This is a genomic window from Escherichia sp. MOD1-EC6021 (genome assembly GCF_002965245.1).
GTDB lineage: Bacteria > Pseudomonadota > Gammaproteobacteria > Enterobacterales > Enterobacteriaceae > Escherichia > Escherichia coli_F.
Genome location: NZ_PTRU01000012.1, coordinates 57,331 through 155,230, shown reverse-complemented (window position 1 = coordinate 155,230; position 97,900 = coordinate 57,331). Strand labels below are relative to the sequence as shown.

85 protein-coding genes, 1 tRNA gene and 4 pseudogenes are annotated in these 97,900 nt (G+C 49.1%); 40 read left to right on the top strand and 50 right to left on the bottom strand.

The genetic code is table 11. The features are described from left to right. Positions 1-60: 60 nt before the first annotated feature. The 4 genes from BEB54_RS15625 to yicS all read right to left on the bottom strand — a co-directional run bounded on the left by BEB54_RS15625 (position 61) and on the right by yicS (position 3,143). Positions 61-1,803, bottom strand: coding sequence for a YopB/SseC family type III secretion system translocon subunit (locus BEB54_RS15625; RefSeq protein WP_105282229.1), 1,743 nt, complete (start codon positions 1,801-1,803; stop codon positions 61-63). A 55-nt stretch (positions 1,804-1,858) separates the two neighbouring features. Then, complete coding sequence (locus tag BEB54_RS15620; RefSeq protein WP_105277855.1) at positions 1,859-2,041, bottom strand: hypothetical protein; 183 nt, start codon at positions 2,039-2,041, stop codon at positions 1,859-1,861. A 9-nt stretch (positions 2,042-2,050) separates the two neighbouring features. After that, a complete protein-coding gene (locus tag BEB54_RS15615; RefSeq protein ID WP_047669894.1) occupies positions 2,051-2,548 on the bottom strand; it encodes a SycD/LcrH family type III secretion system chaperone in 498 nt (165 codons plus the stop codon). A 301-nt stretch (positions 2,549-2,849) separates the two neighbouring features. Further along, positions 2,850-3,143, bottom strand: coding sequence for a protein YicS (yicS, locus tag BEB54_RS15610; RefSeq protein WP_001306625.1), 294 nt, complete (start codon positions 3,141-3,143; stop codon positions 2,850-2,852). A gap of 208 nt (positions 3,144-3,351) precedes the next feature. Here yicS and nlpA point away from each other — a divergent pair, with 208 nt between their 5' ends. Then, complete coding sequence (gene nlpA, locus BEB54_RS15605) at positions 3,352-4,170, top strand: lipoprotein NlpA (protein ID WP_000779407.1); 819 nt, start codon at positions 3,352-3,354, stop codon at positions 4,168-4,170. A gap of 3 nt (positions 4,171-4,173) precedes the next feature. Here the strand turns inward: nlpA and BEB54_RS15600 are convergent, their stop codons facing one another. From BEB54_RS15600 to BEB54_RS15585, 4 genes and pseudogenes are all read right to left on the bottom strand, one after another. After that, positions 4,174-5,097 (bottom strand): carboxylate/amino acid/amine transporter, encoded by a 924-nt coding sequence (locus BEB54_RS15600; RefSeq protein WP_000535948.1) that lies wholly within the window; start codon positions 5,095-5,097, stop codon positions 4,174-4,176. Between the two features lie 110 nt (positions 5,098-5,207). Then, positions 5,208-6,392: a sugar efflux transporter gene (locus BEB54_RS15595; protein WP_001355051.1), complete on the bottom strand. Its 1,185-nt coding sequence runs from the start codon at positions 6,390-6,392 to the stop codon at positions 5,208-5,210. A gap of 432 nt (positions 6,393-6,824) precedes the next feature. Then, positions 6,825-6,953, bottom strand: a pseudogene (rhuM, locus tag BEB54_RS15590) (RhuM family protein); the annotation flags it as partial. A gap of 78 nt (positions 6,954-7,031) precedes the next feature. Further along, positions 7,032-7,126, bottom strand: a tRNA-Sec gene (locus tag BEB54_RS15585). A gap of 292 nt (positions 7,127-7,418) precedes the next feature. Between BEB54_RS15585 and BEB54_RS15580 the strand changes: the two genes are divergently transcribed. Together BEB54_RS15580 and yicI are read left to right on the top strand one after the other, a co-directional pair. After that, the gene (locus BEB54_RS15580; RefSeq protein WP_105277661.1) at positions 7,419-8,801 is read left to right on the top strand and encodes a glycoside-pentoside-hexuronide family transporter; all 1,383 of its coding nucleotides are present in this window, start codon (positions 7,419-7,421) and stop codon (positions 8,799-8,801) included. Positions 8,802-8,810: 9 nt separating this feature from the next. Beyond that, a complete protein-coding gene (gene yicI / locus BEB54_RS15575) occupies positions 8,811-11,129 on the top strand; it encodes an alpha-xylosidase (protein WP_105277662.1) in 2,319 nt (772 codons plus the stop codon). Between the two features lie 51 nt (positions 11,130-11,180). On the opposite strand, the gene BEB54_RS15570 is transcribed toward yicI, so the two are convergent. Both BEB54_RS15570 and xanP read right to left on the bottom strand, forming a co-directional pair. Continuing rightward, the gene (locus tag BEB54_RS15570) at positions 11,181-12,890 is read right to left on the bottom strand and encodes an AsmA family protein (RefSeq protein WP_105277663.1); all 1,710 of its coding nucleotides are present in this window, start codon (positions 12,888-12,890) and stop codon (positions 11,181-11,183) included. 120 nt (positions 12,891-13,010) lie between these two features. Continuing rightward, positions 13,011-14,402, bottom strand: coding sequence for a xanthine/proton symporter XanP (gene xanP / locus BEB54_RS15565; protein WP_001295238.1), 1,392 nt, complete (start codon positions 14,400-14,402; stop codon positions 13,011-13,013). A 279-nt stretch (positions 14,403-14,681) separates the two neighbouring features. On the opposite strand from xanP, the gene gltS reads away from it, so the two are divergent. Next, the gene (gltS, locus tag BEB54_RS15560; protein ID WP_105277664.1) at positions 14,682-15,887 is read left to right on the top strand and encodes a sodium/glutamate symporter; all 1,206 of its coding nucleotides are present in this window, start codon (positions 14,682-14,684) and stop codon (positions 15,885-15,887) included. 188 nt (positions 15,888-16,075) lie between these two features. On the opposite strand, the gene recG is transcribed toward gltS, so the two are convergent. Genes recG through gmk form a run of 5 tightly spaced genes read right to left on the bottom strand, consistent with a single transcriptional unit; the run spans position 16,076 to position 21,939 of the window. After that, a complete protein-coding gene (recG, locus tag BEB54_RS15555; protein WP_000678469.1) occupies positions 16,076-18,157 on the bottom strand; it encodes an ATP-dependent DNA helicase RecG in 2,082 nt (693 codons plus the stop codon). 5 nt (positions 18,158-18,162) lie between these two features. After that, positions 18,163-18,852, bottom strand: coding sequence for a tRNA (guanosine(18)-2'-O)-methyltransferase TrmH (trmH, locus tag BEB54_RS15550; RefSeq protein ID WP_001070177.1), 690 nt, complete (start codon positions 18,850-18,852; stop codon positions 18,163-18,165). 6 nt (positions 18,853-18,858) lie between these two features. After that, positions 18,859-20,967, bottom strand: coding sequence for a bifunctional GTP diphosphokinase/guanosine-3',5'-bis pyrophosphate 3'-pyrophosphohydrolase (spoT, locus tag BEB54_RS15545; protein WP_032185484.1), 2,109 nt, complete (start codon positions 20,965-20,967; stop codon positions 18,859-18,861). 18 nt (positions 20,968-20,985) lie between these two features. After that, on the bottom strand, positions 20,986-21,261 hold the full coding sequence (rpoZ, locus tag BEB54_RS15540) for a DNA-directed RNA polymerase subunit omega (protein WP_000135058.1): 276 nt from the start codon (positions 21,259-21,261) through the stop codon (positions 20,986-20,988). 54 nt (positions 21,262-21,315) lie between these two features. After that, positions 21,316-21,939 carry a guanylate kinase gene (gmk, locus tag BEB54_RS15535; RefSeq protein WP_001295237.1) on the bottom strand — a complete coding sequence of 208 codons (624 nt, stop codon included), beginning with the start codon at positions 21,937-21,939 and terminating at the stop codon, positions 21,316-21,318. 257 nt (positions 21,940-22,196) lie between these two features. On the opposite strand from gmk, the gene ligB reads away from it, so the two are divergent. Next, entirely contained in the window at positions 22,197-23,879 is a 1,683-nt protein-coding gene (gene ligB, locus BEB54_RS15530) for an NAD-dependent DNA ligase LigB (RefSeq protein WP_032185481.1), read from the top strand. Here ligB and BEB54_RS15525 read toward each other — a convergent pair. From BEB54_RS15525 to BEB54_RS15510, 3 genes are all read right to left on the bottom strand, one after another. Further along, positions 23,876-24,493, bottom strand: coding sequence for a trimeric intracellular cation channel family protein (locus BEB54_RS15525; RefSeq protein ID WP_000924289.1), 618 nt, complete (start codon positions 24,491-24,493; stop codon positions 23,876-23,878). The genes ligB and BEB54_RS15525 overlap by 4 nt on opposite strands. Positions 24,494-24,784: 291 nt before the next feature. Next, positions 24,785-25,609, bottom strand: a complete 825-nt coding sequence (gene dinD / locus BEB54_RS15520; RefSeq protein ID WP_001315077.1) for a DNA damage-inducible protein D — start codon at positions 25,607-25,609, stop codon at positions 24,785-24,787. Between the two features lie 220 nt (positions 25,610-25,829). Continuing rightward, entirely contained in the window at positions 25,830-26,693 is an 864-nt protein-coding gene (locus BEB54_RS15510) for a YicC/YloC family endoribonuclease (protein ID WP_105277665.1), read from the bottom strand. 126 nt (positions 26,694-26,819) lie between these two features. Here BEB54_RS15510 and rph point away from each other — a divergent pair, with 126 nt between their 5' ends. The 3 genes from rph to BEB54_RS15490 all read left to right on the top strand — a co-directional run bounded on the left by rph (position 26,820) and on the right by BEB54_RS15490 (position 29,499). Further along, complete coding sequence (gene rph / locus BEB54_RS15500; RefSeq protein WP_001247087.1) at positions 26,820-27,536, top strand: ribonuclease PH; 717 nt, start codon at positions 26,820-26,822, stop codon at positions 27,534-27,536. 65 nt (positions 27,537-27,601) lie between these two features. Then, positions 27,602-28,243, top strand: a complete 642-nt coding sequence (gene pyrE / locus BEB54_RS15495) for an orotate phosphoribosyltransferase (protein ID WP_000806154.1) — start codon at positions 27,602-27,604, stop codon at positions 28,241-28,243. A 296-nt stretch (positions 28,244-28,539) separates the two neighbouring features. Then, complete coding sequence (locus tag BEB54_RS15490; RefSeq protein WP_105277666.1) at positions 28,540-29,499, top strand: reverse transcriptase family protein; 960 nt, start codon at positions 28,540-28,542, stop codon at positions 29,497-29,499. A 43-nt stretch (positions 29,500-29,542) separates the two neighbouring features. On the opposite strand, the gene slmA is transcribed toward BEB54_RS15490, so the two are convergent. The 3 genes from slmA to coaBC form a co-directional block, all read right to left on the bottom strand. Next, the gene (gene slmA, locus BEB54_RS15485; protein WP_000818601.1) at positions 29,543-30,139 is read right to left on the bottom strand and encodes a nucleoid occlusion factor SlmA; all 597 of its coding nucleotides are present in this window, start codon (positions 30,137-30,139) and stop codon (positions 29,543-29,545) included. 106 nt (positions 30,140-30,245) lie between these two features. Beyond that, on the bottom strand, positions 30,246-30,704 hold the full coding sequence (gene dut / locus BEB54_RS15480; protein WP_000976070.1) for a dUTP diphosphatase: 459 nt from the start codon (positions 30,702-30,704) through the stop codon (positions 30,246-30,248). Further along, entirely contained in the window at positions 30,682-31,902 is a 1,221-nt protein-coding gene (coaBC, locus tag BEB54_RS15475; RefSeq protein WP_032304055.1) for a bifunctional phosphopantothenoylcysteine decarboxylase/phosphopantothenate--cysteine ligase CoaBC, read from the bottom strand. The genes dut and coaBC overlap by 23 nt, the downstream gene beginning before the upstream one ends. 171 nt (positions 31,903-32,073) lie before the next feature. Between coaBC and radC the strand changes: the two genes are divergently transcribed. The 4 genes from radC to mutM all read left to right on the top strand — a co-directional run bounded on the left by radC (position 32,074) and on the right by mutM (position 34,290). Then, positions 32,074-32,742 (top strand): RadC family protein, encoded by a 669-nt coding sequence (gene radC / locus BEB54_RS15470; RefSeq protein ID WP_032185477.1) that lies wholly within the window; start codon positions 32,074-32,076, stop codon positions 32,740-32,742. A gap of 216 nt (positions 32,743-32,958) precedes the next feature. After that, on the top strand, positions 32,959-33,195 hold the full coding sequence (rpmB, locus tag BEB54_RS15465; protein ID WP_000091955.1) for a 50S ribosomal protein L28: 237 nt from the start codon (positions 32,959-32,961) through the stop codon (positions 33,193-33,195). Between the two features lie 20 nt (positions 33,196-33,215). Continuing rightward, positions 33,216-33,383 (top strand): 50S ribosomal protein L33, encoded by a 168-nt coding sequence (gene rpmG / locus BEB54_RS15460; protein WP_001051798.1) that lies wholly within the window; start codon positions 33,216-33,218, stop codon positions 33,381-33,383. 97 nt (positions 33,384-33,480) lie between these two features. Continuing rightward, complete coding sequence (mutM, locus tag BEB54_RS15455; RefSeq protein ID WP_105277667.1) at positions 33,481-34,290, top strand: bifunctional DNA-formamidopyrimidine glycosylase/DNA-(apurinic or apyrimidinic site) lyase; 810 nt, start codon at positions 33,481-33,483, stop codon at positions 34,288-34,290. A gap of 38 nt (positions 34,291-34,328) precedes the next feature. Here the strand turns inward: mutM and coaD are convergent, their stop codons facing one another. Next, positions 34,329-34,808 (bottom strand): pantetheine-phosphate adenylyltransferase, encoded by a 480-nt coding sequence (gene coaD / locus BEB54_RS15450; RefSeq protein ID WP_001171862.1) that lies wholly within the window; start codon positions 34,806-34,808, stop codon positions 34,329-34,331. 7 nt (positions 34,809-34,815) lie between these two features. Then, positions 34,816-36,093 (bottom strand): lipid IV(A) 3-deoxy-D-manno-octulosonic acid transferase, encoded by a 1,278-nt coding sequence (gene waaA / locus BEB54_RS15445; RefSeq protein ID WP_000891553.1) that lies wholly within the window; start codon positions 36,091-36,093, stop codon positions 34,816-34,818. Between the two features lie 405 nt (positions 36,094-36,498). Between waaA and rfaQ the strand changes: the two genes are divergently transcribed. The 10 genes from rfaQ to BEB54_RS15395 all read left to right on the top strand — a co-directional run bounded on the left by rfaQ (position 36,499) and on the right by BEB54_RS15395 (position 46,395). Continuing rightward, a complete protein-coding gene (gene rfaQ, locus BEB54_RS15440; protein WP_105277668.1) occupies positions 36,499-37,569 on the top strand; it encodes a lipopolysaccharide core heptosyltransferase RfaQ in 1,071 nt (356 codons plus the stop codon). Next, positions 37,566-38,690: a lipopolysaccharide glucosyltransferase I gene (gene rfaG, locus BEB54_RS15435; RefSeq protein WP_000634283.1), complete on the top strand. Its 1,125-nt coding sequence runs from the start codon at positions 37,566-37,568 to the stop codon at positions 38,688-38,690. The genes rfaQ and rfaG overlap by 4 nt, the downstream gene beginning before the upstream one ends. After that, the gene (gene rfaP / locus BEB54_RS15430; RefSeq protein ID WP_105277669.1) at positions 38,683-39,480 is read left to right on the top strand and encodes a lipopolysaccharide core heptose(I) kinase RfaP; all 798 of its coding nucleotides are present in this window, start codon (positions 38,683-38,685) and stop codon (positions 39,478-39,480) included. The genes rfaG and rfaP overlap by 8 nt, the downstream gene beginning before the upstream one ends. A gap of 36 nt (positions 39,481-39,516) precedes the next feature. Continuing rightward, the gene (gene rfaS, locus BEB54_RS15425) at positions 39,517-40,452 is read left to right on the top strand and encodes an LPS core biosynthesis protein RfaS (RefSeq protein WP_105277670.1); all 936 of its coding nucleotides are present in this window, start codon (positions 39,517-39,519) and stop codon (positions 40,450-40,452) included. Between the two features lie 43 nt (positions 40,453-40,495). Beyond that, positions 40,496-41,575 (top strand): lipopolysaccharide 1,6-galactosyltransferase, encoded by a 1,080-nt coding sequence (gene waaB / locus BEB54_RS15420; protein ID WP_000683957.1) that lies wholly within the window; start codon positions 40,496-40,498, stop codon positions 41,573-41,575. Next, positions 41,575-42,594, top strand: a complete 1,020-nt coding sequence (waaO, locus tag BEB54_RS15415; protein WP_105277671.1) for a lipopolysaccharide 3-alpha-galactosyltransferase — start codon at positions 41,575-41,577, stop codon at positions 42,592-42,594. The genes waaB and waaO overlap by 1 nt, the downstream gene beginning before the upstream one ends. A 39-nt stretch (positions 42,595-42,633) precedes the next feature. Then, complete coding sequence (gene rfaJ, locus BEB54_RS15410; protein WP_105277672.1) at positions 42,634-43,650, top strand: lipopolysaccharide 1,2-glucosyltransferase RfaJ; 1,017 nt, start codon at positions 42,634-42,636, stop codon at positions 43,648-43,650. Between the two features lie 17 nt (positions 43,651-43,667). Further along, positions 43,668-44,366: a lipopolysaccharide core heptose(II) kinase RfaY gene (rfaY, locus tag BEB54_RS15405; protein ID WP_105277673.1), complete on the top strand. Its 699-nt coding sequence runs from the start codon at positions 43,668-43,670 to the stop codon at positions 44,364-44,366. 71 nt (positions 44,367-44,437) lie between these two features. Continuing rightward, the gene (gene waaZ / locus BEB54_RS15400) at positions 44,438-45,289 is read left to right on the top strand and encodes a 3-deoxy-D-manno-oct-2-ulosonate III transferase WaaZ (protein WP_105277674.1); all 852 of its coding nucleotides are present in this window, start codon (positions 44,438-44,440) and stop codon (positions 45,287-45,289) included. A 32-nt stretch (positions 45,290-45,321) separates the two neighbouring features. Beyond that, on the top strand, positions 45,322-46,395 hold the full coding sequence (locus BEB54_RS15395; RefSeq protein ID WP_105277675.1) for a glycosyltransferase family 9 protein: 1,074 nt from the start codon (positions 45,322-45,324) through the stop codon (positions 46,393-46,395). A gap of 25 nt (positions 46,396-46,420) precedes the next feature. Here BEB54_RS15395 and BEB54_RS15390 read toward each other — a convergent pair whose 3' ends face one another. The 4 genes from BEB54_RS15390 to rfaD are packed head-to-tail and all read right to left on the bottom strand — an operon-like array spanning position 46,421 to position 50,647. After that, positions 46,421-47,686 carry an O-antigen ligase family protein gene (locus BEB54_RS15390; protein WP_105277676.1) on the bottom strand — a complete coding sequence of 422 codons (1,266 nt, stop codon included), beginning with the start codon at positions 47,684-47,686 and terminating at the stop codon, positions 46,421-46,423. A gap of 9 nt (positions 47,687-47,695) precedes the next feature. Continuing rightward, a complete protein-coding gene (gene rfaC / locus BEB54_RS15385) occupies positions 47,696-48,655 on the bottom strand; it encodes a lipopolysaccharide heptosyltransferase RfaC (protein ID WP_105277677.1) in 960 nt (319 codons plus the stop codon). A 3-nt stretch (positions 48,656-48,658) separates the two neighbouring features. Next, a complete protein-coding gene (gene rfaF / locus BEB54_RS15380; protein ID WP_105277678.1) occupies positions 48,659-49,705 on the bottom strand; it encodes an ADP-heptose--LPS heptosyltransferase RfaF in 1,047 nt (348 codons plus the stop codon). Between the two features lie 9 nt (positions 49,706-49,714). Next, on the bottom strand, positions 49,715-50,647 hold the full coding sequence (rfaD, locus tag BEB54_RS15375) for an ADP-glyceromanno-heptose 6-epimerase (protein ID WP_000587764.1): 933 nt from the start codon (positions 50,645-50,647) through the stop codon (positions 49,715-49,717). A 213-nt stretch (positions 50,648-50,860) separates the two neighbouring features. Here rfaD and kbl point away from each other — a divergent pair, with 213 nt between their 5' ends. From kbl to waaH, 3 genes are all read left to right on the top strand, one after another. After that, complete coding sequence (gene kbl / locus BEB54_RS15370; RefSeq protein WP_105277679.1) at positions 50,861-52,057, top strand: glycine C-acetyltransferase; 1,197 nt, start codon at positions 50,861-50,863, stop codon at positions 52,055-52,057. A 13-nt stretch (positions 52,058-52,070) separates the two neighbouring features. Beyond that, positions 52,071-53,096: an L-threonine 3-dehydrogenase gene (gene tdh / locus BEB54_RS15365; RefSeq protein ID WP_105277680.1), complete on the top strand. Its 1,026-nt coding sequence runs from the start codon at positions 52,071-52,073 to the stop codon at positions 53,094-53,096. A 411-nt stretch (positions 53,097-53,507) separates the two neighbouring features. Beyond that, positions 53,508-54,542 (top strand): UDP-glucuronate:LPS(HepIII) glycosyltransferase, encoded by a 1,035-nt coding sequence (waaH, locus tag BEB54_RS15360; protein ID WP_024240353.1) that lies wholly within the window; start codon positions 53,508-53,510, stop codon positions 54,540-54,542. Here the strand turns inward: waaH and BEB54_RS15355 are convergent. From BEB54_RS15355 to gpmM, 3 genes are read right to left on the bottom strand one after another with little or no spacing between them, the layout of a single operon-like run. Beyond that, positions 54,529-55,488 (bottom strand): divergent polysaccharide deacetylase family protein, encoded by a 960-nt coding sequence (locus BEB54_RS15355; RefSeq protein ID WP_088542001.1) that lies wholly within the window; start codon positions 55,486-55,488, stop codon positions 54,529-54,531. The two genes, waaH and BEB54_RS15355, sit on opposite strands and share 14 nt — an antisense overlap. 3 nt (positions 55,489-55,491) lie before the next feature. Continuing rightward, positions 55,492-56,751, bottom strand: a complete 1,260-nt coding sequence (gene envC / locus BEB54_RS15350; RefSeq protein WP_230146813.1) for a murein hydrolase activator EnvC — start codon at positions 56,749-56,751, stop codon at positions 55,492-55,494. A 33-nt stretch (positions 56,752-56,784) separates the two neighbouring features. After that, complete coding sequence (gene gpmM, locus BEB54_RS15345; RefSeq protein WP_105277681.1) at positions 56,785-58,329, bottom strand: 2,3-bisphosphoglycerate-independent phosphoglycerate mutase; 1,545 nt, start codon at positions 58,327-58,329, stop codon at positions 56,785-56,787. Between the two features lie 245 nt (positions 58,330-58,574). On the opposite strand from gpmM, the gene BEB54_RS15340 reads away from it, so the two are divergent. The 5 genes from BEB54_RS15340 (at position 58,575) to cysE (ending at position 61,848) form a co-directional block, all read left to right on the top strand. Continuing rightward, entirely contained in the window at positions 58,575-59,006 is a 432-nt protein-coding gene (locus BEB54_RS15340; RefSeq protein WP_001156181.1) for a rhodanese-like domain-containing protein, read from the top strand. A 140-nt stretch (positions 59,007-59,146) separates the two neighbouring features. Then, the gene (grxC, locus tag BEB54_RS15335) at positions 59,147-59,398 is read left to right on the top strand and encodes a glutaredoxin 3 (RefSeq protein ID WP_000024392.1); all 252 of its coding nucleotides are present in this window, start codon (positions 59,147-59,149) and stop codon (positions 59,396-59,398) included. Between the two features lie 62 nt (positions 59,399-59,460). Further along, positions 59,461-59,928, top strand: a complete 468-nt coding sequence (gene secB / locus BEB54_RS15330) for a protein-export chaperone SecB (protein WP_000003377.1) — start codon at positions 59,461-59,463, stop codon at positions 59,926-59,928. Then, a complete protein-coding gene (gene gpsA / locus BEB54_RS15325; protein WP_001076194.1) occupies positions 59,928-60,947 on the top strand; it encodes an NAD(P)H-dependent glycerol-3-phosphate dehydrogenase in 1,020 nt (339 codons plus the stop codon). The genes secB and gpsA overlap by 1 nt, the downstream gene beginning before the upstream one ends. A 79-nt stretch (positions 60,948-61,026) precedes the next feature. Continuing rightward, positions 61,027-61,848, top strand: a complete 822-nt coding sequence (gene cysE, locus BEB54_RS15320; RefSeq protein WP_001277561.1) for a serine O-acetyltransferase — start codon at positions 61,027-61,029, stop codon at positions 61,846-61,848. Between the two features lie 52 nt (positions 61,849-61,900). Here cysE and trmL read toward each other — a convergent pair whose 3' ends face one another. From trmL to BEB54_RS15280, 7 genes are all read right to left on the bottom strand, one after another. Beyond that, entirely contained in the window at positions 61,901-62,374 is a 474-nt protein-coding gene (gene trmL, locus BEB54_RS15315; RefSeq protein WP_000932361.1) for a tRNA (uridine(34)/cytosine(34)/5-carboxymethylaminomethyluridine(34)-2'-O)-methyltransferase TrmL, read from the bottom strand. A 47-nt stretch (positions 62,375-62,421) separates the two neighbouring features. Then, positions 62,422-63,612: a quinone-dependent L-lactate dehydrogenase gene (gene lldD, locus BEB54_RS15310; protein ID WP_032304041.1), complete on the bottom strand. Its 1,191-nt coding sequence runs from the start codon at positions 63,610-63,612 to the stop codon at positions 62,422-62,424. Then, on the bottom strand, positions 63,609-64,385 hold the full coding sequence (gene lldR / locus BEB54_RS15305) for a transcriptional regulator LldR (RefSeq protein ID WP_001304974.1): 777 nt from the start codon (positions 64,383-64,385) through the stop codon (positions 63,609-63,611). The genes lldD and lldR overlap by 4 nt, the downstream gene beginning before the upstream one ends. Next, positions 64,385-66,040: an L-lactate permease gene (lldP, locus tag BEB54_RS15300; protein WP_001297977.1), complete on the bottom strand. Its 1,656-nt coding sequence runs from the start codon at positions 66,038-66,040 to the stop codon at positions 64,385-64,387. The genes lldR and lldP overlap by 1 nt, the downstream gene beginning before the upstream one ends. 416 nt (positions 66,041-66,456) lie before the next feature. After that, positions 66,457-71,181: a YadA-like family protein gene (locus BEB54_RS15290; protein WP_105277682.1), complete on the bottom strand. Its 4,725-nt coding sequence runs from the start codon at positions 71,179-71,181 to the stop codon at positions 66,457-66,459. Between the two features lie 43 nt (positions 71,182-71,224). Further along, positions 71,225-71,908 carry a DUF3251 domain-containing protein gene (locus BEB54_RS15285; protein ID WP_105277683.1) on the bottom strand — a complete coding sequence of 228 codons (684 nt, stop codon included), beginning with the start codon at positions 71,906-71,908 and terminating at the stop codon, positions 71,225-71,227. A 572-nt stretch (positions 71,909-72,480) separates the two neighbouring features. Beyond that, entirely contained in the window at positions 72,481-72,843 is a 363-nt protein-coding gene (locus BEB54_RS15280; protein ID WP_000665680.1) for a YibL family ribosome-associated protein, read from the bottom strand. Between the two features lie 283 nt (positions 72,844-73,126). Between BEB54_RS15280 and yibT the strand changes: the two genes are divergently transcribed. Further along, positions 73,127-73,336, top strand: coding sequence for a protein YibT (yibT, locus tag BEB54_RS15275; RefSeq protein WP_000517099.1), 210 nt, complete (start codon positions 73,127-73,129; stop codon positions 73,334-73,336). 10 nt (positions 73,337-73,346) lie between these two features. Here the strand turns inward: yibT and mtlR are convergent, their stop codons facing one another. From mtlR to mtlA, 3 genes are all read right to left on the bottom strand, one after another. Continuing rightward, positions 73,347-73,934, bottom strand: coding sequence for a mannitol operon repressor MtlR (gene mtlR / locus BEB54_RS15270; protein ID WP_000228261.1), 588 nt, complete (start codon positions 73,932-73,934; stop codon positions 73,347-73,349). After that, positions 73,934-75,082, bottom strand: a complete 1,149-nt coding sequence (gene mtlD / locus BEB54_RS15265; protein WP_000645420.1) for a mannitol-1-phosphate 5-dehydrogenase — start codon at positions 75,080-75,082, stop codon at positions 73,934-73,936. The genes mtlR and mtlD overlap by 1 nt, the downstream gene beginning before the upstream one ends. A gap of 363 nt (positions 75,083-75,445) precedes the next feature. Then, positions 75,446-77,359, bottom strand: coding sequence for a PTS mannitol transporter subunit IICBA (mtlA, locus tag BEB54_RS15260; RefSeq protein WP_000093252.1), 1,914 nt, complete (start codon positions 77,357-77,359; stop codon positions 75,446-75,448). Positions 77,360-77,895: 536 nt separating this feature from the next. Between mtlA and BEB54_RS15255 the strand changes: the two genes are divergently transcribed. Continuing rightward, a complete protein-coding gene (locus BEB54_RS15255; RefSeq protein ID WP_000479624.1) occupies positions 77,896-78,258 on the top strand; it encodes a DUF3302 domain-containing protein in 363 nt (120 codons plus the stop codon). A 2-nt stretch (positions 78,259-78,260) separates the two neighbouring features. Further along, positions 78,261-79,397 carry an HlyD family secretion protein gene (locus BEB54_RS15250; protein WP_105277684.1) on the top strand — a complete coding sequence of 379 codons (1,137 nt, stop codon included), beginning with the start codon at positions 78,261-78,263 and terminating at the stop codon, positions 79,395-79,397. 455 nt (positions 79,398-79,852) lie between these two features. Here the strand turns inward: BEB54_RS15250 and BEB54_RS15245 are convergent, their stop codons facing one another. From BEB54_RS15245 to rhsC, 9 genes and pseudogenes are all read right to left on the bottom strand, one after another. Then, complete coding sequence (locus BEB54_RS15245; RefSeq protein ID WP_022646265.1) at positions 79,853-80,374, bottom strand: Imm57 family immunity protein; 522 nt, start codon at positions 80,372-80,374, stop codon at positions 79,853-79,855. Positions 80,375-80,378: 4 nt separating this feature from the next. Next, positions 80,379-80,825, bottom strand: coding sequence for a tlde1 domain-containing protein (locus BEB54_RS15240; RefSeq protein WP_231347612.1), 447 nt, complete (start codon positions 80,823-80,825; stop codon positions 80,379-80,381). Then, positions 80,755-80,973, bottom strand: a pseudogene (locus BEB54_RS29955) (RHS repeat-associated core domain-containing protein); the annotation flags it as partial. The gene BEB54_RS15240 and the pseudogene BEB54_RS29955, both read right to left, overlap by 71 nt. A gap of 33 nt (positions 80,974-81,006) precedes the next feature. After that, the gene (locus BEB54_RS15235; protein WP_105282228.1) at positions 81,007-81,468 is read right to left on the bottom strand and encodes a sel1 repeat family protein; all 462 of its coding nucleotides are present in this window, start codon (positions 81,466-81,468) and stop codon (positions 81,007-81,009) included. An 11-nt stretch (positions 81,469-81,479) separates the two neighbouring features. Continuing rightward, positions 81,480-82,435, bottom strand: a pseudogene (locus BEB54_RS15230) (RHS repeat-associated core domain-containing protein); the annotation flags it as partial. 29 nt (positions 82,436-82,464) lie between these two features. Continuing rightward, the gene (locus BEB54_RS15225; protein WP_001544187.1) at positions 82,465-83,307 is read right to left on the bottom strand and encodes a HEAT repeat domain-containing protein; all 843 of its coding nucleotides are present in this window, start codon (positions 83,305-83,307) and stop codon (positions 82,465-82,467) included. Between the two features lie 20 nt (positions 83,308-83,327). Continuing rightward, positions 83,328-84,782: pseudogene (locus tag BEB54_RS15220) on the bottom strand (polymorphic toxin type 34 domain-containing protein); the annotation flags it as partial. A 26-nt stretch (positions 84,783-84,808) separates the two neighbouring features. Continuing rightward, the gene (gene ybfB / locus BEB54_RS15215; RefSeq protein WP_000873947.1) at positions 84,809-85,135 is read right to left on the bottom strand and encodes a protein YbfB; all 327 of its coding nucleotides are present in this window, start codon (positions 85,133-85,135) and stop codon (positions 84,809-84,811) included. After that, entirely contained in the window at positions 85,135-89,328 is a 4,194-nt protein-coding gene (rhsC, locus tag BEB54_RS15210; RefSeq protein WP_105282227.1) for a rhs element protein RhsC, read from the bottom strand. Before rhsC ends, ybfB begins: the two co-directional genes overlap by 1 nt. A 228-nt stretch (positions 89,329-89,556) precedes the next feature. Between rhsC and BEB54_RS15205 the strand changes: the two genes are divergently transcribed. From BEB54_RS15205 to BEB54_RS15170, 7 genes are all read left to right on the top strand, one after another. After that, positions 89,557-90,165, top strand: a complete 609-nt coding sequence (locus BEB54_RS15205) for a glutathione S-transferase (protein WP_000779790.1) — start codon at positions 89,557-89,559, stop codon at positions 90,163-90,165. A 97-nt stretch (positions 90,166-90,262) separates the two neighbouring features. Further along, complete coding sequence (gene selA, locus BEB54_RS15200) at positions 90,263-91,654, top strand: L-seryl-tRNA(Sec) selenium transferase (RefSeq protein WP_000206247.1); 1,392 nt, start codon at positions 90,263-90,265, stop codon at positions 91,652-91,654. Next, a complete protein-coding gene (selB, locus tag BEB54_RS15195; protein ID WP_032185435.1) occupies positions 91,651-93,495 on the top strand; it encodes a selenocysteine-specific translation elongation factor in 1,845 nt (614 codons plus the stop codon). The genes selA and selB overlap by 4 nt, the downstream gene beginning before the upstream one ends. A gap of 189 nt (positions 93,496-93,684) precedes the next feature. Beyond that, on the top strand, positions 93,685-94,836 hold the full coding sequence (gene yiaY / locus BEB54_RS15190; protein ID WP_000741504.1) for an L-threonine dehydrogenase: 1,152 nt from the start codon (positions 93,685-93,687) through the stop codon (positions 94,834-94,836). 200 nt (positions 94,837-95,036) lie between these two features. After that, entirely contained in the window at positions 95,037-96,575 is a 1,539-nt protein-coding gene (gene aldB / locus BEB54_RS15185) for an aldehyde dehydrogenase AldB (RefSeq protein ID WP_105277703.1), read from the top strand. A gap of 277 nt (positions 96,576-96,852) precedes the next feature. Next, positions 96,853-97,038 (top strand): type II toxin-antitoxin system HicA family toxin, encoded by a 186-nt coding sequence (locus BEB54_RS15175; protein WP_032185431.1) that lies wholly within the window; start codon positions 96,853-96,855, stop codon positions 97,036-97,038. A 16-nt stretch (positions 97,039-97,054) separates the two neighbouring features. Next, positions 97,055-97,465, top strand: a complete 411-nt coding sequence (locus BEB54_RS15170) for a type II toxin-antitoxin system HicB family antitoxin (protein ID WP_000499744.1) — start codon at positions 97,055-97,057, stop codon at positions 97,463-97,465. Here BEB54_RS15170 and BEB54_RS15165 read toward each other — a convergent pair. Continuing rightward, positions 97,462-97,776, bottom strand: coding sequence for a hypothetical protein (locus tag BEB54_RS15165; RefSeq protein WP_001064341.1), 315 nt, complete (start codon positions 97,774-97,776; stop codon positions 97,462-97,464). The genes BEB54_RS15170 and BEB54_RS15165 overlap by 4 nt on opposite strands. Between the last annotated feature and the right edge of the window lie 124 nt (positions 97,777-97,900).

Genomic DNA, 97,900 nt, shown 5'->3' with positions numbered 1-97,900 from the left:
TAGTCTAAAAACTAGTATTAAGACTATCACTTAAATAAGTGATATTGGTTGTCTGGAGATTCAGGGGGCCAGTCTACGCACCATCTGAGCTACCTCTTGTTCGACGGTTTTATCTATCCTTTGCATCACTGTAAGCATTTGTTCGCGCGTTTTTGATAAATTACTCATATCCTGCTGAAGAATTTCCATATTTGCGAAATCCTCAGAGGCATATACATTCATGGCTGATGTTGCTATTGAACATACTGATGCGCTGATTTGTTCAAGTCCTTTGGCTATTTTTGCGAATAATAATATCAACTCTGCTGATTCTGTTATTTTACTGCCTACAGCATCTAATGCGGACATGACTTTTTTTGAAACAGATTTAATGATGGTTTCTACTGTGGATTTTATACTCTTTGTTACTTCTTTTGTTATTTCTTCGGTGGCAGTCTTTGTTAGCGCCTTTACGAGTTCACTTATTGCGACAGAACAAATTATCGCTGCACCAATCATTAGTGTTACCATAACAATAGACGCGGCTGCAGTTGAGTATATATCTTGTACCAAATCAATAGTCGTTTGTTTGACACCCAAAACATCCAGAAGAGCGCAGATTGCTAGCAGCGTGGGATCATATTTTGAAATAATACCCGCAAGGCCTTCAGTAAGTTTTCCTAAAATCCATCCGGTAGCCGTGGTGCCCAGCGCGATTTGACAGGTGATATCAATACCTAATACCACTGCCCCCGCTATTCCTCCAATAAGTGCCACGGCTCCAGCTAAGCTTGCACCAGCACTTGGAATAGAAGCGACAATACCAACAACAATTAAGACTGCGCTTACGGCAAAGGTAACTACAGTTACACACTCATTAACTATTTTTAAAACTTTAGTCGTGGTAGTATATTTATGTGCTGTTTCATTGAGTTTATTTTCCCTGACATGGTTGATTTCTTTCATTACCTCAGATTGATTTTTAATAGATTCGCAATTGGTGTCCCCAATAACTTCCATTACTGAGGTAATCAAAAGGATAAATGTGGCTGTCGCGTTTCTGTTTTTCTGGTTTTCCTGTGTCAGGCAAATATTGGTGGTGAAGTTATTAATCTGTTCTTGCTGTTGAATTTCGTCAAAAACTTCCATACTTTGGCCGATCGCAGCATCAGCATCCATAATGGCTGTATTTAATGATTTCTCAGCTAACGATTTTTTTTGTAACGACAGCGTGAGTGTTTTTTCAGCCGCGTTTTTTTGCGTCAGTACTTTATTGTATTGTGGATCGTCTGGTTGCAGTTGCGACAACTCTTGATCCAATGTGTTGACTTTTTTTTCCAGCGATTGCACTCTTTTATCGACTGCATTGTAATTATTGTTGGCCTGATGCAGATTATCGTTGGCTTTTTGCGCTGAATCTAATGACGAGGTGTAGGCGTCGCTTAATTCACGAAACTTATTATGTGCCATTTCGTGTCGAAGCAGGGTGTTGTCCAGGTTATTATGCAAGCGTGTAGTAATATCCTGATCGGCAATGCCTGATAAATTACCCAAAATCATCGTCAGGCGGGCATCATTCGTCTTTGCTGCAGTGGCGTTATCAGAATCGGAAACCTGCATTGCAGGTAGAGCAAGCATAGGTTTGTTTTCAAGACGAGCGCGAATATCGTTATCAAGGGACTTCGGGTTTTTATTAAGCCGCATGGGATCAACTTGCGTTTTGCTGCTGTCCTGCAGTCTTTTTTCCTCATCGCTATATTGTGTACGCAATGTTTCGCTGATTTGTTCAAACGTGATCGTCTGTCCCGTAATCGGTGCCGACATAATTCACCTCCTTTTTAAGCTATCATCTGGCTTAATTAACTGTTTATTATTTAACTCATGGCAGATGTTTATTTCCATCTAAAATGGCATCAACGGGAAAATAAGCAATGTGTTTATTGTTATTCTTCTCATTTATTTTATTGGCATGGTTGTTTTTTAAATCAATTGTTGCTTCCTCTTTATATTTCTTGGTTGCTTCTTCAGGCGTAAAAGAAGATTTTTTTACGTTTATGTTCATTTTGCCGACTCACTCTGTTTGAACTTCCTCTTCGGTATTGGCTGTCAAGAGTTCAAGATAAGCATTAGCCATCTCTTTAACTTTTTCATTTTGACTGTAGGTTACGACTGTATTAAATAACTCCGTGGCCATTTTAATGTTTTTTAAGCCCATCTGGCATTGGCCCATATAATAAACCAAAGAGAAATCGTTATCGGGAGATAGCATCAAACAGATATGATACATGTCGAATGCCTTTTGATAATCTTTCTTCAACTGACAGACGGCGGCATATCCCTTTAAATAATTATAATTTTGGAAATCATAAATACAGAGAAATTTAAAAAAGAGTTCAGCTTCGTCAAGTCTTCCTTTTTCATAAAAGTTATAAGCGTAAGCATAAACGCCTTCAAGGGTATCCGGGGTTATGCCATGCAGTTCTGCAAGCGTTGCTCCCATACCTAGTGCACGTTCGAACTTACTGGCAATTTCTTTATTTTCTTCTAAATCCAGATTTGCGCTTTCCATCTCTACTCTCTCCTTTCGAACATTCTTTGTTCAGACTTCACCATTTTTTAGAGGGTGGTGATATCAAAATTCGCTCATTTTTATGCCCATCCGTTGGACTTCCTTTTCTGCATTAAAAACAAGTATTGTTTCAATGAGATAAGATTTTCTATGTGATGAAATGAAAATAATGTAGAGGGAATTTTATCCACAATCCTGATGAACGGGTTCAATTCTGATTGGAATTTGAAAAAGCAGGTGATTTACTGATGTGCGAGCGTACGTCAGTGGCTGCTGGCCTGAGCGCGGAGGTGTGCGAAATTCACATATCCGGGCATTCCACCTTACCCAGCGCTTCCCAGTAGTTATTCTGATTATTACGCTCCATCGCCACAATAGCTTCGCGGATATGTTGTTTGTTACTCTCATCAGACAACATTAATTTTTCCCACGCTTCGTCTGATAATGACGCCTGTGGCGTGCAAATTTTACGTAAATCTTGCAATACCGTGGTCTTTTCTTTTGCCGACTGTAGAGAACTGAATGGCGACTCGGCCTGAGAAATGGCTGGGAAAGTCAGGAATACGGTAATCATGAGTAGCATCGTTGGCTTCATAGCTGCAACCTTCTGCAAATGTGCATCGAATGAAGCATAAGTGTAGTTTGCTTTTGCCGCTCTCATCATGCTGTACGAAAGGTGTTTGCGTGGTCAGTAAGAAGTGCCAGTTTTATATACCTTTTTCTTCTATTCGATAGCTTTTCGTTTTTTAAATCGTAGTGATCTTGCCATTATAGTCAGTTAACGATTAAAAAAAGGATAAAAAATGAAACTGACAACACATCATCTACGGGCGGGGGCCGCATTATTACTGGCAGGAATTCTGCTGGCAGGTTGCGACCAGAGCAGCAGCGATGAAAAGCACATTAAAGTGGGCGTTATTAATGGCGCAGAACAAGATGTCGCGGAAGTCGCTAAAAAGGTGGCAAAAGAGAAATATGGCCTCGATGTTGAACTGGTAGGATTTAGCGGTTCGTTGCTACCGAACGATGCGACAAATCATGGCGAGCTTGATGCGAACGTCTTCCAGCATCGACCCTTTCTTGAACAAGATAATCAGGCGCATGGTTATAAACTGGTAGCGGTGGGAAATACGTTTGTCTTCCCCATGGCGGGTTATTCCAAAAAAATCAAAACCGTGGCGCAAATAAAAGAAGGCGCGACAGTGGCGATTCCCAACGACCCGACCAACCTTGGTCGCGCGCTTTTACTGTTGCAAAAAGAGAAGCTAATTACTCTGAAAGAGGGAAAAGGGTTACTACCTACCGCGCTGGATATAACCGAGAATCCTCGTCATTTGCAGATTATGGAACTCGAGGGGGCACAGCTCCCGCGCGTACTGGATGATCCCAAAGTTGATGTGGCGATTATCAGCACCACTTACATTCAGCAGACCGGGCTTTCTCCGGTGCACGACAGCGTATTTATTGAAGATAAGAATTCGCCGTATGTGAATATTCTGGTGGCACGGGAAGATAATAAGAATGCAGAAAACGTGAAGGAATTTCTGCAATCTTATCAATCGCCCGAAGTCGCTAAAGCGGCAGAAACCATCTTTAACGGTGGCGCGGTGCCTGGCTGGTAATTCTCACTCATGCCGCGCCGGACGATTTATTTTTCTGGCGCGGCGACGGGAATCCATTGAAATCAAAATCACCGATGACAGAATCAGCAGTGTGCCCAGCCAGTCCGGCAATGTGAACGTGATCCCCAGCAACAGCAAAGAGAGCAGCGCGCTACTTAATGGTTCTGCACAGCTCAAAATGCTGGCTTTTGGCCCGCCAATGAGCTGTGCGCCTTTCAGATATAGACTAAAGGTTAGCGAAGTTCCGATTACCACCAGATAGAAAAACGCCAGAATCAGGCTGCCATTAACCACGAAGTTTGTTCCTTGCCCGGCATAGAAGGGCAGCAGGATTAGACCACCGATCAGCATACTCCAGCCGACGACCGGTAACGTGCCATAGCGGGCAATCAGCGTTGAGGGATAGGTGGTATAGAATGCAGCAGCAAATGCCGAGGCAATGCCCCAGAATAACGCGGCCGGAGAGATCGATAATGACGTCGGATTACCGTGAGTCACCAATAAAAAAGTCCCGATCAGCGATGTCAAAATAGCGCAAAAAACCAGAATGCCCGGGCGGGATTTACGCACCAGTGAGAACCAGGCGACGATAATCGTCGGTGAGAGGAATTGCAGCACCGTTGCCGTGGCAGCATTCGATTTTTCAATGGTTAGCAAAAAAGTGAGCTGTACGGTTAGCGCGCCAACCACGGAAAAAATCAGCAGACTAATGGCATCTTTGTGATTGTTAATAATAGAAAAGATTTTATCGCCATGCACAAATGACAGCGTCAGCAGAATCAAACCGGCGAATATCAAACGCGTCATAGTCAAAAACTGCGACGACATCTGGCTTTGCTCCATGATGTATTGCGCGCAGACCCCTGAACTTCCCCACAACACGGCGGCAATCAGAACGTTCAGCATCCCCTTTCTGGTGGAACCCATTTTTCCCTCTGCATACTGTTTTGTCGTTTATGTATGCAGGCATGATAGCAAAAATGGCGAGGATGGCTCTGTTTGCGCCACGCCGATTTTTCTTAGCTCAGACTGGTGAGCTAAATATCTTTAATAAACAGCAGGCAAATCATCGCAATACCCAACATCCCTATCGCCAGCCAGAACAACGCGTGGTAGCTCCAGATTTCAACCATAATTCCGTCAACAGAGCCGGCGATAATCCAGCCGACGCGTGAGGTATTTGCATATAACGTTGTCGCAGAGCCTATTTTTTCAGGCATCAGATCCTGAAAATAAAGCATGCCGATACCACAGAGAATACCAAGGAAAATGGCATTTAGAATTTGCAATTCCAGCTCAACTGCCGGAGTCGTCGCCATGAGTACGCTGGCGTAAAAACACATACCACTCACGATAGCAATGAGCATTAATAGTCGCTTGCCAATACGTTTCATGTAATAGCCTGCGATTAACATCATCGGAATTTCCAGACCGGCAGCAATACCAATCATTTCTCCAGCCAGTTTATCGGTTAGATGCAGTTCATCAATAATAAATAGCGGCATATTTATCATGTAGAGATTATTCGCCGCCCACATCATTGAACAGACTACAAAAAGTAGCCGTGTATCCCGCTTTCTATGGATGGAGGGTAAAATTTCTACGGGTTGGGTAACGACAGGAATATTTCTTTGTATTGATGGCAAAAACAACCAGACTATCAGCCCGCAAATAACAAATGCGATGGCAGCGGTGAGATACATCACTTTAAAACTAAATCCCATTGCCAGCTCATAAGCGAGCGGTGGCCCGATAACCCAGGCAAGCGAGATCTGAGCACGTAAAAATGTACTGAACATGACCGTCTCACGGCCTGTTCTGTCGGCGTGTTCACGGGCGAGGGCGAACATTTGCGGGTTTGCAGTGGAAGCAAAACTACTCAGAAGTACGCCCGTAGAGAGGAGAATGAAGTAGTTGCGATTCCACGCAAAAAGAGTGCAGGCCAACACTCCAAATAAGCAACATAGTAGGATCAGTAATTTACGGTCGCCTTGTTTATCGGAGTGCCTTGCCAGAAATTGACTGACCAGAATTCCCATAATAGCGCTACCGGTGAAGAAAAAACCTACCATTATAGGACGGGCTTTCAGTTCATCTGCGAGGAATATACTTAGGGTGGGAGTCTGGAGAGCGCCCGCAATACCAGTCAGAAAGGCGACAAGTAAAAATGCCGCGGCAGTGAGATCAAGTATTTTTGATGGAGTGGTAGCCATTTTTTGCATTCTTCTGAATCACCGGGCGACAAAATATAACTGAGTTACAAATAAGTACCAGTCGAATGAGTATTATATTAAGAATTTTTGAGTATCGCTGATACAACCAGAAAGCAATGCTAGCGCAATATTATAGGGCCAGCAATTGAGATTATTAGCAAAAGCATGTTAAGAATTAATCACCGAATTTACATATTAATTATAGTAAGGCAATGAGCTATTTTTGATAGTAAAAATAAAACAAGTTTATTTGATATATTAAATGAAAAAATTAATCTTGATGGCAGTCTGATTATTGGTGAAGTTTATAGGTCAGTTTTTTTCGCCAGCGGTTAAAGGAATAGAATCGTCGTATGAAAAAAGGGTGTTTTGGGGCGTGTAAAACAACATCTTCACCTTAATGGCGATACAGTTGGCTGAGAGTCAGCAGTGGGGGCAAATCACCTGCAAATAAACACGGCGCATGCTGGCGCGAATATCGCGGATGCGTTCGAGGACAGAAGAACCGACAGGCGGATTCTTCAGTCGCTCATCGTCCATCACAAAACCTTTGATCAGGTATTCCTGAAGCCGATTAAATATTGAGCAGTAGAAAATATCTGGATTGACTGTATTACAAGGGGTTGGAGAACGTCAGTAGAGGCAAACTGGCGGAAGATCACAGGAGTCGAACCTGCCCGGGACCGCTGGCGGCCCCAACTGGATTTGAAGTCCAGCCGCCTCACCGGAGACGACGATCTTCCGCGCCTCGATTGCTACATGGAGGCGGGGCGCATTATAGCTACTTCCTTGAGTTTCTACATCCCCCAGATCAGTTTTTTCCGCCTAATACATGCAGCGTATTATCACGAAAGCATTATATTTCATATAAAACCAATATTTTACAATGATATATGAGCGTAATTTACGCTACCACGATCACATAAAACAAGAATCATAAATTAATAACCAGATATCGGAATATTCGCTCTCACAGGGATGGTTTACAAAATGCGTTATCGGTCTCAGCACCCCTATAGCATCAAGGAAAAGCAGATGAAGAGTGAAGTGTTGTCCGTTAAAGAGAAAATTGGTTATGGCATGGGAGACGCCGCCAGCCACATTATTTTCGATAACGTAATGTTATATATGATGTTCTTTTATACCGATATTTTTGGCATTCCTGCCGGATTTGTCGGAACCATGTTTTTGGTCGCTCGTGCACTGGATGCGATTTCTGATCCTTGCATGGGGTTGTTGGCCGATCGAACGCGCTCTCGCTGGGGTAAATTTCGTCCGTGGGTACTGTTTGGCGCACTGCCATTCGGGATCGTCTGTGTACTGGCCTATAGCACGCCAGATCTCAGTATGAACGGAAAAATGATTTATGCAGCAATTACTTACACCCTACTTACCTTACTTTATACCGTCGTCAATATCCCTTACTGCGCATTGGGTGGTGTAATCACCAATGACCCGACTCAGCGTATCTCGCTGCAATCCTGGCGTTTTGTGCTGGCGACCGCGGGAGGCATGCTCTCTACTGTGCTGATGATGCCGCTGGTTAATTTAATTGGTGGTGATAATAAACCACTCGGTTTCCAGGGCGGTATCGCGGTCCTTTCCGTGGTGGCATTTATGATGCTGGCATTTTGTTTCTTCACCACTAAAGAACGCGTTGAAGCACCACCTACAACGACGTCTATGCGGGAAGATTTACGTGATATCTGGCAAAACGACCAGTGGCGTATTGTCGGTTTCCTGACCATTTTCAATATTCTGGCGGTGTGCGTACGCGGCGGGGCGATGATGTATTACGTCACATGGATTTTGGGTACGCCGGAAGTGTTTGTCGCTTTTCTTACCACTTATTGCGTGGGTAACCTGATTGGTTCCGCACTGGCGAAACGGCTGACCGACTGGAAATGTAAAGTCACTATCTTCTGGTGGACGAACGCCCTGCTGGCAGTGATTAGCCTGGCGATGTTCTTTGTTCCTATGCAGGCCAGCATCACCATGTTTGTCTTCATCTTCGTGATTGGTGTGTTGCATCAACTGGTGACACCTATCCAGTGGGTAATGATGTCCGATACCGTCGACTACGGCGAGTGGTGCAATGGTAAACGCCTTACCGGGATCAGTTTTGCTGGCACGTTGTTTGTGCTCAAACTGGGGTTGGCCTTCGGCGGCGCTCTTATCGGCTGGATGCTGGCTTATGGCGGATATGATGCGGCAGAAAAAGCGCAGAACAGCGCCACGATTAGCATCATTATCGCGCTATTCACGATTGTTCCGGCGATCTGTTACTTGCTGAGCGCGATTATCGCTAAACGCTACTACTCACTCACGACGCACAATCTGAAAACCGTTATGGAACAGCTGGCCCAGGGCAAACGCCGTTGCCAGCAACAATTCACCTCTCAAGAAGTGCAGAACTAAGGAACGGCAATGAAAATTAGCGACGGAAACTGGTTGATTCAACCTGGCCTCAATTTGATTCACCCGCTTCAGGTGTTCGAGGTTGAACAGCAGGGTAATGAAATGGTGGTCTATGCTGCCCCCCGTGATGTGCGTGAACGTACCTGGCAGCTTGATACGCCTTTATTTACGCTGCGCTTTTTCTCCCCACAGGAAGGTATTGTCGGTGTACGGATTGAGCATTTTCAGGGGGCGCTGAATAACGGTCCTCATTACCCGCTCAATATTTTGCAGGACGTGAAGGTCACAATCGAAAACACAGAACGTTACGCTGAGTTTAAAAGTGGCAACTTAAGTGCGCGTGTCAGCAAAGGTGAGTTCTGGTCACTGGATTTTCTGCGCAACGGCGAACGTATTACCGGTAGTCAGGTGAAAAATAATGGCTACGTGCAGGACACGAATAATCAACGAAATTATATGTTTGAGCGGCTGGATCTTGGCGTTGGCGAAACAGTTTACGGTCTGGGAGAGCGCTTTACTGCCCTGGTGCGCAATGGCCAGACGGTAGAGACCTGGAACCGGGACGGCGGCACAAGTACTGAACAGGCGTATAAAAATATCCCGTTCTATATGACTAACCGTGGTTATGGTGTACTGGTCAATCATCCCCAATGCGTCTCTTTTGAAGTGGGATCGGAGAAAGTCTCCAAAGTGCAGTTCAGCGTTGAGAGTGAATATCTCGAATACTTTGTTATCGACGGCCCGACGCCGAAAGCGGTACTTGATCGTTATACCCGTTTTACTGGTCGTCCGGCGCTGCCGCCCGCGTGGTCCTTCGGCCTGTGGCTAACCACTTCATTTACCACCAACTACGACGAAGTGACGGTAAACAGCTTTATCGATGGTATGGCGGAACGCAATCTGCCGCTGCATGTTTTCCACTTTGACTGTTTCTGGATGAAAGCCTTCCAGTGGTGCGATTTTGAGTGGGACCCGCTGACTTTCCCGGACCCGGAAGGGATGATCCGCCGCCTGAAAGCGAAAGGGCTAAAAATCTGCGTCTGGATTAACCCCTATATCGGGCAAAAATCCCCTGTCTTTAAAGAGTTACAAGAGAAAGGTTATTTACTCAAACGCCCGGACGGTTCGCTGTGGCAGTGGGATAAATGGCAGCCAGGTCTGGCGATTTATGACTTTACCAATCCAGATGCCTGTAAATGGTACGCCGATAAACTGAAAGGTCTGGTCGCGATGGGCGTTGATTGCTTTAAGACCGACTTTGGCGAACGTATTCCAACCGATGTTCAGTGGTTTGACGGTTCCGATCCGCAGAAAATGCATAACCATTATGCGTACATCTACAATGAACTGGTGTGGAACGTGCTCAAGGAAACCGTCGGCGAGGAGGAAGCTGTCCTGTTTGCCCGCTCGGCCTCCGTTGGTGCGCAGAAATTCCCGGTACATTGGGGGGGCGACTGTTACGCTAACTACGAATCAATGGCGGAAAGCCTGCGCGGTGGTTTGTCTATTGGCCTTTCTGGTTTTGGCTTCTGGAGCCACGATATCGGCGGCTTTGAGAATACCGCTCCGGCGCACGTTTACAAACGCTGGTGCGCGTTTGGTTTGCTCTCCAGCCATAGCCGTTTACACGGCAGCAAATCTTATCGTGTGCCGTGGGCCTATGATGATGAGTCCTGTGATGTGGTGCGCTTCTTCACGCAACTGAAATGCCGCATGATGCCGTATCTGTATCGTGAGGCTGCTCGTGCGAACGCGCGGGGTACGCCGATGATGCGGGCCATGATGATGGAGTTTCTGGACGATCCGGCTTGTGATTACCTTGACCGTCAATACATGTTAGGCGACAACGTGATGGTTGCTCCAGTGTTCACTGAATCGGGCGATGTGCAGTTCTACTTGCCGGAAGGTCGCTGGACACACCTGTGGCACAACGATGAACTCGATGGTAGTCGCTGGCATAAACAGCAGCACGGCTTCCTGAGTCTGCCCGTTTATGTGCGTGATAACACCCTACTGGCGCTGGGCAACAACGAGCAACGTCCCGATTACGCGTGGCACGAAGGCACGGCATTCCAGCTCTTTAATCTGCAAGACGGGCATGAAGCCATCTGTGAAGTGCCCGCTGCCGATGGTTCCGTTCTTTTCACCCTGAAAGCGGCGCGTACTGGCAACACAATTACTGTGAATGGTGCGGGCGTGGCGAAGAACTGGACGCTGTGCTTGCGCAATGTTGTGAAAGTAAATGGTCTGCAAGGCGGTTCGCAGGCTGAAAGTGAGTTGGGGGTAGTGGTGATGCCAGCGGCTAACTTGCTGACAATCACGTTGTAATCTATTGAAGAAATGCCGGGTATGTCTGAGCGTACCCGGCGAAATTGACTTTTACTGAACCGGCTCCGTCGATGTAACTTCGCTATTGGAAACTACGCCCGCATTCATGGTTTGAGTCACTTGCTGCTTTGCGGCATTCACGGCATGCAATTGCCCGCTAACCGTAGGTTTCAGCGGGACATTGACCTGAATATCGCCACTGGCGGCAAGCTGAATATTGCCGTCGCCAGTCAACGGTAGTTCAGGCCATCCCCACTGTTGCAAAATATTCACCGGCACACCGCGTCCATTCAGGCTGATATGGGTCTGACGTTGTGGCGTTTGTGAAACACTGGCGGTGGCTTCCAGAATACCTTTTTCGGTAAATGCGCTCAGTTCGCTGATATTTACCGTACTGCTATTGGCAGTCAGCGCCAGCGACGGGCGACGGACATCAACACGATTAAACGTCGCGGCGGCGGCATTCAGATTCACCGAACCACTCCAGACGCCCCATTTATGATCGGTAACCAGCGTCAGATTCGCGCCGTAACCATCGAGCGCGGTGAGTTGCCACGGGAAGTCAGGGTTGATATCAATAATTAGATTGCGGCTGGCGCTAAATCTCTTCAGTTGCAGACTGTTTAACCAGCCGGGTGTCATTTCCATCCACAACTGTTGCCAGTTTTTCGGCAAGGTATATTCCAGCCCGGCAATTGCCGCATCATCAAGCAACAGCGTTTTCCCGTCACGCAACCAGTTCCCTGACGTTCTGACCATGCCCCCTTCCCAGCGGCTGGTGAACTGGCGCAGTGCTACGCCCTGCGGGGAAAATTCCGCGTTTATAATCGGGTCAAATAAATGCAGCGAACCATAAATGAACTCGCTGGCGTTCATCGACAGTTTGCCTTCCTGTGTCTGCCAGTCATCTTTACTGAAGGTCATGTTGCGCAAGCTGAGATCGAGGTCGGTCACCGCCCAGTCCGGACCTTGCAGACGAGCGTCAATGACTTCCAGGCGACCAATCTGCAACGACGGGACAGAGCGTAATGGCGCAAAGAAGTCGGTTAGCGATTTTTCGCTTTGTAGACGGATATCCGCCAGCCGCAGATTTTCCACTTGCCAGCTGCCGTCGGCGTTACGCTGCGCGTTTCCGGTTAATGTCCCGCGGGCGATGTCGGCACCCAGGTTAGTCAGCGTAACGCGATCGTTATCAATACTGCCTTCAATGAGTACATTGGTGGCAGGAACATCATTGAGCGAAAGCGATCCGGCACTAAACTGAATCTGCGCCTTCGTACCCAGCACTTTACCGGCTTCTGGTGTCCACGGAACCACGCCACCATTTACCCGCTGCGCGCTCAGTTTCCATTCGCTATTCGGGCTATTAAACGCCATATCACGCAGTTGCAGACGATCGGCTTTGAACGGCAGCGGCGCGGTCTGGTCGGTGAGATTCAGCGTCCCGTTTTCCAGTAGGATGGTATCGACATGGCGTGGTTCGGTCAGTTGGCGACTGCTTAGCGCAATGTCGACACTTTTTGCCACCAGGGTCGCGGGCTGACCATCACGACCAAACGTGACGTTCTCCAGCACGATATGAGATGGCGCGGAAAAACGGTGATCCATCGCCCCGAAGGCCAGATGATAGTCGCTATTTTCGGAAACCCATGCGCTGATATGTTCTGCTCCCCAGCGGGTTTGCAGAAGAAAATAGAGGCCAGCGATCACCACTAACAGAGCGATGAGAATGTAGAGAAGCAGCTTCCCAATAAATTTCATGGTCTTCCATCCCGTGAAATGCACATAAGGGAGTTATGCACGATTTACGCGCAATCCTCAAGGCGGGAATGGTGAAAGAGGTGAGACTGCGGCGGTAATTATCTTACCGCCGTCAGTGAATTACTGTTTTTCTGGTGGGAAAATCAGATTCAGCACGATGGCAGTAATACCGCCCGCGGCGATCCCAGAAGAGAGCAGGTTTTTCAGCCATTCAGGGGCAAACTGCAAAATCAGCGGCTGCTGAGACACGCCCAGACCGACCGCCAGCGACAGCGCGATAATCAGAATCGCCCGACGGTTTAGCGGCTCACGGGAGACAATTCGCACACCTGATGCTGCGATAGTGCCAAACATTACAAGCGTTGCGCCGCCCAGAACCGGTTCTGGAATGTGTTGTACAAAACCGCTCACTGCCGGGAACAGACCCAGCACGATCAACATCAGCGCGACGACAAAACCGACATAGCGGCTGGCAACACCGGTCAACTGGATCACACCGTTGTTCTGCCCGAAGCAGGAGTTCGGGAAAGTGTTAAACACCGCCGAAACAAACGAGTTCAGACCGTTTGCCAGCACGCCGCCTTTCAGACGTTTCATGTATAGCGGACCGGATACAGGCTGTTCGGAAACGTCAGACGTCGCCGTGATATCGCCAATAGTTTCCAGCGAAGTGATCATAAAGACCAGCATCAGCGGCAGCAGCAGGCTCCATTCAATGCCAAGACCGTAATAGAGCGGGGTTGGCACCATAATCAGTTCTTGCGTCATCGGTTCGTTGCTTTCTGGCAACATGCCCATAAACCACGCCAGCGCATATCCTGCCGCCATCGCAATCACCAGTGAAGCCACGCGCAAATATGGGTTACGTTGACGGTTAAGCAGGATAATTAAGGCTAAGACCACGCCCGCCAGCAGCAGATTTTTCGGTGCGCCGAAGGTGTTATCGCTCATGGCTGCGTAACCGCCGCCAATGGAGGTTAATCCAACCTGAATCAGCGACAGGCCGATAATCATCACCACGACGCCAGAAACCAGCGGCGTAATAATGCGGCGCGCCAGATGCAGAACGCGGGAGATCACCATCTCAGTGCAACTTGCCAGCATCAGCGTGCCGAACAAAGCCGCCATCATGGTAGGAACATCAGCACCACCGGTCTTCAGCGCTGTGCCGCCCATAATCAGCGGGGCAACAAAGTTGAAGCTGGTGCCCTGAATAGACAACAGCCCGGAGCCAACCGGCCCCCAGGCCTTAATTTGAATAATCGACGCCACACCGGAGGCAAACAGCGACATACTAATAATGTGTTGTGTGTCTTGTGCCGGTAACCCCAACGCCTGGCAGATTAATAGCGCTGGCGTGATCACCGCAACGAACATCGCCAGCAGATGCTGGCAGGCGGCAAACAGAGTTTGAGGAAGCGGCGGACGATCTTCAAGACGGTAAATCAGTTCGCTGTTTTGAGTCTGCGCAACCGGTTGCGCATTTTCTGACTCGAGGGTGGAAACAGACATCGAAAACAATCCCGTGGTAGCAAAGCGGGCATTTTAGCTGACCGAAAGAGAAAAGCAAACGTTTGCCACGGCCTCTGCTAAATATTTAAATGAGATAAATGCACTTTTTTATATAACTTTTGGTATTTTTCTGCTTAAAATCCATGCCATTTGTTCATTAACAGCTGAGAATTTGACCCAGGAAAGCATGACTCGATACCCGTCATATTTCATGAAGGTGCCACTGCGCGATGAAGTATGACGAGTATGAAAGAGTGATGCGGATACAAAGGAGTAACTATGTTTCATCTCGATACTTTAGCAACGCTTGTTGCCGCAACGCTGACGTTGCTGCTCGGGCGTAAGTTGGTCCATTCCGTCTCCTTTTTGAAGAAATACACCATACCGGAACCTGTTGCGGGTGGTTTGTTGGTGGCGCTGGCGCTACTGGTACTGAAAAAAAGCATGGGCTGGGAAGTCAACTTTGATATGTCCCTGCGCGATCCGTTAATGCTGGCTTTCTTCGCCACCATTGGTTTGAACGCCAACCTTGCCAGTCTGCGTGCCGGTGGGCGCGTGGTTGGCATCTTCTTGATTGTGGTTGTTGGTCTGTTGGTGATGCAAAATGCCATTGGCATTGGTATGGCTAGCCTGTTAGGGCTTGATCCGCTGATGGGGCTGTTGGCCGGTTCTATTACGCTTTCCGGCGGTCACGGTACGGGCGCTGCGTGGAGTAAATTGTTCATTGAACGCTATGGCTTCTCCAATGCGACGGAAGTGGCGATGGCCTGTGCGACGTTTGGTCTGGTGCTGGGCGGCTTGATTGGCGGTCCGGTAGCGCGCTATCTGGTGAAGCACTCCACCACGCCAAACGGCATTCCTGATGACCAGGAAGTACCAACGGCGTTTGAAAAGCCGGATGTGGGCCGCATGATCACCTCGCTGGTGCTGATTGAAACTATCGCGCTGATTGCTATCTGCCTGACGGTGGGGAAAATTGTTGCGCAACTTTTGGCTGGCACTGCTTTTGAACTGCCGACCTTCGTCTGTGTACTGTTTGTTGGCGTGATTCTGAGCAACGGTCTGTCAATGATGGGCTTTTACCGCGTCTTTGAGCGTGCGGTATCCGTGCTTGGTAACGTAAGCCTGTCGTTGTTCCTGGCGATGGCGCTGATGGGGCTTAAACTATGGGAGCTGGCTTCGCTGGCGCTGCCGATGCTGGCGATTCTGGTGGTACAGACCATCTTCATGGCGTTGTATGCCATCTTCGTTACCTGGCGCATGATGGGCAAAAACTACGATGCGGCGGTGCTGGCTGCGGGTCATTGTGGTTTTGGCCTCGGTGCAACGCCAACGGCAATCGCCAACATGCAGGCGATCACTGAACGTTTTGGCCCGTCGCACATGGCGTTCCTGGTAGTGCCGATGGTTGGTGCGTTCTTTATTGATATCGTTAACGCGCTGGTGATTAAACTGTATTTGATGTTGCCGATTTTTGCGGGTTAACCGATGAAGCGGCGGTAGAAGTGCCGCCGCAACAAAGACAAAAGCTTGATATGCTTCGCTTATCATGCCTGCGCATTGATTCACAATTTATTGAATTTGTAGTTTTTTTTAGGACGGATAAGGCGTTCACGCCGCATCCTACAGGAAGGTAGGGTAACCTGAAATGGCGGTTTTCTCACCGCCGCTTTTTACGCATTCGAGTAACGTTCCGTTTCTGGCATCCAGCGTTCTATCAGGGCTTTTGCCTGCTGTGGGTAACGTTCGTGAATATGGCGTGCCAGGCGCTGAACTTCCGGGATCATCGCCTGATCGCGCAGCAAATCCGCCACTTTAAATTCAGCATTACCCGTCTGACGCGTGCCTAACAATTCGCCAGGGCCGCGAATCTCCAGATCTTTTTGTGCAATCACAAAACCGTCGTTACTGTCGCGTAGCACTTGCAGGCGGATTTGCGCGGTTTTGGAGAGCGGCGTTTTGTAGAGCAGCACACAGTGAGAAGCCACCGCGCCACGACCTACACGCCCACGTAGCTGGTGCAACTGCGCCAGACCCAGACGCTCCGGGTTTTCGATAATCATCAGGCTGGCGTTAGGCACATCAACGCCGACTTCAATAACGGTCGTGGCAACCAGCAGGTGTAACTCGCCTTGTTTAAATGATGCCATGACGGCCTGCTTCTCGGCTGGTTTCATCCGTCCGTGTACCAGACCAACATTCAACTCTGGTAGCGCCAGTTTCAACTCTTCCCAGGTAGCTTCCGCCGCCTGTGCTTCCAGTAATTCTGATTCTTCAATGAGTGTGCACACCCAGTACGCCTGACGACCTTCAGTCATGCAGGCGTGGCGCACGCGGTCGATAATGTCGTTGCGGCGGGTATCCGGGATAGCCACCGTCGTCACAGGCGTACGACCTGGCGGTAACTCATCAATGACCGAGGTATCGAGATCGGCATATGCAGTCATTGCCAGCGTGCGGGGGATCGGCGTGGCGGTCATGATCAACTGATGCGGATGGAAGCCCTGCTGCTGGCCTTTCTCCCATAACGCCAGACGCTGATGCACGCCAAAACGATGCTGTTCGTCGATGATCACCAGCGCCAGGCCGTTAAACTGCACCTGTTCCTGGAAGATGGCGTGTGTACCGACAATCATCTGCACCTGACCGCTGGCGATGGCTTCCTGCTGTGCCAGTCGTGCTTTACCTTTCTGTTTACCGGCGAGCCAGCCCACTTCGATACCGAGCGGAGCAAACCAGTTACGGAAGTTATTGGCGTGCTGCTCGGCGAGTAATTCGGTTGGTGCCATCAATGCCACCTGTTTGCCGTGCGCAATCGCACGCAACGCGGCGAGGGCGGCGACCAGCGTTTTACCGGAACCTACATCGCCCTGCACCAGGCGCATCATCGGCACATCCAGCGCCATATCGCGCTCGATCTCCGCCACCACGCGTGCCTGTGCGCCCGTTGGCTTGAACGGTAAGGCTGCGAGGAGTTTATTTTTCAGCGCGTCATTGGCGCTCAGCGGCTGGGCATGAAAACGCTGTGCTCCGGCACGTAAGGCTAACATGCTGAGGTTGTGCGCCAGCAACTCTTCCAGAATCAGCCGGCGTTGTGCCGGATGCTGCCCGGTTTCGAGATCGCTAAGCTGTAGCGTCGGCGGCGGGCGGTGCAAAGTGCGCAACGCTTCCGGTAGCGTCATCATTCCTTGTGACAGTTCCGGCGGCAGGAGTTCTTCAATGGCGCAGGTGTCGAGCAGATCCAGCGCCTGGTCGGTTAATTTACGCAGCGTGGCCTGCTTTACGCCTTCCGTAGTTGGGTAAACCGGCGTTAGCGTTTCCTGCAACTCTGGCATACTGAGATCGCCCTGCACGCGGTATTCCGGGTGGATCATCTCCGCACCATATTTACCGCGCTTTGCTTCGCCATAGGCCAGCACGCGGCGGCCAGTCGCCAGGCTATTTTTCATTGCCGCGTTGAAGTTGAAAAAGCGCATGGTGAGAATGCCGGAACCGTCGCTGATCTGGCAGGTCATCATCCGCCGACCGCCGAAGGAGATATTGCAATTCAGCACTTCGCCTTCCACCGTGGCATAAACGCCCGGCAGTAGTTCACCGATGGGGTAGAGATGGGTGCGATCTTCGTAGCGCAGAGGAAGGTGTAAGAGTAAATCCTGCACGGTATGCAGGTTGATTTTCGCCAGCTTATTACTTTGCGCCGCGCCAACGCCCGTTAGCGAACTGAGCGGAACAGCATCTAACAGGCGACCTTTCATGGCGCTTACCCTGCTGCCTGCATAGTGGCCCACCAGTCGGCATCAGCTTCAATTTCGCCTTGCTGATTAACGTGGGGGTAGGGCAGGCCTTTGCGTTTTGCGACTTTCGCCAGCACCGGATAGCCGCCTTCAAACAACAGCCGTTGTTGCTCCGCTTCCGGCAACATGCTGTTTTCCCGCAGATACATGCCTGCGTTTTGCCTCTGGCGCTGGGCTTCGTAAAGAATAAGGGCTGAGGCAACGGAAACATTCAGCGACTGCACCATGCCGATCATCGGAATGATGATGTCCTGATCCGCCAGGGCTAACGCTTCCTGCGTGATACCCGTTTTCTCCTGTCCCATCAAAATACAGGTCGGGCGGGTATAATCAATTTCGCGGAAATCGACAGCGTTATCAGAAAGATGTGTAGCCAGGATCTGCATTCCCTGGCCTTTCAGATGGGCAACGGCATCGCCAATGGTGCGGTGCGTTTTCACCTGTACCCAACTGTTGCTGCCAGCCGCAGCCGAAGCCATGGTGCGCATCCGGCTGCCAGGCCAGACGGCATGAACTTCATGTACGCCAACGGCATCTGCGGTACGAATAATCGCAGAAACGTTATGTGGTTTGTGGACCTGCTCCATGCAGACGGTCAGATCAGGCTGCCGCCTGGCGAGCATTTCGCAGATGCGTGCATAACGTGTTGGGTTCATAAAACATTAATTTCGGTTTCGGGTGACTTTAATCACGTCTGGCATCACGCGGATTTTGCGCATGATATTCGCCAGATGCACACGGTCACGGGCGGTCAGACGAATAAAGGCGCTGTAGACGCGACCATCTTTCTCTTCCGTATTCAAACTTTGAATATTCGAGGTCGTGGTGTTAATTGCCGCCGTCAGGTTTGCTAGCGCGCCCTGATGATTGAACATCTCCACCTTGATTTCGGTGATGAACTCCTGTGCCGTCTCTTTATCCCATTCCACAGCCATAAATTTCTCTGGCTCTTTCTGGTAGCCACGGATGTTACGGCAGGATTCATGGTGGATCACCAGACCTTTACCGGGGCTGACGTGAGCGATAATCGGATCGCCAGGAATGGGGCGGCAGCATTTCGCAAAGGTGATCAACACGCCATCAGCACCTTTAATCGGCAGATGCCCGTGGCTTTGAGTCGCCGGCGGAATGGAGGCGTCCCCATGTTGCAGATTTTTCGCGACCACCACGCTCATCGCGTTGCCAAGACCAATTTCCGCCAGCAGATCGTCAAGCGTTGCCAGCTTCATGCGGTCCAGCTCGCGCTGAATATTTTCCGGCGGGATTTCATTGAGCTTACGGCTGCCACCCAACGCATGATTGAGCAGACGACGGCCCAGGCTTACAGAATCATCACGCTTGAGGTTTTTCAGCAACTGACGAATTTTGGCGCGCGCTTTCGAGCTAACGACAAAGTTCAGCCATGCGGCATTCGGGCGAGCGCCCGGTGCGGTAATGATTTCAACGGTTTGGCCACTGGAGAGCGGCTGCGACAGCGGGTAAGGCTGACGGTCGACGCGAGCGCCCACGCAGGCATGACCGATATCGGTATGCACCGCATAAGCGAAGTCGACGGGCGTTGCACCGGCAGGCAGCTCTACAATGCGCCCTTCCGGTGTGAAAACGTAAATCTCATCCGGGAAGAGATCGGATTTAACGCTCTCGATAAATTCAAATGAGCTACCGGCACTCTGTTGCAGCTCCAGCAGGCTTTGCATCCAGCGCTGGGCGCGAATTTGTGCGGTAGTACTGGTTTCGCCGTGCTCTTTATAAGCCCAGTGCGCAGCAACACCCATCTCTGCCATCTGATCCATATCTTCGGTACGGATCTGGACCTCAACCGGCACGCCGTGCGGGCCAATCATCGAGGTGTGCAAAGACTGATAGCCGTTCGCTTTTGGAATAGCGATGTAGTCTTTCACGCGACCCGGACGCGGCTTGTACAGGCTATGCATTTGCCCGAGCACGCGATAACAGGTGTCGGAATCATTGACGATCACGCGGAAGGCGTAGATGTCCATGATTGAGTGAAAACGCTGCTCTTTGAGCACCATTTTGCAGTAGATCGAATAAAGATGCTTCTCGCGACCACTGACGCGGCACGGTATTCCCGCTTCCTGCAAACGCCCTTCGATTTCCGAGAGGATTTTTTGGATCATCTCTTTACGGTTGCCGCGTGCGGCTTTCACCACTTCTTTGATTACGCGGTAACGGTTGGGATACAGCGCCTCAAAACCCAGCTCTTCGAGTTCGGTTTTAATGTGGTGGATACCTAAACGGTGTGCCAGCGGGCTGTAAATTTCGAGGGTTTCACGGGCGATGCGGCGACGTTTGTCCGGGCGAAGTGAGCCCAGCGTGCGCATGTTGTGGGTACGGTCGGCAAGTTTGATGAGAATGACGCGGATATCCTGCACCATCGCCATAATCATCTTGCGAAAGTTTTCGGCCTGCGCCTCTTTCTTATCGCGGAACTTGAGTTTATCAAGCTTTGATACCCCCTCTACCAGTTCGGCGACGCTTTTACCAAAAAGCTGCTCCATGTCCTGGTAGGTGGCGGGAGTATCTTCAATCACGTCATGCAGCAGCGCCGCCATTAGCGTTTCATAGTCGAGTTTCATCTCGGCCAGAATGCAGGCAACCGCTACCGGGTGCGTGATATAGGGTTCACCGCTTGAACGTGTTTGCCCCTCGTGAGCATCACGTGCAACGAGATACGCCTGCCGCAGACGCTTGATTTGGTCTTCCGGCAGGTAGGTTTGAATCAGTTGATTCAGGCTTTCAAACAGATACAAGGGCGACCCGCTTTGTGATTAACGACGACCTTCAGCAATAGCGGTAACGGCTTGTAATTCAGCGGCTTCCTGCTCTTGCTGTTCCTGGCGTTCGCGAACGTCGAGGATCTGGTTGTTGATCAGACCTTCTTCGATTTCGCGCAGCGCGATTACGGTGGTTTTATCGTTTTCTTCCGGTACCAGCGGATCCTTTCCGCCTACCTGCATCTGACGAGCGCGACGCGCGGCGACCAGTACCAGGTCAAAACGGTTACCAATTTTCTCTACAGCGTCCTGAACAGTTACGCGTGCCATACTTAAAAAGCTCCACAGGTGAAGAAATGACTGGGCATGATACTGAAATCAGGTTCAGTCTGCCAACAATTTGCTGATTAAAGCGTCATGACGCTGCTTTTGGCGGCTCATGCGCAGACGTTCGGCGCGAATAATGGTCTTCAAATCGGTCAACGCGGTATCGAAGTCATCATTCACAATCAGGTAATCATATTCGGCGTAATGGCTCATTTCTGCAACAGCTTGCGCCATACGCTTTGCAATGACCTCTTCGCTGTCCTGACCGCGACCGCGTAGACGGCGGTCCAGTTCAATTTTGGACGGCGGTAAAATAAAGATACTCCGCGCGTGCGGCATCTTCTGGCGAATTTGCTGCGCGCCCTGCCAGTCGATATCGAGAAAAACATCGACACCGGTCGCCAGTACTTGCTCAATGGCCTCACGCGAAGTGCCATAGTAATTACCAAAAACTTCTGCGTGTTCCAGGAACGCATCTCTGCTAATCATTTCTTTAAATTCATCATGATTAACAAAGAAATAATGTTCACCGTGGACTTCACCAGGACGCGGTTGGCGTGTGGTGTGTGAAACAGAAACCTGGGTGTCATACAACGGTTGGGTTTTTAATAAAGCCTGAATCAGGCTGGATTTACCCGCGCCACTGGGGGCAGAAACAATATAAAGCGTGCCTTGAGCCATGAGTATCTTTCGTATGTGATTAGCGAAATAAAGCCTACATACGAGCTTATTATACACGGCGCGGCCATGTGACGTAGCCCTTGCTCACACTTTTTGCGCAAAGTTGTTGCGTTTTGCGTAGCTGCTTCCGCATTTGCCTGTGATTCACTGCAATAAAGACGATTCTCAGGAAGCGTCCTCGCAGACTCCGTTTTTGCCACTCGGCTTTGCTTTCATCACGTTGTATATCTGCCTGACTATCTACAGCGGAGGTGATGATGAAAGTATGGATGGCGATATTAATAAGTATCTTGTGCTGGCAATCATCGGCGTGGGCGGTCTGTCCGGCCTGGTCGCCAGCCAGAGCACAGGAAGAAATTTCCCGCCTGCAACAGCAAATAAAACAGTGGGACGATGACTACTGGAAGGAAGGGGAAAGTGAGATTGAAGACGGTGTTTACGATCAGTTAAGCGCCCGTCTCACGCAGTGGCAACGCTGTTTTGGGAACGAGTCCCGCGACGCGATGATGCCACCTTTGGCAGGCACAGTTATGCATCCAGTTGCGCATACAGGCGTGCGTAAATTAGCGGATAAAAATGCACTACGTCTTTGGATGCGTGAACACAACGATCTTTGGGTGCAACCGAAAGTCGATGGCGTTGCGGTAACCCTGGTTTATCGGGACGGGAAACTGAACAAAGCAATCAGTCGCGGCAATGGCCTGAAAGGGGAGGACTGGACGCAGAAAGTTAGCTTAATTCCCTCTGTGCCGCAAACCGTTAGCGGGCCTTTAGTCAATAGTACACTTCAGGGGGAAATATTTCTCAAGCGCGAGGGGCATATCCAACAACAAATGGGGGGAATAAATGCCCGCTCAAAAGTTGCTGGTCTCCTGATGCGCCAGGGGAATAGCGACACGCTGAATTCACTGGGCGTTTTTGTCTGGGCATGGCCGGATGGAACGCAGTTAATGACCGATCGTTTACAGCAGCTGACTACCGCAGGTTTTACTCTAACGCAGACGTATACCCGTGCGGTTAACAATGCTGATGAGGTTGAGCGCATACGCAATGAGTGGTGGAAAGCGAAATTACCCTTCGTCACCGATGGCGTGGTTGTACGAGCGGCTAAGGAACCCGAATCTCGCCATTGGCTGCCGGGCCAGGCAGAGTGGCTGGTGGCCTGGAAATATCAACCTGTAGCTCAGGTTGCCGAAGTGAAGGCGATTCAGTTTGCGGTGGGCAAGAGCGGTAAAATCTCGGTGGTTGCGTCACTTGTGCCTGTCATGTTGGATGATAAAAAAGTTCAGCGGGTGAATGTTGGTTCCGTCAGACGCTGGCAGGAGTGGGATATTGCGCCTGGTGATCAGATCCTCGTCAGCCTTGCCGGGCAGGGTATTCCTCGCATTGATAATGTGGTCTGGCGCGGTACAGAACGCACAAAACCGACACCACCAGAAAACCGCTTTAACTCGTTGACCTGCTACTTTGCTTCTGATGTTTGTCGGGAACAGTTCATTTCACGCTTAGTCTGGCTGGGGTCAAAACAGGTTCTGGGGCTGGATGGCATTGGTGAGGCTGGCTGGCGCGCGCTGCATCAGACTCATCGCTTTGAGCATATCTTTTCCTGGCTTTTATTAACGCCAGAGCAATTACAGAACACGCCGGGGATCGCGAAAAGTAAAAGCACACAGTTATGGCATCAGTTTAATCTGGCTCGTAAGCAGCCTTTTACTCGCTGGGTGATGGCAATGGGAATACCACTAACCCGGGCGGCGCTTAACGCCAGTGATGAACGGTCCTGGTCGCAACTTTTATTTAGCACAGAACAGTTCTGGCAGCAGTTGCCGGGGACTGGATCGGGGCGCGCCAGACAGGTTATTGAATGGAAGGAAAATGCGCAAATCAAGAAGCTGGGCAGTTGGCTGGCTGCCCAGCAGATCACAGGTTTTGAACCTTAGTGACCTTCGTGGCTGTAGTAAAAGACCGGTAATCCCAGCTTAAGACGTAGCGCCAGTAAACGGGCAAAAAAGCCGAATACCAGGGTGGAGATAATCACCACATCATGGTTAGAAACATAGTGTTGCAGCGCGATGTACAGCACGGCGGAGGCAAATGAGACACCGGCATACAACTCTTTCTGGAATACCAGTGGGATGCGTTTACAGAACATATCGCGCAAAACGCCGCCAAATACGCCGGTCGTCACAGCTGCGACAACGGCAATGATCGGGCCGTGTCCCATATCCAGTGCAACCTGTGCGCCAATGATAGAAAAAACTACCAGTCCGAGCGCATCGAGCACCAGAAACACTTTGCGCAGGTAAGGCATTACAGGAGCAACAATAGTGGTGAGTACTGCGGCGGTAGCGACGATAATCACATATTCCGGGTGTTTGACCCAGCCGAGCGGATAGTGGCCCAGCAGAATATCGCGCACTGACCCTCCGCCAATTGCCGTGGCGGTCGCAATAATAATTACGCCAAATGTATCCATGCGCCGTCGTCCGGCCGCCAGCGCCCCCGTCATGGCTTCGGCAGTAATGCCAACCAAATACAAAATGTGTAACAGCATGGTTCTCTCCCTAAAAATCTGTCTGGCAGGGTAGCGATTTGTGCGCATTGTCACGATTGAGATTTTTTAAGGTGAGAGGGAATTGATAACTTGTAGTTATGTGAAATTGTTATTTTCTGTAGCGTAGATGCATTCTTCTGACTTCTTGTCTGAGAAAATGCATAAGAAAAAATAGGTTAAAATTGAGGGGTGGAAAAGAAAGGTGCAATGTTTAGCCATTGTGTTCACCGCACCTGGACTTTGGCTTACGCATCGGGTATCTCAATCAACAAAAAGAGTTTTTAGTTTCTGCTATTTCTTCTCTGTAATTTTTACACTGTTTTCCAACTGCTTGATGCTGACCTGCGGGGTCGGCAACTCCTCAGGCATGGTTCCGCCAAGTTCCTGAATGGTTTGCCTCACCTTGCTACCCACGTCAAAGTGTGTGGTATTAGCTTGCTGTTTTGAATTCACGCCATCCCGCTTGAGTTTTTCTTCTGTTTGGGTAGCTCGAAAGAGATTAGCCGCCAGTTCTGTTGAACCCATATGATCCAGGATCTTCTGACTCTTTTTCAGCCCCTTCCGCTGATGGATGGCTTTCTGATCTAATCCACCATACAGTCCCCGGTAACCATGATTCTGAAATATGGCGAAATCGATAGCTGTCGCTACCCCAGCTTGCTGCGCTGCCTCAACTAATTGTTTGTTATGTTCTTTCAACTCATTTCTCAGAAAAAGACGCTTTTCGTCTTCACGAAGTTGCCTGAAAGCTTCATCGTCAGCCAGCTCCTGCCGTCGGGTCTGGATAGCAAAATAAGTTTGCCCTGCCGCAATAACCGGTTTCGCAGGGTCGCCGTTTTGTACTACCAGGTAACAGGCATAGCGGGAGAGTACGATGTCTTTTAATGCTCTTTTGGCATTTGAGCCAATTTTGACCATATCGAGGATCTCCTCGAAATGGTCATCAATTGTGTGACCACTATTCAGACAAGCTTCTTTGGCGCGCGTTAATACAGGTATAAAGTGACGATACTCTGAATAACCCAGTAGTTTTCCAAGTTGTCTTGCTGACCATTGTTCTGCTCCGTTTGCATTAATCAGCTTTATCTCTTCAAAAGGTTGATGATGTTCGTTCATTGCCCACTCCATGTGATATCGATTGCAAAGAAAGTAAATCTGCAACTGTATTTATATACAGTTGTGAGTATCTCACGTTCTCAGTGTGCTGGGCAAAAAAACATCGCAAAATCTGGAGCAGGCACGCAAAACAGAATTGAAGTTGCGGGGAAGAAAAATGCCGCTCTGTTTGAGTGGGCGGCATTTGTGAAGGCTGAAAAGTAAGAATTGGCGTTACGAGTTATTCAATGTTCTGAATCTGCTCGCGCATCTGCTCAATCAACACTTTCAGCTCAATCGCGGAGTTAGTCACTTCGGCATTGATAGACTTCGAGGCCAGGGTGTTCGACTCGCGGTTGAACTCCTGCATCATAAAGTCCAGACGACGACCAACGGCTTCTTTTTTCTTCAGAATGTTGTAGGTCTCTTTAACATGCGCTTCGAGGCGGTCCAACTCTTCGGCAACGTCAATTCGTTGTGCCAGCAGAACCAACTCCTGCTCCAGACGGTTGTTTTCCAGTTGCACCTGGGCGTCTTCCAGCTTAGCCACCAGACGTTCACGCTGCCATTGCAGGATTTCCGGCATGTGGGCGCGGACTTTGACCACTTCGGCGGTCACGCCTTCCAGACGCTGCTCGATCAATGCTTTCAGCGCCTGACCTTCGGTTTCGCGCGCGACGATAAAGTCATCCAGCGTACCATCCAGCGCCACGAGAATTTCAGCGGCAATCGCGTCGAGATCCTGTTCCTGGGCCGCCATCACGCCTGGCCAGCGGAGAATATCAACCGGGTTGATTTCCCCTTCGTCACTCTGCATTTTTACCCAGTTCGCGGCAGTTACCAGCTGTTTAGCCAGTTTTTCGTTGAGGATCAGCTCACCTTGTGCGCTGACATCTGGCTCATAGCGCAGGGTACATTCCACTTTACCACGCGTCAGGCGAGAACGAATACGCTCGCGAACGACAGGTTCAAGGCTACGGAACTGCTCCGGCAGACGAAAGTAAGTTTCCAGATAACGCTGGTTTACCGAGCGCATTTCCCAGGTTGCGCTCCCCCATTCACCCTTGATTTCACGCCGGGCGTAGGCGGTCATACTGCGGATCATAGACGTTCCTGTTTATAAAAGGAGAGGTGGAAGGATTATAGCCATCGATGCCTTGTCAGGATAGGAATAACCGCCGGAAGTCCGTATAATGCGCAGCCACATTTGTTTCAAGCCGGAGATTTCAATATGCGTCCAGCAGGCCGTAGCAATAATCAGGTGCGTCCCGTTACCCTGACTCGTAACTATACAAAACATGCAGAAGGCTCGGTGCTGGTCGAATTTGGCGATACCAAAGTATTATGTACCGCCTCTATTGAAGAAGGCGTGCCCCGCTTCCTGAAAGGTCAGGGCCAGGGCTGGATCACCGCAGAATACGGTATGCTGCCGCGTTCTACTCATACCCGTAATGCCCGTGAAGCGGCGAAAGGTAAGCAGGGGGGACGCACAATGGAAATCCAGCGTCTGATCGCCCGTGCTCTTCGCGCGGCAGTAGATTTGAAAGCGCTGGGTGAGTTCACCATTACGCTGGACTGCGACGTGCTTCAGGCTGATGGTGGCACGCGTACCGCTTCGATTACCGGTGCTTGTGTTGCACTGGCCGATGCCCTGAATAAACTGGTTGAAAATGGCAAGCTGAAAACCAACCCGATGAAAGGGATGGTAGCCGCGGTTTCTGTCGGGATTGTGAACGGCGAAGCGGTTTGCGATCTGGAATACGTTGAAGACTCTGCCGCTGAAACGGACATGAACGTGGTGATGACCGAAGACGGGCGCATCATTGAAGTTCAGGGAACGGCAGAAGGCGAGCCGTTTACCCATGAAGAGCTACTCACCTTGTTGGCGCTGGCCCGAGGGGGAATCGAATCCATTGTAGCGACGCAGAAGGCGGCGCTGGCAAACTGATTTTTAAGGCGACTGATGAGTCGCCTTTTTTTTGTCTGTAGAAAAGTAAGATGAGGAGCGAAGGCATGAAACCATATCAGCGCCAGTTTATTGAATTTGCGCTTGGCAAGCAGGTGTTAAAGTTTGGCGAGTTTACGCTGAAGTCCGGGCGCAAAAGCCCCTATTTCTTCAACGCCGGGCTGTTTAATACCGGGCGCGATCTGGCACTGTTAGGCCGTTTTTACGCTGAAGCATTGGTGGATTCCGGCATTGAGTTCGATCTGCTGTTTGGCCCTGCTTACAAAGGGATCCCAATTGCCACTACTACCGCAGTGGCGCTGGCGGAGCATCATGACCTGGACCTGCCGTACTGCTTTAACCGCAAAGAAGCAAAAGACCACGGTGAAGGCGGCAATCTGGTCGGTAGCGCGTTACAAGGACGCGTAATGCTGGTGGATGATGTGATCACCGCCGGAACGGCGATTCGCGAGTCGATGGAAATTATTCAGGCCAATGGCGCGACGCTTGCTGGCGTATTGATTTCGCTCGATCGTCAGGAGCGTGGTCGCGGCGAGATTTCGGCAATTCAGGAAGTTGAACGTGATTACAACTGCAAAGTGATCTCTATCATCACCCTGAAAGACCTGATTGCTTACCTCGAAGAGAAGCCAGAAATGGCGGAACATCTGGCGGCGGTTAAGGCCTACCGCGAAGAGTTTGGCGTTTAAAAATATGCGCTGCGCAGGTTTTTACTGTGCGCAGCGTGATGCGGTTTAAGATATCGTGTTAATCTGCTTTCGCCAGCAGTGGCAATAGCGTTTCCGGCCTTTTATGCCGGGAGGGTCGGCGAGTCGCCGACTTAACGCCAGTAGGTTGTCCAGATACCCAAAGTCGCTCCATTGTACTTAAGTACGCTTCGCGTACGTCGCGCTGACGCGCTCAGTACAGTTACGCGCCTTCGGGATGGTTTGATGGTATTGCTGCTGTTGGCGCCTCTTTTGGCCGCCGTGATGTGGAGAGTGGAATGGATGCTACCCGGATAACCCTTCTGGCGCTCGATTTGTTCGGCTCGCCGGGCTGGAGCGCCGATAAAGAAATACAGCGGCTGTATGCGCTCAGTAATCATGCCGGACGCCATTACCGACGCATTATTCTTTCTAAACGCCACGGTGGTCAGCGGCTGGTGTTAGCCCCTGATTACTTGCTCAAAACCGTACAGCGCAACATTCTTAAGAACGTCCTTTCACAATTTCCACTTTCCTCTTTTGCTACCGCCTACCGACAGGGTCGCCCAATCGTCAGCAACGCGCAGCCTCACTGCCAACAGCCGCAGATCCTTAAACTCGATATCGAAAACTTTTTCGATAGCATTAGCTGGCTACAGGTCTGGCGTGTGTTTAGCCAGACCCAGTTGCCACGCAATGTGGTAACCATGCTGACCTGGCTTTGTTGCTATAACGACGCGTTACCGCAGGGGGCGCCAACTTCGCCTGCCATTTCCAATCTTGTGATGCGCCGTTTTGATGAGTGCATAGGGGAATGGTGTCAGGCTCGGGGAATTACCTACACCCGCTACTGCGATGACATGACCTTTTCTGGTCACTTCAATGCCCGCCAGGTTAAAAATAAAGTATGCGGATTGTTAGCGGAGCTGGGCCTGAGCCTCAATCAACGCAAAAGCTGCCTGATAGCTGCCTGTAAGCGCCAGCAGGTAACCGGGATTGTTGTTAATCACAAGCCACAGCTTGCCCGTGAAGCGCGCCGGGCGCTGCGTCAGGAAGTACATTTGTGCCAAAAATATGGCGTTATTTCGCATCTTAGTCATCGTGGTGAACTTGATCCTTCTGGCGATCTCCACGCACAGGCAACGGCGTATCTTTATGCTTTGCAGGGAAGAATAAACTGGTTATTGCAAATCAATCCTGAGGATGAGGCCTTTAAACAGGCGAGGGTGAGTGTAAAGCGAATGCTGGTGGCATGGTAAGAAAAGCGTCAGGCAGACGTTTCTGCCTGAACGTTTGGGAGAATTACTGCAACTGCGCAGCAATTAGCGGCCAGCGGGCGTCAAAGTCATCCGTCGGGCGGTATTTAAACTCGCTGCGGACAAAGCGTGACAGCATACCTTCACAGAAGGCCAGGATCTGGCTTGCCAGCAGGGTTTCGTCGGTGGTGTAACCTTCACCCTCACGCATTCTCTTTTCACGCAATACCTGACGCAACTGCGCTTCAATACGCTCGAATAGCTGGTTGATGCGCCCTTGCAGGCGATCCTGTTCAAACATTAGTGCATGACCAGTGAGGATGCGGGTCAGGCCAGGATTACGCTCACCAAAACCGAGAAGCAGCAACACAATCAGACGCAGGCGCGCTGTGGTGTCTTTCTCATCTTTCAGAATCAGATTGATGCGAGTAATCAGGCTATCTTCGATAAACTCAATCAGGCTATCGAACATGCGGGTCTTACTGGGGAAGTGGCGATACAGTGCCGCTTCGGAAACGCCGACAGAGGCGGCCAGTTTTGCCGTCGTGATACGTTGGCTTCCATCGCTGGATTCCAGCATCAGCGCCAGAGACTGAAGTATTTCCTCGCGACGGTTCCTTTTCGCAGTTTGTTTTTCTGCCATGTTACAAAATACCCCTGAAAATAAGCACTTGCCAGGCGGCACCCACGCTATGACCGCAAACGAAATGTTTGCGGCTATGTTATGACGTTATTCGGATGCGTATGTGTTACTGACGACCAGAGTGACCAAAGCCGCCTTCACCGCGGTCGGTGGCGTCGAAATCTTCCACCAGATTAAATTCAGCCTGTACTACCGGAACAAAAATCATCTGGGCGATGCGTTCGCCAGGTTGAATGGTGAAGCTGTCCTGACCACGGTTCCACACGGAAATCATCAACTGGCCCTGATAGTCAGAATCGATCAATCCTACCAGGTTACCAAGCACGATACCGTGCTTATGTCCCAATCCGGAGCGCGGCAGCATCATTGCCGCCAGTGAAGGATCGGCAATATGAATCGCCAGCCCGGTCGGAACCAGCGTAGTGTCACCCGGAGCCAGTTCTACGGCGTCGTCGAGACAGGCACGCAGGTCAAGTCCGGCAGAGCCAGAGGTGGCATAAGTCGGGAGCGGAAATTCCTTCCCAACGCGCGGGTCCAGAATCTTAACGTCGATTTTTTTCATCATAACGGGTCACGATCTCGTCGAGTAATAATTGGCCAAGGAGCTCTTTGCGCTCAAGCGGTAAGACTTTATCTCCGTCCTGCCAGAAAAGGTGTAATGCGTTGTTGTCGCTGTTAAATCCTTGAGTTGGCTGGGAAACATCGTTCGCGCAGATCAGATCAAGGTTTTTACGGATACGTTTTTGCCGGGCGTATTCTTCCACATTATTTGTTTCGGCGGCAAATCCAACGACGTAGGGTCGATGGTCTTTTAGTGCGGCAACACCAGCGACGATATCGGGGTTTTTAACCATTTTTATTGTTAATTCATCACCCTGCGTGGCCTGCTTTTTGATTTTCTCTGGGGCTACGGTAGCTGCGCGATAATCCGCCACGGCGGCGCAACCGATAAAAATATTTTGCTGCTGTACAGAAGCATTCACGGCCGCTTCCATTTCCAGCGCAGTCATCACATCAACACGTTTAACAAACGGTGGCGTCGGTAGTGAAACCGGACCTGATACCAGCGTGACGTTCGCGCCACGACGGGCAGCGGCGGCGGCGATAGCAAAACCCATCTTGCCTGAGCTGTGATTAGAGATATAACGCACCGGATCGAGCGGTTCACGCGTCGGGCCGGCGGTAATCATAATGTTCAGATGTTTCAGGTCGTTGACGGGCGAAAAATGTGCTACCGCCATATCAACAATGGTTAACGGATCGAGCATTCGCCCAGGGCCGATATCACCACAAGCCTGACTGCCGCTATCTGGCCCCCAGATGAGCAAACCACGCGAGGCAAGCAGCTCTAAATTATGCTGCGTGGCAGCTGCACGGTACATCTGCTGGTTCATGGCGGGCAGCACGGCTACAGGCGCAGGTGTAGCCAGGCAAATCGTCGATACCAGGTCATTCGCCATTCCGGCAGCAACACGGGCAATCAAATCTGCCGTGGCAGGGGCGAGAATCACTAAATCAGCCCATTTACCCAGCTCAATATGGCCCATAGCGGCTTCGGCTGCCGGGTCAAGCAGACTGTCGGAAACGGGATACCCCGAAACTGCCTGCAAGCTAAGTGGGGTAATAAAGGCTTTTGCCGCTTCGGTCATGGCTACGCGGACGTCGGCCCCGCGATCGCGCAAACGACGCGCCAGTTCAGGGGTTTTATAGGCAGCAATACCGCCGCTGACGCCGAGAACGATTTTTTTACCGGCCAGGCTCATGATGATTTTTCCTGTTGGGTGACACCAGAAGTTGGCGATTTTATCACAATACTTTTGTTGTCGTGCCTTCACCTGAAAATCACTTTGCGAGGCGCTTTCCAGGATTGAAAACTGACCGTCGATTTAACGGAACGGCTATGACAGGATGCGAGCACCACAAAGGAGGTGAAGGTGAAAAACAATGCACAGCTGTTGATGCCGCGCGAAAAAATGCTGAAGTTTGGCATTGGTGCGTTAACGGATGTTGAGCTGCTGGCGCTATTTCTGCGTACCGGAACGCGCGGTAAAGATGTATTAACCCTGGCAAAAGAGATGCTGGAGAATTTCGGCTCTCTTTATGGCTTGTTAACCTCTGAATATGAACAATTTAGCGGTGTTCATGGAATTGGTGTGGCGAAGTTCGCTCAGTTAAAGGGGATTGCTGAACTGGCGCGGCGTTACTACAACGTGCGGATGCGTGAAGAAAGCCCTTTACTCAGCCCGGAGATGACGAGGGAATTTTTACAAAGCCAGCTCACGGGCGAGGAGCGGGAGATCTTTATGGTGATCTTTCTCGACTCCCAACACAGGGTTATAACGCATAGCCGTCTTTTTTCCGGCACGCTAAACCATGTTGAAGTCCATCCTCGGGAAATTATCCGCGAAGCGATAAAAATAAACGCCTCGGCGCTGATCCTTGCACATAATCACCCTTCGGGTTGTGCTGAACCCAGTAAAGCGGATAAACTCATTACCGAACGGATAATAAAAAGTTGTCAGTTCATGGATTTACGCGTGCTCGACCATATCGTGATTGGGCGTGGAGAGTATGTTTCTTTTGCCGAACGCGGCTGGATTTAACCCGCTATGCGCGATCCTTCGGGATCTTTGTCTGTTCGGGACTTGAGCACATCGCTGAGTCAGCGTATACTACGCCACCTTTGAGAATCTCGGGTTTGGCATTTGGGCCTGGCAATCGAGAGTTCACATAGAACTGCGATGACCGGGCTGTAAAGCCTGACGAGGCGCCAATACCCCATACGAAGCTCGAGCTAATTTGATTTTTGGAGAATAGACATGTCCCGAGTCTGCCAAGTTACTGGCAAGCGTCCGGTGACCGGTAACAACCGTTCCCACGCACTGAACGCGACTAAACGCCGTTTCCTGCCGAACCTGCACTCTCACCGTTTCTGGGTTGAGAGCGAGAAGCGTTTTGTCACCCTGCGCGTATCTGCTAAAGGTATGCGTGTAATCGATAAAAAAGGCATCGATACAGTTCTGGCTGAACTGCGTGCCCGTGGCGAAAAGTACTAAGTACTTAGAGGAAATAAATCATGGCTAAAGGTATTCGTGAGAAAATCAAGCTGGTTTCTTCTGCTGGTACTGGTCACTTCTATACCACTACGAAGAACAAACGTACTAAGCCGGAAAAACTGGAACTGAAAAAATTCGATCCAGTTGTTCGCCAGCACGTGATCTACAAAGAAGCGAAAATCAAATAATTCTCGCTTTGATGTAACGAAAAACCTCGCTCCGGCGGGGTTTTTTGTTATCTGCTTGCCCCCATATTGACTGCATCTGTTGATTCCTGGAGATGCTATGCCTGAATTACCCGAAGTTGAAACCAGCCGTCGCGGCATAGAACCGCATCTCGTTGGTGCAACCATTCTTCATGCGGTGGTGCGCAACGGACGCCTGCGCTGGCCGGTTTCAGAAGAGATTTATCGATTAAGTGATCAACCAGTGCTTAGCGTGCAGCGGCGGGCTAAATATCTGCTGCTGGAGCTGCCGGAGGGCTGGATTATCATTCATTTGGGGATGTCTGGCAGCCTGCGCATCCTTCCAGAAGAATTTCCCCCTGAAAAGCATGACCATGTGGATTTGGTGATGAGCAACGGCAAAGTGCTGCGCTACACCGATCCGCGCCGTTTTGGTGCCTGGCTGTGGACCAAAGAGCTGGAAGGGCATAATGTGCTGGCCCACCTTGGACCGGAGCCGCTTAGCGACGATTTCAACGGTGAGTACCTGCATCAGAAGTGCGCGAAGAAAAAAACGGCGATTAAACCGTGGCTGATGGATAACAAGCTGGTGGTAGGCGTAGGGAATATCTATGCCAGCGAATCTCTGTTTGCGGCGGGGATCCATCCGGATCGGCTGGCGTCATCACTGTCACTGGCAGAGTGTGAATTGTTAGCTCGGGTAATTAAAGCGGTGTTGCTGCGTTCGATTGAGCAGGGCGGTACAACGCTGAAAGATTTTCTGCAAAGTGATGGTAAACCGGGCTATTTCGCTCAGGAATTGCAGGTTTACGGGCGAAAAGGTGAGCCGTGTCGGGTGTGCGGTACGCCGATTGTGGCGACGAAACATGCGCAGCGGGCAACGTTTTATTGCAAGCACTGCCAGAAATAATTGATGTGAGCCGGATGGCATACCATCCGGCATAAACGCTACGCTAATTTTGCCATCAATGCCTGATGGACATTCTCCGGCAGGAAATGGGTGACATCGCCCTGATGGCGCGCCACTTCTTTCACCAACGATGAAGAGATAAACGACCACTCTTTCGAAGGCATCAGAAACACACTTTCCAGTTCCGGCATTAAGTGGCGATTCATATGCGCCAGCTGCATTTCATATTCAAAATCCGCCACCGCACGCAGGCCACGAATCAACACCGTAGCGTGTTGATTACGGGCGAAGTTAGCCATCAAATCACTAAATCCGACCACTTCCACGTTTCCCAGATGCGCAGTTGCGTGCTGTGCCAGCGCCACACGCTCTTCCAGAGTAAACATCGGTTTTTTACTGGGGCTGGCGGCAATCGCCAGAATAACGTGATCGAACATTTGCGTGGCACGCGTCACGATATCGATATGACCATTGGTAATGGGATCGAAAGTACCCGGATAAATCGCCCGTTTTTGCATAACAACCTCAATGCGTTTTCGGTGGCAGGTAAGGTTCCAGCAGTTGAAGCAGACGCTGTAGCGCGCCCTGGTTTTGATACAGCACTTCAACGGCATGACGGCCATAGAAACTACGGTAATCGGCGTCGGTGAGTAAAGAGGAAACCTCTTTTGCAAGCGTAGTGGCATCGGTGACGGTAATCAGCCCGCTTGCCTGCTCCAGCCGTGCGCAAATATCTTTAAAGTTAAAGGTATGCGGCCCCATCAATACCGGAATAGCGTGTGCGGCAGCTTCCAGCGGATTATGCCCACCACGTTCAACCAGTGAACCGCCAACAAAGGCGAGATCGGCAATGCCGTACAGTAACATCAGCTCGCCCATCGTATCGCCAACCACAACCTGCGTGCTGGTTGAGGGGACTTCCCCTGAAGAGCGTGTGATATAGCTTAGCCCAGCCTGGCGGACAAGGTTAATCGCATCCGGGAAGCGTTCCGGGTGACGTGGTACCAGGATGAGCAATAAATTCGGGAATTGTTGTAACAATGCCTGATGTGCGGCGATCACCACACTCTCTTCACCTTCGTGAGTGCTGGTGGCAATCCATACCGGGCGATGAGGAGCCCACTGGCGGCGCAGCGTTACTGCTTTGGCAGCCAACTGCGGCGTGACAGAGATATCGAATTTCAGGCTACCAGTGATGGTCACCTGATTATTTTTTGCACCCAGCGCCACAAAACGCGCGCCATCTTCTTCATTTTGCGCAGCAATCAGTGTAATACGACGCAGCAAGCGACGGACGAATTTACCCAGTTTGGCGTAACCTGCGGCCGAGCGGGCAGAGAGTCGCGCGTTAGCGATCACCAGCGGAATTTTACGTTTATGTAGCGCCGCAATCAGGTTAGGCCATAGTTCGGTTTCCATAATCAACACCAGTTTAGGGTCGACTTTATTCAGGAAACGATTAAGCGCATCGGGCAGGTCGTACGGCAGATAAACGTGCTGAACATCCTTACCGAACGCAGATTGTACGCGTTCCGAACCGGTTGGCGTCATGGTGGTGACGGTAATCGGTAAATCAGGATAACGATGACGCAGCGCGCGCACCAATGGGATCGCCGCCAGCGTTTCACCAACGGAGACGGAGTGCAGCATAATGCCGCCTGGTTTTAGCGGATGGCGGTAAAAACCGTAACGTTCACCCCAGCGTTTTCGATAGGCCGGAGCCTTACGTCCGCGCACCCAGAGCCGTATCCAGATCAGCGGCTGAATAAGGTAGAGAAGGGCGGTGTAAAGCAATTCGAGCATAGTAAATAGCTGACTTATGGATGTGCTGGGGATTCTATGTATTTAGCGGTGGCTTTACCATTACTTTTCCCGTTTTTGACTTAAATAGCTTCAGTTTGGTCTGATCTGCCGCTACATCTTCATTTTTTTTGTATTTTTATGCGATTCATTGAAACTCAGCCCCATTTTCAACTCTACATAAGCCATACCGACCTTATCGGTATGATATTTTTTATCTATTTGAATTTTATAATTAAAAAACATTTTGTGTATAAAAATCATTCGGGTCGGATTGCTGCGAAAGAAATGATACACTAGCACGTCAAAGTAAGTGCGTTATCAGTATTCAGGTAGCTGTTGAGCCTGGGGCGGTAGCGTGCTTTTTTTCTGCTTAACTAACCAGACAATCACACAAAAGAGTCGCTAGTGGAAAAGCCATTTCGAAAAATCCTGGTCATAAAGATGCGATATCACGGAGATATGTTATTAACTACTCCTGTAATCAGTACACTCAAGCAGAATTATCCCGACGCAAAAATCGATATGCTGCTTTACCAGGATACAATTCCGATTTTATCTGAAAACCCAGAAATTAATGCACTCTACGGGATAAGCAATAAAGGTGCGGGAACATTCGATAAAATTAAAAATGTGCTTTCGTTGATAAAAACTCTGCGCGGAAATAATTATGACCTGGTCATTAATCTTACGGATCAGTGGATGGTGGCGCTGCTGGTACGTTGTTTACCTGCACGGATGAAAATATCGCAACTTTATGGTCATCGGCAGCATGGCATTTGGAAAAAAAGCTTCACTCACTTAGCGCCAATACACGGTACACATATTGTTGAGCGGAATTTATCGGTCCTTGAGCCATTAGGTATTACCGATTTCTACACTGACACAACAATGAGTTACGCCGAAGATTGCTGGAAGAAGATGCGCCAGGAATTAGATGCCCTGGGCGTGAAAGATCATTACGTCGTTATCCAGCCGACAGCCCGACAGATATTTAAGTGCTGGGACAACGATAAATTTTCTATGGTTATCGATGCGTTGCAACATCGTGGTTATCAGGTTGTGCTGACTTGTGGCCCTTCGGCAGATGATCTCGCTTGCGTAGATGAAATTGCACGAGGCTGCCAAACAAAACCTATTACCGGCCTTGCCGGTAAAACACGTTTTCCTGAACTGGGCGCATTAATTGATCATGCAGTGCTCTTTATTGGTGTGGATTCTGCGCCGGGGCATATTGCGGCGGCTGTGAAGACGCCAGTTATTAGCCTGTTTGGGGCCACTGATCATGTATTCTGGCGTCCATGGACCGATAATATTATTCAGTTCTGGGCGGGGAATTATCAGAAAATGCCGACCCGGCACGAACTTGACCGCAACAAAAAATATCTTTCTGTTATTCCAGCGGAGGATGTCATTGCCGCTACGGAAAAGCTGTTGCCAGAAGATGCCCCTTCAGCTGACAGGAATGCACAATTATGATCGTGGCGTTTTGTTTATATAAATATTTTCCATTTGGTGGGCTTCAACGTGACTTTATGCGTATTGCATCAACAGTTGCCGCTCGGGGCCACCATGTTCGGGTCTATACGCAGTCGTGGGAAGGTGATTGCCCAAAAGCATTTGAGCTTATTCAGGTGCCAGTTAAGTCCCATACCAACCATGGACGCAATGCAGAGTATTATGCCTGGGTACAAAATCATCTCAAAGAGCATCCCGCAGATCGCGTTGTTGGGTTTAATAAGATGCCAGGTCTGGATGTTTATTTTGCTGCTGATGTTTGTTACGCCGAGAAAGTTGCGCAAGAAAAAGGTTTTTTATATCGTTTAACATCACGATATCGCCATTATGCCGCATTTGAGCGGGCGACTTTCGAGCAGGGTAAATCGACGAAACTTATGATGCTGACCGATAAGCAAATCGCCGATTTCCAGAAGCATTATCAAACCGAACCTGAACGTTTTCAAATTCTTCCTCCCGGTATTTATCCGGACAGAAAATACAGCGAGCAAATCCCAAACAGTCGTGAAATTTATCGCCAGAAAAATGGCATAAAAGAGCAACAAAACTTATTACTGCAGGTTGGATCAGATTTTGGCCGTAAAGGTGTGGATCGCTCAATTGAAGCTTTGGCATCGTTACCGGAATCATTACGTCACAATACGCTTTTATTTGTTGTTGGCCAGGATAAGCCGCGAAAATTTGAAGCGCTGGCAGAAAAGCTCGGCGTGCGGAGCAATGTGCATTTCTTCTCCGGTCGCAATGATGTGTCAGAATTAATGGCAGCCGCTGATTTATTACTGCATCCCGCTTATCAGGAAGCCGCGGGTATCGTTCTTCTTGAAGCAATCACTGCTGGATTACCTGTTTTAACAACTGCGGTATGTGGGTACGCGCATTATATTGCGGATGCCAATTGTGGAACGGTTATCGCTGAACCATTCTCCCAGGAACAGTTAAATGAAGTTTTACGTAAAGCGTTAACTCAGTCTCCATTACGAATGGCCTGGGCGGAGAATGCTCGCCATTATGCCGATACTCAGGATTTGTATAGCCTGCCAGAGAAAGCCGCAGATATCATTACAGGTGGTTTAGATGGTTGAATTAAAAGAGCCGCTTGCCACATTTTGGCGTGGTAAAGATGCTTTTGAAGAAGTCAAAAAACTGAATGGCGAGGTCTTTCGTGAACTCGAGACGCGTCGCACATTACGCTTTGAACTGGCCGGGAAAAGCTATTTTCTTAAATGGCACAAAGGGACGACATTAAAAGAGATTGTAAAAAACCTGCTCTCATTACGGATGCCCGTTTTGGGCGCAGACAGAGAGTGGCACGCTATTCATCGCCTGAGTGATGTTGGCGTTGATACAATGAAGGGCATTGGGTTTGGTGAAAAAGGGTTAAATCCATTAACTCGCACATCATTTATTATTACCGAAGATCTCACTCCCACGATTAGCCTTGAAGATTATTGTGCTGATTGGGCAGTCAACCCGCCTGATATACGTGTAAAGCGTATGCTGATTACACGAGTGGCAACCATGGTGCGTAAAATGCACGCCGCAGGGATAAATCACCGCGACTGCTACATTTGCCACTTTTTGCTTCATTTACCATTTACTGGCCGGGAAGATGAATTAAAAATTTCGGTTATCGATCTGCATCGGGCACAGATACGTGCAAAAGTACCGCGCCGTTGGCGCGATAAAGACCTGATTGGTTTATATTTCTCATCAATGAATATTGGCCTGACGCAAAGAGACATATGGCGATTTATGAAGGTTTATTTTGGGATGCCTTTGCGCAAAATATTGTCTCTTGAACAGAACTTATTGAACATGACAAGCGTTAAGGCCGAGCGTATTAAAGAGCGAACACAACGTAAAGGATTATAAAAATATTTATCAGTATGTACTGGAACTAACTTCATTATGACTATTTATTTTATAAACTGGGTTGCAGATTATGAATTAAAAATGATCCAGTACCTGAAAAAAAAGTACAAGATAAAAAACATAACGACACCAAAAAAATACAACTGGATTAATAAGAAAATCTCAAAAATAGGGATGGACAATGCATGGCTGGGGCGATTATTCATCAAACATTACCTCAATGATATTAGAAAAGATGACATAATTATCTTTAATGACAGTGTTATTAATAAAGGTATCAATAAACAAATATTAAAAAACATTAACTGTCATAAAGTTTTGCTTCTAAGAAATACTGTTAGCGAAGATTTTATTTTTGATAACGCCAATTATTTCGATGTTATATATGATTTTGAAAATAGATTTATAGGGAATGAAAAGACCAAAGCAATAGAACAATTTTTTCCTATAGGGATGGAGGAGATTACGAATTATAACTTATCTGACAAAAATAACAGTCAGCCAATATGTTTCTTTCTTGGTCGAGATAAAGGGCGTCTTCAAATAATTAATGAGTTAGCCGATAGACTAGCAACACTAGGATGTAAGTTAGATTTTAATGTTGTCAAAGATAAGACATCATCACCGACTTCAAAGTATTTGATTGAAAAACAAATGCCTTATGAAGAGAATATTAGAAGAACATTAAATGCTAATATAATTGTTGATATAACTAAAGAAAACCAATCTGGTTGGACTCTTCGTATACTTGAGGCGCTATTTTTCAATAAGAAATTAATCACCAATAATATAAATATACTTACTTCAGAAATCTATAGTGAGTCTCGCTTTTTTATAATAGGTCATGATGATTGGGATAAGTTAGAGTATTTTATTAACTCATCTGTTAAACCAATGGATTATGATAGTTTATATAAATTCAGTCCAGATAAAATGATGTCAACGATTGTTTCTGATTTTATAGATAAATAAAACCGTTAAAACAGTGAGTTTTACTCAATTAATGAGATCTTCTATGAAAATAGCGTTTATCGGCGAAGCCGTTTCTGGATTTGGCGGCATGGAAACAGTCATCCGTGATGTCATTAGCAACTTCAGGCAACAACATATCCAAAGTGAAATGTTTTTCTTTTGTCGTAATGACAAAATGGATAAGGGATGGCTAGAGGGTATACAGTACTCGTGTTCATTTTCCAATATTCGTTTAGGCTTTTTACGTCGGGCGAAACATATTTATGCTTTAAGCAAATGGCTGCGGGATTATCAACCGGATATCGTTATTTGTATTGATGTGATCTCCTGCCTGTTTGCCGCAAAAGCACGTAAAAAATCAGGAATTGATGTGCCAGTATTTTCATGGCCACATTTTTCTTTAGATCACAAAAAACATGCTGAATATATCACCTGTGCCGACTATCATTTAGCAATCAGCTCTGGCATTAAACAGCAAATGATTAATCGGGGGGTAGCAGAATCGACGATAAATGTTATTTTTAATCCCGTCGAAGCCAAAGATTCAGTCATTCCCGCGCCCGAGGAAGCCGAAACGGCAACGTTCATTTATGTTGGGCGTATGAAATTTGAAGGCCAGAAGAGAGTTAAAGACCTGCTTGATGGCTTATCACAAGCGCAAGGTAACTGGAAACTCCATGTATTGGGTGATGGTTCCGATTTTGAAAAATGCCAGGCTTATAGTAGAGAACTAAATATTGATGATCGAATTGTCTGGTATGGTTGGCAACAACATCCCTGGGAATTGGTCCAGCAAGATATTAAAAAAGTGAGTGCATTATTGCTCACGTCATCTTTTGAAGGTTTCCCAATGACCCTACTTGAAGCCTTGTCATGGGGGATTCCTTGTATCAGTGCCGATTGTGTCTCCGGGCCTGCTGACATTATTCAACCTGATGTCAATGGTCATCTGTATCAACCGGGAGATATTGCTGGTTTTGTAACTCTTCTAAATAAATATATAGCAGGTGAAATTCATATCGAACATGAAAAAATTCCTGCGTCGATCGATAAGTTTTACCAATCGAAGTATTACGATAGATTACATAAGATAATTATTTCTGCTATTTCCCGGAGGAAATAATGCAGCAGGTGTTTTTCCAGGAAACTGAGTTTCTTAATTCAGTTATTGATTATAATCATAAAGTAGAAACAGAAAATCTTTGTCTGGACATCGCTTATGGAACTGACAAAAATTTTCTATTTGGTTGCGGAATTTCGATTGCTTCAATATTAAAGTATAATGAAGGAAGTCGATTGTGTTTCCATATTTTTACGGATTATTTTGGTGATGATGATCGTAAGTATTTTGATGCCCTGGCGTTGCAGTATGAAACCAGAATTAAAATATATCTGATTAATGGTGATCGACTGCGCTCATTGCCTAGCACAAAGAATTGGACTCATGCAATATATTTTCGTTTTGTTATTGCAGATTACTTTATTAATAAGGCGTCTAAAGTCCTTTATCTGGATGCAGATATCATTTGTCAGGGGAATATTGAGCCACTAATTAATTTCTCATTTCCTGGCGATAAAGTCGCAATGGTTGTTACAGAAGGGCAAGCTGACTGGTGGGAAAAACGCGCCCATTCGTTAGGTGTTGCGGGAATTGCTAAAGGTTACTTTAACTCGGGTTTTTTATTGATTAATACTGCCCAATGGGCGGCTCAGCAGGTTTCTGCCCGAGCCATTGCAATGCTAAATGAGCCAGAAATAATCAAAAAGATAACACATCCTGATCAGGATGTATTAAATATGTTGCTGGCAGATAAACTTATTTTTGCTGATATTAAATATAACACCCAGTTTAGCTTAAATTATCAACTTAAAGAAAGCTTTATAAACCCAGTAACCAACGATACTATTTTTATCCATTATATCGGACCAACCAAGCCCTGGCATGATTGGGCCTGGGATTATCCTGTATCACAAGCCTTTATGGAGGCAAAAAATGCTTCGCCATGGAAGAATACGGCGTTGCTGAAACCGAACAATAGCAATCAATTAAGATATAGCGCAAAACATATGCTTAAAAAGCATAGATATCTAAAAGGATTTAGCAACTATCTTTTTTATTTTATTGAAAAGATAAAGCATTAAAACTGGGAAACTATAAAGTAATGATATAAGGGTAGCATTGTGGACTCATTTCCTGCCATAGAGATAGATAAAGTTAAAGCCTGGGATTTTCGGCTTGCTAATATAAATACTTCTGAATGTTTAAATGTTGCCTATGGTGTCGATGCTAATTATCTTGATGGTGTAGGTATTTCCATCACATCAATTGTCCTAAATAATCGACATATTAATCTTGATTTTTATATTATTGCTGATGTTTATAATGATGGTTTTTTTCAAAAAGTTGCAAAGCTTGCAGAGCAATACCAATTAAGAATCACGTTATATAGAATTAACACTGATAAGCTCCAGTGCTTGCCTTGTACACAGGTCTGGTCAAGAGCAATGTACTTCCGTTTATTTGCATTTCAATTATTGGGTTTAACGCTTGATCGTTTGCTTTATCTTGATGCAGATGTTGTTTGTAAAGGCGATATTAGCCAACTATTGCATCTGGATTTAAACGGAGCGGTTGCTGCTGTTGTTAAAGATGTTGAGCCAATGCAGGAAAAGGCGGTATCCAGGTTGTCTGATCCTGAATTACTTGGGCAGTACTTTAATTCTGGTGTCGTTTATTTAGATTTAAAAAAATGGGCTGACGCAAAACTAACAGAAAAAGCGTTGTCTATTCTTATGAGTAAAGATAATGTTTATAAATACCCTGATCAGGATGTTATGAATGTCTTACTGAAAGGGATGACAATATTTTTGCCTCGTGAGTACAATACAATTTATACAATTAAAAGTGAATTAAAAGATAAAACACATCAAAACTATAAAAAGCTGATTACAGAAAGTACTCTTCTTATTCATTATACAGGTGCAACTAAACCGTGGCACAAATGGGCAATTTATCCATCGGTAAAATACTATAAAATAGCTTTAGAAAATTCGCCATGGAAAGATGACTCGCCACGAGATGCAAAATCAATTATTGAATTTAAAAAAAGATATAAACATCTTTTAGTGCAGCATCACTATATCTCAGGAATTATAGCAGGAGTCTGTTATCTTTGCCGAAAATATTACCGTAAATAACATTTAACTGGTTTATTATGATTCAGAAGAGCAAGATCAAAGACTTGGTTGTTTTTACCGATGAAAACAATTCAAAGTATCTCAATGTATTAAATGACTTTCTTTCTTATGATATTAATATCATCAAAGTTTTTCGTTCTATAGATGATACAAAAGTCATGCTTATTGATACCGATTACGGTAAATTGATACTTAAAGTTTTTTCTCCTAAAGTTAAACGCAACGAACGTTTCTTTAAATCTCTTTTAAAGGGAGATTATTATGAACGCCTTTTTGAGCAAACTCAAAAAGTGCGTAACGAGGGGCTGCATTCTCTCAATGACTTCTATTTGTTAGCAGAACGGAAAACATTACGTTTTGTCCATACTTACATCATGCTTATCGAATATATCGATGGCGTTGAGTTGTGTGATATCCCCGATATTGATGAAACGTTAAAAAATAAAATTCAACAATCAATCCGTTCATTGCACGAACATGGTATGGTATCTGGTGATCCTCACCGTGGTAATTTTATTATTGAAAATGGTGAAGTACGCATTATTGATCTTTCAGGAAAACGGGCATCTGCACAACGTAAAGCGAAAGATCGTATTGATCTAGAACGACATTATGGTATTAATAATGAGATTAAAGATCTCGGTTATTATCTTTTAGTTTATCGTAAAAAAATACGTAATCTTATGCGCCGCTTGAAAGGAAAGCCAGCACGATAAAGTAAAAGTCTTACATTTAAACGTCTTCGTCAGAACATTTCTATGCGGAGTTATTATTTCACAGGTTTATCATGAAGAATATTAGATACATTGACAAAAAAGATGTTGAAAACCTGATAGAAAGTAAAACGTCTGATGATGTTATTATTTTTCTTTCCGGCCCCACATCGCAAAAAACACCATTGTCAGTTCTGCAGACAAGGGATGTTATTGCTGTCAATGGTTCCGCGCAATATCTACTAAGTCATAATATTATTCCCTATATTTATGTACTTACTGATGTTCGCTTCTTGCATCAGCGTCGTGATGATTTTTATAAATTTAGCCAGAGAAGTCGTTATACCATAGTAAACGTCGACGTTTATGAACACGCTTCCAAAGAAGATAAACTTTATATCCTCCAAAACTGCCTCGTATTACGGTCCTTTTACCGCCGAGAAAAAGGCGGTTTGATAAAGAAGATAAAATTTAATATATTAAGTCAGATTCATAAAGAACTGCTGATCTCTGTACCGTTGTCTAAAAAAGGTCGTCTGGTCGGATTTAGCAAGGACATCAGTCTTGGTTATTGCTCATGCCATACTATTGCCTTTGCTGCAATTCAAATAGCATATACACTTAAGTATGCGCGGATTATTTGTTCTGGTCTTGATTTAACTGGTAGTTGTTCTCGTTTCTATGACGAAAGTAACAAACCTATGCCCTCGGAATTGAGTAGGGATTTGTTTAAAATCTTGCCATTTTTCCGTTTTATGCGTGATAATGTAGAAGATATTAATATTTATAATTTGTCAGATGATACGGCTATTTCTTACGATGTAATTCCATTTATTAAACCTCTCGATATCAGTACAGAAGAGTCAAAGGATAAGATAAGGAAAAAAATGGAATATAAAGCTTCAACTGATTCTTATGCTAATTAATCATCCTGAAACTAAAATTATATGGTATAAAAATGCGTTTAGGAACTTTTCACAAAAAGAAAAGATTTTATATAAACAAAATCAAGATTAATTTTCTTTCTTTTTTATTTCGTAAAAAAATCAATAACCAAGTTACAGATCTCGCACAAGTTAAATCATGCCTTATCATTCATGATAATAATAAACTCGGTGATTTAATTGTATTAAGTTCGATTTATCGTGAGCTTTATAGTAAAGGAGTTAAAATAACCATTCTCACAAATAGAAAGGGAGGGGAGTTTCTCTCTAACAATAAAAATATATTTGGATTCTGTATTAAAGAATCAACAGGTTTCCTTAAAATGCTTACTCTATGTAAGCATTTGCGGGATTTACAGTTCGATATTGTATTAGACCCCTTTGAAACTATGCCCTCATTTAAGCATAGCTTAATATTATCAAGTTTAAAAGATTCTTACATTCTGGGTTTTGATCAATGGTATAAGCGTTACTATTCATTCTACCATCCCCATGATGAATGTTTAAAAGAACATATGAGTACACGAGCAATAGAAATACTGAAGCATATTTATGGTGAGGGTGAATTTTCCACCGACTACGACTTGCATTTGCCTGTAGATGTTGAAAATAAAATAATAGATTTTATTGGGAATACAAGGATAGTCATCATTAACCCATTAGGTGCAAAAAAAATATGCCGACTTACGTTTGAACAAATAAAAGTTATATATCAAGAAGTGAAAGTACAATTTGAGAATTATCGAGTGATATTTACTGGGTTACCACAAGATTTATTGACAATACCAATACCTGAAATTGAAACACTACCATTTGACGAGTTTATTTATACTGTTGCGTTGACCAAGTATAGTGATTTTGTCATTTCTGTTGATACTGCTCTTGTTCATATCGCTGCTGCTTATCATAAACCAACTCTTGCATTTTATCCTAATTCACGTACTCCGGAATATCCCTCATATTTAATTTGGGCTCCGAATAATAATCAATCTATACAAATAGTATCTCCAACATTTACGATAAAAGATATCGATACTGAAATTTTAACTGATTCAGTAAAGAGATTAATTTGTATAGATAAGAAGTGAGTTAAAACTCACTTCTTAAACTTGTCTATTCTTGATTAATAGTATTGTTGCGATTATTAATAACAAGCAAGAGGACTATAGCGGATATAACGATAATTGGAATGCTGCGTGCCCATATGATTACATCACTGAGTCCAATCCCCACTATGCCAAGCGTTAATATCAACAAACCCAATGCGCGTTTTTTATATGCTGTATAAAATAGTGAATAATAGAGGAAAAGGGTAGAAAAAATCCCCATCAGACCTTTTAGTGACGCTGCTTCAATTATCTCATTATGTAGGTGTACGTTAGAAAACTCCAATGCCCCTCTTAGCCTGTTGTGTTCTGCAACTAACAAATTCATACTTTCAGCGCGCGACTCTGCAGATCTAAATGAAAAAGGTGACTTTTTGAATATATCCAAACCAATTTCGTACATTGCCAGCCTTGCACCTAAGGAAGTCACGCTATTAGCATTGGTATAACTGTTTAAATCATTTAATGCTTCATTATAGCGATTCTGTATTGGTTTATTAAATATAATTACAATACTAGCCAATATAGCAATTAGAAGAACAATAGCGGAAGTAAATTTCTTAGGTGATTTATTATAATAAGCTATTAATGTAACAGCACAAATTACAGGAAACAGGAGTAGTGTTGCTCTGGTTTGTGTCAGCGCCAGAATATAAAGTACCGCGCAACTATTAAATAAAAATAAAAAAGGATGGTTTTTCTTAGTATAAAGAATCGCAGCACCACTAACTATCCCTATTAGCATTGTTGAATATGCCGCTCCTGTTGCCGTTCCTACACCAAAAGAAATACGGTCATATTCATGAATGCTATTAATATACATTGCATATCCAGCAATTATAAATGACAGAGAATATAAAATGTATAATACACTCTCTTTTTTATTTTTTAGCTGACTAGTTAGTGCTAAAAAAACAATAAAAGAACCAAATATAAATATTTTGGCAGTATTTAAATAACTATGGTAAGTAGCACGAAATGGCGAGTTATCTACTTTAAATATAGAATACCAAATTAAATCAAGCAAGCCTATAAAAATTATAGAAAGGGGCAGAATAAGGTTTTTTATATTGTAATTTTTTTGTCTGCCACGCAAAATTAGTGCCAATAAGCAAGTTATAGCAGTGATGTTATACATCTTTATGCTGAATGTGTTATCGACGAATGCAATTATTAATGAAAAAAAACATAATATATAAGTTATTATCTCTAAAATCATAGATGATTTCGGAGTGTAAGGTTTCCATGAATGAAGTTTAATGAAGGTTGGCATGTTTTACCTTTATAATGATGATAACTTTTCCAAAACTGCTTGACCGTTGAGATTATTTAAAATTTTCCCCGGTGCCCTACATACCATCTGATTCTTCCCATACCCGCCAATTAATCCCGGATCGGTTGGCCCATAAACCGTGATATTCGGTCGATCCAGTGCTGCAGTTAAATGGCTTAATCCTGTATCGACTGACACAACAAATTTAGCCCCCGCCAGCACACAAGCAACGCCTTCCAGACTCATCTTCGGCAATACTTCAACATAAGCAAATCCTTCCGCCAGTCTTTTTGCCCGCTCTTCTTCATGCGGCGCGCCCCACGGAAGTTTAATGCGAATCCCTGAATCTGCCAGTAAACCAATCAACTCTCGCCAGTGTGCTTCCGGCCAGTGTTTATCATCACGGGTCGTCGCATGAAGAAATATGGCATATTCGCCAGCATCTGTAGGCAGGTTCGTCAGGAAATGCTGTGCGATAGCATAATCGCCCTGGGTTTGCGGTTTGCTATAGCCCAGACTTTTGGCAAACAGTTCGCGGGTGCGTTCTACGGCGTGCTGCTGTTTTGCAATATGATGCTTACGATTGTAAAACAGGCTGGCTAAAGGTTCGCGTGCGGTTTGCCAGTCCATTCCATGCTTTACGCCATGCGCCAGACGCGTAACTAGTGCCGCGCTTTTTACCAGCCCCTGAGCGTCGATAACTGCGTCATAGTTCTCTGCTTGTAGCGCTTCACGAAACGCTTTGCGTTCAGCTTTTATGGAGGCCGAGAACCAGGCTTTACGCCAGCGACGTATTGCCACAGGAATAACTCGCTCAACGGCGGCGTGCCAGGAAGGAATTTGTGCGAACCCTTCTTCCACCACCCAGTCAAACTTAATCCCCGGGATTGCCTGCTGGGCATCAGTGAGTGCGGGCAACGTATGGAGAACATCGCCCATCGACGATGTTTTAACGATCAAAACCCGCATCCGTCAGGCTTCCTCTTGTAACAATAGCGCGTTGAGTTCTTCCAGTACGCGCTGGGGAGTAATATCGATCAAGCTCTGGTGATAACCCTCCTCAGCGTCACCTTTACGGACTTTGTGATAGCCGGTAATCAGGCGGATCACGCGCGCTTTATGGGATAGCGGCGGTGTGAAATCCGGGCTACTCGGACCATACAGGGCGACCAGCGGACGATTAAGCGCCGCCGCAACGTGCATCAAACCCGAATCGTTAGTGACAATGGCCTTACAGGCTGCAATCAGGATAACCGCTTGATCAAGCTGTGTTTCCCCCGCCAGATTCCGACACCACGCCTGCTGCTCGTTATTCAGAGCGGCAAGAATCTCATTGCCCGCCTCATGATCTTTCGCCGAGCCAAACAGAACAACCTGATAGCCTTCATCAATGAGCTGCTTTGCCAACTCTGCATAATGGTAGTGTGGCCAGCGTTTTGCCGGACCAAACTCCGCTCCGGGGCAAAAGCCAATCATCGGACGTTCTGATGAGAGCGAAAATTGATTGCAGGTATATGATTTTTCACCTTCGCTCACCTGCAACTGCGGCCATAACAATGGCTGCGGCAGATCTTGTGCGGTACGCATAACGCCTTTGTCATAGGCCAGCGCGACATAGCGTTCCACCATTAGCGGCCAGGCTTCTTTATCGAGCACGCGTACATCGTTGAGTAAACCGTAGCGCATCTCGCCGCGCCAGCCGGTGCGATGAGGAATTCCCGCGAAGAAAGGCACTAATGCGGATTTGAAGGAGTTGGGTAAGACGTAGGCGCGGTCATAGCGCTTTTCACGAAGACTATGACCCAGTTTGCGGCGTTCGCCGATTTCCAGCGAACCGTGACCGAGAGGCATAGGGATAGCTTCGTTAACTTCCGGCATCCGCGATAACAATGGACGGCACCATGCCGGTGCCATCACGTCGATTATCGCCTGGGGATAGCGCGCCTGGAGCGTGCGATAGAGACTTTGCGACATCATCATGTCGCCAACCCAAGACGGGCCGATCACCAGTATTTTCATGCAGAGCTCTTATGCGTCGCGATTCAGCCAGGCCATGTATTCCGTTACACCTTCAGCAACGGTTTTGAACGGTTTGTCGTAACCCGCCGCGCGCAGATTCGTCAGATCTGCCTGAGTGAACGCCTGATAGCGGCCTTTCAGTTTATCCGGGAACGGAATGTATTCGATCTGGCCTTTCTTGTGATAAGCAAGCGTAGCATCTGCTACTGCCTGGAAGGATTCTGCACGACCGGTGCCGAGGTTGAAGATGCCGGAAACGCCATTTTCCAGGAACCACAGATTCACATCAGCCACGTCGCCCACATAGACGAAGTCACGTTTGAAGTTCTCGCTACCTTCGAACAGCTTCGGTGATTCACCGTTGTTAAGCTGAGTGTTGAGATGGAAAGCGACGCTCGCCATGCTGCCTTTATGGCCTTCACGCGGTCCATAAACGTTGAAATAGCGGAAGCCAACAATCTGCGAGTTCGCTTCTGGCAGGATTTGGCGAACATATTCATCAAACAGGAATTTTGAGTAACCGTAGACGTTCAACGGTTTTTCGTACTCGCGGGATTCAATAAAGTCGGAGGTGCGACCGCCGTAAGTGGCCGCGGAAGAGGCATACAGGAACGGGATTTCGCGTTCCAGACAGTAGTGCAGCAGCTCTTTGGAGTATTGATAGTTGTTATCCATCATATACTTGCCATCCCACTCGGTGGTGGAAGAGCACGCGCCTTCGTGGAAAATCGCTTCGACATCGCCGAACTCTTCGCCAGCCATAATCTGGATCAGGAAGTCTTCCTTATCCATATAGTCCGCGATATTCAGATCCACCAGGTTCACAAACTTGGTGCCGTCTTTCAGGTTGTCCACCACCAGAATATCGGTGATGCCTTTATCATTCAGGGCCTTAACGATGTTGCTGCCGATAAAGCCCGCGCCGCCGGTAACGATGATCATAACTGTAACCTTCGAATTATGGAGTCAGAGACAATCTCAGACACGAATGCTTCTATCATATCACTACACGGCGTTCGCTTCAGCCATTCGCCAAAAGTGAGATTGATGGACGTTATTTATCCTGAATTTTGCAGAAGTGTTAACGCGTCATCTCGTCGCAACCTATAAGTTTGGGTAATATGTGCTGGAATTTGCCCTGTCTGGAGAATCGCAATGCGTGGAGAATTTTATCAGCAGTTAACCAACGATCTGGAAACCGCAAGGGCGGAAGGGTTGTTTAAAGAAGAGCGCATTATTACGTCTGCGCAACAAGCAGACATCACTGTGGCTGATGGAAGCCACGTCATTAACTTTTGTGCCAATAACTATCTCGGACTGGCGAATCATCCGGATCTGATTGCGGCGGCAAAGGCGGGAATGGATTCTCACGGTTTCGGCATGGCTTCGGTGCGTTTTATTTGTGGCACTCAGGACAGCCATAAAGAGCTTGAACAAAAACTGGCGGCCTTCCTGGGGATGGAAGATGCGATTCTCTACTCTTCCTGCTTTGATGCTAACGGTGGCCTGTTCGAAACGCTGTTGGGCGCGGAAGACGCCATTATCTCCGACGCACTGAACCACGCGTCTATTATTGATGGTGTGCGTCTGTGTAAAGCTAAACGCTATCGCTATGCCAATAACAATATGCAAGAGCTGGAAGCGTGCTTGAAAGAAGCGCGTGAATCCGGGGCGCGTCATGTATTAATCGCCACCGATGGTGTGTTCTCTATGGATGGCGTAATTGCCAACCTGAAAGGGGTTTGCGATCTCGCGGATAAATACGACGCTTTGGTGATGGTTGATGACTCTCACGCCGTCGGTTTTGTCGGTGAAAACGGTCGCGGCTCCCATGAATACTGCGATGTGATGGGCCGTGTTGACATCATCACCGGCACGCTCGGTAAAGCCTTAGGTGGCGCTTCTGGCGGTTACACCGCAGCGCGTAAAGAAGTCGTTGAGTGGCTGCGTCAGCGTTCTCGTCCGTACCTGTTCTCCAACTCGTTGGCACCGGCCATTGTTGCCGCTTCCATCAAAGTGCTGGAGATGGTCGAAGCGGGCAGCGAACTGCGTGACCGTCTGTGGGCGAACGCGCGTCAGTTCCGTGAGCAAATGTCGGCGGCGGGCTTTACCCTGGCGGGAGCCGATCACGCCATTATTCCGGTCATGCTTGGCGATGCAGTAGTGGCGCAGAAATTTGCCCGTGAGCTGCAGAAAGAGAGGATTTACGTCACCGGTTTCTTCTATCCGGTCGTTCCGAAAGGTCAGGCGCGTATTCGTACCCAGATGTCTGCGGCGCATACCCCTGAGCAAATTACGCGTGCGGTAGAAGCGTTCACGCGTATTGGTAAACAACTGGGCGTAATCGCCTGAGTGAGGATGTGAGATGAAAGCGTTATCCAAACTGAAAGCGGAAGAGGGCATCTGGATGACCGACGTTCCTGAACCGGAACTCGGACATAACGATCTGCTGATTAAAATCCGTAAAACAGCCATCTGCGGGACTGACGTTCACATCTATAACTGGGATGAGTGGTCGCAAAAAACCATCCCGGTGCCGATGGTCGTGGGCCATGAATATGTCGGTGAAGTGGTCGGTATTGGTCAGGAAGTGAAAGGCTTCAAGATTGGCGATCGCGTTTCTGGTGAAGGCCATATCACCTGTGGTCACTGTCGCAACTGTCGTGGCGGTCGTACCCATCTGTGCCGCAACACGATCGGTGTCGGTGTTAACCGTCCGGGCTGCTTCGCAGAATATCTGGTGATTCCGGCGTTCAACGCTTTCAAAATCCCCGACAATATCTCCGATGATCTGGCTTCCATTTTTGATCCCTTCGGTAACGCCGTGCATACCGCGCTGTCGTTTGATCTGGTGGGCGAGGATGTGCTGGTCTCTGGTGCAGGCCCGATTGGTATTATGGCGGCGGCGGTGGCGAAACACGTTGGTGCACGTAACGTGGTGATTACTGATGTTAACGAATACCGCCTTGAGCTGGCGCGTAAAATGGGTATCACCCGTGCGGTTAACGTCGCCAAAGAAAATCTCAATGACGTGATGGCGGAGTTAGGCATGACCGAAGGCTTTGATGTCGGTCTGGAAATGTCCGGTGCGCCGCCAGCGTTTCGTACCATGCTCGACACCATGAACCACGGCGGTCGCATTGCGATGCTGGGTATCCCGCCGTCTGATACGTCTATCGACTGGACCAAAGTGATCTTTAAAGGCTTGTTCATTAAAGGTATTTACGGTCGTGAGATGTTTGAAACCTGGTACAAGATGGCGGCGCTGATTCAGTCTGGCCTCGATCTCTCGCCGATCATTACCCATCGTTTCTCCATTGATGATTTCCAGAAGGGCTTTGACGCTATGCGTTCGGGCCAGTCCGGGAAAGTTATTCTGAGCTGGGATTAACACGAACAAGGGCTGGAATACCAGCCCTTGAAGCTGATGGCAAACACAAAATTGCCTGATGCGCTACGCTTATCATGCCTACGCGGTTCCTGCAAAATATTAAATTTGCACAATTTGGTAGGCCGGATAAGGCGTTTACGCCGCATCCGGCATAAACAAAGCGCACTTGGTCTACAATCTGAAAATCCAAAATACCAGCCCTTTTCCCTGAGGATAATCTGTTAAATATGTAAAATCCTGTCAGTGTAATAAAGAGTTCGTAATTGCGCTGATCTCTTATATAGCTGCTCTCATTATCTCTCTACCCTGAAGTGACTCTCTCACCTGTAAAAATAATATCTCACAGGCTTAATGGTTTCTTAATACAAAGCCTGTAAAACATCAGGATAACTTTAGAGGTCGTCGGTATTTATGATGAACAGCACCAATAAACTCAGTGTTATTATCCCGTTATATAATGCGGGAGATGATTTCCGTACTTGCATGGAATCTTTAATCGCGCAAACCTGGACTGCTCTGGAAATCATTATTATTAACGATGGTTCAACGGATAATTCTGTTGAAATAGCAAAGCATTACGCAGAAAACTATCCGCACGTTCGTTTGTTGCATCAGGCGAATGCTGGCGCATCGGTGGCGCGTAATCGTGGGATCGAGGTGGCGACGGGCAAATATGTCGCTTTTGTCGATGCTGACGATGAGGTCTATCCCACCATGTACGAAACGCTGATGACCATGGCGTTAGAGGACGACCTCGACGTGGCGCAGTGCAATGCTGACTGGTGTTTTCGTGAAACGGGAGAAACCTGGCAGTCCATCCCCACCGATCGCCTTCGCTCAACCGGCGTATTAACCGGCCCGGACTGGTTGCGGATGGGGCTTTCTTCCCGCCGTTGGACTCACGTTGTCTGGATGGGGGTTTATCGTCGTGATGTCATTGTTAAAAATAACATTAAATTTATTGCCGGATTACATCATCAAGATATTGTCTGGACAACAGAATTTATGTTTAACGCGCAACGCGTGCGATATACCGAGCAATCGTTATATAAATATTATTTGCATAATACGTCAGTGAGCCGATTGAATAGACAGGGAAATAAAAACCTTAATTATCAACGCCACTATATTAAGATTACCCGACTGTTGGAAAAGTTAAATCGCGATTACGCAGACAGAATAGTGATTTACCCGGAATTTCATCAACAAATAACTTACGAAGCATTACGTGTTTGCCATGCGGTACGTAAAGAGCCAGATATTATTACCCGCCAACGGATGATTGCTGAGATATTTACTTCCGGTATGTATAAGCGCCTGATTTCCAATGTACGCAGCATAAAGGTGGGTTATCAGGCGTTACTGTGGTCTTTCCGCTTATGGCAATGGCGCGACAAAACGCGGTCGCACCATCGCATTACGCGTAGCGCCTTTAATTTGCGCTAGCGTTAAGTTTTGCCGCTTCGGGCTGCTTGCCCCAGCCTTGCCACTGATGCTGGAAGTAAACGATCAGCGTGCTCTGGCTGATGCTTTCGCTTAATACTTCAAAGAAGCGATTAGCATAAACCGGTTCCAGCGGTTTCTTCGGTTTACACAGTTTCACGCCACGGAACGGATTATGCGGTGCATCAGGCACAGCGTTTTTCGGCGGTGTAGAAGTATCAACCTGCGGTTCATTCAGCAAGCTGCTGGCTTTCACCAGTGTAATGTCTGGCGGCAGGTTATAAACCATCTGTTGCAACACGCGTACCGTTGAAGGGTGAGGATGCCCAATGGCAATGGTCGAACCGTTGCGACGCGCCAGGTCAATTGCACGATTAAACTGCACACGGATGTCTGCTTCGTTCTGTGAATCGTCGAGGAACACCTTCCGTTTAATAACCTTCACGCCAGTGCCTTGCGCGGCGCGCATCGCCTGGGTATTACCGATGGTTACGCTGTCGAGGAAGTAAAGATTGTAACGCTCCAGTGCCTGCATCACTTTCTGCATACCAAACAGGTTAGAGGTCATCTTGCTACCCATGTGGTTGTTGATCCCCACGGCATAGGGCACGTTATTGACCGCACTACGAATAATGCGCTCAATTTCGTCGCTGCTCATCTCCGGGCGCAGCGTATTTTTCTCCAGCGGCTGTTTACTCAACGGTGCCATTGGCAGATGAATCAACACTTCGTGACCGCTGTTATGCGCTTTGGTCGCCATCTCTCTGGCGTGCGGTGAATCGGGTAATACAGCGACGGAGATAGCGGAAGGCATCGCCAGCACCTGGTTTTCGTTGTGCGGGCGATACCCAAAATCATCAATGACGATGGCAAGTTTGCCAGCAAGTACGGGGGAGGAGAGCGCCAACAGAGCGGCAAATGCAAGAACGTTACGACGAAATGGAAACAAAACTTATCTTCCCAACCACGGCTGTGGATTGACCGCCTGACCCTGGCGGCGAATTTCGAAATAGAGTGAAGGCCGACCCTGACCGCCACTGCTGCCCACCAGTGCAATTGGCTGGCCCGCGCGAACCTGCGAACCAACGCTCACCAGTGCGCTCTGATTATAGCCGTAAAGACTCATGTCGCCTTTACCATGCTCAACCACCACCACCAGACCGTAGCCTTGCAGCCAGTCAGCCAGAATCACCCGACCGTCGGCAATCGCTTTAACTTCAGTACCTTCAGAAGCACCAATCACCATCCCTTTCCAGCGCAGCTCACCCTGTAGCTGCTCGCCATAACGATGCAGCGTCGGCCCGCGAACCGGCCAGAATGCCTGACCACGCGGCGCGCCCAGGCCACCAGTTCGGGACATCAGCGATTTTTCGCTTTCGGTCGGTTTGTAGGTGGTGCCTTTGCGCGTCGCTTCTTTCTGACGGTCGCGAACCGCCTGGGCTTCGCGCGCCTCACGTTCAGCACGCGCTTTCGCTGCCGCTTCCGCACGGGCAATGCTGTTACGTAGACGAGATTCGTTGGCGCGCAGCTCGCTCAACTGTTGTTGACCTTGCTGGATGGAAGACTCTAGCCCAGCCAGCGTCTTTTTACGCTCGTTCAGCGCTTGGGTCAGCTTCGCCTGTTGGGCGCGCTGCTCATATAACAGCGTTTGCTGCTCGCTCTGTTTCTCTTCCAGCTCGGCGCGTTGCATAGCGACTTCTTCACGCGTTTGTTTCAACTGAGCAATGGTTTCTTGTCGCGCCTGGTTGAGATAACCGAAATAAGCCTGTAAACGCTGACCACGCTGGCTTTCTTCACCGCTGAGAATGAGCTGAATACCGGTATGCTCGCCCTGACGAAACGCGGCATCCAGTTGCGCGGCGAGGCTGCGTTCCTGGGCGGCTTTTTGCTGCTCCAGTTTGGCAATCGATGCGTTCATCTCATCAATCTGTTTATTCAGTTGATTGAGTGTGTTTTGCGTTTCGCGCAGCTTGCGAGTGGCTTCAGAGATCGCTTCTTCCTGCTTTTTCAATTGTGCGAGCAGGCTTGCGCGTTGTTGTTGCTTTTGGCGTACCGCGCGCTCTTTCGCGGCGATATCGGCCTGAATAGATTTGAGTTGGTCGCGATCATCCGCGTGGGCGGAAAAGGCGCACAACAATACGCCAGCGCTAAGAACGCTGGCGTAGATGATGGGCCTGATTGCAAACCTGCGCGGTTTCACGGCCCGTGTCATGGTATTAATCGCCTTTCCCCTCATGGGGAGGGATTATTCCACGATGAACAGCGGCTTACCAGTCATCTCTTGCGGGATTTCCATACCCATCAGCGACAACATGGTCGGCGCGATGTCAGAAAGTTTGCCGCCTTCAACCGCTTTCACGTTCTTATCGCCAACGTAAATCAGCGGAACAGGCAGGTTGGTGTGCGCTGTGTGCGCCTGACCCGTTGCCGGATCGCGCATCTGTTCAGCGTTACCGTGGTCAGCGGTGATCAGCAGTTGTCCACCCACGGACTCAACCGCTTTCGCGACTTCTTCCACGCAGTGATCCAGCGCTTCAACCGCTTTAACCGCCGCTTCCATCACCCCGGTGTGACCTACCATGTCGCCGTTCGGATAGTTACAGATAATGGTGTCGTATTTGCCGCTCTTGATTGCCGCAACCAGTTTTTCGGTCAGCTCTGCGGAGCTCATTTCCGGCTGCAGGTCGTAAGTTGCCACTTTCGGCGAGTTGATCAGAATGCGATCTTCGCCTTTGAACGACTCTTCTACACCACCGTTAAAGAAGAAAGTGACGTGAGCATATTTTTCGGTTTCGGAAATACGCAGTTGAGTTTTGTCGTTTTTCGCCATCCACTCGCCGAAGGTGTTAACCAGAGAAGCTGGCGGGTAAGCAACCGCAGTTTTGATGTCAGCGGCGTATTCGGTCAGCATCACGAAATCGACGTTAACCACTTTCTTACGCGCGAAGCCATCGAAATCAGCGTTCACGAATGCACGAGTGATTTCACGCGCGCGGTCAGCACGGAAGTTCATGAAAATCAGCGCATCGCCGTCTTCCATTGCCGCGTCTGGCTGACCTTCTGCACGGATAACGGTCGCTTTCACGAATTCGTCGTTTTCGTCGCGAGCATAAGCAGCCTGCAAACCGGCAACAGCGGTGTCGGCATGGAATTCGCCCTGCGCCAGCGTCAGCAGGTCATACGCTTTTTCAACGCGATCCCAACGATTGTCGCGGTCCATTGCGTAGTAACGACCAATGATGGACGCTACGCGGCCTTTGCCCAGCGCGGCAAATTTCTCTTCGAATTTTTTCAGCGAGGATTCAGCACTGCGCGGCGGGGTGTCGCGACCGTCAAGGAATGCGTGCAGGTAGATTTTTTCTGCGCCGCGTTCCGCTGCCAGTTCTACCATCGCCATGATGTGATCTTCGTGGCTGTGTACACCACCTGCGGAGAGCAGACCCATAATGTGTACTGCTTTGCCTGCGTTTTTCGCTTTATCTACCGCACCAGTCAGCACCGGATTAGCGAAGAAAGCGCGATCTTTGATTTCAACGTCCAGACGAGTCAGGTCCTGATACACGATGCGGCCGGCACCCAGGTTAACGTGGCCTACTTCGGAGTTACCCATTTGACGGTCAGGCAGACCGACTTCCAGACCTGAAGCGTCGATCAGGGTATGCGGACGATTGGCCCACAGTGCATCCATTACCGGGGTTTTAGCACTAAAAATGGCGTTATCCTGCTGTTCTTCGCGATAGCCATAGCCATCCAGAATCACCAGTACCATAGGTTTTTTAGAAACCGACATTGCGACAACCTCATACTCAAGAGTCAAAATTTGCGTAATTTTACTACAGCTGAATCGATAAAATAGCCTCTGAAGATCAAAATATACGACCGCTCGCGGCAAGCCGATGCCAGATTTATGCTTTTTTTTTCGTAGCGCCCCGCAAAATTGCATTCCAGTTAACGCGCTGGCTGTATTTGCCGCACCGCGCAGGTATACTCCTTTCCTGGTTTTTTTAATCACTACGTCGGGAGTTGTTACCCCCCATGCAAGAAATTATGCAATTTGTTGGCCGTCATCCCATACTGAGTATCGCCTGGATCGCGTTACTGGTGGCGGTTCTTGTGACTACGTTTAAGAGTCTGACCTCGAAAGTGAAGGTGATTACTCGTGGTGAAGCTACACGTCTGATCAACAAAGAAGACGCTGTGGTTGTGGATTTACGTCAGCGTGATGACTTCCGTAAAGGCCATATCGCAGGTTCTATCAATCTGTTGCCGAGCGAAATCAAAGCCAATAATGTTGGTGAGCTTGAGAAGCACAAAGACAAGCCGGTTATCGTGGTAGACGGTTCTGGCATGCAGTGCCAGGAGCCTGCAAACGCGCTGACGAAAGCAGGTTTTGCGCAAGTATTCGTGCTGAAAGAGGGCGTAGCTGGCTGGGCTGGCGAGAACTTGCCTCTGGTGCGCGGCAAATAATTTACCTGCCGTCTTTCATGATGCAGGCCGTTAGCTGCAATTAGGCCCCCTGAGACTTATTGTTATAAGCTTCTGGGGACACTCCATTTTGCTGCCGCCCTGCAACATGAAATTTCAGGGTAAAAAACAGGAGCTAATTTATGGCCAATGTTGAAATCTATACCAAAGAAACCTGCCCGTATTGCCATCGTGCGAAAGCACTGCTGAGCAGCAAGGGTGTGAGTTTTCAGGAGTTGCCGATCGATGGCAACGCCGCTAAGCGTGAAGAGATGATCAAACGCAGCGGTCGCACCACGGTTCCCCAGATTTTTATTGACGCACAGCACATTGGCGGCTGTGATGACTTGTATGCATTGGATGCACGTGGTGGACTGGATCCCCTGCTGAAATAACGTGTGAACGTTGGCATTACATTGCGCAGTATTTAAGGACAACACTTAAGGGTTTTCGACACATGTCAGAACAAAACAACACTGAAATGACTTTCCAGATCCAACGTATTTATACCAAGGATATCTCTTTCGAAGCGCCGAATGCGCCGCACGTTTTCCAGAAAGATTGGCAGCCAGAAGTTAAACTTGATCTGGATACGGCATCTTCTCAACTGGCAGATGACGTTTACGAAGTGGTACTGCGTGTTACCGTAACGGCATCCCTGGGCGAAGAAACTGCGTTCCTGTGCGAAGTTCAGCAGGGCGGTATTTTCTCCATCGCGGGTATCGAAGGCACCCAGATGGCACATTGCCTGGGCGCATACTGCCCGAACATTCTGTTCCCGTATGCTCGTGAGTGCATCACCAGCATGGTATCCCGCGGTACATTCCCGCAACTGAACCTTGCGCCGGTTAACTTCGATGCGCTGTTCATGAACTATTTGCAGCAGCAGGCTGGCGAAGGTACTGAAGAACATCAGGATGCCTGATGAACCAACGTAATGCTTCAATGACTGTGATCGGTGCCGGCTCGTACGGCACTGCTCTTGCCATCACCCTGGCAAGAAATGGCCACGAGGTTGTTCTCTGGGGCCATGACCCTGAACATATCGCGACGCTTGAACGCGACCGCTGTAACGCCGCGTTTCTCCCCGATGTGCCTTTTCCCGATACGCTCCATCTTGAAAGCGATCTCGCTACCGCACTGGCAGCCAGCCGTAATATTCTTGTCGTCGTGCCAAGCCATGTCTTTGGTGAAGTGCTGCGCCAGATTAAACCGCTGATGCGCCCTGATGCGCGTCTGGTGTGGGCGACCAAAGGTCTGGAAGCGGAAACCGGACGTTTGTTACAGGACGTGGCGCGTGAGGCGTTAGGCGATCAAATTCCGCTGGCGGTTATCTCTGGCCCAACGTTTGCGAAAGAACTGGCGGCAGGTTTACCGACGGCTATTTCGCTGGCCTCGACGGACCAGACCTTTGCCGATGACCTCCAGCAATTGCTGCACTGTGGCAAAAGTTTCCGCGTTTACAGCAACCCGGATTTCATTGGCGTGCAACTTGGCGGCGCGGTGAAAAACGTCATTGCCATTGGCGCGGGGATGTCCGACGGTATCGGTTTTGGTGCGAATGCGCGTACGGCGCTGATCACCCGAGGTCTGGCTGAAATGTCGCGTCTTGGCGCGGCGCTGGGGGCCGATCCTGCCACCTTTATGGGCATGGCGGGGCTGGGTGATCTGGTACTTACCTGTACCGACAACCAGTCGCGTAACCGCCGTTTTGGCATGATGCTCGGTCAGGGCATGGATGTACAAAGCGCGCAGGAGAAGATTGGTCAGGTGGTTGAAGGCTACCGCAATACGAAAGAAGTCCGCGAACTGGCACATCGCTTCGGCGTTGAAATGCCAATAACCGAGGAAATTTATCAAGTATTATATTGCGGAAAAAACGCGCGCGAGGCAGCATTGACGTTATTAGGTCGTGCACGCAAGGACGAGCGCAGTAGCCACTAAAACCAGGGAACCTTTGTTACCGCTATGACCCGGCCCGCGCAGAACGGGCCGGTCATTATCTCATCGTGTGGAGTAAGCAATGTCGTGTGAAGAACTGGAAATTGTCTGGAACAATATTAAAGCTGAAGCCAGAACCCTGGCGGACTGTGAGCCAATGCTGGCCAGTTTTTACCACGCGACGCTACTCAAGCACGAAAACCTGGGCAGTGCACTGAGCTACATGCTGGCGAACAAGCTGTCATCGCCAATTATGCCTGCCATTGCTATCCGTGAAGTGGTGGAAGAAGCCTACGCCGCCGACCCGGAAATGATCGCTTCTGCGGCCTGTGATATTCAGGCAGTGCGTACCCGCGACCCGGCAGTCGATAAATACTCAACCCCATTGTTATATCTGAAAGGTTTTCACGCCTTGCAGGCGTATCGCATCGGTCACTGGCTGTGGAATCAGGGCCGTCGCGCGCTGGCTATTTTTCTGCAAAACCAGGTATCTGTGACGTTCCAGGTGGATATTCATCCGGCGGCAAAAATTGGTCGCGGTATCATGCTCGACCACGCGACGGGCATTGTGGTGGGTGAAACTGCGGTGATTGAAAATGACGTGTCGATTCTGCAATCCGTTACCCTTGGCGGTACGGGAAAATCTGGCGGCGACCGTCACCCGAAAATTCGTGAAGGCGTGATGATTGGCGCAGGTGCGAAAATTCTCGGCAATATTGAAGTTGGGCGCGGTGCGAAGATTGGCGCAGGTTCCGTGGTGCTGCAACCGGTACCGCCACATACCACCGCCGCTGGCGTTCCGGCACGCATTGTCGGTAAACCAGACAGCGATAAGCCATCAATGGATATGGATCAGCATTTCAACGGCATTAACCATACGTTTGAATATGGGGATGGGATCTGACGTCCTGTGATTGTGCCGGATGCGATGTAATCATCTATCCGGCATACAGTAACTAATCTCTCAACACCGCTCCCGGATACCCCAGCTGCCGCCAGGCTTCATACACCACGACCGACACCGCATTGGACAGGTTCATGCTGCGGCTGTCCGGCACCATTGGAATGCGAATTTTTTGTTCAGCGGGCAGGGCATCGAGAATGCTCGCGGGCAGGCCGCGTGTTTCCGGGCCAAACATCAGATAGTCGCCATCCTGATAACTTACGGCGCTGTGTGCGGGTGTGCCTTTCGTGGTGAGGGCAAACAGACGCTGGGGATTTTCTGCTTCCAGGAACGCAGCATAGTTATGATGGCGCGTAACGGCGGTAAATTCGTGGTAGTCCAGTCCTGCGCGGCGCAGGCGCTTGTCGTCCCAGGCAAATCCCATCGGTTCGATGATATGCAGACGAAAGCCGGTATTAGCGCAAAGACGGATGATGTTGCCAGTATTTGGCGGAATTTCTGGTTCGTAAAGTACGATGTTTAGCATACTGCCCCCTTAGTGCGGGGGCAGGATAGCAGATATTCATCTAACTCTTAAGCCGCATTCCCTTTCGCCATCGGAGCCAGCGCCGCAGGCAACTCTTTACCCAGCCCCTGCACCAGCGAATCTTGCGTAATTTCACTGATCGATTTTGCGCCAGTGAGCGTCATCGCCACTTTCATCTCTTTCTCTATCAGATTAAGCAGATTTGCCACGCCCGCCTGGCCCGCCGTTGCCAGCGCATACAGGAAAGCACGACCCAGCAGTACAGTATCGGCACCGAGCGCAATCATACGCACGACATCAAGCCCGTTACGAATGCCGCTATCTGCCAGAATGGCGATATCACCTTTCACCGCATCTGCAATAGCAGGCAATGCACGGGCAGAAGAGAGTACACCATCCAGCTGGCGGCCACCGTGGTTAGAAACCACAATGCCATCTGCGCCAAAACGTACCGCATCACGCGCATCTTCTGGGTCGAGGATCCCTTTGATCACCATCGGGCCATCCCAGAAATCGCGGATCCACTCAAGGTCTTTCCATGAGATAGAAGGATCGAAGTTATTCCCTAGCCAGCCGATGTAATCTTCCAGTCCGGTCGGTTTGCCGAGATAAGTCGAGATATTACCGAGATCATGCGGACGACCATTCAGGCCCACATCCCACGCCCATTGCGGATGCGTTACCGCCTGCAAGTAGCGGCGCATTGCCGCGTTCGGGCCGCTCATTCCAGAGTGCGCATCACGGTAACGCGCACCAGGCGTTGGCATATCCACAGTGAAGACCAGAGTTGAACAGCCTGCCGCTTTTGCACGCTCCAGCGCGTTACGCATAAAGCCGCGATCGCGCAGCACATATAACTGGAACCACATCGGACGCTTGATGGCGGGGGCGACTTCTTCAATTGGGCAAACAGAAACGGTCGAGAGAGTAAACGGAATGCCATGTGCATCCGCCGCTTTTGCGGCCTGAACTTCGCCGCGTCGCGCATACATGCCACACAAACCTACCGGACCTAGCGCCACCGGCATCGACAATTTCTCATTAAACAGTGTCGTTTCCAGGCTTAAGTCGGACATGTTTTTCAGAATTCGCTGGCGCAGCGCCACTTCTGACAAATCTTCCACGTTGCGGCGCAGCGTGTATTCAGAATATGCCCCCCCATCCATATAGTGGAACAGGAACGGTGGCAGAATGCGTTGTGCTGCGGCGCGATAATCGCTGGCTGCGGAAATAATCATGCGTTTTTCTCCCTCGAATGCTCATTATGGTCACCAGGCAGGCGGGTAATGCGTGCATGGCGAGCTTGATCTTCATCGAATCGTTTCATGGTGGTGTGAACAAAGCTAAGGTGCGCCATCATTGCTTTACGCGCCCCGTCAGCATCACCGGCAAAAATGGCGTCAATGACAGCCTGATGTTGTTCGGTCAGTTGTGAAAAAACCGGGGGCACCAGATACATCCGCTGACGGCTATGCTTCACTGAGGATTGCAGGACATCGAAGAAACCACGCATGGTTTGCAGCAACACAATGTTATGTGAGGCTTCGGCAATCGCCAGATGAAAACGAACGTCCGCTTGTGAGGCGAGATCCGGGTCTTCGCTGAGTGTTGCTTCAAAGCAAAGCTGAATTTTCTCTTTTTCGCCAGGCGTGGCGCGCATTGCTGCATGCCACGCGGTGCTGGCTTCTATGGCGTAGCGGGCTTCCAGAATATCGAAACTGTAATCCGGATCATCGGCCATCAGCGTTTTCAACGGCTGGACGATGTTTTGCTCCGACCATGTGTCATGACGCCAGCGAATAAACGTCCCGCCGCCGCGTCGACTGAGCAACACACCTTCGCTCACCAGTTTCGCCAGCGCCTCGCGCAGTGAATTTCGCGATACACCGAGTTGCATTGCCAGTTGACGTTCAGCGGGCAATTTCATGCCCGCCTCCAGGTTTTTTTCATCAATCAGCGCCCGCACACGATCGGCAACCTCGTCTGACAGGCGTCTGGGTAAAACAATCATTAAGGAATCATCCACGTTAAGACATAGGCCTGAAGCGTGGTGATCACGCCCACCATACAGGTGAAGATCAGGCTGTGTTTGACAGTAAAGCGGAACAAATCAGACTCTTTGCCCACCAGTCCTACCGCCGCACAGGCGATAGCGATAGATTGCGGAGAGATCATTTTGCCGGTGACACCACCGGTGGTGTTGGCAGCAACCAGCAACAGGTCAGAAACGCCAATTTGTTGTGCGGCGGTAGCCTGCAAAGCGGCAAACAAAGCATTAGATGACGTATCCGACCCGGTCAGGAATACCCCAAGCCAGCCGAGGAACGGCGAGAAGAAGGTGAATGCATGACCGGTATGCGCCAGTGCCAGCGCCAGTGTTGATGACAGTCCGGAATAGTTCGAAATAAAGGCGAATGCCAGCACCATACCGATGGAGTAGATAGGCAGAGCCAGTTCTTTTAGGGTGCTGCCGAAGGTGCTGATAGCGTCAGATGGTTTCATCTTCAGCCAGACAATCGAAAGCAGGGCAGCAAACAGAATGGCGGTACCGGTAGCAGAGAACCAGTCGAACTTAAACACGGCGGCGTAAGCTGTCGCTTCGCTGACCACTGGTGGCATACGGGCAACCAGTTTATCGAGGTACGGCACCGGAATATTGATCACCCACTCATACAGCGCGCCACCCGATGCGAACAGGGCTTTAAACGGCGGGATACTCCACAGTGTTACGGTAGCGGTCAGGAACAGGAACGGTGTCCAGGCACGTAATACCTGACCCGCGGTGTAACCGGTGTGGGCCAGCGTCATATCAACCTGTGACGCCCCCAAATCACCAAAACGGAATACGCGCACCGGCTGCCAGCGTTTGAGGAACAGTGTCAGGCAGAGCAGCGATACCAGCGAAGAGATAATGTCTGGCAGTTCCGGCCCAATGAAGTTAGAGCTGAGGTATTGAGCGATGGCAAACGAGCCGCCCGCAACCACGACCGCAGGCCAGGTTTCTTTGATACCGCGCCAGCCGTCCATAATCGCCATAATCCAGAACAGCACGATAATGGTCATAAACGGTAGCTGACGCCCCACCATCTGGCCAATCTCAAAGCTGTCGATGCCTGTTACCTGCCCGGCGACCAGAATCGGAATACCCATCGCACCAAATGCCACTGGCGCGGTGTTAACAATCAGGCACAGCCCGGCGGCGTACAGCGGTTTAAAGCCCAGGCCGACCAGCAATGCGGCGGTAATTGCTACCGGTGCGCCAAATCCTGCGGCCCCTTCGAGGAACGCGCCGAAACAGAAACCGACGATCAGCATTTGCAGGCGCTGGTCAGGGGTTATCGAAAGAATAGACGAGCGGATGATGTCAAACTGCCCGGTTTTCACCGAGATCTTATAGACGAACACCGCTGCAATAATGATCCACGCGATGGGCCACAAACCGTAGAAGAAGCCATAAACCACCGAGGCCAGCGCGTTAGCGACCGGCATTTTATAGAACAGCAAAGCCACGGCAAGGGCGATTGCCACCGTCCACGAGGCGGCGACGTATCCTTTCAGTTTGAGCTTAATCAGCGCAAAGAAGAAAAACAGAATGGGAAGCGATGCTATCAGGCTGGAAAGCCAGATATTCCCGGCGGGATCATAGTTTTGTTGCCAGAGATTCATTGCAGGTCTCCTGCAGTCCACACACGCCGCGTGATGAGTCTGTTGCTCATCTCCGTGTCACACGTTGTGTAAAAGTGGCACTGCCAATTGTGTTGTGTAGGGATAATGACAATGAATAGTTAACCAAATGTTATATATTAGCAACATTGATGTGAGCTTTAATTGGGGAACTGTGAACCAGAGGTCAGATAAGCGAAGAATTGGTAGGGCCAATTTGGAGTGAGGGAGATGTCTGTAAAGAAAAGGGCAATTCCCATCAGGGAATTGCCCTCAGATTGTTGATCTGGTGCGTCTTATCTTGCCGGATGCGGCGTGAACGCCTTATCCGGCCTACAGGAATGTGCTGAATCATCCCGTAGGTCTGATAAGCGTAGCGCATCACGCAATTTGGCGTTTACCCATTCTTTAATGGATCATTACCACTGAATACCGGCACCGAGTGCGGCGGAGTATTCACCCTGGCTATTGGTACTACCTTGTAATTTGTAGACCCAACGACCATTGGCGCTCACCATCGACACACCTAAAGCAACAGCCGATTCGCCGTTGTAAGTACCACCACCAATAGAGGCCATGCTGGCTCCCGGCGTGTAAGCCTGCGGCAGACCGGTCATTGCCATTGCGGAAGCGATACCACCGCTCAACTTGCTTTCGGTTTTGGACAGTTTGTTATCCATCTCAACCATGCGCTGATCGGTGTATTGCTTCGTTTCCTGCACACTTTGCTTCAACTGTGCATAGTTCACTGCGTCGTTGTTGTTCACGCCAGCAGAAACGTTGCTGATGCGAGTCGTACCGCCATTGCCGCCACCGAGAGTGATGTTGCTGTAGTCGATAGAGCCATCAGCTTTGGTGTCGTAGCGAACGCCACCTGCTTCGGAAGACTTCAGTTGCGAAACGTTAACCGCATCGGTGGCATTAACACCGGCAGCAACGTTGGTGATACGGCGCTGGTTGGTAGAAGAACCCACAGAGATTGTGTTTTCTTCGTTGGCCACGGAGCCTGTACCCAGAGCGACGCTGTTGTCAGCGGCAGCAATGGATCCAGAACCAATCGCCACACTGTCTTTACCCTGGGCGTTAGCATCTACGCCATCGGTGTTGGTCTTGAAGTACTTGGTGCTACCTGTGGTCACGATATCGCCAATACCGTTCTCGATATTGGTCACGCGAGTATCCAGATTCGTCACCTGATTGTTCAGGTTAGTAATGCTCTGGGTATTCTGGGAAACCTGCGCATCCGTTACTTTCAATTGACCCACGTTGACCGCATCGGTATCCGCCGAACCAGCCGCGACGTTGGTGATCTGACGTTGACCGTCTTCGCTACCTACGGAGAATTCACCCACAGAGTTCTGCGGTGCATCCATGTTGTAGGCGGTGTAGCCAGTTTGTGCGCCACGGGTAGTTTGAGAACCATTACCCATTGCAATGCTGTTTGCATGGTTTGCACGCGCGTTGCTACCGATAGCAATACCGTTAATCGCATCTGCCAGAACTAAAGTGTTCAGGCCGATACCAATACCTGCATTACCATTAACGATGGTTTTTGCGCCCATTGCCAGCGAGTCTTCACCGACTGCCAGTGAGTCTTCAGCCGTTGAGTTGGCGTGATAGTATTTGGTCGGCGTGGTGGCTACTGCACCAATCGCATTCTGCAACTGGCGAACCGTAACGGCATCATGGGCTTCAGAACCATCGGCAACATTGATGATTTGACGGTATTTACCTTCATCACCAATTGATAATGCGCCAAGCAGTTCACCGTCAGTTGTGTCATAACCAATCACAACACCTTCTTCCGATACGCTGGTGTCACGAGAACCTTTAACTATTACACGGCTGGAAACGGAACTGCTACCAAGAGCGATACCTGTATCAACGTTGCTGTAACTGTCCTGGCCGATGGCCACGCTGCTATCGCCTTTGGCAACAGAGTTATAACCCACAGCGGTAGAGCCAATACCTGCTGCGCTGGCATCGGTGAAGGTTAAACCGGTGTCATTGGTACGCACATAGTTAATACCTGCACCATTTTCTTCGATGTAGGTTTCACTGGTGTTACCGGCAAGCTGATTGATAACTTCGCTGTTCTGCTGGATCAGCATATTGGTGTTAAACAGCTGAGAACCGTTGATAGCATCGGTGCTACCTTCACCAATGTTACCATCAGCAACGTTTGTGATAATGCTGGCCTTGCCGTCATGACTGGCGTTGTAAGCCCCTTCGCCGTTATTGGCGGTCGCATCCCACAGCAGCGCGTTCTCATCAAGCGCATCCAGAGCTTCACCGACATTGTTGTACTCGGCATTCGCAATGGTGTAAGTCGGCGCAGTGATAGTACCATCAGCGTTAACTTCTGCATCACCGCCCAGAGCATCAGCGATATATTTGTTAGTGGTATAGAGTTGTGAGCCGTTAATCGCGTCGCTGCTGGTGGCAGAGATTGCACCATTTGCGACGTTAGTAATCTTACTGGCAGTGTTATCTACCCCACGACCGGCGCTGAATGCACCAGCACCGTCATTGGCTGTTGCATCCCAGAGCAGGGCGTCATCCAGCGTGGTATCGATCGCTTCCAGTGCGTCACCAACGTTGCTGTAACTGCCGCCAGCGATGGCATAAGTCGGTGCGGTGATACTGCCATCCGCATTCACCACAGCGTTCCCGCCCAGAGCATCGGCAATGTAGTCACTAACGCCATAAAGCTGTGAACCGTTAATAGCGTCGCTACTGGTGGACGAGACTGCACCGTTTGCAATATCAGTGATTACACTGGGATCATTATTAATGCCGTGTTTGGCGCTGAATTTGCCTGCGGTTGTATCCCAGAGCAGAGCATCACCGAGAGAATCACTAAATGAAGTGTTAATCGCAGCCAGAGCATCCCCGACGTTAGTGTAGTCAGTGCCGCCAATACTATAGGTTGGCCCGGTTAATACACCTGTATCGCTAATATCAGCCCCACCACCCAGATAGGACGTGAATGAATCAGCCAAACCGTAAAGTTGTGAGCCATTTATGGCGTCAGTGCTGTCAGAGGAGACTATGCCAGCTTGTACGTTGCTGATTTTGTTGGTGGCGTTAGTGCCGTGTGCAGCGGTGAATGCGCCTGCGGCGTCGTCCCATTTCAGGGCGTCTTCACTAAGGTCAGTCACCGTATCAGTCAGGTTAGTGATATTGCTGGTATTGGTAGCGATATTGGTGGTGTTTGCCGCCACATCGTCCTTGGTCGCTTTCAGCTGAGAACCGTTGACGGCGTCGGTGCTGGTATCAGAGAGTTCGCCGGCGGTGACATTGGTGATTTTGTTGGTGGCATTAGTGCCGTGTGCAGCGGTGAATGCGCCTGCGGCGTCGTCCCATTTCAGGGCGTCTTCACTAAGGTCAGTCACCGTATCAGTCAGGTTAGTGATATTGCTGGTATTGGTAGCGATATTGGTGGTGTTAGTCGCCACGTTATCGTTAGTGGTTTTCAGCTGAGAACCATTAACGGCGTCGGTGCTGGTGTCAGAGAGCTCGCCAGCGGTGACGTTAGTGATTTTGTTGGTGGCGTTAGTGCCGCGTGCAGCGGTGAATGCGCCTGCGGCATCGTCCCATTTCAGGGCGTCTTCACCGAGGTTAGTCACCGTATCAGTCAGGTTAGTGATGTTGGTGGTGTTAGTCGCCACGTTATCGTTAGTGGTATTCAGCTGAGAACCGTTGACGGCATCGGTACTTGTGGCGGAAAGGTCGCCAGCGGTGACGTTAGTGATTTTGCTAGTGGCATCTGTACCATGTGCCGCACTATATCCCTTTTTAAGGGAGTCCCATTGTATCGTATTCGTGTTTAGATCCGCTAAGGCGTCGCCAACATTGCCATAAATACCATTTTTCAGTCTGTAATTTGGGGAAGTCACGACGCCCTGCGAATTGACGGTCGCTCCTCCACCAAGATTATCTGCTACTGACTTACTGATAGCATAAAGCTGTGATCCATTGATGGCATCAGTACTGTTATTGTCGATATCACCTTTTGCCATATTGACAATTTTTCGCTGAGCAGTTGTGTTACCCACGGAGACAGTATCCGCTTCAGTCGCGACAGAACCAGCACCCAGAGCAATTGAATTTTTACCTTGAGCAGTGGCCTGAGCACCAATTGCAATGCCATTTTCTAAACCGGCATAACTGCCTTGTCCAAGAGCAATGGCATTTGCCCCACCGGTAATACTCCCATTTCCCAGTGCGATTGCATTTACGCCGTCAGCTTTATTCGCCTGGCCGATGGCAATGGCGCCCGCAGCGATTGCCTGGCTTTGATTACCCAGAGCAATCGTGTTATCGGTATTTGCAATACTCCCGGAGCCCAACGCGATACTGTTAAGCCCATTTGCCTCCGCTTTAGTACCCACTGCCGTTGCATTTTCAGCGGCTTCGGTCTCAGCGCCAATCGCAATCGCGTTTGCTGCGCTGGCGAGAGATTGTCTGCCTAAAGCGAGGCTGTCTGTGCCGTTAGCTGCACTATTTGCTCCCAGTGCCATAGAATATTCTTTCGAGGCATTGGCAGTGTCACCGAGGGCGATACTCATTATTCCTAAGGCTTTGCTCCCATGTCCTACTGCGATGGCTTTATCAGCACCTGTTTTCGCGCTATCACCTTGTGCAATAGAAAATTCGCCTATTGATTCCGCATAACGACCAAATGCGATTGAATAGTCACCTGTTGACGTTGTCGATGCGCCCATAGCGAGACTTCGCTGGCCTATTGAGGTGGTATTAATCCCGAACGCCATTGATGCTTCGCCAATCGAATGAGTCTTACCGCCGATGGCTGTTGACCATCTTCCCTCGGCGTTTGACTGATAACCCACTGCGGTACTGGAGCCACCACCGGTGTCTGTATAAGCATTTGCTCTTGCATCCTCACCGACAGCAACCCAGCCTGTTCCTGTACCCTGACCATAATCAACGCCACGACCAGTATCTTTCCCCACTAACTGTGCGGATGCGCTGAATGAAAACGCCAGGCTGTTGATACCAATCACCGTCGCCAGCATGAGCTTACTGCGCCCGCTCTTTTTTCCACGACTTTTCGCCGTTTCACTGGCAACGCTATAGCTGCCCGTTGCCGGATTCCAGATAACTTTAAATATTTTGTTCATTCGTGATGCTCTCTATTCCTTGATATAAGCGCAGAAGCTGCATTTATTTTTTGTTTTTCCGCTGCCGGGTTTCAGCAGGTTGAACAGTGTCGAACTGGAGATTGGCCATATTGATGGACAATTTCAGATACTTCAGGTTATTAGGTGAAACGCCTTTTAATGTCAGATTAATGTCTTGCCATTGACCTGGCATTAATTGCAGGGTGGAGTTCATGGTGGTGTTGAACAGCAGTTGCTGCCACTTTGCCAGCGCTTTGGCATCGGTGGGTCTTTCATTGCCCCATGTGGCTTGAAAGCCAATATTTAATACGGGAACGCTTAAAAGGTTAACCAGCGAAATACGAATAACGCTACCATTTTCAACTGCATCAATAGACAGCACCCGGCCTGCCAAACCAACCGAGCCATTGTTTAAAATGAAGTATTTTGTTTGTGCTGGGTTAAATTCGGTGAAGACAAATTCGTCCTGTTTGTCTTTGACCGCCTTTACTACACCCGCCAGCACTTTAGTGGTGTTTGCAATATTAATTTGTTGATTTTCAATAATTTCTATTTTTCTTTTATATTGTTCTTGTTCTTTTTCAAGAATCTCTATTTTACTTTTTTGCAATTCTTGCTGTTTGGCAAGATCGTCGATCAGATTCGCTTTCTCAATATAGTCACACCCAGTCAATACCCAGAGTGGCAATGTTATAAACATGCTTAATAGTGCTTTTTTGATGCTCATAGGGTGAATTCCTTTTCATGATCCCGATACGTTAACTGTTACGGCGTAATCATCCTTTTTATGAATGATTCGAGTGGAAATATACGTTATATAAATTTATAAGAGACTTTTTCTATTAATTGTTGTATTAATTGGTAGTGCGAATATGACATTAAATGTCAGACAATTTCAGATTGTAGCCAATAATATTAATCGCGCGGATTTTAATGATCGATGTCAATCAATGTCAAATGTTTCACCGGATGAAAACACCGACCAGGAGAAATATTAATATTCAGCATGGTGATGTTTTCTTGGGAAGTGTGTGATTCTGAGCGATAAATATAAATAATTAATGGCTGTTACAGGCATTAATGTGCATTAATTCATTGTTATCGCTTATATATCACTTTTTTATTCCATACCACAATTTCAGAATTTAGCCTGTAATATGCGCTTCAAAGAGCCGGTGAGATGGAAGCAATAGTGATAAGAATGTTAAAGATATCCGATATCTGGTATCAGGCTCCTGCATGTGCCAGCAGGAGCGAGTAAATCGTGAGAGGCTGTGATTACAGCGGTGAGACAGGTACTTAAAATGCGGTCTTAGAGAATCCGGTCATCTCTTGCAGGCCCATTTCGCGGCCCAGCGCGGTCATCGGATGCACAACTACCAGTCCGCGAACACTTTTCTTCAGCTTGCCCATATCAGCCTGCTCTTTTTTGGTAATCGCGCGCTGGAAGGGCATTTTCATCAGTTTTTGCGCTTCTTTACTGAGTTTCTGGCTGTGAACTTCACGCAGGCGAGCAATTTCGGCTTCCAGCGTGGCTTTTTCTTTTTCCAGTTCGGCATATTTATCTGCGGCTTCAACAAGTGACAGGTCAGCCTGCTGATGGCGGATAGCGTCCAGGCGATCGCTGAGACGTTTGATTTCGTTTTTTTCGACTTCTTTCATGTGATGACTTCTGATAGAGATAAATTTATAGCCTCTAGTATGCGCGACCAGGTGCTTTGTTCACAACAGATGGCATTGTAATAGTTCCAGATTGTAACCATTAATGTGTTTGAAAATCACCCAATCTATTGATTAGTTAGGAAATTTAAAGAAAAAAGATAGACAACAGAAGAGGATCATTATTGAGGATTGAGCACGTTTTCCTTAATGTCATTTATACCGGGATCTAAACTAAAATTGGCGGCCGCGCATTCCCGACGCGGGGTAATACGGAGATATCATCATGGGCAAATTAGGTGAAAACGTTCCGCTTCTTATCGATAAAGCTGTAGATTTCATGGCATCGAGCCAGGCGTTCCGGGAGTATCTGAAAAAACTTCCTCCCCGCAATGCGATTCCGTCCGGAATACCTGATGAAAGCGTGCCGTTATATCTACAACGTCTGGAGTATTATCGTCGGCTTTATCGGCCGAAACAGGTAGAGGAGAAGTAAGCGAAAGTACTTACTTTTGAAAGGCTTTTTTTAAGCTGATTTTGGAAATCAGCTCTGTCAGTGAAAGGACCATTGTTGATCGCACAGCCTGTTGGTAACGCTGAATTTGCATTGCATACAAACTGGAGTCTGCGGGTTCAAACTGTGGCGGCGGTGGTAACGCCGCCACACAGTGCAGCTCACCAAAGGGGCCAAGAATTTCGTCGTCGGTAAAGGCGTACTCATTGCCGTCGTGATTTAGTTCTTCACGCAATGCCATCAGCAGTTCCGCATCTTCGTATTCATGGCGGTTAATGACACCCAACCCGTAAATGAGTTTTAAACGCACAGAAAGATCGCCCAGCGGGCCATCGCCGTCGAGTAACGGTTCTACAGCATACTTCACCGCGTAATCGTCTTTGCGGAATACCTGAAGCACCAGAAGATTTACCGCCTCGGTCAAAAGCTCGACGGCGGTAATCAGAAAGCTTCGCACGGTTTTGCCAGCATTCAGACGCTCAAGCACACGGTTTTCAAAGGCCTGGGTTTGTTCCATTGTTGCCTGCATATCTGACAATCTGTTATTCGGGCGCAGGGAGTCCTGCGCCTGGTCCACCATTATTGCATTGCTTTATAAGCGGTTACTGCCTCGGATACAACCTCGCTGTTAGCATCAAGGCCGGAAATCTGCGCCAGTGCGGCTTGCGGGCCTTTGTCGGCAATCAGTGCTGCCAGTTCCTGAGCCTGCGGATCATCTTCACTGCGGAAGTGCATTGCAGCGGCAATACCTTCAATCAGGTTTTTATGTGGCAGACCATATTCCAGCGTTCCGAGCAGTGGCTTGATCAGACGGTCGCCAGCACTCAGTTTACGCAGCGGCTGACGGCCTACGCGCTCTACATCGTCTTTCAGATACGGGTTTTCAAAACGACCAAGGATTTTCTGGATGTACGCCGCATGTTTGTCCGCGTCAAAACCGTAACGCTTAATCAGTACAGCGCCACTTTCTTCCATCGCCCCTTTTACTACCGCGCGGATTTTCTCGTCGAGAATTGCGTCACGAATGGTCTGATGACCTGCCAGTTTTCCGAGGTACGCGGTTATAGCATGACCTGTATTCAGGGTGAAGAGTTTACGCTCAACAAATGCCATCAGGTTGTCGGTTAACTCCATGCCTGGGATGTTCGGCAGTGCACCTTTGAACTGGGTTTTATCGACAATCCATTCGCTGAAGGTTTCGACTGTCACTTCCAGCGGATCGTTCGTTGCCGAAGCGGAAGGCGGTACGATGCGGTCAACGGCGGAATCCACAAAGCCAACGTGTTCTTCTACCCACGCTTTGGCGTCTTCTGGCAGGGCGTTCATCACATGGCCTTTCAGCTGCGTGGTGCCGCGTACCATGTTTTCACAGGCGATAATGTTCAGTGGGGATTCATTACCTTGTTCTTTACGTTTCACCAGCCCTTTGGCGATTGCCGGAGCAATACGTTCCAGCACAACCGGGCCCACGGCGGTAGTGACTAAATCAACCTGAGCAATCAGATCAACGACATCATCACCAATGCTGCTGACAGCATTGACGCCAGAAACGGTATCTACCTGCTCGGTTTCACCGACCACATGAACCTGATAGCTATGACGGGCATTCAGGGCATCAAGTACCACCTGATTGACATCGGCAAACGTCAGTTGGATACCCGCGTCTGCCAGCAGTTTACCGATAAAGCCACGACCGATATTACCTGCGCCAAAATGTAATGCTTTCATAGTATTAACCTTCATCAATGTTTTTACCCGAGAGGGCTGGGGTGAGGCTTTTCCCTCACCCAAACCCTCTCCATGTGGAGAGGAGCCGCGCCGGATGCGGCGCAAACGCCTTATCCGGCCTACAAGAACGTGCAAATTCAACAAATTGTGCTTTGTTTTTGTAGGCCTGATAAGCGTAGCGCATCAGGCAATTAGCCCATCTTCTCCATGTGGAGAGGGGCCGCGCCGGATGCGGCGTAAATGCCTTATCCGGCCTACAAGAACGTGCAAATTCAACAAACTGTGCTTTGTTTTGTAGGCCTGATAAGCGTAGCGCATCAGGCAATTAGCCCCACCGTCTCCATGTGGAGAGGTGGGATTGGATTACTTACGACCTGCCAGCAGTTCCAGCACTTCATCCACGCTGGTGGTGTGTGCCAGACGCTCGATGACGGACTCATCATCCAGTGCATTGGTCAGGCTGGTGATAACCTGAATGTGCTCGTTGTTACGGGCGGCAATACCAATCACCAGACGGGCAATGTCATCTTCTTCTTCACCGAAGCGCACGCCTTCCGGGTACTGGCAGAACACCACGCCCGTTTTCAGTACGCGATCTTTCGCTTCAACCGTACCGTGCGGTACCGCGATGGACTCACCCAGATAAGTCGGGGTCAGTTTTTCACGATCCAGCATCGCCTGAACGTATTCCGGCTCAACGTAACCGCCTTTCACCAGCTGCTCGCCAGCAAAACGAATCGCTTCTTCTTTGGTGGCCGCTTTGCGACCGAGGAAGATGTTTTCCGCGCCCAGTTTGAAGAGGTTAGCACTGGAATCGTCAAAGCTGTCTTTCAGACTGTCTTTCACTTTTACTTCGTTTTCAGTATGGCGCTGGGCAGCAACCAGACGTTCGGTCAGGCTGGTGTACAGGCCGCTGTCGAGGAAGTTGGTCAGCGAAATATGCTGTGCCTGCGGAACCTGGCGCATAGCGCGTTCGGTCAGGTCACGGTGAGTGATGACCAGGTCCACATCTGGCGGCAGGTTGTTGATCGCGCTGTTAGTAACAGAAATCTGCGACAGACCTGCATCCTGAATTTTCTTACGCAGCACACCTGCGCCCATCGCACTGGAACCCATACCGGCGTCACAGGCAACGATGATTTTACGTACGTGGCTCAGGTCGTTAGTCACATCGCCAGCAGACAGCGGAGATGCACCTTTAGATTCAGCTTTCATGTCCTGCATACGACGCGTTGCTGCTTCAATGTCATCTTCTTCTTTCACTTTGCTGGTTTTCAGCAAAATAGCAGAGACAACGAAGGAGACTGCCATCGCCGCACACACACCCGCGATGTTAGCGAAGTAAGCACCTTTTGGTGTCATTGCCAGTACCGCAAGGATAGAGCCCGGAGATGCCGGAGAAACCAGACCACCGCCCAGGATAGTCAGCGTGAATACGCCAGTCATACCACCGAGGATAACGGCCAGGATCAGACGCGGATTCATCAGCACATACGGGAAGTAGATTTCGTGGATACCCCCCAGGAAGTGAATGATTGCCGCACCGCCCGCAGACTGTTTAGCGCTACCACGGCCAAAGAACATGTACGCCAGCAGAACACCCATACCCGGACCTGGGTTAGCTTCAATCAGGAAGAAGATGGATTTACCCAGTTCATGGGACTGCTGAATACCCAGCGGCGAGAAGATACCGTGGTTAATGGCGTTGTTGAGGAACAGGATTTTCGCCGGTTCAACAAAGATAGACGCCAGCGGCAGCATGTCATGGACAACCATGAAGTTAACGCCCGCAGCCAGCATTTTGGACAGGGCTTCAACAATCGGGCCAATGCCGAGGAACGCCAGAATAGCGAGGATCATCCCGATGATGCCAGCGGAGAAGTTATTCACCAGCATCTCAAAACCGGATTTGATCTTACCGTCTACCCAGCGGTCGAAGTGCTTAATGCACCAGCCGCCCAGCGGACCTGCAATCATAGAACCGAGGAACATCGGCATATCTGCGCCGACGATAACGCCCATTGTAGTGATGGCACCGACTACGCCGCCACGTTCGCCGCCTACCAGCTTACCACCGGTATAACCGATCAGCAGTGGCAGGAGATAAGTGATCATCGGCCCGACCAGCTTCGCCAGCGTTTCGTTCGGTAACCACCCTGTTGGAATAAATAACGCGGTGATGATACCCCACGCGATAAACGCGCCGATATTTGGCATCACCATGTTGCTGAGGAAACGACCAAAGCTTTGCACTTTGATCTTAATATCGGATGACATAAAAACACCCCTTCTTATGTTTGCTGTCGCGCAGGCTGGAAGCCCGAGGTTTTTTGTTAATGTGGCGGCAGAGGTAGCCGGACCTTGTTGATAGTGCGAAATCTGGCACTGAATCGGTTAACTGTCCAGTCGACGGCTTTTTGTGTGATATGAATCACATAAATATAGGGGGTAGAGAGGTAATTGACGTGATGTGCATCACAAAATACTTGTGTAAAAAAGCAACAAGACGGCGATTTTCGCTAAAAATGGCATTTAAATGTGAGTAATGTCACATTTTTGTTTTGTTAGTTTGTTGAATCTTTGTGATCTGAATCACAAGATATTTTCTTACGGCGTTCACCTGATGTGATCTGCAGCATGTTATGCCTTCGTCATAAAATCGTTATGTAACTAAGCAACTCATCACCTCTAAAAATTATTCTTTGGTGTTATGGCGAGAATCGCGAACCCGAATTATTGTCAAAATATCAGCCTGACTCCCTTCTGGCTGCCAGCCAAAAAACAACACCGATAAACGTGAATCCGAGGCAGATATGTTTCTAAACTATTTCGCGTTGGGAGTGCTGATCTTCGTCTTTCTGGTGATTTTTTATGGAATCATCGCGATACATGACATCCCTTATCTGATTGCCAAAAAGCGCAATCACCCCCATGCCGACGCTATTCATACGGCGGGCTGGGTGAGCCTGTTTACTCTGCATGTTATCTGGCCGTTCCTGTGGATCTGGGCGACGCTCTATCAACCGGAGCGTGGCTGGGGTATGCAGTCACATGTTGCGTCGCAGGAGAAAGCGACTGACCCGGAAATCGCCGCACTTTCTGACCGAATTTCCCGGCTGGAGCATCAACTCGCCGCCGAGAAAAAGACTGACTATTCCACGTTCCCGGAGATCTAAATATGGATCTGTTGATTGTTTTAACTTACGTGGCGCTGGCGTGGGCGGTCTTTAAAATCTTCCGCATTCCGGTAAATCAGTGGACGCTGGCGACGGCGGCGCTGGGAGGCGTGTTTCTGGTGAGTGGTTTGATTTTGTTGATGAACTACAACCACCCTTACACTTTTACCGCACAGAAAGCGGTGATTGCTATTCCCATCACGCCACAGGTGACGGGGATCGTGACTGAAGTCACTGACAAGAATAATCAGCTTATTCAGAAGGGCGAGGTGCTTTTTAAGCTCGCCCCGGTACGTTATCAGGCGCGAGTCGACAGACTTCAGGCTGACCTGATGACGGCGACGCATAATATAAAGACACTGCGCGCGCAGCTCACTGAAGCGCAAGCCAATACCACCCAGGTTTCAGCGGAGCGTGACCGCTTGTTTAAAAATTATCAACGTTACCTGAAAGGCAGCCAGGCGGCGGTAAATCCGTTCTCGGAACGTGACATCGACGATGCGCGGCAAAACTTCCTCGCGCAGGACGCGCTGGTGAAAGGCTCGGTGGCGGAGCAGGCGCAGATCCAGAGCCAGCTCGACAGTATGGTTAACGGTGAGCAGTCGCAGATTGTCAGCTTAAGGGCGCAGCTTACCGAAGCGAAATATAACCTTGAGCAGACCGTCATTCGCGCGCCGAGCAATGGCTACGTCACTCAGGTGCTGATCCGCCCAGGTACATACGCAGCTGCCTTGCCGTTGCGTCCGGTAATGGTTTTCATCCCTGAGCAAAAACGGCAAATTGTCGCCCAATTTCGGCAAAACTCGCTGTTACGTCTGAAACCAGGTGATGATGCGGAAGTAGTGTTTAATGCGCTACCTGGGCAGGTATTCCACGGCAAACTGACTAGTATTTTACCTGTCGTGCCAGGCGGTTCGTATCAGGCGCAAGGGGTATTGCAATCATTAACGGTCGTGCCCGGCACGGACGGTGTGCTGGGAACCATTGAACTGGACCCTAACGATGATATCGATGCCTTACCCGACGGCATCTACGCCCAGGTGGCAGTTTACTCCGACCATTTCAGCCATGTTTCGGTGATGCGGAAGGTGCTGCTAAGAATGACCAGTTGGATGCATTATCTTTATTTGGATCATTGAGGGGGGCGGGGGATATTATGGAACTTTGCTCCTTGTAAGGACTAATTATTTTTGCATATTATTTCATCGGCTGTGATGATTTTTCTTTAATATTCATTATGTTAATAAGTTCGGGATGAGTGTGAACTCATTGGATTTTTTATCCGTCTTGATCTGCCGCAGGATCAGACTATACATCGTCGAGATCGCAATGATTATGAATTGTTCCTCTGCGACGATGCTAATCAAAAAAGTGCTGGAGTGCTTTTCCATCTATTGCGATGATGGTTTTATTATCTGAAGAATGGCTGTCACATTTAAAAATATATAATTTATAGATCACAATGTAGGTTCATGGAATATATGTATACAACTATTTTTCTCTTCACTTTTAATTATCGTATTCATTATAACACTAAGTTAAAAAAACTCCTGGAGAGTGAGTTATTAATATATTTTTAAATATAATTAAGTTATTATTCATCGATGCATTTTATAGAATCATCAATGGCTACAATAGTACTATTAACTCTCCAATTTATATTTTTATTATCATTGCAAATATTAACTGAATCTATATCAATGATTTTTTTATTTTTATCTTTTATTTTATTTACAGTTTCAATGCAATCAGCGACAAGTTGGTGTGGATTTAGATTCTTCAGATATGGTCTTATGATCTTTCCCTTGCTTAATAAATAGCATGTATAAGATTCGGAAAGTCCAGCATCTATTTTGTACATCATTATTCTAGATAAGGATGTGAGAAATGCCTTGTTATCATTAGCAGCCATATATGCCAGTCCGAGTTCAGCCTCTGCGGCTTTACATGAAAAATAGCTAAGTGAACACGCTTTTCGTCCCTCTTGGGTACTGGCTGATATTAGTGCCCATAATATTGCCTTGTCTGCCAAATCCAACTCTCTCTGAAATTGGTTTACAGTAACTGCATTCGCAGAAATAGAGAAAAAAAGCACAATTGTTAATAACCTTGCCATATTTCTAGTCCGTCACTGTTAATGTGTTATCTGGCTCTGAAAATATTAGCTCATTTAATTTTTGCATGTCATTAGATGAACCAGTTATACAACCCTCGGAACAGAATCGAGGTCCTAAAGATGGACCAAAAGCGTTTAAACAACTATGTATTAAAAATCCATCACGATTATACGTTTCTGTATTTGCTGACGGTACTAAACGTATACCATTAGGTTTTCTATTAGTTGCTCCAGGACCATTAACATTCCAGGTCCATACCCCTTGAGGTATTGGGCCTCTATTTTGTAAGTGTGTACAACCAGGATTATTTTTACATTGCATATTATTACCATTATTACCAGAGGCGACTGAAATAGTAAGCACACCATAAGAATTATCATCACCTGGTATATCTGAAACACACGAAAGCATACCTAAAGTTATGCTGTATAAACAGGTGGCTAATCCCAAGGGGATCGATTCCAGAAATCGGGTTCAAAGGATACTGATAAAAATTCCACCTACCTTCCAGCCCAATCGGAGCCTGAGTGTTATACCGCCCCTGCTGCGGTTAATGTTACAGATAATAGTTATAGTACAGCCCTGATTCATCATCATACTACTGCTGCGGCAGTCTGATGAATTATTGCTTTTACGGATTCTCCTTATTCTTCCTTCTATCCATTCGCTTTAGCTTTTTGAGCTCTTGAAGTTTGCTCTTTGCATCAATATTACCGTTATTTACAGCGAATTCCATCCAATAAATAGCTTTATTCAAATTATAATATTCTGATAATATTGGATTTGTATCCGATAAAAAAACTCCATAATTAAACTGCGCTGTAACATTCCCCTGAGATGCTGATCTTTCTAAGTATCGCAATTGTTTGTAAATGTTATTTTTAGTAAAGCAGTAATATTGATATAGTCGAAATGATGCCTCTGAATCACCATGTTGTGATTTATACTTCAGTTTCATCAACTTTTCTTCACTTAAATCATAGGTCATTGCTGTAGACCCCATCATACTTTCGTTTTGTTTTATTTTCACATCAGCACCATGCAATTGAAAAATAAAAGAGAAATAAAAAAATAGTAACAAGCATGCTTTCATACATCTACAACCTATCTTATATCACTGGGTTTTTCTGGCGTACCTTGCATATTAGAAATGGGGTGCCCAGATGGCCCATATGTTATCCAATTACCAAGGTCTTTTGTTGTTATAGCCATAAGATCCTTATTTGAATTAAGGTTCGTTGGTGCTGTTAGCACTGTATCCATTTTTAACTTACCATTAGTTCCTCGCCCCACCACGTCCATAGCGTGTCAGGTCCTATTACATTTGTATGTAACTCTTTAGCTAATTGGCTAGCAAATGAATTTTGTCCTTTACCTGTATTACAAGAAAATAACCAAACTGTCATCCCATCTTTATAATTCCCATCAAATTTAATTAGATATGCTAGATCTTTAGCTGTCATGATACTGCGCGTTGCGGATTCAATAGATGTGGGGGTACCATGCCCCCCGATTGTGAAAACGCCTGGGATATTAATCTCATCAGCTACAGAATGGATAAGATCACTTTCGGGGTATAAATTTATATCAACCAAACCTTGCGGATCTACATTTATGACCGGATCCAACGGATACTGATAAAAATTCCATCCCCCCTTCAGCCCAATTGGATCCTGAGTGATATACCGCCCCTGCAGCGGGTCATAATAGCGGTGGCGGTTGTAATACAGGCCGGACTCCTCATCATACTGCTGCCCCGGCAGCCGGATGAGCTGCTGCAGTTGATGCGGGTTCTCTTCATTCAGCAGGTTGCCCCATTCATCATATTCTGCGTACCACGCTGTTGCCCCTTCCGTGCTGACAAGCGCCAGGGGCAGACCGCGATGGTCGCAGTGGTACAGGTGAATTTTTCGCGCCGGCGTGTACACCGGGTCCATCTGGTTTTGCATCTGCGTCACCGTCAGGCCGCACGATGCCAGCCAGCGGCGGCTTTCCTCACTCACTCGGTCAGCCAGGATTTCACTTTCCAGCCGGTCGAGCATCTGCACCGTGCCGGCGGGAATACCCCACTGTGCATAGGCAACTCACGCTATGAACGCTTCAGCTTATCAATAGCGGAAGTTATAATTTCATTGTCATCAAACTTGTACAACATAGTATCTAAAACAGGAAGTAGCGTTTTATCACCTAATTCACCCGCAGCTTCAATGATATCATCATAAACAGTATTTTTTTTTAACTCATCGCATAAAACAGATAAAACCCTTTTATCTTTTCTGTAGGAAAGTCCGATTATTGCTTCAATACGGACTTCCTCATTTTTATCCTGAAGCATCTCCACAAAACAATCCCTAATATCACTATTATCATATTTATTGATATTTATTGCAAATGCGGCCCAGTTTCTGACATCTCCATTTGGATCTTTTAACAGATTAATCAATAGTGGAATTGTTGCTTTATCATTGATAACAGAAATAGCAAATGCTGTAGCACGTCTGACATTAGTCGATTTATCAAAAGCAGTAATTTGAGATTGTTCTACTATTTTAGGTGAATAAATTGGGTTTTTCTTGCATCGCTGAGCCGTTGACTCGATTGCCGTAGCTCGAACGCAAGCGCTCTTATCATTCAATGCCATATTGTTCAAAATATTAAACACATTACCTTCGCATTTTTTGCAAATTTTTATTTGCCCGAGTATAAATGCTCCGATATCTCTACGGATATAATTTTTATCAGAGCAGAACTCAATTGCCAATCTAACAGCGTCTTGCCCACCTCTTAACTGTAATACTCTGGCAGATGAAATCCTTTTCAAGGAATTGTGATCATCAAGTAAGCGAAATAATTCATCATCATTTAGTTTCTTACATTGATTATATAAACCATACTCTTTACTTGCCTTTCTTTTCTGGTATGTATTTGACATTGCAGGAACCTCCATAAAGGCTATCTTTTTTTATCGTTTGACTGTCTGGAGTGACGACAATTCCAGGCTTTCTGTGTGCTTTTTGCATCTTTAGCACTAATATCACCACAATCAATTAGTTCCTGAAGTACGTCACATCTGTCGGGTTTTTTCCCATCACTCCAGAATCTGTCATTTATTATGTCATTGACACGATCAGTTATCCCTGTGTCTGCAACATTTCCACGAGAAGCTATCATTGTTATATCTAATGCTAGTCCCGGATTATTCAATATTAGAGAGTCAAATATTCTTTGTGATGCTGTATCGTTCCACCATTTTGTCAATGCTTTTGCAGCATTATCATCTGCTTGCTGCTGTGCAGGGCTTTTTGGCCATGGAATTGGCAAGGGGAATGGTCCAGGAAAAACTTCTAACCCCAGAGGATCTGTATTCGTAACTGGATTCAACGGATACTGATAAAAATTCCATCCCCCCTTCAGTCCAATCGGATCCTGAGTGATATACCGCCCCTGCAGCGGGTCATAATAGCGATGGCGGTTGTAATACAGGCCGGACTCCTCATCATACTGCTGACCCGGCAGGCGAATGAGCTGCTGCAGCTGTTGCGGATTCTCTTCATTCAGCAGGTTGCCCCATTCATCATATTCTGCGTACCACGCTGTTGCCCCTTCCGCGCTGACAAGCGCCAGCGGCAGGCCGCGATGGTCGCAGTGGTACAGGTGAATTTTTCGCGCCGGCGTGTACACCGGGTCCATCTGGTTTTGCATCTGCGCCACCGTCAGGCCGCACGATGCCAGCCAGCGGCGGCTTTCCTCACTCACCCGGTCAGCCAGGATTTCACTTTCCAGCCGGTCGAGCATCTGCACCAGCACCGGCGGGAACACCACATCACCACCGTCTTCGCCGCCGGACTGCTGAAGCGCATCCGCCAGGCTGCGGCGCTGCGTTTTCGCCAGCTCACCGGTGGCGGTTTCGACCCTGATGAGTGGCGTGAAGCTCCCCGGCTGATAAACCGTCTGGATGCGGGTTCTGTCGTTCTGTATCGTGGTCAGCCGGTCACCGTCCCAGCCGTACCAGGTCACTTCCGGTTTCCGTGACAGCGACATCCAGCCCGTCAGGTCCCGTTCACGCCGCCACACCCGTTTTGCCACCCTGCGGCCCAGCGGGTCGTAAAGATAGCGACTTTCGACCAGCGGCTCTGCATATTGTGTCCGCGTGTAGTGCACCAGCCGGTGCCGGCTGTCGTAATGGTACCGGTGAGTCCGCTCATCATCCGTGCGGATAACCCCTTCCGGGATGAGGTCGGTTTTCTCCGTCAGCCTGCCGTGACGGTCATACCGGTAAAGATAGTGCGCGTCACGGGCGATACGGTTATCCGGCCACATGCTGAGGGTGCTGTCCGGGTGCAGCTCCGGGTCGGGCAGGCGGTTACCTGCCGGGTCTGTTGCATACGGGATATCAATGCCCAGGTTACATATAATAATAAGAGCAATTAACTTTATTTATTTATAATGCGCTTACTTAATACAAACCATTGAATATACCCTCCTGACAGAAAATAAAGCCATATTATTATCGCCATAATATACTTACTATCAATTCTTACGCCAATAATGTCTGAAATACTCCCTATAAATATTAGAGCAATAAAGAATACTATGCCTGTTGGAAAACATATTACCATCATTCCATAAGACATGAGACTAATTAACTCGCTCACATCACGAGTGGAGTCTAATAGTGAAAGTCTATGCATGGAAAAGAATAGCATTAAAAGTGATAACGCCAGCCATATAGCTCTGAATGAAAAAATAATATATTTCATTACATCACTCCGGTGAATACAAATCTAATAAAACGTCCAATGTTATTTCCGGAGCACTTCATCTTACATGTTTCTAAAGAATCATTAGACCAGTCTTGGCAGTTTTTAAATAGCCCTAAATTTATAGGTGTGAATATATCAGGCAATACAGAATAACGCGGCCTTACCTCTTTAAACTTCCCTTTTAAACAGTTCTCCACACAACTATTATCGGTTTCAACGAGGTCACAACGGCCAGCAGCTTCTTTTGTATCATTACTTGCTTTACCTGGCCCCCATAGACCATCTCCTTTTGATTCTCCCCGTTGGTCTTGGCCACCACAAGTATAGTCCCCTTTACCATCTGGGACACAAAGATATTGATGATAGAACGGATTCCCCCATATATCTGGACCGCTTCTTTCACCAGTTCCGCCCATTGAATGCAGTGGCTTAATGCATTTTAGTGTTTCTAATCCTAATGGATCTATATTTGAGATCGGATTCAACGGATACTGATAAAAATTCCATCCCCCCTTCAGCCCAATCGGATCCTGAGTGATATACCGCCCCTGCAGCGGGTCATAATAGCGGTGGCGGTTGTAATACAGGCCGGACTCCTCATCATACTGCTGCCCCGGCAGCCGGATGAGCTGCTGCAGCTGGTGCGGGTTCTCTTCATTCAGCAGGTTGCCCCATTCATCATATTCTGCGTACCACGTTGTTGCCCCTTCCGTGCTGACAAGCGCCAGCGGCAGGCCGCGATGGTCGCAGTGGTACAGGTGGATTTTTCGCGCCGGCGTGTACACCGGGTCCATCTGGTTTTGCATCTGCGCCACCGTCAGGCCGCACGATGCCAGCCAGCGGCGGCTTTCCTCACTCACCCGGTCAGCCAGGATTTCACTTTCCAGCCGGTCGAGCATCTGCACCAGCACCGGCGGGAACACCACACTGCCACCGTCTTCGCCGCCGGACTGCTGAAGCGCATCCGCCAGGCTGCGGCGCTGCGTTTTCACCAGTTCACCGGTGGCGGTTTCAACCCTGATGAGTGGCGTGAAACTTCCCGGCAGGTATACCGTCTGGATGCGGGTTCTGTCGTTCTGTATCGTGGTCAGCCGGTCGCCATCCCAGCCGTACCAGGTCACTTCCGGTTTCCGGGACAGCGACATCCAGCCCGTCAGGTCCCGTTCACGCCGCCACACCCGTTTTGCCACCCTGCGGCCCAGCGGGTCGTAAAGATAGCGACTTTCGACCAGCGGCTCTGCATATTGTGTCCGCGTGTAGTGCACCAGCCGGTGCCGGCTGTCGTAATGGTACCGGTGAGTCCGCTCATCATCCGTGCGGATAACCCCTTCCGGGATGAGGTCGGTTTTCTCCGTCAGCCTGCCGTGACGGTCATACCGGTAAAGATAGTGCGCGTCACGGGCGATACGGTTATCCGGCCACATGCTGAGGGTGCTGTCCGGGTGCAGCTCCGGGTCAGGCAGGCGGTTACCTGCCGGGTCCGTGGCATACGGGATGCGGATATCCAGATTTGAGGTGGTGGTGTGGACGCCGGTCAGCCTGCCGGAGTCGCTGTAGCTGTAACTCCGGGTCTGGCGCGGGCTGCTGATGCGAATGAGTTCGCCGTTGTCGTTCCAGGTGTAATCGCGGTCATACTGCAGGCTGTTCAGGTGCTGGCTCTGTAACTGCCCGGCAGGGGTGTAAGCGGTGGTGAGTTCATAACGGCCGAAGCTGCGCAGCGTTTCCCGGTGCAGGCGGTCGCGGGTGAAATCCACCAGCGGTGTGTCGCCGAGTTTCATCCCTGCCAGGTAACCACTGCCATAAGTCAGCCATTCCACGGCGGGCAGGCTGTCCGGTATACAGCGGTTCGCCAGCCCCTGCGCGTTGTACGCATGTCTGGTTTCATGCTGCCAGAGCAGTGCTTCCGTCTGCGGGTGATGCACCGTCTGGCGCTCACCGGTCAGGCGGCCTTTCTCATCATACCCGTAATGCACCGTCACCCGGTGCCCTTCGCTGAGATGGCTGATGCCTGTCAGCCAGCCGCGTTCGTCGTACCGCCACTGTTCTGCGGTTTCACCATTCACCGTTCGCTGCGTGATGCGGTCTGCTTCGTCATAGTGCCAGTGGGTGACCAGTCCCTCATCCTCGCTGCGGATAAGTTTGCCGGTCAGGTCGTGGTGATAACGCTGTGTGCGGCCGTCAAAGCCGGTTTCCTGTATCAGCCGGTCGAGTACATCGTAACGGAAGGTGGTGTGGCTGCCGTTTTCGTTTGTCAGGCGGATGACCCGTCCTGCAGCATCGTATTCCATACTGCGGGTCAGCCCGCCCTGCGTGGTACGGACGGCCTTTCCCCACGCATCGTACTGTGCCCCGTATCTGCTGCCGTCCGTGGCAATGACGGTGGTCAGGTCACCGGCGGCGTTGTATTCATACCGCGTTTCATGGCCCTGCGTGTCTTTCACCGCAATTAACTGTCCATGGCTGTCGTATGCGCGGCACTGGCTCAGGCCTTCCTCGCGGTGCACCGCCGTCATCTGCCCGAAGCGGTTATGGTCATAACGGGTCTGGTAGCCGGAACAGTCGGTGAAGGTCAGCAACTGACCGTAACGGCTCCACGTCATGGTTTTCCGGCTGCCGGTGGCATCTTCCGTTGCGCAGGGTAAGTCACTGTGTGGATTATCATAACGGTAGCGGGTGATATCGCCGTTGTGTGCGGTTTCCTGAATCAGACGGCCGGATTCATCATATTCCCGGCGTATTTCCAGCCCGTCAGGCCCGGTGGCTGACGTTAACTGGTTGTGGTGGTTATAGTAAAACGCCGATGCCCTGCCATCCGGCGTGGTGATGCGCGTGATGAGTCCCGTCACCACATCCGGGCTGTATTCTGTTGTCCGGCCTGCGGCATCCGTCTGTGTCCTGAGCCTGCCCACCGCGTCAAACTGACTCTGCGTGACGCTGCCGTCCGCGTGTTCCTTTTTCACCACCCGCTTCAGCCCGCCTTCGCCTGCGGTATGCAGGACTTCATGGCGGTCCAGGCTGTCGGTGATGGTGATGCGGTCTTTCTCATACTGATACGTGTAGCTTAAGCCTGCCGGGTTTAGCTGTTCTGTCACCCGCCCGTCGCTGTCGTAACGGTAACGGATTTCCGGTCGGCCCGTGTGACGGTGCGCCACCATCCGGCCCCGGTATTTATCATCGTAAGTAAAGCTGCGCACCTGTGTATTGCTGCGGTCATACACCGCCGCCAGTTCGCCGCGCGGCGTCCAGCCATAGCGCACCAGCGGCGTGGCTGGCAGGTTGTCCGGGTATTCCGGGTCGTGCGTCAGCCACACGGCAGACAGGCGGATACCGTTGTCCCGGCCATATTCGGTGTAGTCCGGCAGGGTATCAGGAAAAGCGGACTGTTCCGCCCCGCCGGAAGAGGCCTGCTGCCGGGCCTCTTCTGCCCGCTGCGCCTGCGTGGTCAGTACCAGCCGGAAGTGACGCCCGGCACCATCCGTCACGCCGGTGATTTCGCCGCTGAATTCACCGGCGGTTTCGCGGTGAAACGTCTGTGTGCGCCCGAAGCGGTCCACCAGCCCGGTCAGTACCCGGTACGGCGGCAGCGGCGCGGGCAGCACCTCATCCGCCTCCGGCACCCGCTCACACCAGCCGAGTACCCACCACGGCCCCTGCGGACTGTTCGTCGCCAGATAACGATGCGGACTCAGGCGAAGCTCTTCCGGCAGCGCCTGCCAGAGTGCGGCCAGCCGGTGACCTTCATCCAGTCTCAGGACGCCGCCGCGCACCAGCCAGAGTGACTCGCTGCGGCTGTAACCGTCCTCACCGGGAAACAGGTGCTCAAAATACAGGCTTCTGCCGCCGTTATCACTGAGTATCAGTGTGTTATCGCGCAGCTGTAAGCGGATATCCGCAGGCATTTTCCAGCCGGGGCCGAGAATACCCACCGGCGCGGGCGTTTTTGTCCGGTAACTGCTGTAGGTGCGGGAGAGGATGAACGGCAGCGGTCCGGGCAGGGCAAGGTCGGTTTCGCCGGGAAGGACCTTCGCACCGAGCAGCGGATTGACCGGATGGCCGGACGTCACCCCGCCGGGGCACACCGAACAGGCCACCCCGGTGGGGGCACCAATACGCACCCCGGCTGAACCCTGGACAATGCTACCGCCATACTGCGTCATGTCGCCCTGACGCGCCGCCGGTTTTCCGCTCATCTGCTCATCCTTGTTTTATCGGGTTATTTGTCTGCTGACAGGCGAAACCCTACAGATTTATAAGAAAGCCTTAAGTGAGATATCTGTCAGATAAGAACAATTAGGAAAATATTTATATCACCATGATAAATATGTGATTTATTGGGAGGTAACAAACCATCAACATTTTCTGCCCTTTTTCCCATCACCAGGCCATACTGATATTTTTCCTCGCACAAAGGACTCGGCATGAAACTCGTCGGTAGCTACACCAGCCCGTTTGTACGCAAACTTTCTATTCTGTTGTTAGAAAAGGGCATAACTTTCGAATTTATTAATGAACTGCCCTATAACGCGGACAACGGCGTGGCGCAATTTAACCCGTTAGGGAAAGTGCCGGTGCTGGTGACCGAAGAGGGCGAATGTTGGTTTGATTCGCCGATCATCGCTGAATATATTGAATTAATGAATGTCGCTCCGGCGATGTTGCCGCGCGATCCGCTGGAGTCGTTGCGGGTGCGCAAAATTGAGGCGCTGGCGGATGGCATTATGGATGCCGGGCTGGTGTCGGTGCGTGAACAGGCACGTCCGGCGGCGCAGCAGTCTGAAGATGAATTGTTACGCCAGCGGGAGAAAATCAACCGCAGCCTGGATGTGCTGGAAGGATATCTGGTCGATGGCACGCTCAAAACCGATATGGTCAACCTGGCGACTATCGCCATTGCCTGCGCCGTTGGATATCTCAATTTCCGCCGCGTTGCGCCAGGCTGGTGTGTCGACCGCCCACACTTAGTCAAACTGGTCGAAAACCTGTTTAGTCGCGAAAGTTTTGCCCGCACCGAACCGCCAAAGGCTTGATGCGCGATATGTCCTCCTGACCCATCTCACGTTACAATCCGTGGTTATGTTAAACGCCCTTCTCCGTGTGAGAGGGCCTTGATCAACCAGGTTTCCTATGACAACCGAAACGCGTTCCCTCTATAGTCAACTTCCGGCTATTGATCGCTTATTGCGCGATAGCTCTTTCCTTTCTTTGCGTGATACCTATGGTCACACCCGCGTGGTGGAGTTGCTGCGTCAGATGCTTGACGAAGCGCGAGAAGTGATTCGTGACAGCCAGACGCTACCCGCGTGGTGTGAAAACTGGGCGCAAGAAGTTGATGCCCGGTTGACGAAAGAGGCGCAAAGCGCGCTGCGTCCGGTGATCAACCTGACGGGAACCGTGCTGCATACCAACCTTGGGCGAGCTTTACAGGCGGAAGCCGCGGTGGAGGCTGTTGCGCAGGCTATGCGTTCGCCAGTAACCCTCGAATACGATCTGGATGACGCCGGACGCGGACATCGCGATCGGGCGCTGGCGCAGCTGCTGTGCCGTATTACGGGGGCGGAAGATGCCTGTATCGTTAATAACAATGCGGCGGCGGTCTTGTTGATGTTGGCGGCCACTGCCAGTGGGAAAGAGGTGGTGGTATCTCGCGGCGAACTGGTGGAGATTGGCGGCGCGTTTCGTATTCCTGATGTCATGCGTCAGGCAGGCTGCACCCTACACGAAGTGGGGACCACCAATCGCACGCACGCTAATGATTATCGCCAGGCGGTGAATGAAAATACTGCGCTGTTGATGAAGGTACATACCAGTAACTACAGCATTCAGGGGTTCACCAAAGCGATAGATGAAGCTGAACTGGTGGCGCTCGGCAAAGAGCTGGATGTTCCCGTAGTGACTGATTTAGGCAGTGGCTCGCTGGTTGATCTTAGCCAGTACGGTTTGCCGAAAGAGCCAATGCCGCAGGAGTTGATTGCGGCGGGTGTCAGTCTGGTGAGCTTCTCCGGCGACAAGCTGTTAGGCGGGCCGCAGGCAGGAATTATTGTTGGTAAAAAAGAGATGATCGCCCGCCTGCAAAGCCACCCGCTGAAGCGTGCATTACGCGCGGATAAAATGACCCTCGCGGCGCTGGAAGCCACGTTGCGTCTTTATCTACACCCTGAAGCACTGAGTGAAAAATTACCGACTCTGCGTCTGCTTACCCGCAGCGCAGAGGTCATTCAAATCCAGGCACAACGTTTACAGGCCCCCCTTGCCGCACATTACGGCGCGGAGTTTGCGGTACAGGTTATGCCATGTCTTTCGCAGATTGGCAGTGGTTCGCTGCCGGTTGATCGCCTGCCGAGCGCGGCATTAACGTTTACACCCCATGATGGACGCGGTAGCCACCTTGAGTCATTAGCCGCCCGCTGGCGTGAATTGCCAGTGCCGGTGATTGGTCGTATTTATGACGGACGATTGTGGCTGGATTTACGCTGCCTTGAAGATGAGCAACGGTTTTTGGAGATGTTGTTGAAATGATTATTGCGACTGCCGGACACGTTGACCACGGCAAAACGACCTTATTGCAGGCGATTACTGGCGTAAATGCCGATCGTCTGCCGGAAGAAAAAAAGCGCGGCATGACCATCGATCTCGGCTATGCCTACTGGCCGCAGCCGGATGGTCGTGTTCCGGGTTTTATCGACGTTCCCGGTCATGAAAAGTTTCTTTCCAACATGCTGGCGGGCGTCGGGGGTATCGATCACGCGCTGTTGGTGGTGGCGTGCGATGACGGCGTGATGGCACAGACTCGTGAGCATCTGGCGATTTTGCAGCTGACCGGTAACCCGATGCTGACAGTGGCGCTGACCAAAGCCGATCGCGTGGACGAAACGCGTGTTGATGAAGTTGAACGCCAGGTAAAGGAGGTGCTGCGGGAATACGGTTTTGCTGAGGCAAAACTGTTTATCACCGCAGCAACCGAAGGCCGGGGAATTGATGCCCTGCGCGAGCATCTGCTTCAGTTACCAGAACGTGAACACGCCAGCCAACATAGCTTCCGCCTCGCTATCGACCGTGCTTTTACCGTAAAAGGTGCCGGGCTGGTCGTCACCGGTACGGCGTTAAGTGGGGAAGTGAAGGTAGGCGATTCACTCTGGCTGACTGGTGTAAATAAACCGATGCGCGTGCGTGCGCTGCATGCGCAAAATCAGCCAACAAATGCAGCTCATGCCGGGCAGCGTATTGCGCTTAACATCGCGGGTGATGCGGAAAAAGAACAGATTAACCGTGGGGACTGGTTGCTTGCCGATGCGCCGCCGGAGCCGTTTACGCGGGTGATAGTCGAGCTTCAAACTCATACACCGTTGACCCAGTGGCAGCCGCTGCATATTCACCACGCCGCCAGCCACGTTACGGGACGCGTTTCGCTGCTGGAAGATAACCTTGCCGAGTTGGTGTTCGACACGCCGCTGTGGCTGGCAGATAACGATCGCTTAGTGCTACGCGATATCTCGGCCCGCAACACGCTGGCGGGGGCGCGCGTGGTGATGCTTAACCCGCCGCGTCGCGGTAAGCGTAAGCCGGAATATCTGCAATGGCTGGCGTCTCTTGCACGGGCGCAGAGCGATGCCGATGCGTTAGCTATTCATCTGGAACGCGGAGCGGTTAACCTTGCTGATTTCGCCTGGGCGCGCCAGCTCAACGGCGAAGGGATGCGTGAACTGCTGCAGCAACCGGGCTATATTCAGGCCGGTTACAGCTTGCTGAATGCACCGGTTGCCGCTCGTTGGCAGCGGAAAATTCTCGATACCCTGGCGACTTATCATGAGCAGCATCGCGATGAACCAGGTCCTGGGCGCGAGCGTCTGCGGCGCATGGCGTTGCCAATGGAAGATGAAGCGCTGGTGCTGTTGCTGATTGAAAAGATGCGCGAAAGCGGCGACATCCTCAGTCATCACGGTTGGCTGCATCTGCCGGATCATAAAGCGGGATTCAGCGAAGAGCAGCAGGCTATCTGGCAAAAAGCGGAGCCGCTGTTTGGTGACGAGCCGTGGTGGGTGCGTGACCTGGCAAAAGAGACGGGAATCGACGAGCAGGCAATGCGTTTGACGCTACGCCAGGCGGCCCAACAGGGGATAATCACTGCGATCGTCAAAGATCGTTATTACCGTAACGATCGGATTGTCGAATTTGCCAATATGATCCGCGATCTCGATCAGGAATGTGGTTCAACCTGCGCGGCGGATTTCCGCGATCGCTTAGGCGTAGGCCGAAAGCTGGCAATTCAAATTCTGGAATATTTTGACCGTATTGGCTTTACGCGTCGCCGTGGAAATGATCATTTATTGCGCGACGCATTATTATTTCCAGAAAAATAAGGGAACGATTAATTCATAATAAATATGAATTAATACAAAGTTCTTATTAATGTTAAGGAAGCACGTTATTTGATGAATGTAACGTGCTTTTTATTAAAAATATTTTAATAAACGGTAATGTTGATCATATTTTCAAATGAAAATCCTCAGTAAGCTGCCGGCCCTTTTTTACTCTTTCAGGAGTGTGTTATGGCAGCTTCAACCTTTTTTATTCCTTCCGTGAATGTTATTGGTGCTGATTCATTGAATGATGCAATGAATATGATGGCAGATTATGGATTTACCCGTACCTTAATTGTCACTGACAATATGTTAACGAAATTGGGTATGGCGGGCGATGTGCAAAAAGCACTGGAAGAGCGCAATATTTTTAGCGTTATTTATGATGGCACCCAGCCTAACCCAACCACGGAAAACGTCGCCGCAGGTTTGAAATTACTTAAAGAAAATAATTGCGATAGCGTAATCTCCCTGGGCGGTGGTTCTCCGCACGACTGTGCAAAAGGTATTGCGTTGGTTGCAGCTAACGGCGGCGATATCCGCGATTATGAAGGCGTTGACCGCTCTGCAAAACCGCAGTTGCCGATGATCGCCATCAACACCACGGCGGGTACGGCATCAGAAATGACCCGTTTTTGCATCATCACCGATGAAGCACGTCACATCAAAATGGCGATTGTGGATAAGCACGTCACTCCGCTGCTTTCTGTCAATGACTCCTCGCTGATGATCGGTATGCCGAAGTCACTGACCGCTGCAACGGGTATGGATGCCTTAACGCACGCTATCGAAGCGTATGTGTCTATTGCCGCCACGCCGATCACCGACGCTTGCGCACTGAAAGCGGTGACTATGATTGCCGAAAACCTGCCCTTAGCCGTTGAAGATGGCAGCAATGAGAAAGCGCGCGAAGCAATGGCTTACGCTCAGTTCCTCGCGGGTATGGCGTTCAACAATGCGTCTCTGGGTTATGTTCATGCGATGGCGCACCAGTTAGGTGGTTTCTACAATCTGCCGCACGGTGTATGTAACGCCGTTCTGCTGCCGCACGTTCAGGTATTCAACAGTAAAGTCGCTGCTGCACGTTTGCGTGACTGCGCTGCCGCGATGGGTGTTAACGTGACAGGTAAAAACGACGCGGAAGGTGCAGAAGCCTGCATCAATGCCATCCGTGAACTGGCGAAGAAAGTGAATATCCCGGCAGGCTTGCGTGACCTGAACGTGAAAGAAGAAGATTTCGCGGTACTGGCGACCAATGCCCTGAAAGATGCCTGCGGCTTTACTAACCCGATTCAGGCAACTCACGAAGAAATTGTGGCGATTTATCGCGCGGCGATGTAATCATCATTCCCACAATGGCTGGCTAATTGTCAGCCATTTTTTCAACTCTCTCAAAATTTGCGATTTTTGAGAGAGTTTTAGTTATCTCTGTAATCCTTGCCCGTAAATTCGTGATAGCCGTCGTAAAGCTATCACCAGCTGGCGAAGATTTCGCCAGTCACGTCTACCCTTGTTATACCTCACACCGCAAGGAGACGATCATGACCAACAATCCCCCTTCAGCACAGATTAAGCCCGGCGAGTATGGCTTCCCCCTCAAGTTAAAAGCCCGCTATGACAACTTTATTGGCGGCGAATGGGTCGCGCCCGCCGACGGCGAGTATTACCAGAACCTGACGCCGGTGACCGGGCAGCTACTGTGCGAAGTGGCGTCTTCGGGTAAACGAGATATCGATCTGGCGCTGGATGCTGCGCATAAAGTGAAAGATAAATGGACGCATACTTCGGTGCAGGATCGCGCGGCGATTCTGTTTAAGATTGCCGATCGAATGGAGCAAAACCTCGAACTTTTAGCGACGGCTGAAACCTGGGATAACGGCAAACCCATTCGCGAAACCAGTGCTGCTGATGTGCCGCTGGCGATTGACCACTTCCGCTATTTCGCCTCGTGTATTCGGGCGCAGGAAGGCGGTATTAGCGAAGTGGATAGCGAAACCGTGGCTTATCACTTCCACGAACCGTTAGGCGTGGTGGGGCAGATTATCCCGTGGAACTTCCCGCTGTTGATGGCGAGCTGGAAAATGGCTCCCGCGCTGGCGGCGGGCAACTGTGTGGTGCTGAAACCCGCACGTCTTACCCCGCTTTCTGTACTGCTGCTAATGGAAATCGTTGGTGATTTACTGCCGCCGGGCGTGGTGAACGTGGTTAACGGCGCTGGTGGGGAAATTGGCGAATATCTGGCGACCTCGAAACGCATCGCCAAAGTGGCGTTTACCGGCTCAACGGAAGTGGGCCAACAAATTATGCAGTACGCCACGCAAAATATTATTCCGGTAACCCTGGAACTGGGCGGCAAGTCGCCAAATATCTTCTTTGCTGATGTGATGGATGAAGAAGATGCCTTTTTCGATAAAGCGCTGGAAGGCTTTGCACTGTTTGCTTTTAACCAGGGCGAAGTTTGCACCTGTCCAAGCCGTGCTTTAGTGCAGGAGTCTATCTACGAACGCTTTATGGAACGCGCCATCCGCCGTGTCGAAAGCATTCGCAGCGGTAACCCGCTCGACAGCGTGACGCAAATGGGGGCGCAAGTTTCGCACGGGCAACTGGAAACCATCCTCAACTACATTGATATCGGTAAAAAAGAGGGCGCAGACGTGCTCACCGGTGGGCGGCGCAAGCTGCTGGAAGGCGAACTGAAAGACGGCTACTACCTCGAACCGACGATTCTGTTTGGTCAGAATAATATGCGCGTGTTCCAGGAAGAAATTTTTGGTCCGGTGCTGGCGGTAACCACCTTCAAAACGATGGAAGAAGCGCTGGAGCTGGCGAACGACACGCAATATGGTCTGGGGGCTGGTGTCTGGAGCCGCAACGGTAATCTGGCCTATAAGATGGGGCGCGGCATTCAGGCCGGGCGAGTGTGGACCAACTGTTATCACGCTTACCCGGCACATGCGGCGTTTGGTGGCTATAAGCAGTCGGGTATCGGGCGCGAAACCCATAAGATGATGCTTGAGCATTACCAGCAAACCAAGTGCCTGCTGGTGAGTTACTCGGATAAACCGTTGGGGCTGTTCTGATGTAAGAAGCTGGTCGCATCGGGTATTCATTGCCTGATGCGACGTTTGCGCGTTTTACCAATTCAAATGTCTACGTCTTGAATGACTGAATATTGATTGAACTTAATTACGAGTCTCCTCACATCTTTTCAACAAGTTACTGCACACTGTTATTCTTCTTCCGAACGGCATTCCTGAGTCAACTTTATCCCCCTGACGGCCCATATAAATCGCGCTATCGTGATTGTTATTGCTAAATGTGTGTGTATCGTGTGTATAATCATGGAAGGGCAGGGATGTGAAAAGTGCAGACGTGATCGCCATCCTGAAGCAGCATGGCTGGGAACATATTCGAACCCGTGGTAGTCATCATCAGTTCCGCCACCCTGTTCATCCGGGTCTGGTGACGGTTCCGCACCCTAAAAAAGATATTAAGCACGGTACGCTGGCGCAAATTGGGCGTCAGGCTGGTTTAACATTTTAAAATTTCAGGAGGCAATATGTTTTATCCCGCCTATATCCACAGTGATCCTGACGGCAGCGCCAGCGGTTTTTTCCCTGATGTTCCAGGCTGTTATTTTGCTGGTGATACGCTGGACAACGCTTTCCAGGATGCGCGAAGTGCACTGGTCGCGCACTTCGAAACCTTATGCGAGATGAATGAAGAGTTGCCGCTTCCAGGCTCTGTGGAAACACATCTGGTCCAGCGTGCGCAGGACTTTATTGGCGGGCAATGGTTGCTGGTGGATATCAATATGAATCAGTTCGAAGGTCGGGCTGAACGTATCAATATTACGATGCCGAAAAGATTACTGAACAAGATTGATACCTACGTGCGCAATAACCCAGACTACGCCAACAGAAGTGCGTTTCTGGCGGAAGCTGCCCGGCGTGTATTGCCGGGCGTTTAATCTCGCGTTTCGATGGTGAGCGGGCGGACCAGGCTGTACAGCCACAGACCAAAACAAGCGATGGTGCCAATCACCACGGTGAGGAACACACTGACTGACAGGCCTGCAAGCAATCCCGCAGGCAGGGCCAGCAGGCCGTGGATCACGGTGTCGTTCCATCTCACCTGATCGTAGCCAAACATGCCTAAAACGCCGCAAACCAGACCGTAAATCACCATTGGTGTTCCGAGGCCAATCAGCAATAAACGGTAGATAATTGAAGGTTTAATACGCTTTATCTGTACTGTGGATGTTTTACTGGGGTTATTCATTAGTTTGGTCAATAGTTCCATTATTTCAATATGATAAACCTCGACCTGTTGAAAAGCCAGGTAGCACACTTCAGAAAGTATATAAAAAACAATATGTCGTTATATAAATAAGGAAATTGCACTG

What these genes read in the sequence shown, in the direction of transcription:
- BEB54_RS15625 (WP_105282229.1), bottom strand. Translation starts at nt 1,803, where the DNA reads ATGTCGGCACCGATTACGGGACAGACGATCACGTTTGAACAAATCAGC.
- BEB54_RS15620 (WP_105277855.1), bottom strand. Translation starts at nt 2,041, where the DNA reads ATGAACATAAACGTAAAAAAATCTTCTTTTACGCCTGAAGAAGCAACC.
- BEB54_RS15615 (WP_047669894.1), bottom strand. Translation starts at nt 2,548, where the DNA reads ATGGAAAGCGCAAATCTGGATTTAGAAGAAAATAAAGAAATTGCCAGT.
- yicS (WP_001306625.1), bottom strand. Translation starts at nt 3,143, where the DNA reads ATGAAGCCAACGATGCTACTCATGATTACCGTATTCCTGACTTTCCCA.
- nlpA (WP_000779407.1), top strand. Translation starts at nt 3,352, where the DNA reads ATGAAACTGACAACACATCATCTACGGGCGGGGGCCGCATTATTACTG.
- BEB54_RS15600 (WP_000535948.1), bottom strand. Translation starts at nt 5,097, where the DNA reads ATGGGTTCCACCAGAAAGGGGATGCTGAACGTTCTGATTGCCGCCGTG.
- BEB54_RS15595 (WP_001355051.1), bottom strand. Translation starts at nt 6,392, where the DNA reads ATGCAAAAAATGGCTACCACTCCATCAAAAATACTTGATCTCACTGCC.
- BEB54_RS15580 (WP_105277661.1), top strand. Translation starts at nt 7,419, where the DNA reads ATGAAGAGTGAAGTGTTGTCCGTTAAAGAGAAAATTGGTTATGGCATG.
- yicI (WP_105277662.1), top strand. Translation starts at nt 8,811, where the DNA reads ATGAAAATTAGCGACGGAAACTGGTTGATTCAACCTGGCCTCAATTTG.
- BEB54_RS15570 (WP_105277663.1), bottom strand. Translation starts at nt 12,890, where the DNA reads ATGAAATTTATTGGGAAGCTGCTTCTCTACATTCTCATCGCTCTGTTA.
- xanP (WP_001295238.1), bottom strand. Translation starts at nt 14,402, where the DNA reads ATGTCTGTTTCCACCCTCGAGTCAGAAAATGCGCAACCGGTTGCGCAG.
- gltS (WP_105277664.1), top strand. Translation starts at nt 14,682, where the DNA reads ATGTTTCATCTCGATACTTTAGCAACGCTTGTTGCCGCAACGCTGACG.
- recG (WP_000678469.1), bottom strand. Translation starts at nt 18,157, where the DNA reads ATGAAAGGTCGCCTGTTAGATGCTGTTCCGCTCAGTTCGCTAACGGGC.
- trmH (WP_001070177.1), bottom strand. Translation starts at nt 18,852, where the DNA reads ATGAACCCAACACGTTATGCACGCATCTGCGAAATGCTCGCCAGGCGG.
- rpoZ (WP_000135058.1), bottom strand. Translation starts at nt 21,261, where the DNA reads ATGGCACGCGTAACTGTTCAGGACGCTGTAGAGAAAATTGGTAACCGT.
- gmk (WP_001295237.1), bottom strand. Translation starts at nt 21,939, where the DNA reads ATGGCTCAAGGCACGCTTTATATTGTTTCTGCCCCCAGTGGCGCGGGT.
- ligB (WP_032185481.1), top strand. Translation starts at nt 22,197, where the DNA reads ATGAAAGTATGGATGGCGATATTAATAAGTATCTTGTGCTGGCAATCA.
- BEB54_RS15525 (WP_000924289.1), bottom strand. Translation starts at nt 24,493, where the DNA reads ATGCTGTTACACATTTTGTATTTGGTTGGCATTACTGCCGAAGCCATG.
- dinD (WP_001315077.1), bottom strand. Translation starts at nt 25,609, where the DNA reads ATGAACGAACATCATCAACCTTTTGAAGAGATAAAGCTGATTAATGCA.
- BEB54_RS15510 (WP_105277665.1), bottom strand. Translation starts at nt 26,693, where the DNA reads ATGATCCGCAGTATGACCGCCTACGCCCGGCGTGAAATCAAGGGTGAA.
- rph (WP_001247087.1), top strand. Translation starts at nt 26,820, where the DNA reads ATGCGTCCAGCAGGCCGTAGCAATAATCAGGTGCGTCCCGTTACCCTG.
- pyrE (WP_000806154.1), top strand. Translation starts at nt 27,602, where the DNA reads ATGAAACCATATCAGCGCCAGTTTATTGAATTTGCGCTTGGCAAGCAG.
- BEB54_RS15490 (WP_105277666.1), top strand. Translation starts at nt 28,540, where the DNA reads ATGGATGCTACCCGGATAACCCTTCTGGCGCTCGATTTGTTCGGCTCG.
- slmA (WP_000818601.1), bottom strand. Translation starts at nt 30,139, where the DNA reads ATGGCAGAAAAACAAACTGCGAAAAGGAACCGTCGCGAGGAAATACTT.
- dut (WP_000976070.1), bottom strand. Translation starts at nt 30,704, where the DNA reads ATGATGAAAAAAATCGACGTTAAGATTCTGGACCCGCGCGTTGGGAAG.
- coaBC (WP_032304055.1), bottom strand. Translation starts at nt 31,902, where the DNA reads ATGAGCCTGGCCGGTAAAAAAATCGTTCTCGGCGTCAGCGGCGGTATT.
- rpmB (WP_000091955.1), top strand. Translation starts at nt 32,959, where the DNA reads ATGTCCCGAGTCTGCCAAGTTACTGGCAAGCGTCCGGTGACCGGTAAC.
- rpmG (WP_001051798.1), top strand. Translation starts at nt 33,216, where the DNA reads ATGGCTAAAGGTATTCGTGAGAAAATCAAGCTGGTTTCTTCTGCTGGT.
- mutM (WP_105277667.1), top strand. Translation starts at nt 33,481, where the DNA reads ATGCCTGAATTACCCGAAGTTGAAACCAGCCGTCGCGGCATAGAACCG.
- coaD (WP_001171862.1), bottom strand. Translation starts at nt 34,808, where the DNA reads ATGCAAAAACGGGCGATTTATCCGGGTACTTTCGATCCCATTACCAAT.
- waaA (WP_000891553.1), bottom strand. Translation starts at nt 36,093, where the DNA reads ATGCTCGAATTGCTTTACACCGCCCTTCTCTACCTTATTCAGCCGCTG.
- rfaG (WP_000634283.1), top strand. Translation starts at nt 37,566, where the DNA reads ATGATCGTGGCGTTTTGTTTATATAAATATTTTCCATTTGGTGGGCTT.
- rfaP (WP_105277669.1), top strand. Translation starts at nt 38,683, where the DNA reads ATGGTTGAATTAAAAGAGCCGCTTGCCACATTTTGGCGTGGTAAAGAT.
- rfaS (WP_105277670.1), top strand. Translation starts at nt 39,517, where the DNA reads ATGACTATTTATTTTATAAACTGGGTTGCAGATTATGAATTAAAAATG.
- waaB (WP_000683957.1), top strand. Translation starts at nt 40,496, where the DNA reads ATGAAAATAGCGTTTATCGGCGAAGCCGTTTCTGGATTTGGCGGCATG.
- waaO (WP_105277671.1), top strand. Translation starts at nt 41,575, where the DNA reads ATGCAGCAGGTGTTTTTCCAGGAAACTGAGTTTCTTAATTCAGTTATT.
- rfaY (WP_105277673.1), top strand. Translation starts at nt 43,668, where the DNA reads ATGATTCAGAAGAGCAAGATCAAAGACTTGGTTGTTTTTACCGATGAA.
- waaZ (WP_105277674.1), top strand. Translation starts at nt 44,438, where the DNA reads ATGAAGAATATTAGATACATTGACAAAAAAGATGTTGAAAACCTGATA.
- BEB54_RS15395 (WP_105277675.1), top strand. Translation starts at nt 45,322, where the DNA reads ATGCGTTTAGGAACTTTTCACAAAAAGAAAAGATTTTATATAAACAAA.
- BEB54_RS15390 (WP_105277676.1), bottom strand. Translation starts at nt 47,686, where the DNA reads ATGCCAACCTTCATTAAACTTCATTCATGGAAACCTTACACTCCGAAA.
- rfaC (WP_105277677.1), bottom strand. Translation starts at nt 48,655, where the DNA reads ATGCGGGTTTTGATCGTTAAAACATCGTCGATGGGCGATGTTCTCCAT.
- rfaF (WP_105277678.1), bottom strand. Translation starts at nt 49,705, where the DNA reads ATGAAAATACTGGTGATCGGCCCGTCTTGGGTTGGCGACATGATGATG.
- rfaD (WP_000587764.1), bottom strand. Translation starts at nt 50,647, where the DNA reads ATGATCATCGTTACCGGCGGCGCGGGCTTTATCGGCAGCAACATCGTT.
- kbl (WP_105277679.1), top strand. Translation starts at nt 50,861, where the DNA reads ATGCGTGGAGAATTTTATCAGCAGTTAACCAACGATCTGGAAACCGCA.
- tdh (WP_105277680.1), top strand. Translation starts at nt 52,071, where the DNA reads ATGAAAGCGTTATCCAAACTGAAAGCGGAAGAGGGCATCTGGATGACC.
- waaH (WP_024240353.1), top strand. Translation starts at nt 53,508, where the DNA reads ATGATGAACAGCACCAATAAACTCAGTGTTATTATCCCGTTATATAAT.
- envC (WP_230146813.1), bottom strand. Translation starts at nt 56,751, where the DNA reads ATGACACGGGCCGTGAAACCGCGCAGGTTTGCAATCAGGCCCATCATC.
- gpmM (WP_105277681.1), bottom strand. Translation starts at nt 58,329, where the DNA reads ATGTCGGTTTCTAAAAAACCTATGGTACTGGTGATTCTGGATGGCTAT.
- BEB54_RS15340 (WP_001156181.1), top strand. Translation starts at nt 58,575, where the DNA reads ATGCAAGAAATTATGCAATTTGTTGGCCGTCATCCCATACTGAGTATC.
- grxC (WP_000024392.1), top strand. Translation starts at nt 59,147, where the DNA reads ATGGCCAATGTTGAAATCTATACCAAAGAAACCTGCCCGTATTGCCAT.
- secB (WP_000003377.1), top strand. Translation starts at nt 59,461, where the DNA reads ATGTCAGAACAAAACAACACTGAAATGACTTTCCAGATCCAACGTATT.
- gpsA (WP_001076194.1), top strand. Translation starts at nt 59,928, where the DNA reads ATGAACCAACGTAATGCTTCAATGACTGTGATCGGTGCCGGCTCGTAC.
- cysE (WP_001277561.1), top strand. Translation starts at nt 61,027, where the DNA reads ATGTCGTGTGAAGAACTGGAAATTGTCTGGAACAATATTAAAGCTGAA.
- trmL (WP_000932361.1), bottom strand. Translation starts at nt 62,374, where the DNA reads ATGCTAAACATCGTACTTTACGAACCAGAAATTCCGCCAAATACTGGC.
- lldD (WP_032304041.1), bottom strand. Translation starts at nt 63,612, where the DNA reads ATGATTATTTCCGCAGCCAGCGATTATCGCGCCGCAGCACAACGCATT.
- lldR (WP_001304974.1), bottom strand. Translation starts at nt 64,385, where the DNA reads ATGATTGTTTTACCCAGACGCCTGTCAGACGAGGTTGCCGATCGTGTG.
- lldP (WP_001297977.1), bottom strand. Translation starts at nt 66,040, where the DNA reads ATGAATCTCTGGCAACAAAACTATGATCCCGCCGGGAATATCTGGCTT.
- BEB54_RS15290 (WP_105277682.1), bottom strand. Translation starts at nt 71,181, where the DNA reads ATGAACAAAATATTTAAAGTTATCTGGAATCCGGCAACGGGCAGCTAT.
- BEB54_RS15285 (WP_105277683.1), bottom strand. Translation starts at nt 71,908, where the DNA reads ATGAGCATCAAAAAAGCACTATTAAGCATGTTTATAACATTGCCACTC.
- BEB54_RS15280 (WP_000665680.1), bottom strand. Translation starts at nt 72,843, where the DNA reads ATGAAAGAAGTCGAAAAAAACGAAATCAAACGTCTCAGCGATCGCCTG.
- yibT (WP_000517099.1), top strand. Translation starts at nt 73,127, where the DNA reads ATGGGCAAATTAGGTGAAAACGTTCCGCTTCTTATCGATAAAGCTGTA.
- mtlR (WP_000228261.1), bottom strand. Translation starts at nt 73,934, where the DNA reads ATGGTGGACCAGGCGCAGGACTCCCTGCGCCCGAATAACAGATTGTCA.
- mtlD (WP_000645420.1), bottom strand. Translation starts at nt 75,082, where the DNA reads ATGAAAGCATTACATTTTGGCGCAGGTAATATCGGTCGTGGCTTTATC.
- mtlA (WP_000093252.1), bottom strand. Translation starts at nt 77,359, where the DNA reads ATGTCATCCGATATTAAGATCAAAGTGCAAAGCTTTGGTCGTTTCCTC.
- BEB54_RS15255 (WP_000479624.1), top strand. Translation starts at nt 77,896, where the DNA reads ATGTTTCTAAACTATTTCGCGTTGGGAGTGCTGATCTTCGTCTTTCTG.
- BEB54_RS15250 (WP_105277684.1), top strand. Translation starts at nt 78,261, where the DNA reads ATGGATCTGTTGATTGTTTTAACTTACGTGGCGCTGGCGTGGGCGGTC.
- BEB54_RS15245 (WP_022646265.1), bottom strand. Translation starts at nt 80,374, where the DNA reads ATGGCAAGGTTATTAACAATTGTGCTTTTTTTCTCTATTTCTGCGAAT.
- BEB54_RS15235 (WP_105282228.1), bottom strand. Translation starts at nt 81,468, where the DNA reads ATGAAAGCATGCTTGTTACTATTTTTTTATTTCTCTTTTATTTTTCAA.
- BEB54_RS15225 (WP_001544187.1), bottom strand. Translation starts at nt 83,307, where the DNA reads ATGTCAAATACATACCAGAAAAGAAAGGCAAGTAAAGAGTATGGTTTA.
- ybfB (WP_000873947.1), bottom strand. Translation starts at nt 85,135, where the DNA reads ATGAAATATATTATTTTTTCATTCAGAGCTATATGGCTGGCGTTATCA.
- rhsC (WP_105282227.1), bottom strand. Translation starts at nt 89,328, where the DNA reads ATGAGCGGAAAACCGGCGGCGCGTCAGGGCGACATGACGCAGTATGGC.
- BEB54_RS15205 (WP_000779790.1), top strand. Translation starts at nt 89,557, where the DNA reads ATGAAACTCGTCGGTAGCTACACCAGCCCGTTTGTACGCAAACTTTCT.
- selA (WP_000206247.1), top strand. Translation starts at nt 90,263, where the DNA reads ATGACAACCGAAACGCGTTCCCTCTATAGTCAACTTCCGGCTATTGAT.
- selB (WP_032185435.1), top strand. Translation starts at nt 91,651, where the DNA reads ATGATTATTGCGACTGCCGGACACGTTGACCACGGCAAAACGACCTTA.
- yiaY (WP_000741504.1), top strand. Translation starts at nt 93,685, where the DNA reads ATGGCAGCTTCAACCTTTTTTATTCCTTCCGTGAATGTTATTGGTGCT.
- aldB (WP_105277703.1), top strand. Translation starts at nt 95,037, where the DNA reads ATGACCAACAATCCCCCTTCAGCACAGATTAAGCCCGGCGAGTATGGC.
- BEB54_RS15170 (WP_000499744.1), top strand. Translation starts at nt 97,055, where the DNA reads ATGTTTTATCCCGCCTATATCCACAGTGATCCTGACGGCAGCGCCAGC.
- BEB54_RS15165 (WP_001064341.1), bottom strand. Translation starts at nt 97,776, where the DNA reads ATGAATAACCCCAGTAAAACATCCACAGTACAGATAAAGCGTATTAAA.